Here is a 115,343-nt window from a genome sequence, read left to right on the forward strand (position 1 = left end):
ACAGCGATGGCCGATACAGCGGTGTCGCGTTGGCGCAGTTCGTGTCCCGCGCTCGCGGCGTCGAGTCCTTCGACGATGGTGCCGGTGATCCGGGGCTGGTGTTGTCGGCGCTGTCGCCGGCGCAGCGGAACACGGTGTCGCAGCGGGCCGAGCACGTGCGGGAGGTGTTGACCGGGTATCGCGCCGGCTACGCGGACGCGGCGGTTGAGGGTGAGCCGCGACCGGAGTACATCGACACGGCGATGAAGGACCGATATCGGTCCAAGGCCGCCGAGCTGGGGATCTCGGTGCGCACGGTCGAGTACTGGGTCGCGGCATATCGAGCGGTCGGCGAAGCCGGCCTGGTCGACGATCGCGCCCGCAAAGGTCTTCGGACGTCTGTCGATCCGCGGTGGGACACGGCGGTCGCGGCCGAGATGGCGGCGGGGGTCGGGGAGTCGACGCGGTCGCGGTCGGCGTTGCTGAAGGGCGTGGCCGAACGGCTCGAACGCGAGCACGGCGCGGGCGTGGTGGCGTTGCCGTCGCAGGCCACGGCATATCGGCGGCTGGAGGTGCTGGCCAAGGGCACCAACGCCGTGTCCGGCTCGGCGAAGGGCCGCCGGTCGATCGCGGAGCGCCCGCAGGGTGTTTACGGTCGGTTGCGGGCGACCCGGCCTGGCGAATACGTCGTGCTCGACACCCAGGACCTGGACGTGTTCGCGATGGAGCCGGTCACCTGCCGATGGTTGCGCGCCCAGCTGACCGTTGCGCAGGACTTGTTCGACCGCCAGATTCTCGGGTTGAAGGTCACGGCGGTGTCGACCAAGGCGGTCGATGTTGCGGGTGTGCTGTTCGAGGCGGTCACCGGACGCGGGTCGGGCCGCCCGACGTTGGGGCCGCTGCACGGGCTGCCGGATCGGCTGGTGTTCAGCGAGTTCGGCGACACCGAAACCGAGGTGTGGTGTCCGCCGGAAACATTGGTGATCGATCACGGCAGGGCGTTCCTGTCGGCGCACGTGATCGGGGTTTGCGCGCGGATGGGCATTTCGATCCAGCCCGCCCAGCCCCGCAAACCTACCGACAAACCGACGGTCGAAAGGTTCTTCCGTTCCCTGCGCGAGGGCTTGATCCAGCATCTGCCCGCTTACAAGGGACCGGATTTGCACAGTCGCGGAATCGACCTCGAAGGGCAGGCGTTTCTGTTCCTGCACGAGCTCGAGGACGTGATCCGCGACTGGATCGTCACGGTCTACCACCGCAGCGGCCATGACGGGCTGGTCGTGGCGCAGCGGCCCGAGCTGGGGTTGTCGCCCAACGACATGTTCGCGGTCGGCCTGGCGAAATCCGGGGTGCTGCGCATCCCGGCAGAGCCTGAGCTGGCGCTCGAGTTTCTGCGGGTGGAATGGCGCACGATCCAGCACTACGGGGTGGAGATCGACGGGCGCCGCTACAACGGCGAGGCGCTGAACCCCTACCGCAACCGCCGCAGCGACTACGGCGGCACGGCGGCCGGGAAATGGCCGTTGCGCGTCAACGACGACGACGTGCGCTCTGTCTGGTTCCGAGATCCCGGCGACGGGTGTTGGCATCGGCTCGAATGGGAGCACGCGGCGATGCTCGGCATGCCGTTCTCGGCTGAGGCCGCCCGCTACGCGCGGACCCTGACCGCCACCGAGAACCGATTCGTGGACCCCGCGCAAGCGTTGGCCGAAGTGCTGAACCGGTGGAGCGCCGGGGAGGTGATCGACCGACGTGAGCGGCGCATGGCCGCACGGTTGTCGGCCGAACGCAGCGGATTGCAGGCCGTGACCGACCTCGACAACGCCGCGGCGGCACCTGCCGCGGCGATGTTGGGCGGGACCGTCGGCGCGGAGATCCGCGGGGACGACGACGCCGAGGACGAGTTGTTCGACGACCCGGCCGACGAGCCGGGTGAGGACTACTGGGCCGACGCGATGGAGGTGCTGGAATGAACAGCGCCTACAGCTTGTCGCGCAAGGAGGGATGGCGTCGTTTCGTCGAGGCCGTGCCTCGCGTCCGGCCCGAGAAACTCACCGTCAAGGCGCTGGGGGCGTTGAGTCAGGACGCGGTCGAGGACTACAACGAGGCCCGCTGCGACTGGCATGCCAACTTCGGCACCATCGCCACACCCCAGCTCACCGCGATCCGTGACGAACTCGAGTTGATCGTCGCCTCCAATCGGCAAGACCCCGACCGGGTTCGCGGCGCGGCGGTGATCGACGGCTACCCCGGCTTGGGCAAGACGACGATCGTGAACCTGTTCGGCCGCGACTTCCACCGCGCCGCGATCCGCCGGGGCGGCGACCTGACGGAGGAGGGCCACGAACGGATCCCGGTGTTCCGGGTCGGGTTGACCTCCCACACCACGCTGCGCACGGTGAACCAGTTGATCTGCCGTTTCTATGGTCACCCGGCGGCCGACCGGCGCGGCAACGCCGCCGAGCTGGCCACCCACGCCCTGGACTGTGTTCTCAAATGTGAATCGCGCGTGGGGATCATCGACGACATCCACTTCATCCAGCACAACTCGGCCGATGGACTGGCCGTCAGCAATCACTTGAAGTGGCTGGCGAACGAACTGCCTGTCACGTTCATTTATGCCGGCGTGGGGTTGGGTCAGCGGCGGTTCTTCGAGGAAGGACTCATCGGGGCTGACGCCGCGTTCGCCCAGAGCGGCCGTCGCTGGACCCGGCTCAGCGTCGAGTTGTTCGACCGCGACGAGCACTGGCTGGCCCTGGTCAAGGCAATCGACCGGCAGGTCGTGCTCGCCCGTCATCGCCCCGGGCAGCTGGCCCGCCAGGCAGAGGTGCTGTTCGCCCGCACCGGCGGCCACATCGGATCGTTGATGACCCTGGTCAACCGCGGCTGTTTCAAAGCGGTGCGAACCGGAACCGAGGCGCTGACCAGGGAGCTGCTGGACACCGTCCGCATCGACGAGACAGCGGAGAAGGCCCGCCGGTCGGCGTCGGCCGCTCGCGGAAAGCGAGCGTCATGAACAAGGCGATCACGACCCTGCCGTTCCGCACCGTCCTCGCCGGCGGGGAGAGCGTGGACTCCTGGCTGGATCGACTGGCCGGGCTGCACCGGATGACGACCGGCGAGCTGCTCGTCGCCGTCGGGCTGTTCGGAGAAGGGCTCCACCCCACACGCACCGCAGCGCTCGTCGACGATCCCGACCCCGCCTGGCTACGGAGACTGGAGCAGGTCGCCGGGCTGCCCCGAGGCCGGCTCGACGCCGCGGTTGCCGCCGGGCTCGGCGGTGTCGACCTGCTCCACACGGGTGGGTCACGCTACTGCCCGGCATGTCTGGCAGACGACGCGGGCTGGCCGCTGACCTGGCGCGTCAAGTGGACCGTGGCATGTCTGCGCCACCGGACACTGCTGGCCGATACCTGTCCAGGATGCGGCGGCGCGCCGCGCCGCCGCATCGTCGGCACGACATGGAAGCCGTTGCCGCCCACCGTCTGCGGCCACGTCCTCGACCGCGAGAATCGACTGCGCTGCCACACCGATCTGTCGACTGTCGCCGTCGTCGCCGCGGCACCGGAAGCCCTCGTCGCGCAAACCTGGATCGAGGAGTTGATCCAGGCATTGCGAGGACCGGGCCGCCACGATGCCGCCAGCGTTTTCGCAGACCTTCCCGCAGTCTGCAAGTGGTTGCTCGGCAAGCACGCCGGGCTCGGCGAGGCCGCCGATCGGATCCATCCCGAGCGGGTGGACATGCGCCATCGCCTGGACGGATCCAGTGGTGACGCCGCGTTGACCGCAGCGGTGCTGGTCCACGCCAACACGGTGCTGGGAACCGATGAAGCGGCGGGCCTGGAACTGATGCGCCGCACGGTCGTCGATACCGGGGCCGGTGCCCGGATGCCGCCGCCGGGGATGGGACACCCCGCATGGCGGTCGACCACGACCCGATTCCAAGACCGATACTTGCGCGCCATCGACTCGCTACTGCCGGCGACCGAACGGCTGCGGCTGGGCACCACCACGGCACGGGCCGGGCTACCTACCGGACCTGCGCCCGATCGCAGCGCGATGCTGCCGCAGCTCGTCTGGGCGGACTGGGCCGGCCGCCTGCTGCCCGCCGCCGGCCGCTACGCCGACCGGCTGCGCGCGGCGATGAGCGCATGCCTGCTGATTCCCGGCCACCCCGACCGGACCCAGGACGCCGACATCGAGCAGTTCAACGTCGCCGTCGCACGCCAGAACATCAGCACTCCCTTCCGCGAACTCGGGCTCTTCCCCGGCGACATGGCCGGAAATGTCGTCGCTGTCCTGGCACGCATCGCGCAGCACCTCGACCTGAACGGCACACCCATCGACTACCAGCGCCGCCGCGACCGCGTCCCGGCCGAGCCGATCGACTGGAGCAGCTGGCGAGAGCTGGCCTGCGCGGTCGACTCGCATCCCGGCGACGAACACTCGCGGGCAAGGCTGCGCTACGCCAACAGGCACCTCTACCAACTGCTCACCGGAGCCGACTTCTCAGACCCCCGCCAACCACTGGCGTTCACCAGCAGCGGCGAACGCAGCCAATACCTGCGCTTCACCACAGGCATGCGTCTGCCGCTGCGACGAGCGCTGGCCGACCACGCCGCCGCGGTGCTGGCCGACCTCGACATCGACGAACCGCTGACATGGTCACCACCGGCCGAGCTCGCCACCGGAATCACCCTACCCGGAATCGACGTCGACACACTCGATCTGGACAAGATCCAACAGCTCATCGGCGTCGACCAACGCCGCCCCAGCGACGTCGCCGGCATGCTCGGCGTCCACATCGAGCACATCCGGTTCGCGTTGGAACGCCTCGATCTTCCCCAGACGCCCTGGCCGAAAAGCGCACCGCCGAGCACCTGGATCCGCAACCAGCACGCCGACCGGACCCTGACCCGCGAATTCTTCGAACGCGAATACGTGCACGCCGGCAACAGCCTGCGAGCACTCGCCAAAGCAACAGGATTCAGCACGACGATCGTGTCGCAGCGGGCCAGAGCACACGGCATCGCCGTCCGGCAAGGACCGGCACCAGCCCGAATCGACCCGGATCTGCTGCGTGAGCACTACCTCGAGCGCCGCCGCCCCATGGCCGACATCGCAGCCGAGCTCGGCATCAACAAGGGCGCCGTGGGTGTCGCACTGCGCCGACTCAGCATCCCCACCCGCGCACCGGGGGTCGCCAGCTGGCGCGAAACCAACGCCACCCACGACGACCTGCCCGCCCGCATCCGTTCCGCCGTCGAAGACACCCACAGGGGCTGGGAACGACTGCGGCGCTTCCAGATCGCGATGCAATTCCCGTCCATGCTCGCGGCCGCGTCCTACCTCGGCATCGCCGACTCGATCCTCAAGACCCAGTTCCAACGCCTCGAACACGACCTCGGCGCACAGCTCTACCAGCGCTACACCAGTCCGATCCGACAACAGCCAACCCCTGCCGGGCAAGCCCTGCTCGACGAGTTGGCAACAGACCTCGTCCACGACCGGATGCGATCGGCGCTCGGCGACACATGCCCGGCCATGCCCGACCCACAGACCCTCGCCCAGCACCGCCCCTACGACGACCTCACCGTCGGCCACCTCGCGCTGCGACCCAAAACCGTCCGGCAACTGCACTACATCGCAGAACACCACCCAGCCGACGAATTCTTCTGCCGCCAAATCTCCCTCGCCACCTCAACCACCGACGCAGTCACCCTCAAACTGCTCGTCCGCATGACAACCGCCGGCTGGCTGACCCGACGCGAGGAAACCGAAGACGAACGAGCCGCGCGCGGACGCACCCAAGCCAACGCTCAACGCCGCATCTACTACCGCTTCACCCCCGACGGACACCAAGCCGCACTCCGAACCACCCCAACAGAAAGCGCAAAAACCATGAGACAGAACCGACGCAAAACCAGTGAGACAAACCATGACACCCGCAGGTCGTAATGAGCTGGGACGCAAAGAATGTCGAGAACCTACAAGTTTCTCCGTGGCCGAATTCGCTTGTCTCCATACAAGTTCGCCGGTTGCTCGCAGGCATCGGGTCACCACCTGGCATGCCTCGATCGTTGCTGCCGATTGGGAATCCGCGTGGTGGCCATATCGCCACGATCGTGCCGCGCTGCCCCACCGCTCCACGGGACGGCACGAAGAAGCTGCGCACATCACGCCTCCAACGCTGTCACATCAGCGAACGCGGAGGAACCATGCGCCGGAAGGCGCTACCCATGATCACCCGTACGCGAACCACGCACCGGTCATCTCGTGCGAGCACCAGCACACCGGGGCGGCTGTCACCGAGGACAGACCGATGAACGGGCATGCCGATTTCGTGGTGCTTTACCCCGACGGCACCGTCGGTTACGGCAGCAACGATCGCGACGGATTGGTCCGCGAGACGCTCCACACGCATGTCACGGACCTGAGCACACAGGGCATGGGACAGGTACGAGCCTGGTTCGCCGACGGCTTGTCCAACCCTGCCCTGCACCCGAACGCTCTGGCAGAGCGCGTGTTCGCTCGTTTGGGCTACCACCGCCCCAGCGGCTGGTACGGACCGGTGGCGATCACCATGAAAGAAAACCGGGACGGTGAGGTCGCGCCGCTGACTCCCGCGGTCCGTGCGATAGTCGACGAACTGGCAGTGGCAGCGCACAGCACCGACGCGTGGGGCACCTCCTCGGCACACCTGCTGCGCAACGCGCTGCCCACCAGCCGGGGCTGGAGGTCCGCGCCCGAAGTCGACAGTGCCCCAGTGGAATCGGTGCAGCCACCGGCCCAGACACCGGACATGGGACCGGATCTATGATCACCGTTCTGAAACATGCTGGGACGCAGCATCTGTCGGCAGGACCGCGACATGATCGCCGATTGTCACGATCACCGATGGGTCGGAGGCCGCGGTGGCCGAAGGGCCACGTTCCAGCCTGCAAGCGGTTGGCTGGTACGCCGCCGGCGAAACCCGGATCCTCTCCGGAGCGCCGCAGCGACCAGCCGATGGGCAGCAGCCGATACGGGTGCGGCAGTGACGAGCGGCGAACGCCGGGAGAACTCACGGTGAGTGCGGCTGTGATCGGCGGCGCCGATTGGCGCAGCATCGACGGTGCAGCGTGGGTTCAGCACGTTCGCTGATCGCGATGGCGGTGGCAGTACCGCTGCTGATCCTGGTCATGATCACCGCGACATTCGGATCCGACACCACCCCCGGTTGTGCACCCGCACTGGCCGGCGGTGTCGCGGGCCCGACAGGTGTCGCATTGGCAGGGCTGGGTGAGCAACAATTGCAGATCGCCCGCAATGGCGTCGCGATCGGCCGCCAGCGCAGTGAACCGGAAACTGTCATCCTCGCCGAACTCGCGGCAGCCGCCACCGAATCCGGATTCCGGAACCTGTCCAACCCGACAGTGCCCGAGTCGCAGCACTATGTCTCCGATGGCGAGAGCAGTAACGCAGACTCGCTCGGGCCACACCAGATACGCGCCGGGATATGGGCCGACCGGCTCGGTGGCATCGCAGCGTTGATGGACCCTGTCACCCAGATCAACTGGTTCTACACCCAAGCCGACACGATTCCCCGCGCGGCATCGATGGACCCTGGCACGCTCGCCCAAGCAGTCGAGAACTCCGCCTATCCCGAACGGTACGAAGCATCGATGTCGCTGGCCCGACAGATCTACGCGACATTCGCCGACGTCACCACGACACCTGCTGACGCATCCGCGGATACTCCCAGGCAGTCGCAAGGGTGCGGGCAAGGTGGAGAAGGGCGGCCGGTACAGGCGCCGGCCGGGCCGTTCGGAGACGCGGTGGTGGCGGCCGCAGCGAGATGGGTCGGCAAGGCCGACTACGCCTGGGGCGGCGGTACCGTCGACGGCCCCTCACCGGGAGGCGAATACGGGACCTTCGACTGCAGCGGATTGACCATGTACGCGATCTTTCAAGCCAGCGGTGGACGGATACGCCTCGGCCACTACACGCAGAACCAGCAAGACGACCCACGAGCGGCCATCGTCCCATTCGATCAACGGGCACCCGGCGACCTTGTGTTCTTCACCGAATCAGGCGCCACAGATTCCCATCACGTCGGCATCTATGCAGGACGTGACAACGCCGGACAGGACCTGGTTCTCAACGCCCCGGACTACGGACAGAAAGTGAAAATCGAGCCGCTGACCGACTGGCAGGGCCAACGCTGGGACTTCCGTCGATTCGCCTAGTGTCCTGATGTAGGTTCTCTTGACTGATTGCGTCTTCTCAGTCATTTTGCGTCGATTTTGCGTTTACGCAAGATCAGTGAGAATCCTGCGGCGAGTCTACACTCCGCTCGGGTCGCGGAGCGACACGACTGCCGACATGAGCGACGCCGCCACTTCACAAACTGCCCGCGCCAAATGGGCAGCCAAACCTACTGTGGCCGCGCACTATTGGCGCGAAAACGGCCGGTTCTTGGACCGGACCGTCGCTGGCCGCCATCTGCCACACCCACCACCGCCCAACTCGCCGTCCGCCGACACGGTTCTTGGGGTACCGGAGACGGTTGCTGTGCTGACCACGTCACCGTGGTATTCGCCACTGATCCGCTCATGCACGTTGGCCGAGCTCGGTCGCCAACGTTGTCCATGCCTGCAACTCCCCTGGATCTGGCGTGGAATGTTTTATCGATCGCGACCAGGTGAGAACTATCGAAAACCGTGAGAACCCACGATATGCGGTATCGAGCAGGTACAGAACGGAGCTGAAATCCGCAGCCTTCCTTCCGGGCAGGTCATACACACTCGCTATCAAAACCCGGACGATGTCACTGACATCACAATCCCGGCGGGGAAATATTTTGTCAGTACAGCCGATACCCGACCGGCCTGCTGCGGCAACCAGTACCGATACCGTCGATCAGGTATTGGCAGGGTGCATTGACAAATCCACACAGCCTCCTGAACGCACGTGCAATATCCGGATTCCCGCTCCCCCTGCCAGTCGCAGGCATCGGTTGCCGTTACGATGAGAGTCAGGAGGGATTCCAATGTTCGATACCGGGTTTCCGCGCGCCCAGATACTGGTGCCGGGCCAGCACCGGGCCACGACCCCGGACAGCGCACACCGTGCCCGCACACCACACCCGGCACCGAGTCCAGGTCCAGGGAAATGCACGTGCAGGCGCTGGACCACGCCATATCGGTGCCTGATATCTCACCGTCCGTCCCGGGTGGACTCGCGGGAGCCGGGCTGGCATTCTGGAATGTTGGCGTTTCCCGGGCGCCGACAGGGGCAGCATCTCCCGGGAGCCGGAGAGGGGCACCCATTGTCATGAGGACGCAAGACGACACGGTGCCGGAGAAAGCTCTCGAAATCGAAAGCCGGCGGCGTTTGGCGCGGGTCATGCGGCATCTGCGGGAGCGGGCGGGGCTGACGCGGGCGCAATTGGCGGCGCTGCTGGGGAACAGTGACAAATCGATCGAGGCGCTGGAACGCGGGGAGCGCGGGGTGAAGATCGAGATGCTGTGGAAATACTTCAATACCGCGGAGGTGATCACCGAGCCGATGCTCGACCACGTGATCGAGGTGCTCACCGGGCGGGCGCGGCTGATGGACGAGCTGGCCCCGCCGACCGCCCGCGAAATCGCCTTCTGTGACCGGCAGCCGGGCCCGGCCATCGTGATCGCCCAGGGATCCTACGACGTGGGGTATTGCAACGAGCAGTGCCGGGAATGGTTTCCCGGAGTGACCGAATTCCGGAATCTGGCCTTGTGGATGATGCTGGACCGCCGCGCCAAGCACGTCTTCGGGCCGCAGGGGTGGGAGCCGTTCGCGTATCTCCTGTTGCTGGGACTCGAGCATCTGTCCATCGAGCTCGTCGGTGAGGACCGGCGGCAGTCCCTCATCGGGGCGGTGAGCCAGGCCCGGGAGTACAAGCGACTCTCACAGCGGCAGACCCCGATCGACGAGGCGGTGCCGGAGATCTTCACCCTCCGCCATCCCGGCACCGGCGAGACCGCGGACTTCTATTTCGGGAGCTGGCGATCGTTTTTCCCGCCTCACAGACCGGACTGGCAGCAGCTGGTCTTCTGGCGTGTGTGAGCCCCGCCCCGCCCCCTGGACCCCGGCACCGGCCCACCGCCGGGCCGGTCCCGCTGCACACCGCCGTGCCCCGGGACTCACCCGCCCGGCCGGGACACCACCGCCTCCAGTGTCCCGCCCGCAGGCACACCGCAGCCCGGACCGGGGCACGGGCTAGGCGGGCAGTGGCCGCCACCGGATACCGCCGTCGCCGTCGCGGATACACAGCCCGAACTGCTCGTCCGCGAAATGCACACCGAACGCGGGGATCTCGTCGTCGGCGAGCATCCCGACCAGGGATCCGCGCACCTCAGCGGCCAGGCGCGGGTCGATATCGGCGGCCGAGGACAGGTGCGGGCAGGCGACTTGCAGCGCGGTGTGCAGGGCATCGCCGACCACGACGAGTGTGGCTCCCTGCGAGGTGATCCGGTAACCGGTATGCCCGGGAGTGTGGCCCGGCAGCGGGAACACCGTCACGCCCAAGCCGATGTCCTGTCCGGGGTCGGCGAGGCGAACCTGCGGCTCGAACGCCGCCAGCAGTTCGGGGCCGACACCGTGCGCGGCGAGCAAATGGCGATGCGCCCATTCCTCCCGGCCGACCACGACCGAGGCGTGCGCGAACGGCAGCCGATCGGTTCCGGGCACGCTGCGGCACAGCCAGCCGATGTGATCGAGATGCAGATGCGTGAGCGCGACGGTGGTGATCCGCGACAGCAGATCGGTTCCGCCCCCACCGGATCGGTCGACACTGCGCAAATTGTCCAGCAGCGCACCGCCGCCGACCCGGCCCGACGGTGTGTCCAGCGATACGGGGCCGAAGCCGGCGTCGATCAACATCGCTTCGCCGGTGGCTTCGTCTTCGATCAGCAGCGCGCCGACACCCGCGGCCAGCGCCTGGCGGTCGTCGAGATACCGGCTGTGGGCAGGATCGGCCCAGAAGTCGGGGGTCGTGCCCGGCAGCCAGTGGCACGCGGGCAGCGGTGCCTGACCATCGACGACATAGGTGAGGGTCAGGCCACCGAGCTCGATACTGCGGTTACCGCCGACACTGACCCGGCGCGAGTTGATTGTCACCAGTGAGGTCCTTTCGAAATACTGATCCCGGGCGTGATCGCCGGTCACCGATCGGCGTCGAATCTCCAGCCCCCCGTTTCCCGCCGCAGATCAGAGGATCACGAATCCCGTATGCGATGCCACGTAACCGGAACGCAGCACACACGTCCGAGGATATCGCGCCCACCACAATCACGCATTACACGGAACACGGACATACAGTAAGGATCCCCGCGTGGACACCCACAAATAGCCGGAATTCACGCCACAGGGCCTACATATCGTAGGAATCGCGTCATCCGGACCCACTCTGCGTGAGCCCCTGCTAGTCTTTGCCCAGGTAGAGTGACCATCGTTCCCGGTGCTCCTACAGAAACGGGGTGCACGGAGCGTAACTCCCACACATTCGCGGTGTGCACGCCGCATTTCCTACGAATTGCATATCCCTCGCCGTCATGTCCTACGAATCAAGGGTGCCGGCACCCCTATTCGTGCAAGATGTCCGGGAAAAGGGTTGCATTCCGGTGCGATTGTGACAATGCTGGGCACGACGGCCGGCCGAGGCACTGCGATGATCCGCGGCGAGGCTGATCGGCGGAGGGTTCGCATTTACGCGGGCCGGGGATAAAGGGCATCTCCGGCCTGATTCCTGCTGCGATATCGCTCCCGCCGGTCACGCCAGGTCTCACCACCTCCACCACCACACGAATTAGGGGCACGTGATGGACGAGTTACAGCTGACCAGCCACGACTGTGGCGTACAGACCACCGAGCTTTCCGCCACCCGGTGCCCGGCCGCCGCCGGCCGCACCGGACACCGTCCGGCGCGAGAGCCTTCAGCCGGCCGCGACCAGGTCGCGTCGCCGCCGGATCCGGATACCGCCGAGGACCAGACCGCGGAAGCGTGGGGGCATCACATGGCTGGCCTGCTGCGCGAGTGGATGCACGCGCGGGCGACCGCCGAAGCCGCCGCCACCGAGGACCGGGACACCCCGCGTCCGTTGCCGGAGTCCGCGGACCAGCGATTGGCGCGTGTGCTCGCCGAAGCGCTTCGGGCCCAGGCAGATTCACGTCACGACGCACCCTATGTGGGGCCGGACCTTCCCGACGACATCCTGTTGCAGGGCTGGTTCGATCTCGAGCAGGCCGCGAAGGTCCTGGGGGTCGTCTGGCCTCGGCCGCTGTCCTGGCGGCGGCGGCAGAGGCTGAGCCCGCTACTGGTGGAGGCGTTGCAACGGCAGCTCGATGACAGCGACCGCGGAAGGTTCATCAGCCCGACCTGGCCCGACGTCCTGCTCGACGGATGGTGGAACCTGGAAGCGGCCATGAGTCACATCCTGGCCGCCCTGACACCGGCAACGGGCCGCCGGGCGGGCCTGCGGTTCCTGACCGGGTCACCGACCCGCCCCGCAGACGGGTGAGCCACACCCGACGCTGCCGCAGCCCGCGCACCGTGGAGATGCCGGACCTCGGGTGCTGGGCACGCCAGATCCGCGCCCACCACGGCTGGTCGCGCCCGCAGGCCGCCGCACGCCTGCGCCTCCACCCCGACACCCTCAAAAGCGTCGAAAACCACCTCTCCGCGCCCACCCCGACAACAGTGGACCGGATCATCCTCGGCTACGGACTCGACCATGCACAGGCACGCCACACCCGCGAACTGGCCGCGCCACCGATGGACCTCACCCCGCTCGATCACCTACGGCACCGCTACGCCACCCCCGCCCAGCAGGCACGCCTGGCCCGCCTCGACCGCGAGGGCATCGCCTGCGCATACCTGGATCCGCTGTGGCACACAGTGATTGCCAACCAGCGATTCCACCACGCCTTCCCCGGCGTGGACGCCTACGACGGCAACCTGGCCCTCTGGGCCTTCGGTGACGCTGCCACAGCAGCGGCCCCGCACCGGGACCACGACTGCACCTTCTTCACGGCCACCCTGCGTGCCGCACTCGGACGCCACCGCACCGCCACCGGCTCCCACGCACTGCTACAGCACCTGCGCAACAACAACACATTCCGCGACACGTGGACCGGCACGCTCGCCGTCGCCTACGGCCTCACCCCCGCCAACCCGCTCCACCGCCGCGACCCCGACACCGGCGCACCCTACTCACTGAGAATCCAACTCGGCGACACGCACACCCACGACGTCCGCTTCTACCTCGCCTACCGCACCCCCTACAACGGACCCCCACTGCCACCACCATGACCACACACCCGCCAGCACCCGGGCGCGCCTGCGAACCGGCCCGTATGCCCGACCTCTACGAATGGCTGTACTGCGCCCGCCGGCGACGCGGAATGTCACGCGAGGCCGCCGCCCGGCGAGCCGACATCAGCTACTCCTACCTCACCCGCATCGAACGCGAACACCTTCGCCCCACCCGCGACGTCCTCGACAGCCTCACCTTCACCTACCACCTCGACCCGTGGCAGCAACGTCACACGCGCGAACTGTGGGAACCCTCGATGCCACTGCCAGCGGCAGGCGAACTGCGCCACCATCTCAGCGATCCCGCAGTCCTCGCGTACATGGACCACCTCTCCGCCCGGGACATTCTCGCCGCCCACATCGACCCGTTGTCGACCGTGCTGCACGGCAACCATGCATTCCACCGCCACGTACCCGGCCTCACCGAACACGCGGACACCAACCTCGCGCTCTGGCTGTTCACCCCCACCGCCCGGCAAGTGATCGACCACTGGGACCACGAAGCCCGCCACGGCGTCACCCTCCTCCGCGGCGCCCTCGGGCGATACCGCGACACACCCCAAGCACGCAGTCTGTTACGGAAACTGCGCCAACACAACAACTTCAATGAACTCTGGGCCGAAACCCGGCTCCACGTCACCTACGGACGCACCACCGCCACACCGATCCGACTGCACGACAGCACCGAACTCGTACCACTCAGCCTGCAAGTCACCGAATACGCCGACCGCAACGACATCCTGATCGCCTACGGCATCACCGACACATCCGAGTGACGGCATCCGTCAGGCAAGCAGGTCGCCGGGGACTCGACGAGGTTCGACGATGATGATCTCGTGCCGTGCGCGGGCCTGGTCCCGGTGCCGACACCGGCCGTTGAAATTCAGGCCGGTCTTCACCCCCACGACCGCGTCGACCATTCCCAGCAGCGTGGTCGGCACCCGCACAAACGGGACACCCCGGCGGTAGACACTCGCGGCGAACCCAACCAGATTCAGTCACCAGGCCCCCGCCGATGGCCACGACGCAATCGGAACGGCGGCTGAGCCCGATTCGACCGTCTTCCTTCGATGAGGCCATTGCCGCAGATATTCTGCCCAGTTCATCGGGTACGGGCTACTCATCGCCCGGTCTGATTGCCTCGGGCGGGCACAACTGGGTGACTCGCAGCCGACCACGACCGTTGCCTGTGTGGATGACGACTTCGACGAGGCCGAACCATGTGCCGTCGGTCGCGCGCACCCAGGCATGGAGCAGACCGGGCACGGTGGGCGTGAGGTCGAGCCCGCCCGCTTTGATCCGCATCGCTACCTTGTTCGCGCCGAACCCCTTCGGCGACTTCGTGGGCAACGTGGTCGGCGCCCCGGTCGGTCGGGATCAGCGTGCCGTCCAGGAGCAGGTACGCGCGCGTCGATTCCGCCCTGCGCGAGGCCGATCGCACGGGCCACGAGCAACTCCACGGTCCTCCCGTCGCTATGTAACCTGTCGGCGAAGATGTCAGAGTTCGCGGAGCCGGTCGCGCTGTTGTCATTGACACGCTGTTCGGACGAAGTCGGCAGCTACAACGGGAAGGCTGTCGGTCAGCGAGGTGGGCCCGAGTTGAAGAGTGGCGAGTCTTCGGTCGATGGGTCGTGGCTGTTCAGGCCGGTGCGGTCGGCCACCAATCCTCGACGACCGCAACACCGGCCGCGACTGTCATCGTGCAGTTGGCCTGGGCACCGTCGAAAAGTAGGTGCAGGTGGCGCCAGCCGAATGCGTCGTACTGGTAGAGATGGCCCGAGCCGGTCGGCTTCGTCCACGACCCGCTACCGGTGAGTGTGTACGCGGACACTTCTGAGTACGGATCCGATGTCACCGGCACAGGGGGCTGATTGCACCGGATTCTGAACGCCGTCTTGTTCGGGTCGATCTCGTAGGCGCCACAGATGATCTCTGTCGAGGTGGCGTCGGTTATGTAGGCGTTGGCCTTACAGGTGATGGCATCGAATCCCGTGCTGTTCGGGGTCGGGGGTAGCAGGGCGGGGAATTCGTCGACGATCGTCTGAGTTCTGGGGTTCCATCGGCTCGTGGTTGTCGTTACCGCCGCTGTCGATGCGGTTGTCCCTGCCTGCGTCGGCGTTGTCGTGGTCGGCGCCAAGGACGTTCTTGCCGCTGATGTCCCCGGAGAATGGGATGTCTGGGTGGCGACGACGATCAGTGCCGTAGTGAGGAGAACCGCAGTGGCCGACGCGGTCGAACGCCACCGCTGGGCCACGGTCGCGCGGATGGCAACAGATATGACCCGGACGCGATGTGATATGGCTGAAGCAGACCCGGACATGCTCCGCTGTAGGATCGATCCCGCACGCTGCCGGACTGCGCGACGGCGCTCCCGCGCAGGGTCGTCCGGCGGCGCCTCTGTTGAAGCCGCCTCCCGAACCTCGGAAGCGGCCGGCGATCCGGCGGGACGCCCGGTGCGCGGCGCGGCGGCTCCATTGCGCGATACCGTGCGCACCAGCGTCTCCAGTACCGCGGCGACGACGGTACCCCCGCGCCGGGATTCGGTGCGAGCGGGTGGACGGGATCCCGTCCGTCGGCGGGCTCGCCAGGTGGGTTCGACGACTTGCGTTCGAGCAGGTCCCTCCTGCGCGAGCGGTGTCGGTCCGGTGGCATTGTCGGCAAGAACGTCAGCGGCGGCGGTGACCATATCGGTGCAGGTCTGGAATCTGTCGGCGGGGTGCTTCGCCAGCGCGGTGGCGATCACCGCGTCCAGACCAGCGGGCAGGCCCGGACGGGTTCGGGACGGTGCCGGCGGTGGCTGGACCAGATGTGCGGTGATGACTGCGGCCTGCTCGGCGTACGGGTACGGAGTTTCGCCGGTCAGTAGCTGATACAGGGTGGCGCCGAGCGAATAGACATCCGATCGAGAGTCTGCGGCGCTGCCCGACAGTCGTTCGGGCGCAACGTAAGCGAACGTGGCGATCACGCCCGACAGTGTCCGGGTGTCATCGAGCGCCCGGGCGATGCCGAAGTCGGTGAGCAGCGCCCGTTCTCCGTGCCGGTGGTCGGATTCTACCAGCAGGTTGCCGGGTTTGACGTCGCGGTGCAGCACCCCGTGGCGGTGCGCGTGATCGAGTGCGGCGGCCGCGTCGGCGATCAACCGGACCGCACGAGCCGGGTCCAGTCCGCGCGGATGCGCCCTGAGAAGACGGTCCGCGTCGCCGCCCTCGACGTAACGCATCGACAGCCACAGCGTGGGATCGCCGGGTCCGTTGCGATCGTGGACCGCGACAATGTTCGAGTGATCCAAACGGGAAATGAGAGTGGCTTCCCGGTTGAATGCCCTGCGCGCCTTCGGATCCGCCGCGAACCCGTCGTGCAGGACCTTCAGCGCCACGAGCCGTTCCAGCCGGGGATGCCGAGCCAGGTACACCACTCCCATGCCTCCGGCGCCCAGGGCACGCACTATCGTGAAACCAGCGAAGACTTGCCCCGGTTCCAACGCCATCGTGGTTCTCCCCACACTCCCGACGAGGCCGCCCAGGTCGGCGAAATCCGGTGCACCTGAAAGAAAATCTACCCCACCATGTCGGCCGTAGGCGTCGGCTTCTCGGGTCATCCCCGCACCGCGATCGCCCGCCGGGTGATCACCATTACGGGTGACAACCCACCGGACGAACGAACCGCAGTACGTCCCGTGCACGCTCACTGCCACCGCAATCTCACCAAAGGTGTTGGCACACAATGTATTTCTGTGATCCCGTGAGCCTTCATGGCTTGCTCGAGCCAGTTGCCTGGAAAGCGGGCACGGCCGGTTCTCGGGTAGCGAGGGCGCGGCAACGCGCCCTCGCTACCCGCCGAGTGCGAACGCTGCGTTGCGGTACTACGCCCTCAACGGCACCGACCACCGGAACCACAGTGCGAGGGCTTCCCGGACGTGAGCCCGCAACAGTGGGATCGGGCAGGCTGTTTCCACACGATCCGGGTGGCCCGGGAGCCGCCTCCGGGGCCTGTCGCCCACGGTCTGTCATCGGCATAACGACAGGGAGGTCGATTGTGGCAGTCGCCTGCACTGTCATTGACACTGCACGCCATTCCCGAACCTCGGCTGCGCGCGCAGCCGCCGGCTGGATGTGTGGTGGTCACCGGTCCTTATCACAGGCTGGCGTGATCTCAACGCATGCCGAGGATGGTCAGGACGAGCGCGATCGAGGTGACGCTCAGACCGATCAACGCGCTGGTGCCGGCAATGCCGGCCCACCGCGAGTCGCAGGCGATGAGGCGGGCGACGACGACGTCGGGGGCGTCGGTGGACGTGCCGCCGCTACGAGGATCGCCCGGCATCCCGCTGCCGCCGCAGTACAGCCGAGGCGTTCCGTCGTCGTCGTGGGTCAGCGAGCCGATCACGAAAACCGGAACACCGCGCGCCACCTGCCAGGTCGTTTCGTGAAACTGGTTGCTGTCGTCGTCCTCGTTCCACTTGCGGTGAGTCGTGGCCGCCAGTGGATTGCTTGTGAGGGTCAGGCTGCGGATCGCCAGCTCTTCGGCGAGCAGCGCGGTTCCGGTGTCGTCCTTGATCACGATGCGCCCCTTGGTGCTCTTCGATGTCACACTGTGGCTGAAAGTGCCCTTGTCGTGGGGGTTGGGTTCCCAGTGGTGTATCGTCAGTTCGGTCCACGAGCGCATATCCCATTCGCTGGTGCGCGCCACGACGGCGACCTGTCGCAGGTCGGTTTCCCGTAGCTGTGCGCAGGTCAGCATCGCACTAGCAGCCGCGTGCCACAGCCGGCGGTAATTACGGTGCATGCGGGCGGCGAACGGGGTGAAGACGAACAGTAGGACGACACCGCCCCAGAAGCCGACCGCGATCGCGGTGCCCATCAGAAACGCCACCGCCACGTCGTTCCGCTGTCGTCGCACACCGAGACCGTGTGCGAGTCGGGACCGAACGCGACATGCCATGGTGAGGAGCCGTTGCTGAGGTCGCTGCGGATGATGTTGTCGTCCATGGTGCGCCGATTGTCCAGGTCCCACAGCAGAACCGTGTCGCCCGCCACCGCCACCGTCCGGCCATCCGGGCTGAAGGCCAGCGAATCAACCAATCCGGATCCCAGCAGGGTCGGGCTCACGTGCCGGCCCGTCACGTCCCACAGCCGCACGACACCGTGGGCGTCACCGGTGGCGAAGACACCGCCGGGTGCGACGCCGAGTGCCGTGATGACGCCGGGCATCGTCCGGGTGACGCCGTCGGATATCTGGATTGTGCTGGTGCCGTCGTGGGGATCGCTGTCCTGGATCATCAGCCCGGCCCGGCGCAGCGGCGCGGGCAACGCCGCGGCACACACCACTTCAATATCGTTGCCACGGGTGGGATCCGGTGGCACGACCTGCTGAAGAACCGCGCTGTCCGGTGCCGGTGCAGCCGGGATCGTGACAGCGACCGGTGGCCTGCGCGAGGACTGGACGACGACCGCCACCGACGGGAGGGCAGCGGCCGCGACCACGCCGCCCGCGGTGGCCAAGGCGATGCCACGCCGGATCCGGCCAACGGAAAACCACACGCTGCGCCCGGTCAGGACGAACACACACACCAGCAGACCCGATCCGAACACCACCAGCCACACCACCGGCGTGACCACGTCCTTGTCCCTCTCGAGGTGGGTCGGGTCGTGCGGATCGACCCATATCCGCACCACATGCCCGTCCGGCCAAGGCCCGCCCGGTAGCCGACCCGCGAACACATCGCCATCGACCGTCCAGTGGTAGTCGCACCGATACCCGTCGTCGGCCAGACAGCCGCTGACATAGGCCCCGGTCGGGTGAGCGGTCCGGGCCCAACCACCGACCACACCCAGCACGATCTGACACACCACCACAACCACGAATCCCGACGCCAGCGCGCCCCACCAAATCCGCCTGCCCACGATCGGAGGATGCACCGAACCGCAAGCACTGTCCACCGCACGCCCGGAAAACCTGCCCGGCACGCCGCGACGTCACCCGACCATGAGAAGACAAAACGCAACCCAATGGTCACGGCCGCGCACGCAGCTGGCGTGCAGCTGCGCCGCAACACGCGACAGCGATTGCCTTCGACTGAGCCGCAACCGATTTCGACTGTCCAGCAGAGGGCATAGACATGCCCGTCCGCTCCGCAGGATACGGGCTTCCCCCGTCGTGCAACTCCCAGAAGGTCGGGTGGCCTGCCAGCGGCTCCAGCAGTATGCGCGACGCGGTGAGGCGCAGCCGTTCCCGCGCAACCGTGTGCGGTACCGACAGCCGCACCGATTCGACACCACGCACACAGTCCCGCAGCAGGTGCAGTGACGCCAGTTCCGCGGCATCGAATCGGTCACGGTCGGCGCCCGTGAGCTCCTGCACGGCGATCGCGCCGCGAAGCTCCGCGACCGATTCGCCCACGTCGCGCAGGAATCCCTGACGCTGCGGATGGCCGGCGATCGGGGCGTTGTAATACTCCAACCGACTCGCCCGGACGCAGCCACTCGACTGTCCGCTGCCGCACTGCGAGGACGGAGACGTCCTGCCGGAAGGCGGCGTACCACCCGCAGGGTTCGAACGTGATCACCTGCCCGGACAATGCCGATCGGATCAGAGTCGAGGTCGACGGCGGTCACATCGCGGTCGGTTGTGCCGATGATCACCCACTTCAGGCCGTGTGAGATCCGGTGCACCACGCCGTGGGGCCAGGATTCGAACACGAGGTGACCGCTGCCTGCGGACAGCGAGTCTTTCCAGGCTCCGGCGGTGCCGTGGCCGTATGCCGGGTCCGCCGCCTCGGTGCCGTCGTTGAGGTGCGCCGCGGCGATCGAGTAGCCAATGGCCGCAGCGCGGTGAATGCTCCCACTGAGTGTTGGGGAGCGCATCGTCGTCGGGTGCGGGGCTGCCACCGACGAAACCGATTAGGAGACGCTGCCCTGAGCCTCCTGTCGGCATCTCGCCCTTTCGCCGTGTTCCGGATTCGGTCACACTGGGTGGCGGGCCTGGCGGATGAAGGTTGTGACAGCATGAGGTACGGCATCCGGGCATGGGCACGCCGCTTGGCCGGCACCGCGGTGTGCATGGGCACGCTGGTGGCGTGTAGTGATTCGCCGCCGAAGCTGGTGACCGTGAGTCAACTCCCCACCGAGTTCGATCAGTTGGCCGGGGTGTGTCAGGGTCACGGGCAGGCGTACTCGGCCGCACCGGCTTATACCGGCCCGCCACCACACCCCATGGCGGTGGTGGTGACCGATCGCACTACACCCAGTGTCCTCGACCTGGACAACTATGGCAGTGCTCCGACCGGCGCGGGCGCACATCCTTCACGGAACACCGACCCCGGGATGGTGCAACTCGTGGCCTGCCAGACCGACGAAGGACCGGCGACGGACGTTCTCGGTCCGGAGTGTCAATACTCTGACAGGACGATCGCCGATACCCCGATCAGGATGATCCCGGAATGGTTCCAATTCACCATCTACTCGCTGCGTACTCACACGGTTGTCGGCACCGAACGGGTCCTCACCGACGACACGCATTGCCCGCCGATGCTAGATGTGATCCGGGGACGCCCTGCACCCCGCCAGGTCGCCTCCCTCAGTAGCGACAAGGTACACGAAACGCTCGACCACTACACCGAGGCGATGCTTCCGTAGCGGCAGTGCGATCGACGCGCCCGTGCGCGGTGCAGCAGTTCCGGGACAGGCGTCCGCTCGGCCCAGCGATACACCTCGCGCCCGTAGCGGCGCTCGACGCCACGGCGGGCTATGAACGGGTGATTCCTGTGCCGCACAACAGTTTACGATACTTTCGGTGGTCGTAGCCGTGGTCGGCGGAGAGGGTGGCCGGGCACCGGCGAGGCCGCCCGCGCCGTCCGTGGACGGTTGGGATCGCCTCGATCGAGGGCATCGATCGAGTCATGTCGTTGCGGTTGCCGCCGGGCAGCGACACCCAACACATCAGCTGCGACCAAGTCCTGCACTGGAACAAGTGGTAACCGAAGGACACTTGTCCTGATCGAACGGGCTCGTGCGCTCGGCGGCCTTGTCGGACCGCCTGCCGAGTTCTTTGTGGCCTGTTCCATCGAGCACTCGTCCTCGTCGAAAAGTGCATGCACGGTTAGCAGATGGCCGGTATCGAGTGACAGCGGGCACGTCACCACATGGCGACGCGCCCCCGTTCGTCGGTGCGAAGGTTGGTCCCGCAGTGTCTACTCGGGATCGGGATTGAACAATCGTTCCCGCGAGCAGGAAGGCGGTCGAGGTCAGCGCGTAGTTGGTCGACGCCGTACGTGCGGGCGCCGACGAACCGGGTCAAGGACACTTTCGTCGAGGAGACGAGTACGGACACTCCGGTCCGAGCATCGCAGCGCAATGGGATCGCGGCAGCCGGAGAATAGTGCACGCGACGCTACCCAGAGCGGTGGCCTATGTCATTTCCTCATCGACGTGAGTGAGGGAGAAGATGCCGACACACCGTGGGATGTGTTCGGGGCATACCGATTTCGGGATCACGATGACGCCGTGGTGGGTGAGCCAGCGGAATCCTCGCTCCGTTCTTCGGCAGAGGCTGCGTTGTTGCCGGCCGTGGTGAGGCGTTCGCCAATGTTGAGTGCGGTCGGCCTCGATTCCAGGTGGAGGCGGCCGATGCTGACCTCCGGATGGGAGCCGTCAATGAAGATTCGTCCCGTTGTCATCACCGTCCTGTTCGCCGCCGCGACCGCGGTCGGTGCAGGGTGGACCATCGCGGCGGCCGCACCGCTGGTGCGCACCGACATTCCGGCCGGCGACTGCGCCGTCCTGAAGCAGATCAGCAGCTCGACCGTCGGCACACTCGCGCTGTGCAGTCGCAACCGCCGGATCAGGCCGCTGCCAGCATGGCGGCCTACGTCGCCCAATTGCGTGGCCAGGAAGGCCAGGTCAGCTCGCCGGAAGCACAGGCCGACATCGAGAATCTGGCCAGTGCGCTCGAGAACGCCACCAGGCCGGAGGCCGCCTCCTCGGTCTACGGTGCCATCGGCAAGCTGAACTCCGCCTGCTAGCAGACCAACAACAGCGGTGCCCGGCGCGGTGTCATCCGCGCCGAGCACCGCCGTGCAGCACGGGAACTGCAGCACGATCCGCCCAAGGGTATGGCCGGATGATCGAAGCGACTGCCCGCCGGCGGCATCTCCGCTGGAGGAATCCGTACAAGCCATTGATTTCGATTGAGAGTGGGTGTTCACTTCTATCCTGACGGGCGACACAGTCGGTTCGCCGGCACGGCCTCCGGTGTCTCGCGTCGGGAACAGGTGGCGGGACCGGCGCGGCCGACGCTGTGATAGTTCCTTTCTAGAGGCAGGTGGTCGCAGGCATGCTCTGGTTCTCAGTGGTGTTGTGCATCGTGGTCAATCTCATGGGCGCGATCGCGGTCGGTCGGCTCAACCGGTAGCCCGCGCAATGATTCACGTGGTTGCCGACAGCAGCAGCGAGCAGTAGCTGGACCTGCCGACGGCCGGTGTGCCGGAGGTTCCGGCCTGCATAGATGTCACCGGTGGGTCGGCCAGATGATCGTCGGCCATAGCGTGGCGGGGTCGACTGGTGAGGCTCCTGCCGCCTGTTGCGGTCGGCTCGCCAGGGGTCTGTGGCCCCGCCCCGGCAGCGGGTCGCGGATGTGGGGGTGGTCGGCGGATGTCGAGGAGCCGGTCGGCGGCGGATCGTGCTTGTCAGGCGCGGGGGCACCGCCGCCTGTAGCGAACCGGTTCGGATTCCCCACCGCCGACCGGGTCCGGGCCGGATGTGGAACGCGGCCGGCTGTGTCGTTCCAGGCGTCTGCATGGAGCGAAGGTGATGTGAGGCAGTCGACGAGCCCACCGACCGGGTTTCCGCAGAATTCAACGTGGCTGGAGTCGCGATTTATGGCCTGAGCTGTGAGGACATGGAGGATATGTGCCTGGAGAGCGTGTCTCTAAGCACGGTTATCGGTGCTGGTCAGGGGGTTGGAGCAAGTTCGATGATCTGCTTGGGCGTGGGGGCGCCGAGGCGGGTCAGCAGGTCGTGTTGGGGCTTGGACACCTCTGTGAGGCGGCGGAAGGTGCCGGCCGGGCCGGTGAAGGTGCCACGTGCAGGCGGTCGAGTTCGCGGCGGATGACCGGCCAGGTGGTGGCGGCGCGGGTTTCGGCGATACGGACCAGCAGCAACGACAGCCAGCAAAGGATAACATGGGCGCGAGGCCAAGGCGCAGTCGAATTTGCAGGAAGGCCACCACGATCTGAGTCGCGCGATCTTCCACGACCGCAAGGGCGAGATCACCCGCGGTTATCTCGACGGTATGGAGAACCAGCCGGACGCACTGGGCTCATTCTGAACGTCGTCACGCTGCGGGACCAGAACTACCCGGTGCGCGACGGGGACGCCGCCCGGCTCTCGGCGTTCCGTTCGGGCGCCGTCACATCCGGCTCCCTCTCCGGATCTGTCCAGTTCCGGGCTCGGCCCCAATACCAGCTCTCCACAGCCAGGCCCGATGATGGCGTGTCTGTGTCGCTGACAGTCTGCGCACCGGACGGGATAAATAGCCGGCGCGCCATCTCTTACCGGTGCCTCTGGCGCGGCCGCAAGGGCACTCGTGACTACAGCTCCATGGGAGTGCCCTACCTGGAGAAACGTCGCGACCACGGCAGCCACGGCAGCCACGGCAGCGAGCTGGGCCACTACACCGTGGTGTGCCGACAGGACCGCCCGTGCTCCCGCCGCTACCTCGCCGAACGAACCGCCGCCGAAGCTGCCCTGCCCGACAACCCGAAGACACCTCCGCAGCCGTCGCCACCAACGCACCGATCGATCCGGACGCCCTCAAGGACCAGACCTCGACTCCACCCCGAACACCCAGCGCTGCAACACAAATGGCGCTGTGGTGACCGGCCACCAGCCCCAGCTCACCCGCATCTGGCCCCGGCTTCTCCCAGGAAAGCTCACCAGTGATGCGAAACACCCTGTACCGCAGCGATACCGGCGGCCACACGGTCGACGTCGAACTCACCGACGGCCAGCGCATGCTACTGCGCGCGGTCCACCACCACATCGGGCCGTGCCTCGCCGACCCCGCCGCGAGAATCGAGAGTTCCACCCCAGGGACTCGATCCGATCGCTGCTCGGTGGCTGAACCGGTATCGAGGGCCGGGCGGGCGCCCGGTCCGTGAGGCATGCAGTTAGCCAGTGTTTTGAAAGTGGGTGAGGGCGGGCAGGTACCCGCCCTCACCCGTGGTGGAGCCATTGGTTGATGGCTGTGATGTGGACGGTGGCCTGGTAGCGGACGGCGAGTTTGTCGTATCTGGTTGCCATGGCACGGTTTTCCTTCAACTGACCGATACCGCACTCCACGGCATGACGTTGCTTGTAATCCTCGGCGTCGAACGCTGGTGGTCGTCCACCGGCGGAGCCTTTCTTCTTGCGGTGGGCGGCCTGGTCTACCTTGATCGGGATGGTGGCCTTGATCCCGCGTCCGCGCAGGCACGCACGATTGGCGGCTGAGCTGTAGGCCTTGTCGGCACGTACTCGCTCCGGCCGGGTACGCGGTCGTCCTTTCCCGGGCCGCGGCACCGAGATACCGTCGAGCACGGCCGTGAACTGCGGGCTGTCGCCCCGCTGACCGGCGGTGATCACGATCGAGAGGACCTTGCGGCCCTGCTCGGTGGCCAGGTGTGTCTTGGTGGTCCAGCCGCCACGGGAACGCCCGAGCGCGTGGTCGGCTGGCTCGGTATCGACTCCGCCGGGCGACTCGACCTGGGTGTGGCCCTCGCGGCGGGCTCCGCCGGCGTGCCGATGAGCCCGGGCGATAGTGGAATCCACACTCACCTGCCACACGATCCGGCCGCCCGCATCGGCGAAGGCCTGCAACATCGTCCAGATCAGCGCCCACACTCCCGCGCGCTGCCAGCGCCGGAATAACCCGTACACCGTCTGCCAGTGCCCGTAGCATTCGGGCACGTCGCGCCACGGTGTCCCGCATCGGGTGCGCCATCTGATCCCGTCGATGAGCTGTCGTTTCGTCCATTTCGGCGGGCGGCCCGCCTTCTTGCCACGAGGCAGCAGCGGTTCCAGCCGAGCCCACTGGGCGTCGGTCAGGTCTGCTCGCCTCGTCACCGATACGCTGGTCACGAGGTCTCCGGTAGTGCTGGTTTTGCTTGGTCGCTGAACCTTCTACCGGAGACCTCGCTCGCATCAGGTCATCGACACGCCAACGCCGGCAACACCTTCCGACCTTCGGGTTGAGGGGCGCCGCCCCTCAACCCGAACCACTTTCAAAACACTGGCTAGTGGCACCGGTGCCGGAGGAATTCGGACATCCCATTGATTTCACATGAGAGTGGGTGTTCACTTTCATCGTGACAGGCGACACAGTCGGGCACAGACCGGCTGGCGCCCGTCGCGGTCACCTAAAACGTCCCGGAGTCCGGGAATGCGACGTCGAGGAGCGCCATGTCCGACCTATCCGGCGAGCCGAGGGCCTCCGGGATCGGCATCCATGACCGCTCGGAACCGCCACTTCCGCGCACTTCGCGCCCCACGGTATGAGCTCAGCTGCCGCCATCCGGCCGATGGCGGCCTGAGAAACACAGCGCAGGCGATTCGCACAACGTCGAGCACCACGTGCTGTCGCAGTAATTGTCCCGAAGTCACCCTTTTCTCCGGCAGGTGATGCGGTCGTGCATCTCGACCTGCCGATGATCGGCACCCGTTTGCCCAGGAGCCCCGATGACCGCTGTACCCATAACCTCCGATTCGCGACAGACCGAAGAACTCGACACCGGGCGTCTTCCCGACGACACCTCTCGCGGGCGGATCCTCGCCATCGTCGTGGCGATGGTGCTGCTCTCGGAGGTGACCGCATTCCAGCTGACCATGGTCGGCGCCTCCCTGCAGAAGATCACCACAACGTTCTCCCACGTCGGCGCCGACATCAACTGGGCGGTGATCGTCTCCGGGATCGTCGGCGCCGCCACCACGCCGATCCTGGGGAAACTCAGTGATATCTGGGGCAAGAAACGGGTCTTCCTGCTGTGCGGCTTATTCTTCCTGGTGGGGTGCCTGCTGGACGCGGTCACCAGTGACTGGTGGCTGTTCCTGCTCGGGCGCGGCCTGCAGGCGTTCACGGTCGTGATGATGATCATCTCCTATGGTTTGGTCCGGGACCTGTTGCCCCGCAAGCACATTCCGCTGGCACTGGGTGTGGTCGCCGGCGGGGTCGGTTTCTCCTCGCTGATCGGCCCGGTCGTCGCCGGTCTGCTGGTCGACAACTTCGAGTGGCGGGCCATGTTCTGGTTCCTCGCCGCCTACGCCGTGGTGTCGATGATCGTGTTCGCGCTCGTCGTGCCGGAGTCGAAACTCCGTGTCCGCCAGCGCATCCAGCCCTACGGCATCCTCTCCCTGTCGGCGGGCACCCTGCTGGTGCTGATCTACGCCGACAAGGGACAGGACTGGGGCTGGGGCCGGGTACCGACGCTGGGGTGGTTGATCGCCGGACTGGTGCTGATCGCGGCGTTCCCGCTGATCGAATCCCGTTCCAGCGCACCGATCATGGACATGAAGCTGCTGCGCAGCCCGAAGGTCGGCCTCACCCTGCTGCTGATGCTCTTCGGTGTCGCGGTTCTCGCGGTCAATCCCACCGCCACCGGCTACATGACTCAGACCCCCGATCAGAACGCGCTGAAACAGACCGTCGTTCAGAGCGTCATCGAGCAGGCGCACCAGACCGCGGGAGTCCCCCTGCCGGCGTCGGTGGTCCACGTCACCCTCAATCCCGGCTATCACTACGGCAACGGGTTCGGGCTGCTGGGCTTCGCCCTGCACATCACGATCATGACCGGTATCGCCGGCCTCGTCTTCGGTGTAATCGGTGGCATTCTCGCCCGCCGTGTCGGCGCCCGGATCCTCGCGATCGTCGCGTGCGTGATCACCGGCGGCGTCGCCGCCTGCTCCGCGGTCGCGATGACCCACTACTCCTGGCAGGCATTCGCTGTACTGGCCGGGATATTCGGTATCGGCTTCGCGTTCTTCTATACCGCGGGGTCGGTGCTCATCGTCGATGCCCTGCCCGAGGACCAGCAGGGCATCGGATCCGGCATGCTCGGCGTCACCATGGGTCTCGGCTCGGCCATCGGCACCTCGATCCTGGCCGCGTTCCAGTCTGCCCACCCCATCACCGCGCACATCGAGGTCATGGGACGCACCATCGACCAACCCATTCCACAGGTGTTCGGCGACCGCGGCTACTCGCTGACCTTCTGGTTCATGACCGCCCTGGTCGCCGTCGCCCTCATGATCGCCGTGTTCATGCGACACGGCCGCCAGCCCAGCACCGCCGGATTCATCGTCGCGTAAACTCGGCCGATCGCACCCGTAGTCCCGGGACACACACGAAGAGATCGGCCCCGAACAGCACATCTGTGGCCCGGACCGGGTAGCGCGACAGCATCGGCGCTATCGATGGTGGTGGCCCCGATAACCATCACGACACTGCCGGTCGTGACGGAAGTCTTCGTGCAGAAGATAGCCAGCATGGCTACCGCGACATGTTTCGCCCATGTCACGAGACGGCCGGTGTAGCCGCAGTCGGCCTGCACCTCGCTGATAGTGACAAACTTCGCGCATAGCATGTTAGTAGTCCCAGCCCGTCCAGGTGAAATCGCCGATGACCTCACGGAAGCCGCCGGACCAGATCCCAGTTGCCGTCGATGTGGGTGGGGAAGGTCTCGGCGCCCAGGATGATTCGCCCCGGGAACAGCTCCGCGTCCAGCTCGTAGCGGCTCTCGGCGTAGTTCATGCCCGCCACGTCGAGCACCGAGTACGCTTCCACCGTGCAGACGGTGGCCAACTCCGAGGCGGCGACGGCGTTCATCGCGTCGCCCAGATCCGCCATCACCGTATTGACGCCGGCGTTCTCCGAAATCGACTGTCCCCCCGACTTCTTCAGCTCGTCGAGCACCGCGAGCATGTTGTTGACCGCATTGGTAACGAAGCGGGTGCCGTCCAGCCGCGGACCTTCTCGGCCAGGCGGCGAGCCCACGCCGCGCCCGCCGGATTCCCGACCTCGGGGATCTCGTTGCCGATCGAATACATGACGACGCTGGGATGATTGAAGTCTCTGTCCACCAACGCTTCCAGATCGCGTTCCCACCATTGTGCGAAGTGCAGGCTGTAGTCGAAGGGGCTCTTCGCGGTGGCCCACGTGTCGAACGCCTCGTCGAGAACCAGCATGCCGAGCCGGTCACAGGCGTCGAGCATTGCGGTGCTCATCGGATGGTGCGACATGCGGATGGCGTTGAATCCGGCCGCTTTGAGGATTTCGACCCGGCGTTGCTCGGCCCCGGCGTAGGTCGCCGCGCCGAGGGGCCCGTTGTCGTGGTGAATGCAGGCTCCGCGCAGCTCGACCGTCGTGCCGTTGATCCACAACCCGTGCGCCGGATCCAATCGCAGCGACCGGATGCCGAACATCGCTGCGTCCCGGTCGATCTCGACATCACCGTCGGACAGTGCGACGACGCATTCGTACAGCTCGGGACTGTCGGCGCTCCACAGCAGCGGCGTACGCACGTACAGCCGCTGACGCAGCGTTGCCGTTTCGCGGGGCCCCAGGCTGATCGGCGCACTGCCGATGGCGACCCGCGCCCCGGCCCGGTCGCGGATCTCCACGCAGGCCACGACCGTGCGCAGGAACTCGGAGTCGTTGGTCACGGCGACGGCGACCTCGACGACCGCCCGTTCGGCGTCGATATCGGGTGTGGCGACCCGCACACCGTGCGGCGGGATCCGGACCGGCCCACCGACAAGCAGCCAGGTGTCGCGGTAGATCCCGCCCCCGCTGTACCACCGGGAGTCGCGATGATTGCGCGTCTCCACGCGAATGTCGTTGTCGCCGCCGTACTTCAGGAATGCGGTGGCATCGATCCGGAACTGCGAGTACCCGTAGGGCCGCTGGCCGGCGTACGCGCTGTTGACATAGACCATCGCGTCCCGGTACGCGCCGTCGAACTCGACGATCACCGTTTTACCCCGGTCTTCCTCCGGGACCGCGAAGGTTTTCCGATACTCGAACACCCCGCTGGGGTAGTAGGCGACGCTCCCGCCCTCTCCGCTGTCGTCGCCCGGCCGCTCCCGGCCCGACTCGACGACCGCATCGTGCGGAACCGTCACCGATCGGAACGGCACGGCCTGCCCGGACAACTCGGCGAACGGGTTGGGCTTCTGCCTGACCTGCCATTCGTCGTTGAAACAGGTGCGGAACACCTTGCCTCGCTTCTGTATCGGGACGGGGACGCAGGCAGTGACCCGGCCGCGGCCGTCCAATATTTCTACCAGTGGTTTATTATGCCGATGGTATAGAACCCCGCAGGCGGAAAGCCGGAAAATATAGTCTGATGGTAGCTTTTATGGAGGTCGTGACCCGATCGGCCGATCATCAAGTGAGGAGCAACGATGAGCGCGTCGACCGCCCCGGGTGCCGCACGCCACAGGTTCGTTCCGCCGCCGCCACCCCGGACTCCGAAGGCGGCCGGAACCCGACGGCGTTTGCTGGATCTGGCCGCCCGGCAGTTCATCGAACGCGGCTACAGCGCGGTGTCGATGAACGACATCGCGACCGCGGCCGACCTCACCAAGGGAGCCCTCTACGGGCATTTCCGGTCCAAGGGACAGCTGCTCGTCGAGGTGATCCGCTGGAAGCACAGCGAGCGGGAACAGGAGCCGGACTTCGTTGCGACGCTGGCCGATCCGGAGCGCGGGCTGGAGCTGATGTACGACAGCGCGGGCCGCGACATCCGGCTGCTGGACGTCGACGCCGCCGCGGCCGCCCGGCACGATCCGGATATCGCCGCGGGCCTGGAGGACATCTACCGCGAGCGGCACGCCTGGATTCGCGATGCCATCACCGGCGTTTCCGATCCCGACACCGCTGTCTGGCTGCTGTTCGCGCTGTCGGCGGGTATCGGCATGCAGGAGGCGGTCGGTTCGCCGCTGCCCGACACCGATCGGCTGCGTGCGGCGCTGCGTACGACGGTGGATTCCCTCGGCCGGGGATGACGGGACCGCCCGGCGAGGCGAGGCGTCGCTGGCACCTCGGGGGTCGTGGCAGATACCGGCGCAGGAGGTGGTGGGCGCTCACGGGGTCGTGGGTGCGGTCGTGGTGCGCATGTCGTGCAGCCGGTGCATCAACCGGCCGTCGGCGAAGCGGTCGTGCAGCTCGCGATAGAGCCGGTAGAGGTCGTCGTAGGCGCGGGCGCGCGCGGGGTCGGGCCGGTATGCGTCCCGGTGACGGCGGCCCATGGCCGCGGCGGCGGTGGGAATGTCGGGGTGGTGCCCGGCCGCGACGGCGGCGTGGATGGCGGCGCCGAGCGCCGGTCCCTGTCCGGAGGCGATGACCGACAGGGGCCGGCCGAGGATGTCGGCGTAGGTCCGCATCAGGAAGGTGTTGCGGGTCAGTCCCCCGGCGACGATGAACTCCTCGACGGGAACGCCTGCGGCATCGAAGGTTTCGACGATCAGCCGGGCTCCGAAGGCGGTGGCCTCGATCAGCGCGCGGTAGATGTCCTCGGGCCGGGTGGCCAGCGTCTGGCCGATCAGCAGCCCGGACAGGTCGTGGTCAACGAGGATCGAGCGGTTGCCGTTGTTCCAGTCCAGCGCGATCAGCCCGTGCGCACCCACCGGTTGTGCGGCGGCGCGCTCGGTCAGGTACTCGTGGATGCCGAGCCCGCGCTCCGCCGCGGCGGCGTGATCGACGGCGGGCACGCAGTTCTCGGTGAACCAGGCGAAGATGTCACCGACACCCGACTGGCCCGCTTCGTATCCCCACAGGCCCGCGACGATGCCGTCGGCGACCACCCCGCACATGCCGAGGACGTCGGCGAGCCGATCCGAGGGCATGATGTGACAGGTGGAGGTGCCCATGATCGCGACCATCCGGCCCGGCGCCACGGCGTCGGCGGCGGCCGCGGTGACGTGGGCGTCGATATTGCCGACGGCGACCGCGGTACCCGCGCGCAGTCCGGTCCAGGCGGCGGCGCGCGCGGTCAGCGATCCGGCGCGGCTGCCGAGCGCGGACACCTGCGGGCCGAGTTTGCCGGTGAGACCGGCGAATCCGGGATGCAGGGCGGCGAGATAGTCCCGGGACGGGTAGTCGCCGTCCTGCCGGATCGCCTAGTATCCGGCGGTGGCGACGTTGCGGGTCTCGACGCCGGTCAACTGCCAGACGATCCAGTCGGCGGCCTCGATCCACCGGTCGGCGGCCGCGTAGAGCTCGGGATCCTCCTCGAGGATCTGCAGCGCCTTGGCGACCGCCCATTCCGCGGAGATCCGGCCGCCGTAGCGGGACAGCCACTTCTCGCCCCGCGCGGCGGCCAGTTCGGTGATCCGATCGGCTTGCCGTTGTGCCGCATGGTGTTTCCACAACTTCGGCCAGGCGCGCGGCCGGCCGGGCAGCAGATCCGCCAGCGGGGTGCCGTCGGCGGTGGCGGGCAGGATCGTGCAGGAGGTGAAATCGCGCCGATGCCGACGATCCGGGCGGCGGGCACGCCCGCGGCGGCCAGCGCCGCGGGCACCGCGGTACGGAGGACATCGATCCAGTCACCCGGCGCCTGCAGCGCCCAGCCGTCCCCGAGCGGTGTGCCGTCGGGCAGCGCCCGTTCGAGCACGCCGTGGCGGTATTCGTGTGTGGCGGAGGCGATTTCGGTGCCGTCGGCGACGCGGACCACCACCGCCCGGCCGGACAGGGTGCCGAAGTCGACGCCGATGGTGCAGTAGCCGGTTTCCACCGCGTCCTCCTCAGAAGCCTTGTGCCAGGCGGTAATACGCTTGGTTCCAGCGGATCTCCCGGATGAACCGGCGACCGGTGGTGTCGGCGTCGATGGCCAGCAGTTCGACTCCGGTCATCTCCGCGAAGTCGGTGAGCGTCTCGATCCCGACCGCGCGGGTGAGCACGGTGTGGTGCGGGCCGCCGGCGGCCAGCCACGCCTCCGCGGAGGTTCGCAGATCCGGTCGCGGCCGCCACACGGCGCGGGCCACCGGCAGCTGCGGCAGCGGAGCCGGCGGGTCCACGACGTCGATCTCGTTGGCGACCAAGCGGAATCGCTCACCGAGGTCGATCAGGCCGGCGACGAGGGCCGGACCGGGTTCGGCGTCGAACACCAGCCGGACGGGGTCCTCGCGGGCGCCGATCGACAGCGGGTGGATCTCGAGGGACGGCCGGTTCGCGGTGATCGACGGGCAGACCTCGAGCATGTGCGCACCGAGGATCAGCTCGTGGCCCGGCGCGAGATGGTAGGTGTAGTCCTCCATGAACGAGGTCCCGCCCGGCAGGCCCGCCCCCATCGTCTTCAGGGCGCGCAGCAGGGCGGCGGTCTTCCAGTCGCCCTCGCCACCGAATCCGTAGCCGTCGGCCATCAGGCGCTGCACCGCCAGCCCGGGTAGCTGGCGGAGTCCGCCGAGATCCTCGAAATTCGTGGTGAACGCCCCGAACCCACCCTCGGTGAGGAAGGTGCGCAGCCCGAGCTCGAGACGCGCGCCGTACCGCAGCGAGTCGTGCCGGTCCCCGCCGGTGCGCAGGTCCGCGGCGACGTCGTAGCGGTCCTGGTATTCGGTGACCAATGTGGTGATCTCGGCGTCGGCGATCTCGTCGACCACGGCGACCAGGTCGTTGACGCCGTAGGTGTTGACGCTGACACCGAATCGCCGCTGCGCCTCGACCTTGTCGCCCTCGGTGACCGCGACGTCGCGCATGTTGTCCCCGAACCGGGCCAGCCGCAGCGCGCGCAGATCGGCCCGCCCGGCCGCGGCCCGTGCCCACCCGACTACCCGGTCGGTGACGGCCGGATCGCTCACGTGGCCGGCGACGATCGTGCGGGAGACCCCCAGCCGGGTGGCGACGAACCCGAACTCCCGGTCGCCGTGGGCGGCCTGGTTGAGGTTCATGAAGTCCATATCGATGGTCGTCCAGGGCAATTCGACGTTGAACTGGGTGTGCAGGTGCAGCAGGGGCTTGTCCAGGGCGTCGAGACCGGTGATCCACATCTTCGCCGGGGAGAAGGTGTGCATCCAGGCGATCACCCCGAGACAGGTGTCATCGGCGTTGGCGTCCAAGCAGATTCGGCGGATCGCCGCAGCGCTGGTCAGCACCGGCAGCCAGCGCGCGGTCAGCGGCAGCACACCGGTCAGCCGATCGGCGATCTGCAGGGACTGCTCCCCCACCTGCTGCAGGACCTCGGGTCCGTACAGGCCCTGGCTGCCGGTCGCGAACCAGACCTCCCGCACCGGTTCCCGGTCGGTCGTCGGCATATCGTTCTCCTCGGTCACTGGCCGTAGGCGTTGTGGTAGCGGTCGTACAGATGCTCGACATCGGCGGCCGGCAACAGTACCGGCTCACCGAGCTGCCGGGACAGATGCACGGTACGGGCGACGTCCTCGCACATCACCGCCGCTTTCACTGCGTCGCGCGCGCCGGCCCCGATCGTGAACACGCCGTGATTGCGCAGCAGCACCGCGGGGCTGCGGTGGCCGCTAGCGTGCGGACCACAGCCCGGCCGATGTCGTCGCCGCCGATCAGGGCGAACGGTCCCACCGGGATCTCACCACCGAACTCGTCGGCCATCGCCGTCAGCACACAGGGGATCGGCTCGCCGCGCGCGGCCCATGCGGTGGCGTAGGTGGAATGAGTGTGCGCCACCGCGCCGACATCGGCGCGGTGGCGGTAGATGTAGGCGTGCGCGAACACGTCGCTGGACGGCTTCAGGGTGTCGCCGGCGACCGGATGCCCGTCCAGGTCACACAACACCATGGATTCCGAGGTCAAGCGGTCGTACGGCACGCCACTGGGCTTGATCAGGAACCGGTCACCGGCCACCCGCGCCGAGATGTTGCCGCTGGTCCAGGCAACCAGACCGGAATCGATCAGCACCGCGTGCAGGCGGGCCAACTCCGCCCGGACAGCATTCTCACTCATCCCGCTTCTTTCGATCATCGGCACTCCGCCTCGGCACCACACCGTGCACGGCAGGTCCCGGGAGGGCCGAACCTCGGATGTCACCGGCCACCCCAGAAATTACTACCGCCGGAATATAGTCCAGTGGTAGTTTTCGGGGAAGGCCGCCGCATCCGGCGAGCAGGAGGCTGCTCTCGGGTGAAGGCGCGCCTTCACGTCGCCGCCGGGATCGGCGCCGAGACGACCGGACGTGGACATCGAAGGTGATCGGAATGGTTGATCGACAATGAGCGAGACCCTATCCTACGAGGGATTTCACCCCGAGCTGCGCCGGAGGGCGCGGATGCTGCCGCGGCAGCTGGTCACACCCGCCAGACTGCCGCTGCTGCGCGGACTGCAGGCACTGAACGGGTGGCGGTCCCCCCGGGGTGTGGAGGTAGTCGATCTCGGCGGTGGCGTGCGCGTCCGGGTACACCGCCCCCCAGCCTCTGCGACTCCCTCACCCGCGCTGCTGTGGATTCACGGTGGCGGATACGTTATGGGCCGGGCGCAGCAGGACGACAGCCTGTGCCGGCGGTTCGCGTCCGAGCTCGGCATCGTCGTGGCGGCCGTCGACTACCGGCTCGCTCCCGAGCACCCGTTCCCCGCACCGCTGGACGACTGTGCACGGGGGCTGGCGTGGCTGGCCGATCACCGGGAGGTGGACCCGGCCAGGGTGGCGATCGGCGGCAGCAGCGCCGGCGGAGGGCTGGCCGCGGCACTGGCCCTGCTGGCCCGCGATCGCGGCCAGCTCGCCCTGGTCCTGCAAGTGCTCGCCTACTCGATGCTCGATGATCGGGCACAGGCCGATCCCGATGTCGCCGAGCACTATCGGATCTGGAATTCCAAGAGCAACCAGTGGGGATGGGCGTCCTATCTCGGCGCGGCAGATCCCGATCTGGCCGTTCCCGCCCGGCGAGCCGATCTGGCCGATGTCGCACCCGCCTGGATCGGCGTCGGGACCTACGACCTGTTCCACGACGAGAACCTCGCCTACGCCCAGCGGCTGCGCGCGGCGGGCGTGCCGTGTCACACCGAGGTCGTTCCCGGCGCCTTCCATGGCTTCGACCTCGCCGAGCCGACCGCCTCGGTGTCCACCAGCTTCTTCGCCAGCCAATGCGCCAGCCTGCGAACAGCGTTCGGCGCCGGCGCCGGTCCGGACGCTCGATAGCCCGGCCGCCGCGGTGCGCGCTGGCGCGCCCATCGCCGCCCGAGCACGGGGGCGGCCGGACCGGGACCGGCCGCTGACGACCGCGGCAACAGGGGGTGGGCACAACGTCCTTGCCGCCTAATCATCCATCGGTATATATTCCATTGGTGGAAATTCTGGCGGCATGATCCCGCCGGATCACATCCCGCCCGGTCCGCTTGTGCCGACCGGGTCGGCAGGTGGTTTTCCCAGGTCGGCATCGCCGCCGGCCGGAAGGAGTGCAGCATGAAACGTCACCTGCTTCTCGTAGTTGCCGCCGTCACCGTCGTCGTCGCCACGGCGGCCGGGTGCAGCCGCGGCGGCGAGAACGACGAAGGCCCGTCCACGGCATCTGCGGCGGCAGCGTCCGCCGGTGACTTCGGCGACCTGACCAACCTGTGTCACGGCGGGACCGCCACGACCGCACCCGCGCAAGGCGTCACCACCGCGGCCGTCAAACTCGGCGTGTTCACCGATGTCGGGTTCACCAAGAACTCCGAACTCGTCGACGCAGCGCACGTGTTCACCTCCTGGTGCAACGACCACGGCGGCGTCGGTGGCCGGAAGCTGGTGCCCGACATCCACGATGCGGCGCTGATGCAGGTCCAGCAGCGGATGGTGGACGCCTGCCGCGACGACTTCGCGCTGGTCGGTGGCAGTGCGGCGCTGGACGGCCTGGGAGTGAAGGCCCGGCTGTCGTGCCTGTTACCGGATTTCCCCGCCCAGGTCGATCAGGTCGCCAACACCGGATCGGATCTGCAGGTCGGTGGCGGGAGCATCCCCGGATACGACAGCACGACCGGATTCCACCAGTGGCTGCTCGGGCAATACCCGGGCTCCGCCGGGGCGGTCGGGCTGATCAGCGGCGACACTCCGATCACCAAGATCGCCATGGACCAGTACGAGGAATCGCTGCCCCAGCAGGGCGCGACGGTCGTCTACAGCGACCTGTACCCGGCCGCGGGTGTGACCGACTGGACACCGTATGCGCAGGCGCTCAAGAGCAAAGGCGTCAAAGGCCTGATCTTCCTCGGCGACTACGCCGGCCTCGCGAAACTCGAGGACGTCCTGACCGGCATGGACTACAAGCTCGACTGGATCGACACCAATTCCAACGCCTACACACCCGCCTTCCCGAAACTGGCCGCGACCTCGGTAGCCACCCAGCACAACTACCTCGACCTCGGCGGCACCGCACCCCTGGACGCCCAGGACCGGGTGCCGGCGGTAGCGCAGGTGAACCAGCTGTTCGCGAAATACGCGCCGGGCAAGGTCGTCACATTGCCCGCGCTGAGGGCCTTCGTGGCATGGACGCTGTTCGTGAAGTCCGCCGACAGCTGTGGTGACAAGCTCACCCGGCAGTGCGTCTACACCGCCGCGACCGGCGAACATGCATGGACCGGCGGAGGCATGCAGGCACCGGTAGAGCAGTCACCGACCGCCGATCGCGCACCCAAGTGCTTCAACGTCCAGCAGGCCACACCCTCAGGATGGAAGTCCGCCGACTTCGGCGCTGACACAGGAACTTTCCGGTGCGACATGATCGCCTACAAGCTGCACGGCGACTACGGCAAACCGGCCACCCTCGCCGACGTCGGAAAATCCATCAACGACCTGAAATAACACCACTCCCGCAACACCGGCCCGGCCGGAACCCGTTCGTTCACGTCGACTGGCCTCCGAACGATCCGAAATCCAGTCCGGGCCGGGGCAAGCAGATGGTGTGGACGTCCGAGACCAGCGAGAAGGGTGTCGTCCGGGCAAGTGCTGCAGGCCGACGGCAACTCCGTGCTCTACGACAAGGACAACAAGCCGCACTGGGCGTCCGGCACCACGAACTCGAAGGCCAAGACGCTGGTCCTGCACGACGACAGCGAACTCGAATTGCACAATGACAACGGGCAAGGTCTGGGCCACCGGTACCGGACTGCCCCGAAAGTCCCCTCTGTCGGCGTAACCCCTGGTCCGGGCTCCACCTGCCCTGTTCTGTTACACCCCGGGCGGCCGGTGAGACCCTGGGATCGCTACTGCCTGCAAGCGGATCGGGAACTGCGGGCAGCGCGGGAGATCGTTGCCCGCGGCGCCGGGTCCGGCAGCCGGCGCGATGGAACTCGATGAGTTCTGCGGAAGGTACCGGCACCGCACTCGCACCGGATTCCTGTCGCTGTGTGACGCGCGGCGGCCGGTAGAGGAAAGTCTGAAACCCGGAAAGGAGGGAGCGTGATCTGTTCCGCGGTGCCGGAGTTGCGCTTCGGCTATTTGAGCATGCATTGCGGAGTGCCGGTGACATCGTTGTCCGTTTCTCTTGCCAGCCTGGTTGGGTTGCTGCACGTCGCTGTCCGCCGGGTGGTCTCCCGATGGGAAGCAATCCGTGTCCGGGTGGTGTGATCACTGTCGCTGTTCGCGGGAGCGGGGTCGTCATCGGCCCCAAATCGGCTTCGAATGATTGCAATCCTGCTGATCGCCGCAATACGATCTGTTCACGCCTCGTAGTCGATGTGGGATCGGCCGATGCGCTGTTTGCCACTCCCGGATGCATTGGCGCGTCAGGAGGTTGGTGTCATCATGCCCCGGGGGAATAGTTTCTCCCGGCGGCGTCACCGTTTTTGCTTGCACTCGACGTACCCGGCTGTGTCCATCTGCTGGGCGCGGTGAGCGATATCGGAGTTGTTGAGTGGTGTTGCGGCAGGTGGGCCGCGTGATCGGGTTGATCGTTTTCGATCGGATGATGGGCGGCTTGCACGTGCGGGCCCAAAAAATCAGGCGGTGCCGCAACAGGCCCGAGCCCGGTCGACCGCGCCAAGACCGGCTCCAAGCATCACATCCTGACCTGCGCAAACGGATTCCCCTTCGCCGTCGCGTTGTCGGCGGCGAACGTCAACGATCACCTGATGCTGCCGAGCCTGCTGGATCGGGTGCGTCCACTGCGTGGCCGGCCCGGACCACCGCGCCGCCGGGTCAAGCTCCTGATCGGGGACAAGGGCTACGACTATCCCAGTGTGTACGCCGAACTCCGGCAACGAGGGATCACCGGCTACATCCCTCGCCGCGGAAGCCGTGACAAGGTCACCGTCGGCCGGTGGATCGTCGAGCAGGCATTCGCCCTGCTCCACCAGTACCGGCGGCTGGCCGTCCGCCGTCCGGGTGGGAACGCCGGGTCGATATCCATGAAGGCTTCCTCAACCCCGGCGCTGCCCTCATCTGCTGGCGACGACTCAGCAACCGAACCGATAGGAGCTCTTACCAGGGGATTTCTCGTCGACGTACAGGGAGTCCGTGGGTGAGGATCGGCCATGCCCCGCGCTCCGGCCCGCTGTTGCCAGGGGGGTCGCGGCGAGTCGAGCGGGTCTCGCAGGCCCTGTACTAGGACAGAGCATGCCTGCGGAGGACGCTATGCGGAGGATCACGGGATACCGTTGCCGGTTCTCCGTATGTGGCAGGCGATAGCGTGACCGGGCTTCCGAGGGCGGCCACGCTATCGCCTGTCTACCAGTGATTTACCTTGCCGTACTGTGTGGTCTTCGACGAAACGGATATTCCTCGTCTCAGACGAGCAGGCTGTCTTCGATTTGCCTGAGCCGGTGCCGTGCCAATGCGAGATTGGCGCGATTGCGGTCGAGCGCAAGATAGAGGAACAGCCCGCGAGATTGGGGACTGGCCATGGGCCGGAGCAGGTGATATTGACCGGTGAGGGAGATGAGAATATCCTCAATGCCCTGGTCGATACCCAACTGTTCGAGGGTGCGCTGCTTCGCGCGCACGACTTCGGTGTTCCCGGCTGCGGCGACGTCGAGATCGAGATTTCTCGACCCACCCGACATGCCGAGGGCCATGCCGCTGTTGTAGTCGACCACCGCGGCACCGAGCGCACCATCGATCATCATCATTTCCTTCAGCGCGGTATCCATATCGGGCATCGGTGTGACATTCCTTTCGGGTATTCCATTGTGTGAGCTGTCGTCCGGGGTTCGGGTGTGGGTAGTGCGAGCCCGCGCTGTGCGGGAAGGATTAAACCGCAGGCGTTTGAAGAGCATGGACCATCCTGCGCGCCGCAGCGCTGAGCCGGCCGAGACTCGTGGCCTGCGTACCACCGACAACGAGCAGCAGAGCGCTGGACAGAGGCAGCACCGCGACGCAGCTGCGGTCCGCTTCGAACAGGACCGACTGCAGTCGCCCTCCACGCGATGACAACGCAATGAAGTGGTCGCCGATGCCGGCAGCAGCGGCAGCGATGGCCGAACCACGCAATGCAGTCTGGTCCTCGTCACGCTGAGTAGGGGTACTAGCGGCGGCGACCACGAGCCCGTCGCGGCTGGCGACGAAGGCGTACTGCACATCATCGGCTGCAGCCGCGCAGCTGTCGGTCAGCACCTGGGCCACCGCGGGAGGATCGGTGAGTCGTATCTCTGTACGTTGACCGGCCCCGCTCACACCCGCACCGCCTGCTCGATTCGCCGCAGACGGTGGCGGGCCAGAGCGAGGTTTGCCCGCGCACGGTCGAGAACGAGATACAGAAACAGATTGTTTCTCTTGCTAATATTCGAGTGTTGCCGATTACGCAGACCCTCCAGCGGCATTATGACGTGATACTGCGCGCCGAGCGTGACAAGAATGTCTTCGATCGCGTCGTCCAGCTGTAGCGTCTCTATAGCCCGCAGCTTCGCTCGCACCACATCGGTGAGAACAGCGCCGGCGACGTCGAGATCGAGCAGAGAATTTCCACCTTGCTTACCGAGGATCATACCGCTGTCGTAGTCGACGAGCGCAATCCCCAGCGCCCCGTCGACCGACATACCATCGATCAGGGCGTCGTCGAGATCCACACAAACTCCATTGATTAAGCTCGAACTGTCCAGAATACCGAACCCGGACGATACCACCCAGTTGGTGACGATGGAACAAGTCGCAGGATATTTGCAGAACGTTTCTTGCCCGTTGCTCAGCCGTGATTCGAAGCGATGTCAATTCACATGCGAGGGCTTGCTCGACTACTCTCCCCGACCTATTGAGTCGATACAAAAATGGGGATGACAAGTGTCTACGCACGTGAGTTTTCTTCGCGGCGATGTGTGCGCAATACTATTCTTTACGGCGGATATCCAGTGACGATGAACGTTGAACACTCCCGAGCTGAGACTCGATCGGAACATGCGAAACGGACGGAAAGTGGGAGGAGCCCGCCTCGACGAGTGGCTCCGATCGCCCGATCGGGCTTACCAGTTGGCCGCAGACAGAACGGGAGCTTGTCGCCCCTGGCTGCGCGGCTTGCTCGCAGTCGCCGATCCACTGCTCAGCCAAGACTCGGCCGAGTTCGCCTACTCGGAGACCGGCGGATCCCCGCCGTACACCATGCGCCTCCTCCGTGCGCCTCTGGATTATTAGTTCGGAAATTATGCAATCAGTAGTCGGAGCATACCACCGTCAAGTTTGCTGGGGAAGCGTGTTGTGCTGGCGAACGGCGGGCATACGAGTGTGTTCGGCTGCGCAGTTCGAGCGGGTCCAGGTACCCGCCGCAGCGGAAATACTCCGTGCCATGACCACGGGGCCGGCGTTATCGCCCAGTCGGGGTGTAGCGTACCGCCTCGGGCCTGGCGGTGGGCGGTGTCGGCCCGAGGCCGCGCCTTGGCTGCCGGTGACACCGATGTCGCGCCGCACGCCGGAGCGGGCGCACACCCGCCCGGCTTTCCGGCACTGCGGACCCTATTGAAGCGGCTGAAAATCGCGATGCCGTCTCCCGCCGGATGAGGTGGCGTACGACATGTTCGCCGTGCGCTCGACCCATATCCGACCCTCCGACCACCGAGTGGGATCCCGACTCCGCCAACCGGATGCCCTGGTCCCGGACTTTCGTCGACTGTTCACCGATCGTCGTCGGCTCCGACCGCTGCGCGGTCGGCGACACCTGCAGCCGTCCATGACAACAGGCCGCGGGCTGTACCCGACTCGCCCGCGGCGCCGCTGCGGATCGGATCGTGTGTCACGGGGCGATGATTCCGGAGGTGCTGGGTTCGCGGCCGTGTCCTATGAACAGTGCGATCACGAGCGCGACTGCGATCATTCCGGTCATGAACTAGAAAGTCAGGGAATATCGGCAATCGCCGAACATGTGGGAGATGGGTTCGTCGACAGCGCGTCCCTTGACCTCGATGTGCGCGGTGAGGGCTTGGCGGACTGGAAAGCGGCCAGGATGGCGGTGCCGATGGCCGAGTCTCATGGTGACGCCGAGCATGCCTGAGCGGATGCCTTGCTGCTGTTCGGGAAGTGCGTCGACGATGAGGACCGAACCCGCGGTGCAGAAGAACGCGAAGCCGATCCCGCATACGCCGGCCAGTACAGCGAATGTCTGCCAGGAGTAGTGGGTCGTCGCGGCCGCGGAGCAAGCGGCGACGCTGCCGGTGATCACGCAGGCGATGACGGCGAGGATGCAGCCACCGATCCCGCACCACTTGGCGGTGCCCGGCGCGGATCGTCGCGCGCCGGGCACCTCTGTTGTCGGCGTGCTAGCAGGCGGAATTCAACTTGCCGATGGCACCGTAGACCGAGGACGCAGACTCCGGCCCGGTGGCGTTCTCGAGCGCACTGGCCAGATTCTCGATATCGGCCTGCGCCTCCGGCGAACTGACCTGACCCTCCTGACTACGCAGCTGAGCGACATACGCGGCCATCCCGGCGGCCGCCTGATCCGGCGACTGCGACTGCAACGGCGCGAGCGTACTCACCGTCGAACTGCCGATCTGCTTCAGCACGGCACAGTCGCCGGCCGGAATATCGCTGTGCACCAACGGCGCGGCCGCCGCGGTGGTCCACCCTGCGCCGACCGCGGTCGCGGCAGCGAACAGGACGGCGATGACAACGGGACGAATCTTCATTGACAGCTCCCACTGGTTGGGCTGGAAAAGGTGACGAAGAGCGGCTGTGCGCAACGCTCTGCCGCAACCCGAGGCACAGATACGGCGGCCCGGTCGCGGATGGCACACTCCCGACCCACCGAGGGGCCGCCAGGGGCGCTGACGCTACGCCACAAGAGTAAATGCTCACTCATGATAGCGAGCACTGCCCGATACCGAGGCCGAACAGCGGGATGCGTTTCAGGCCCTGTCGCGACACCCGATATCGGCACGTCGAGCGCTTTGAATCCGTCTCACTGCCACCGTGCCCGGTGTCGCCTGCCAGGGTGAAGGGTTCTGACGCAGATAACGTGATCTTGCCGGTCGGCGTGTCACCGCAGGATCCGGCTCGGCATGGGTGAAGGTAACAGGCGTGCGTTGATCTTGTTCGAATCTTGTTGCCGCACGTGAACGATCTTCTGGTTCAGGGTGTTCGAGCCGAGGCCGATACCGTAGTTGTAGATGCAGTCGTTGCCACCTCGACGGCCCACTGCGTCGGATGCGGAACCCTCTCCGGTCGTGTGCATTCCCGGTATCGCCGCCAGCTCGCCGACGCTGCTGTCGCCGGGCGGAAGTTGGTACTGCGGTTGGTGGTGCGCCGGTTCTTCTGCGTGAATACCGGCTGCCGGGCAAAGACTTTCGCCGAACAAGTTGACGGGCTCACGGTGAAACGGTCACGCCGTACCGATCAGCTGACCGCGATGCTCACCAGGATCGCGATAGCGCTGGCGGGACGAGCCGGTGCCCGGATGGCCGCCCAGCTGGGATTGCCGGCCAGCCGGGATACGCTGCTGCGGCTGATCCGTGCACTGCCCGATCCGCCGGTCGGTGCGATCACCGCGCTCGGAGTCGACGACTTCGCCGTCAAACGTTCCCGCAGGTACGCCACCATCTTGCTGGACATGGCCACCCACCGCCCCATCGACGTTCTAGACGGACGCGAGGCCGACCCGCTGGCGGCGTGGTTGTCGCAGCACCCGGAAATCGAGATCATCACCCGGGACCGGGCCAGCGCCTACAGCGAGGCCGCGCGCCGCGGCGCACCTCAGGCCACCCAATGCGCGGACAGGTGGCACCTGTGGCAGAACTTGTGCCAGGCCGTGGAGAAGACAGTGGTTGCCCATCGTCGATGTCTCACGCAATCATCAACGGCCAGAGCTGATCTCGGCGACACCGGCCGCCGCGCTCCCGAAGCGGTCGCAGACGAGACCGTCGATGACACGACACCACTGCCCGAAGGTTATCGCGGTGGTGGATACGCGGGATTGCGTGCACGCGCGGTCGAACGGTACGAGGCGGTGCAACGGCTACGCGCCGAGGGTAAGGGCTTGCGCACCATCGCCAGAGAACTCGATATCGATCGCAAGACCGCGCGCCGGTTCGCTCTCGCCGCCGATCCGGACGACGTCATCGCCGCCGCGACGTCTCGCGCCACGATGATCGACGAGTTCACGCCGCATCTGCTCACCCGCTGGAACGCCGGACACACCAATGTCGCCGCCCTGATCACCGAACTGCGCGAACTCGGCTACCGCGGCAGCCCCAACAACGTCTACCGTTTCCCGCGGCCCTACCAGGCCAGCAAGCCATCCGCGCGACCAGCAGTGATCACGCCACCGAAAGCGAATATCAGGGCGGTGACCAGCTGGATCACCCGCCACCCGGACAACCTGCCCGACGCCGAAACACGCCAGCTCACCACGATTCTGACGTGCTGTCCCGAACTTGCCGCCGCCCGCCGTCACGTCGGCGCGTTCGCGGTCCTCATGCGCGACCGCCGCGGGGATCGCCTCCCGGAATGGATCGACAACGTCCGGGCCGATAACCTGCCTGCATTGCACGCGTTCGCCACCGGCCTCGAGCATGACTTCGCCGCTGTCACAGCAGGACTCACCCTGAACTGGAGTAACGGGCCGACCGAAGGCACTGTGAACAAGGTCAAGGCCCTCGAGAGGCAATGCTTCGGCAGATCGAACCTGGACCTGCTCCGGAAGCGAATACTACTCAGCCACAACGAATCCGGCTCGAAAACAGAGATCCGGCGACCCGCGGACTGATCACGGTACCTGCGTCAGAACCCTTCCACCTGGCAGCCGACATGCCCGGACCCGAGCCCGACAGTCGTGCTGAGCGAGCAGTGTTGGGCGGCAGGCGGTTTCGTGTGCAGTGGTGCGTGATGAAGGTGTCGTGGGGTACGAACCGCGCGATCGCTTTCGCACAACTCCTGCCAGTGGATTCCATCCACCTCAGCGGATTCATACCTGTTCAACGTGATGCACAAGATGAGGAGCTTTACCGCCGTCCGCGCTGATGTGTGGATCCGGCTGGGCCGACGGGCGAGAACCAGATCAAGTGTCCGACCCGTCAACGATCGGTGTGGTGATGGTGGCGCGGGCATCAGCCGGCGCACCGTGCAGCAGATGCGTATCTCGTACCCGGCGGATAAATCTGGAGCAGGCGAGGCGCACATTCCAGGGGCCACGGTGACTTCTCCACCACGGCAACCCGATCACACGCCAGGCGGCGTCACCTGGTCCGGGCACGACCGGGCTGTGGCATTGCAGAACGGGATCGGTGTTCCCGCCACTGGCCGCCCGAACTGGCGGCGGACCGGGATTCATCGGCGGTGCCGTCTCGGGGAGGAGACGACACGACCGCATGCCGCTACGCCCGCAAGGGTGTCGATGCCGCCGTGTCGGCTGTCCAGGCCCCGTCACCTGTCACGCATCGGTTACCCCGCCGACTCTGCCGGATCGGTCGACCTGTGTTCGCTGATCCCAGCGACCGAGATCGCTTCGATGGCCCACCGCACCAGTGTCACGCTGTCTGGTAACAGTACCCACCAGGACCGTAGCCGGGGAATTCCGTTGTGGTCCAGGTGGTTTTGGAAGGCCGTTGGTGGCCGGGCTGGGGATGGCTCGTCTGGCAGCCCTCCGGCGCTGAGTCGTTCGACGTTCACGGCGATGGCGATGAATAGGTGCTGGACGTGGGCCTTGGCTTGGCCGCGGTAGCGGCATTGCCGCATGCCGTGCCCGTGCGCGAATTCGCAGACGGTGCCCTCGATCCCCGAACGCACTGCATACCTGTGCTGCCAGGAGAGGCTCTGCTGCTCGGTTCGGGCCTGAACTTGCAGGTCGAGGAGCTCTCGCGGAGAAAATCCCACGTTGCGGGCGCCCTCGCGGGAGGTGGTGCACTTGCTGCGGACCGGGCACGGCCGGCACTGGGCTTTGGTGAACCGTGCCACGATCAGCGGGGCCGCGGTCGGTGACGACGTCGGGTAGGGGCCGTGCCATCTGTTGCTGACCTGGCACTGCGGGCAGGTCACCTGCCGGCGGTCGAAGTCGAGGCGAAAGTCGTCGCGGCCGAAGCCTTCGTTCTCGCGGTGCTGGCGGGTGGGGTTGCCCGGCAGCGGCCCGCTGACGGTGACCTGGTGTTCGCGGGCTGCCTGCGCGACGTGGAGCAGGGAGGTACAGCCGCCGTCGACCAGGTGCTCGGCGGGAAGCAGCGTGCGACGCTGCAGGCGGGTGTGGATTCCGGTGAGGGCCTGGGCATCGTTGGTGGTGGCCGGGTGGTGATCACGTTGGTGCCCTCGGGTGCGCGGTCTCGGTCAAATGGACCAGGAAACCCTTCTGCCTGGTGACTTGTCCCCGGCGCGCGTAGCGGGCCTGGACGTCGTAGGGAGAAACGATCCGTCACCGCCGACGGCGGCAGACCGCCATCGGCGTCGGTGCGCCAGCGCAGGCGGCCCTTGTCGTCGCAGTAGCAGTTCTGCGCGACGATCTGCCGCAGAGCCTGTACCCGGGGGCCGGACAGGTAGTGCGGCTCGCGCTGCCGCAGATGCTCGAGCAGTCGCCAGGCGTCTTCCCCGGCGGTGAGGATCCTGGTCTCGGGGCGGGTCGGGTTCTTGCCCAGGCGCACCGGGCGGCCGTAACGGCGCCCCCGCTCCTGGTCGATCACCTCGGTCAGGACGTGCGGGGCACAGCGGGCAAGTTCTTCGAGTGCGGCGCGGACGGCCTCGGTGATCAGCTCAAGCCGGGTCAGGTCGTGTACCGCGGTCGGCACGTGGCATCCTGTTGCACAGGTTCTTTCGAATCCTCCGCATCGCCGGGCTGCTCATTCGCAGTCCGGGCACACCGGAAACATGCGGGTTATCCCGGGGGCATCCGCAGTGTCGCGGCCACTGCTAGCAGCTGTTCGGTCACCTGCTGCGGGTCGGCGGGGCCGTCGCTGTCGACCAGCCACTGACCGAACACCGCGAACACGCCACCGACGAGGAAGGTCGTGATCGCGTCGGGATTGTTCAGATCCACACCCCCCCACACACGCCCGTCGAGTGCGCGCGCCGCACGCACCAGCCCGATCACTGCCTGTTTCAGCGGATACGCGCACGGCCCACTGAAAAGAGCCCGATAGAACGCCCGGTATCGAGCCAGGTGCTGTGCGGCGAGCAGGGTCAGCTCCCGGCCCTCTGCATCGCCGCCGCGGGCCAGCTGCGGGAACAACTCGCGCTCGATCAGATCGATCGCGGCAGCAACGAACAACGATTCCCGGTCCTGGAAATGCAGATACAGCGCCTGCCGGCTCATGTCTGCCGCATCGGCGACATCGGTCACCGGCACCGCGGTCGTGCCCCGCTCCGATACCACGCGTACCGCGGCCGCGAACAACGCCGCCCGCGACCTGCGCACACGCCGATCCTGACCAACTGGTTTCGGTTCGGAGTCCAGGCGCACGACTCGATGCTAGGCATCAGACATATAAGTAACAACCGTCAAGACCAGACATGGACGCCGCGGCGATCTGCCCTGCCGCGCGGCGCCGCCACACCCCGACGAAAGCTCGATGACGCAGTTACCGCAGGCGCCCGATCGAGCCGGCGCCGTGCGGGGATGCGGATCCCCGCCGTGCAACGCCGGCGCGAGATCGAAAGCGGCGTCGACGATCGAATGCCGGTGGCGGGCTGGCCTCGATCGCAAATACCGGCCGGAGCCCCGGGCGCCTGACGATCTGCTGCGGGCCTCCACCCGTCACGTCACGGTGACGGCACCGTACAACACTGTCCGGTTTAGTCCTGATCGGCACTCGCCGTGCGGTGCTACATGCAGCTGACCGGGCCCCTGGGAGTTTCCATCGGTCTGTAGATGCCATGTGCCGCGGCCCGTTGGACGGACGGGTGCCGGACCATCCTCCGATGGTAGACACCAGTAGACTAATTGACAGATGTCAATCCGACTATTAGATTCTCGATTGCCGCGAGTGTCGGTACTCGCCGCTGGTAGCCGGTTCCGGCCGGTGAGGTGGTGGCGCGGCCACCCGCGTTGGGAAGGAATGTCCGCAGTGTTGCTGATGACAGGTCCTCCGTGGGCATTCCGGTGCGTTTGTCGTGACACAACGCATCGCGACCGGCCACATGGGTGCCCGTCGGCGAGGCCCGACACTCGCGGACTGTCGCGCTCCTATGCCCGCGATGGCGATCGGCGGTGCGCTGCGTCGCGGTTGACCCCATCACTGCGCGCGCGTCGATCCTGTCGCGCCGGTCCCGGGTGGAAGCGATGATCCAGACCGTTCCGCACGATTCTGCAGAGGAAATTTCATGCCCGATGTCGCTGTCTGCTCACAGAACTCCGGATCCTGGCGCACGCCCCGCACATCGCTCGCCGACTGGCGCCTGCGGCAAGCCGCCACGATCGCGGCAGCGGTGATCTCGCTGGCGACGGCGGCGATGGCGGGCCCCGCGGGCGCCGGAGAGCCTGCCCCGGCGGCGTCTGCGGGGTGCGCTGCCGCTGCCACCGGGCCCGGTCAGACCACCGAGCAGTTCACTGCGGCCGGGAAATCGGGAACCTATATCCAGGATGTGCCGGACCTCGACCGGCCGGCTCCTGTCGTGGTCGATCTGCACGGATACATGGAAACGGCCGAGATAGCGCACGACATCTCCGGCTTCGGCCGTTTCGGCGCCGACCACGGGTTCGTGACGATCACCCCACAACTCGATGAGCCCGGTCTGCCACGGTGGGATTTCGCGCAGCACAGCACCGATGTCAGTTATATCGCCGAGTTGCTGACACATGTGCAGTCGACGCTGTGCACCGATCTGCGCCGGGTATACGTCGTCGGAATGTCGATGGGGGCGTTCACCACCTCGTCGCTGGCCTGCCAGCTCGCCGACCGGATAGCCGCCGTCGGTATGGTGGCGGGCCTACAGGATTTCGACTGGTGCCATCCCAGCCGCCCGGTCCCCGTGGTCGCGTTCCACGGCACAGCCGACCCGATCGTCGCCTACACCGGCGGCTGGGCCGCCAACGGCACACTTCTCCCACCGCCGACCGGTTCGGCCGACGGTGTCCCGCTCGACGGCCCAGGTCCTCAGAGTGTCCCGGCCAACGCCGGCGCCTGGGCCCGCCGCGACGGATGCGACCCCCAGCCGGACATCCGGCAGATCGCGGCCGACGTCACCGTGACCGACTACCGCTGCCCCTCCGCCGGCACAGTGGCGCTGTACTCGGTCACCGGCGGCGGGCACAGCTGGCCGGGCACCACCTCCATGTGGTATCCGGAGCAATACACCGGCGCGACCACACACTCCATCGATGCCACCGCGATCGCCTGGGACTTCTTCCGGGCTCACTCACTGCCGTGATCCGGGCCTTCCCCGCCGACCCATTCGGACCCCGGCGGAGAATCTGCTCGACTGGCCACGCTGCCCGAGCGCGGCCCTGCGTGCGCGTGACGTTGCCCCCGGCGTACCCGTGAGACAGCGTCGCGTACGTGCCGACCGACGTACACAGGTGTATCGCCTGTGGTGGGAATACGTCGCATCCGCCGACGAGGGTGCACCGGCGGACCGGTGTGTCGACCAGGCGTACCGCACCGCGTAACAATGGTCCGCCGGAGGTCTGCCGTACCGGAAAGCACAGCTGGCGATGCAGGACGCCCTGCCTGTATCGCTTGTCCGACCGCGCGGTCGAATACCAGATCACCCGAACAGGCCCGGCCCGTGACCGGCTGGCCGCGATTCTCGATCCGCTCGACGACCATCCCGGCCTGCTCACCGTGGCGGCCTGCCATCCGCACCGACGGTGTCCAGGTGCGTACCGCACTACTGCTCGGGATACACCCGATGACGCTGGTGAGCCGTTACGACGGATACGAGCGCTGATCGGGCTCGAATCAACGAACCTTCCGGCCGCTGCGCGCCGCACTCGTCGCCCGTACGACACGGCTCGCGACAACCAGCGGGCGCGCAGCGGTCGACGAGCGCAGTAGCGGTCACCCGGCCCGCCGGTATCACGCTCACTCGAGCTGGAACGCCTGTGCGACTGTCGCGCCGAAATATGGCCCAGACAACCGGGTTCAGTACCGGGGCGTGGTCACTCACGATCCGGCAGCGGAATTCGCGCGCCGGTATCGGCGGCGGGTGGGCCCCGATGTTGCCTACCAGGGCAACGCATCCGGCCGACTCAGGCGACACCACTGTCTGCCTACCGCCGGTGGAGCCGCCGTGAAGCGGGTCCGGCGGCGGTACCGGTACGAACGACGGCTCCCGGCGGCCTCGGGTCCGCCGGGAGCCGCGCGCCGCGCGATACCCGCACAGGCGTGCCGTCCGAGTTCCGGTGGCGAGGACGTCGCGTTCGGCGCCGAAGCGGTCGCGATCATGCGAATTCCACCGTGGTAGTGAAGATGTCCGCGAACCGGGGCTCGGTCTGCGCCTGCCGTCGGATCACGTCGAGCTCTCGCAGGCCAGCGGCGGTGATCACGTAGTAGCGGCGGGGCGGTCGCTTGCTCCGAATGTCCCCGGCGTCTTCCCACCCGTCGTCGAGCCACCCACGGGCCCGCATGCGGGCGAGGATCGGATGCAGTACACCCGACACCACCCCCGACTTCTTGGACAGCTGGTAGCCCCAGTGTTTCCCGGTAGGGTCGTCCAGTAGTGCCACGGCCACCTGGACCATGGCGTACGTCTTCTTCATCGCGTCCTATCGCTGACTTGGTCGTCGGTCGGGCTCGGACCGTCCCACGAGTGTTCGTTCCGATTGCCGAGACCGCCTTCGGTGACCGCAACGGCATCGGGCAGTGCACTTCGCGCGGGTGTTTCGGAAATGCGCCCCGCCGAGCACACCGCAGCTACCGTGGCAGATCGCATACCCGGTCGGCGCCGCGCGGCTTTCCGGAGGTCTCACGGCACTCGAATTCTGGTCCGTGCCCGAACCACGATCACGGCGGCATTCGTCGTCCAGGGGGTGACGAGGATGCCGTTCGGCCTTCTCTATGCGCCGAACGCAACCCAACAGCACGTTCTTTTGTCGAAGGAGTGCGTAAATCGGTGACATGGTTTTCCTCCGGTCCCGGCAGTGACCCACACCGCCCACCTCGCGGTGCGATCGGTCCTCCTTTCTCTCCACGACTCGTCTGCACCTCGATCGACGGAGAAGAGGTAACAGTCCGCCGGGCTTCGGACATGTCGACGTAATTTCATCACCAATGCGAGTTCCGGTGGAGCCCATTGTCCGATTTCTGCGAGTGGTATTCATCTCCCGATGTACATCAACCTATCGGCGACGTGATGGCAATCCTTTTAAAGGGTGACGGTCCTCTTATTTAATCGGCGAAGTCGCGGACAGGCGGTCCGGGCATCCGGGGCTTATGCAGGCGCGCTCTCGCGGTCCGGGCGGTACGCTCCCGATGTCGGCCCACCTCGGCGGTATGCGCGATCGAACGCGCCCTACCAGAGCGGCTTCTCACCTCAGCGTGCCACTGCGACCGCCGATTCCACCCCGGCACCGTCACGTTCGCCGCACGGAACCACCGGCGATACCCGGATTCGCCGATTTCGGGGCGACCGCGGCGGGCGGGAGACAATGCGGAGCCGGCCGATCCTCCTCGAATACCGATCCACAGGCCGGATGAAGGGCCCCTATGGCGGGGTGTAACCACTCGAGGCATGTTTGGGACAGATGACAATCCCACTCGCCCGAAAGTCGATGGCGGTCACGCGGGCCGGCAAGAGTACTTCTCACCGGAAAATCGACACGGAGTGTCGGCGGCCTGCCGAAACGGCATCAGTCGGCAGGAAACGGACAGCGAGTTACCGGCGGGACACTGTGCGTGTTGGAATGGAAAGTGCGAACTCCGGCCGCCGTGTGACAGATACAACTCTCCCGAACCGGGTTCCGGAGGTCCGCAGGCGAACCGATCGATGGCGCCGTCCGTGGGCACCTTCCGGATGTCATCGGTGGGTGTCGCTGCGCATTCGATCAGACCGAAAGGGCGATTTCGTCATGAGCACATCCGATTCGATGACTGCCGAGCTCCACGAACTGGGATGGGTACTCGCCGGGCTCCTCACGCCCGATACCCGATTTGCGGTTCTGCTCTCCGGCGACGGGCTTCGTATCGCACATGCCGGAAAGATCAGCGTCGTCAACGCGGAACGTTTCGCTGCCGCCGCGTCCGGGCTGCGGGCGCTGGGCCGGGCGCTGGGCGAATGCTCCGGTCCTGCCACCGGCACCGCGCGACAGAACATGATCGAGTACGACGGCGGAATGGTCTTCGTCACCACGGTCGGCAACGGCGCGGTGCTGGGAGTGTCCACCATCCGGGACGCGGAGGTGCACATCGTCGCACACCGGATGAACCGAGCGGCGGCACAACTGGGCCACCAACTCGCCGGCCTGCCCCGTCCGGGCTGGGCGGCGCGCATACCGTAACCGGCACGTTCCTGACCGGGTCGGTGAGGTTGCCGGCTACCTGCGATCGCACGGTCAGTTCATTGGGCGGGGAAGCCCGAGGATCCGGGTGCCGGTGCGCAATCCCGAATAGGCGCTGTTCCGGCGGAGGAATCGTCTACCGAGGTCGGCGAGGTATGCAGATTATGGTCAAAAAGGTCGCGTCGCTGTTGCCTGGGCAGACCCGTCTTGCGTGCCGTGGCGCCGACCGCGCCTACGGGTGGCTGGGCGTACGGCACCGGCACTGTGCTGCTGCCGATTCGATCGGAGGCGACCTCTGAAGGCCGAATTGGGTCAGGGCTTGCGTGCGACGCCGACGAAGCAGCCGCGGCGGGCATAGCTTTCGAGGACCGGTCCGGTCGGGCGCCAATCACAGGCCTGCACGATTCCCGGCTCCACCAATTCCCAGCCGTCGAAAAAGGCGGTGAAATCATGTCTGCTGCGCAACGTCGCGTGATCGGAGACCATCCAGTTGTATTCGTGGGTGTACTCGACGCCGCGGCGGGCCGTGCTCTCGTCGACGTCGCTGAGAGACACGTGGCTCATAGCCACGTAGCTGCCTGCCGGCATCCGGTCTCGCAGCACTGCCATGATCCTGTGGGGCTGTTCGGTATCGGCGATGAAATGCCAGACCCAGACGATCAGCAGGCCTACCGGCTGGCCCGCGTCGATCAACCGGACGGTATCGGGGTGGTCCAGGATCGCGGCGGGATCGCGGAGATCGGCTTCGATGACAGCGGTGGTGTCCAGCACGCCTTGCCCGGTGAGCAGTTCATGATACCGAGTTACCGGATCGAGGTCGCGATCGACATACACCACACGCGTATCGGGGATGATCGTACGGGCGACCTCGTGCACGGTGCCGACTGTCGGGAGTCCTGCTCCGACGTCGAGGAACTGACGGATTCCCCGCTCGGCCATGAACGTGACGGCGCGGCGTAGGAAACTCCTGTTGTAGTGTGCGAGTTTGTCGCCATCAGGCGCGATCCGGGCCAGCGCTTCACCGTAGACCCTGTCGATGCCGTAGAGCCCTTCACCGGTCAGTAGAAAATGGTAAATGCGCGCTGCCGACGGTGTATACGGGTCGACGTCGCGTGCATAGAATGCACCGTCATCCACGATTCGCCCCTCCTTCCTTCCACACGGGCATCTGACTCCGATCCCACTGAATCATTTTCGCGCGGACCGCGTTACGCACATGGCATTCCTCGTTACCGGACCGAGGGTGGCTGAACACCATGGGCCGTCGGGACCGGTGACCCGACCATCGTGTGGGACGGCAGTGCGGGTCGGCCCGTACTCGTGCAGCGGACCGTGCACGCCCTGGTCACGCGGTTCGTGCAGTTTCGGCCGAGTGCACGTGTTGCTGTCTCTTCTGGAGTCGAACGTGAAGACGACCGAGCAGGATACAAGCCGCGTGTGGTTCAGACATATGTGTAACGGATTGGTCGTATGCGTGCGGCGATACCGTTGCTGCCGAATGCATTTCCCGTGCTCCCCCAGGTGAGTGCGGCACCGGTTGCGGTGCCGGCGGCGGCAGCGAGAAAGCCTCGGCGAGTGAATGCGGACACGAATAACCTCCAGATGACGGGCGAAGCACGCGGGGACAGGTAATACGGCACGCACCGACCCCGGTGACAGGGCCTCACACTGCTGTCACCGGGGACCGGTGTGATGAGCGGAGCGGGGGCGTTACTTCCACTCCGGGACGGCACCGCGACTGAGGGTTTCGCGACGCCGCGATCTGCACGGCGCAGCCGTACCGGATTGCGTGATGTACCGGCTGGTGACCGCGCCGTGCCTTGCGCTGCGGTTTCCGGCGTCAACGGAACGCAGCTGCCGAGCAAATCAGTGACAGTATTTTCCGTCCCGAGTCAGCGGCGCCTCACGGCGCCGGAGGGAATACCGGTGCCGCCCGCTGCCACCGGGACGATGTATCCTCCTTCCCTCTCCAGAAGAGCCCGGGCCTCGACCAACCTAGAAGAGGTCACTCAACTCTCGATTCTTGCCAGATGCGAAGCTATTTCATCATCAGATCCAGAAAAGGAGGAACTTATTGTCCGATTCCAGCCAGTCGGTGTTCGTGCCGCCGTGCCCCGGTGTCCACGCTGCGAAACGACACGGCCGCCGACGTCCGCAGATCACGCGGCCCGTTTGCCCCGAAGGCAATAGAGTCGCCTTTTTGGAGGGCTGCCGTCCTCTGAAATAGGCCGGCGGTCAGGCGTGCGCGGTGTCGTCGCGGATCTCGTCGCAGGCACATCGTGCATCGCGGGTGCCCTCACCGAAGACTGCCGACCGCGTCCGGCATCCGGATCGACGGCGAGCAACGTTGCTACGGTTCGTTTCCCATACGCATCCCCCGGTTACGGCCACGGGTTGACCGTCGTTAGTTGCCTCAGCCGCGGGTCGGCACCGACCCGCCACACCACAGCGCTTCCCGGCGGCGACTCACCGTGACAGGACCGGCGATGCCGAGCACAACCACCCATGGCGGGAACACGCCACGGCGGCGGGCCCCCGAACACACCCGTCGCCGCACCTCAGCGGCTGCCGTTGCCACGGGCGGCGTGGTGTTCCCGCACTTGTCCTTGACAGCGACGAGCATACTGGGCACAGTGACTGTTCACTTACTTATTGACGTCGGAATCTGCCGCTGACCGGTGAGGGCCGTCACAGCTGGCAACCGGCCGAGCAGTCTCGTCGTGCCGTACCGGAACCATCGCTGTCGGCGACTCGCACCGTCGAATTCAGCGCTACCAGTCTCATCCGGCCTACCGATGGCTCCGTTGCTCACCCTTCCCGCGCTCGCAGGCACCGACCGCCGGGTGGGACCGCCGGGGCTGCCGACGTCCCCGGTCCAGGGCCTGGGTGCGACACGTTCGGCCGACTCGACTACTGCCACTGTCCTTGAATACGAATTGATTCGTGCTCCCAGATGGGAATGTCATGCACCCCTCCGCTCCGCGCCCGATCGGGCCCCGGCGCGTCTGCTTCGACTGGCAGCAGACGCCGACGTCCTGGATTCCTGGTGAGCCGACCGCGGCGCACGTCACCAACGCCCTGCATCTGCTGCTGCCCTCGGGCGAGCGGTGGTTCATCGACGTGTTCCGCGAAGCACTGCCACTGGTGCGCGACGAGGGACTGCGGACACGGATGAAAGGGTTCATGGGACAGGAGGCAACACACAGTGTCCAGCACGCGGGCGTGGTGGACCATCTGGCACGAGCCGGGCTCGACGCCCGGCCGTTCGCCGAACGACTGGACAGAGTGTTCGCCGGTCGGCTGGGGCGTCGGAGCCCTGCCGCGGTGCCGCGCTCGGAGTGGCTGCGAACCCGGCTGGCCGTCATCGCCGCGATCGAGCACTACACGGCAGTGCTCGGTGACTGGATCCTGCGCGCGGACACCTTCGAACACGCCGGGGCCGACCCCACCATGCTCGAGCTGCTGCGCTGGCACGGCGCCGAGGAAGTCGAACATCGCGCGGTCGCCTACGACGTCTTCGCGTACCTCGGCGGCCGCGGCCCGGTGCGCTACGCCCGCCGCCTCGCCGGCTTCGCCGTCGCCACGGCACTGCTGCTGTGGTTCTGGTTCTGGGGCGCCGCCTACCTCATGGCCACGGACCCTCAGCGACCCGGCGGGAAATACAAGCTGTCCGAACACAATCGAGCGATCCGGAATGGGCTGCTGCCGAGCTGGCGGCTGATCGGCACTGCGATCGGACACTACCTGCGACCAGGCTTCCACCCCGACCAGGAGAGTTCAGCGGAACCAGCCCACGCATATCTGTCCGGCCGCTGGCAGTGAACGGGCCCGGCAGGGCGGCCGGGGGTCGGTAGAAAACACCTGTCCCGCAGGCTATCTCACAGTATCGAGTGACCGGACGGAGCCACCCGTGCCGTGGTACATCATCGAAGATCTCGCCGGCGGGAGCACACCGGCAACCATCGTGTCCGTCGGCGACCACCGCCGCTCCCGGGTGCCGGCCACGACACTGGACCGCTACGAAGGCGTCGACCCGGCCGGCTACCTCGACCGGATCCGGCAGCACGGCGCGACCGTCAGTGAGCTCGTCACCGGGCACTACGGGCCCCGATACCTCGAAGGCATACCGGTCATCGGCCCCGAGGAGGACGTGTACGGCATCCAGTTCTGGCTCGGCGATCCGAACGAACCACCGGCTCCACCGTGCGCGGTGGCCGGAATCGACTGGGCCTCCGACATTCGACTGATCGTACTGTCGGCCGAAGCCTGGTCGATGGCATCCGAGACCACCGAAGCTCGTCGAAGTATGTTGTCGCCGGAGGACTGTCTGCGCCGAATAGTGCAATTCGACAACGCCGCCGATCTGGCGAAACTGGCTACCGATTGCCACGGTCCCGACGAATTCGCCGGGACCGCCACGGTTCTGCACGACCGCGGCAGTCTGATGAACTGGCACATCGTCGCGAAGAGACGAACGGGCGAACACCCCGGGGATGTCCGCGGTCTGGTCATCGACATCAGCCGCACGGAACCGGCCACGACACCACCGCCCTGGCGATACCCTGCGCCTCCTCCGAGCACACTCACCGCGTCAGCCCTGCTGGCTTTCTCCTCGACCTTCGGTGTCCCCGTGATCGCAGGGTGGATCGGCGGCAGACCCGCCTGGATCGGGCACACCGCCCCTGGCGATCCCGAATTGTTCCATCTCGACGACTGGGCACCCCTGCAAGCGGCCGCCCGGTCACTGCGCGACCCGGACGCCGAGACCACCATACCGGTGCGCGTACACGCGGCGACCGGATACCGATGGCATCGGGCCACCGCCGCCATCCGGCGTCACCCCGGTCGTGTCGGAGACTGCCTGCACGTCATCCGCATCACCGGTGGACAGCGGTGAACCGGCGACCGGCACCGAGTGCACGAAAGTCCAGACCGCAACCACAGTATCGCCGACCCGGCCGCATGCACGGCCCCGAGCACGGCGGCCGCCTGTACGAACACCAGCACCACCACCTGCCCGATCGCCGCGCGGGACGGCGGCGGACGGATCGAACAGATCGGTCACCCAGGATCCTCATGGGACCGCGGCCGCAGGCAGTCGGGCTGCGGCGCGAGCCGGCCGACCCTGCCTCGCCACATCGCATCCAGGACCGCCGAGCGGGCATTCTCATCCCAGTCTTCAGTATTTAACTATTGCGCAAATAGTAGATCAGGCCGCAGGCCCGCCCTGCCGGCCTTCGCATCGCGGCAGGTGCGCGATGCACTGAACACCGTCGACAGCCGACCGGCAGTTCATCACAGGGCCCAGCCGGAGGGGAAGCTGGTGGTGGTGACCATGCTCGTTGGCGGCCGGTTCGAGCCCCGGCTGGCGTTCGCGCTGCTCACCGTGGCCACCGCGACGCCGGTGACACAGCTGGCACATCTGCGGCTGCCCCTCGAAGGGGCGTTGCACTCCGGATTGCCCGCACCCGCACCGAGTTTCCTGCACCCCGATCAGTTGGGCTCCCGCGCCGCACCCGCACAGGCGGGCGCAGCACCGGCCGCACTGGAGTCACTGTTGTCGGCCACCGCCGCCATGCCCATCGGCAGCCACCACGACCCGAACCGGGAACTGCTCGGCCAGGGCCTGACCAACATCGCCGCACCGCGGTTCGGACGGGTACCGGCCACCGGCGCCATCGCCCGCACCGCGGTCGACGTACGCTCCGGAGCCCGCACCCGCCTGGCCACCCTCACCCACGTCGCAGTCCTCGCCGCGATCATCTGCCTGGCTGCACCACTGGTGGCGAGGATCCCTGTCGCCGCGCTGGCCGGGGTGCTGCTGGCGCTGCACGCTCCCGCCACCGAGGCACGGCTGCACCGCATCCCCTCTCGACGACACCGGACGCCACCGAGGCGGGACACCGAATATTTCGAGGACAGTGCCCGCTCGGCCGACGAACAGGCCCTGCCGCCTCAGCGCATCGTCACCTACCGCCTCGACGGACCCCCTGTTCTTCGCCGCCACCCACCGGTTCCTGCTCGAACTGGCCGGCATCCACGTCGTCGTCCTGCGCATGCCACACCTCACCACCCGGCTACCAGCGGCGCCTCGCCACACTCGCAGCCCTACCGACCGGCGGCAATGCGAACCTGTTCGACCGGATACCCGACGCCATCACCGATGCCCGCCACCGGATCCGGCTCGCCACGGAAGTACCCCACCGACGAGCGAATCAACGGCACCCTATGTGCCGCAACAAATCTACGGATCTGCGGCAGCGGTCGCTCCCGGAGACGACCGGCTCGCCCCTGCCCGCGGCGGATCCTCATTCCGATCCCCGCACCCCGGGCGGGCCCGACCTCCGGTCGTGGTGGATCGGGCCCGCCATGACGGCCTCCACCCGCCTTGGCGGCTATGCGCCACAATTCGATCTTCCGATTGACAGTACCGAACCGTGTTAGTAAATATACACTTACTTAGCGGCGCGGACGTCTCCCGCTGCCCGCTGAGGCCCGCGTGACGACATGCCGATGGGAGTTCACCCCGTATCGGCGTCTGGCTGCGCGTTAGGTGCCACAGCGTCGAATACTCGTCGACGAGTACCCTCACCGCTGACCACAGCGCACCGTTGTCGATCTGTCTTCTGCATCACTTTTTCCGCGGATCCCGCGGATCCACCGCTTGTCAGGACAGCCTCCTATGCGCACGGCAACAGCGAGCCACCCGTCACACCGCATGGCGGATGGCCTTTTCACCCGAAGGTTGTATTCGAGCGCTCGCGCGCAGGTATCCCGGTTGTGCTGGGAATTCGTCACGTCGGCCGGAGATAGTGCACCGGACCGGTGCGCCGATCGGGTTCACGATGCCGCACAACAATGGTCCGCCGAAGGGCTGCCCTATCGGAAAGCGCACATGGCGATACACGAAGCCCTGCGCGAGACCCTCGACCACCTCGGCAAGCAGCCCACCTCGGCCCTACCCCGGCAACTGCGCATGGTCCTCGACATCTCGCCGCGGCTGTCCCGATCCGTGCTGCGCGCCTATCACCCGGCCCGGCTCGACTACTACTCGTCGCCACCGGCGCCGGGACGAGCGCGGGCTGTCGCGTTGTTCGACAACAGTGCACCCCGGCCACGTGGCACCGGGACTGCCGCCTACGACATCGTTGCCCTCCGTGTCGAGCCGGGGGGCGACTCGGTCGCGACCGGATCACCGATGCAGCGGTTCCTGCGCCAACTGCGAACGCATCGTGACACTGTGCTGCCGATTGTCGCCGAATCGACCGGCACATTGCTGATCCCCGCCACGCGAACAACGTGCGAACTGGACGAGGTACTGCGCGTGTGTTGCACCGAGGCGTCACTCGCCGTGACCGCGGCGACTGTGCACGCTCGCCGCCCCGAACTCCGATCCGCGCGCGAACACGCTCATCAACTTCTCGACCTCGTCGAGCAACTCGGCTGCGGACCCGGACTGTACCGTTTCTCCGATCTCGCATTCGAGTACCAGATCACCCGTCCAGGACCCGCCCGCGATCGGCTGGCCGCGATTCTCGATCCACTCGACACCCATCCGGGCCTGCTGACCGTCGTGGCCCACCACATTCGCACCGGTGGTGTGCAGATCCGCACCGCGCAATTACTGGGAATACACCCCATGACGCTGGCGAACCGTCTACGGCAGATACGGGAACTGACCGGACTCGACCCCACCGAACATTCCGCCCGCTGGCAGCTCCATGCCGCACTCATCGCCTATATCACACGGCCGACCACAAGAGATCGGAACAACCTCTTGTCCCCGCACTCTGCACCATTGCGGGCAGTGCTCCAGTCCGGCTCGTCACCGCACTGCGACACCTTCGAACATCACGCTCCCCGCCCGGCTTCGAATTTGCCGAGTCACCGCAATACACCACCCCGACCCGGGGGTCAATGCCGTTAACTTACGCGCTGGTGTAACCGGATTTCTGGTGGCTGGCTGTGGTTGATGTTCTTGTGCTTCAAGGTTTTTCGTTTGAATTTGTGTCTTCCGGCGCGTTTGAGGACGCGGGGGTAGCTGCGCTGTCGGCGGGGCGGGTTGGGGCGTTCGAGGATCTCGGCGGCAGCCGCGGTGAGGCCGGCGGTGAGCCGGTCAGGGGGAAAAACCCGCCTGCCCGGTGACATGTCGCCGGACAACGCGGAGAGAGCGGATGAACGACAACCGTAACGGGTCGGCGCCGGCGAGGTCGGCGGCGTGATGCATGAGTTCGCGGATGGCGTAGTGGGTTGTCAGCAGGCCCCAGATCTCCTGGCGCACCATCGCCGGGCTTTGCGAGCGCAGCAGCCGGTAGCTGCCGCGCTGGCGGGTTTCGATCTCGGCGAGACCGGTTTCGAACTCCCACCGGCAGTGGTAGGCGGCGGCCAGCTCGCCCGCGGTGACCTCGACGGGGTCGAGCACGGTGGTGATCAGCCGGATCGGTCCCGGTTGGTCACTGTCACGGTTGGCGACCTCGTATTCGACTACCCGGACGGTGACGCCCTCGGGCACGGTGTCCAGGCTGCGGGCGCGGTGGCGGCGGATCCGCTGCCGCTCGACATCGGTCATCAACCGCGACAGATACGAGCCGTCCGGAAGCTGCTGCACGACATGCAGTTTCAGCCCCGACTGCACCCGCCACAGCAGATCCGCACCGGTCTCGGCGGCCTCGCGCCAGAACTCGTGGGAGTAGAATCCGCGATCGGCGATCACCAGCATCCCCGGTTCGAACGAGGCCGGCAGTCCGCGGGTGATCTCCCGCTCGTCGGTGGAGACCGCACCGATCCCGGCGTCGACGATCGCGTGGGTCGCGCATTCGGCCAGGCCGACGATCTTCACCTTCGGATACGGGTCTTCCAGGCTCTGATGGGTTTTCCCTCGCCCGAACACCTCCTCATTGCCCGGGGTGTCGGGGATGTCCATCTGCACACCATCCACAGCCATCACCCCGCCGGCCCGCCAGCCACGCACCCGGTGTCCCAGCACCGGCCAAAGGCACCGCGACCCGCCGATACAGCTCCCGCACCGGCTCCTCACCGAGGCGGGCGCGGGCCTTGCACAACGCCGGCGACGTCGGCACCTGCCAGCCGTCGTCCCACGACCGCAGAAACCGCAGCCCGTCAACGAGTTTCCGCATCACCTCCTCGTAGGCGTCGTCGAAGAACAACGTCAACGCCAGCACGAAATACACCACCACCCGCGCCGGCAACAACCGCCGCCGCTTCTCCACCCGCCCGGTCCCGGCCAGCACCTCATCGACCAGATCCGGACCCACCACCCGCGTCAGCACACCCAGCCCGACCCGATCGGTCAACCGGCCCGCCACTTCCACCTGCACCACGAACCGGCACCATACCCCGAAACCGACTGCCACACAGCACATCTCACAACCAACCAACCCACCCAGCCCCCAGCTACCATCGCCAACCTGGGCAAACAGCCAAAGTTAACGGCATTGACCCGGGGGTCACCGGGTTTCACCGGGCGAGCGCAATACATAGCCGACACCACGCACAGTGTGTATCAATGGCGATCCGTATTTGTCGATCCTGCGCCGCAGCCGGCCGACAGAGTTATCGATCACATGCCCCCGGCAGCCATCGGGATCTCCCCATACGCGTTCCAGGATCTGCCGCCTGCTGACGACTTTCCCCGCGTTGACCATGAGATAGCGCAGGAGCGCGAATTCGATTGCCGGTAACCACAGTTGATGCCCGGTACGGTGCACGGTATGGGCATCGATGTCCAGGACCAGGTCTGCGAAACGCAGGCGACCGGGCTCATCGGTATACGCCGTACGCGCCCGGCGCAGGAGCATATGCAGCCGGGCGATCAGCTCCTCCAGGCTGAAAGGCTTACCGACATAGTCGTCACCGCCGGCTGCGAGACCCGCCAGCCTGTCCTCGACCGCATCACGCGCGGACAGGAACAGCACCGGCTGGTCATAACCCGACTCGCGAAACCGCCGGGCGACGGAGTAGCCGTCGATATCCGGCAGCGTGACATCGAGTACCACCACATCCGGCGAATACGCCGATATCGCCGCGAGCGCAGAGGTGCCGTTCACCGCAGAACACACTTCCCATCCGGCAAATCGCAAGGCGGTACTGAGCAGTTCGACGAAATCACACTCATCGTCGACAATCAGAACCATCGGAGCAGGCACCCCGACCGCACCTCGTACCATTCCGGATGCCGACACACGATCTCTGATCATGCGGCCCACCTCCCGCAACACCACTCAACAACTCCGATACCGCTCACCGCGCCCAGCAGATGGACACAGCCGGGCACGACGAGCGCAAACAAAAACAGTGACGCCGCCGGGACGAACTATTTCTCCGGGGGCATAATGACACAACTCCCGACGCCCCAATGCATCCGGGAATGATAGATAGCGCCTCGGCCGATCCCATATCGACTGCCGAGGCGTAGACTCATTGTATTGCTGCGATCAGCCGAATTGCAATCATTCGAAGCCAATTTGGGGCCGGTGACAACCCCGCTCCTCCGAACAGCGACAGTGATCACACGCTCCGGAAACGAATGCCCCTAGCACGACAGTTGTATTTCGTTGTTTTGTAATCGTTTCTGTTGGTGGCGGAGTTGTCGGGCGTGTGCTTGGTGGCGGCGGCGCCAGTGGCAGGTGGCGAGTGCGTGGGTGAGGGTGCGGGCGGGGTGGAGCACTATCGCCAGGAGACGGCGGATGTCGGCGACTGTGATTCGGCCCAGCCCGCGTGGGCTTTTGGGTCGGTGGCGGCGGTGACGGCGAGGAAGGCGTGGGCGAGCATGGCGAGGGTGATGTGCCGGTACCAGGGATGCCATTTGCGGACTTGGTAGTGGTCGAGGCCGCACTGGTCCTTGGCGGCCTGGAAGCACTCTTCGACCGCCCATCGGGCGCCGGCCACGGCCACGACCTGTTCCCGCTCGATGGTGGCGGGGTGGAAGCACAGGTAATAGGCGATATCGGCAGGGTTGTCGAGGGATCGGCGGGCCAGCAGGGTTCTGGTGTATCCGGCGGGGAGGTCACCGAAATTGGGGAGGGTGGCCCAGGCCCAGTCGTATTCGCGTTCGCCGCGTTCACCGAGTCCTGCCGAGACGCGGTGCCAGGCTTGTGCGGGTGCTCGGGCGACGAGGGTGTCGACGCGGCGGCGGCCGTCGAGGTCGGGCACGGTGTGCCGGACCGGCACCTCGAGGACGTAGGACAGGCGGCGGGTCTCGCAGAAGGCCCGGAACCGGCCGTCGCGGCCGTAGGCAGAGTCCGCGGCCACCCATCCTGCGGGCACTCCGGCGTCCAGGGTCCGGGCGATCATCATCTCCGCGAGCCTGGGCTTCGTCAGAAGACCTGTACTGCAACGTGTTTCGGGTATGCCTGCTTCGATACAGCGATCGCGGTCACCGATCCACGACTCGGGCAGGTAGAGCTCTCGGTCGATCAGCGCCCGGCCCGAGCGCCCGGCGTAGGCGAGGAACACCCCGAGCTGAGAATTCTCCACACGCCCGGCCGTCCCGGAGTACTGGCGTTGCACACCCGCGGACTTCACCCCCTTCTTCAAGAACCCGGTCTCGTCCGGAACCAGGACTCCATCAGGGCAGGCCAGCGCCTCGGCGACGTACGCCCGCAGGCAATCGCGCAACTCGTCGGCGTCCCACCGCGACCGATTCAAGAAATGTTGTAACCGGCCCGGATCCTCCTCTCCCGCAGCCTCGGACAACTGCCACGTATTCTTCCGCTCCACCGGCGCCAGCAACCCCGTCAGATACGACCGCGCCCACCGCCGCGGCTCCGCCCGATAGAACACCCCCGCCACCCGCGCGAACACCTCATCGAAACTCACTCGCCACGCCGAAACATCCTCTGCGGCAACATCACCCAGCACGAGACGACAAGGTATCCCACCATCGGTCCGACTGCAAAACAACGAAATACAACTGTCGTGCTAGTCAGGGTGTGGGTGCGCGGGGTGCGCGCATCCGGCAGGCGGTCGAGCAGAACCGGCTCGGGCGCCGGTGCTGCGGCGGGTCAGAACTTCTCGCATCCCGGTGCCTGGCACCGAGTTTCGTAACCAGCCGTCTCGCCCGGGGTGCCGCTGTTACGAAGCTCCGGCAGCGGCAGCGGCAGCGTCCCGGCGTCCGGGACGCCGAGGGGGTGGTTGAGACCACAGGACTTCGGCGCGGGCCGGTGGTTGCCGCCCTGGGTGGTGAACGCCGCGGTCTCGCAGCGGTTGCCGGTGCGGGTACAGCTCGTGGTCGTAGAGGTCGCTGGCGTAGCCGGACAGCACCACGGTGGCCTGGCAGGCGTGCAGCGCGGCCGCCAGCTCCCGATGTTGCTCGTCGCCGGTCATCTCGTGCCGGCAGTTCCGGTCCCGGGTGCTGCCGGGGGTAGGCGGGTCGACATAGAGCAGCGCGGAGCGAGGCCGTCGGCGGCGATCAGTTCGAGCGCCGGGCGGGATTCCAGTGACACCCGAGGCCAGCCGTTCGACCGTCGGCCACATGCCCTCGAGGCTGGCAGCCAGGTAGGTGGGTATGGAGGGAGATGCTCGACCCGGCCGGGGTCGGCGTGGTGCCGCCACCCGGTGTGGCGCAGGGTTCTCGGGCTGCCCATCATCTCCGTCACCGTGCTGGTCGCGCTGGCGACCCTGATCGCTCTGCTGGGCGGTCGTGGGTTCGCCCGCCGCGCTCACCAGGTCTTGCGGACCCTGCTCGGCGCGTTGCAGAACCTGCTGCGCCGCAGCCCTCATCGAGACGACCAGTGACCGCCGCACGGCGGCGAGGCCGGCCGATGCTGTGCCCCTCCGATGTCTTGCGCCGTGTGGTCCACCTCCACGACTCCGGGGTCACAGCCGCGGCCATCGCCGAGGTGCTCAATGCTGACCGTGTCCCGACCCCCGCCGGGCGGCCGCACTGGACCCGCGCGCATGTGTTCCGGCTCGTCCGCACCGCCGCCGCCGACATCCGCCGCGAGCCACTCCGGCCCGACGGTGACGCCCGACTGCGCGGCATCCCGGCCCCCGGGGGGCGATGGTGGCATCAGGCGTCGCTGAGCGTCTCGACCGCCAATCGCTGTTGAACCGACTCCGACCCGGTGCCCGCTCTCGGCGATGACAGACAAGATGAACTTGACCTGCATTATCTTAGTAATTAAGGTATTTGTCATGACCATTTCTTCCTCTCCTTCGATCGCCATCGCAGGCGCGGGGCTCGGCGGCCTGTGTCTGGCGCAATCGCTGCACAAAGCAGGTGTCGACGTCCATGTCTACGAGCGCGACCGTGACCCGTTCGAACGGCGGCGGGGCTATCGCATCACGGTCGACCCATTGGGCCGGGCGGCGTTGCGTCGATGCCTGCCCGACGCATTGTTCGAGTTGGCGGCCGCGGTCGCAGGCAAGCCGGGCGGATATTTCCGGTTCACCAACAAGAACCTGCGCGACGCGTTCAAGATCGATGTCGCAGCCGACCCCGACGCGGGTGGGCAGATGGATCGCCAGACGCTGCGCGCGATCCTGCTGCGCGGCATCGAGGACCGGGTGCACTACGGCATGTCTGCCGCCGGAGTCGACCAGGACGGCGACGGCGCGATTCTGCGCTTCGCCGACGGCGGTTCGGTCCGTGCGGATGTGGTCGTCGGCGCCGATGGCGCCGGTTCGGCACTGCGGGCGGACGTGCTGCCGGGACACGAACCGGTCGACACCGGCATGCGCGCCGTCTACGGACAGACACCGCTGCAGGTAGCGGGCCGTCGCATGATTCCCGCGGCACTGGGCAAGAGCGGCGTGCTAGCCATCGGCGACGCGCCCGGTCACTCCGTGTTCTTCACCGCGATGCGCTTCGGTGAACGACCTTCGGTCGCATTCGCCCGGCTCGCCGACGGTGCGAACGCTCCGGTCGAGGAGGACTACGTGATGTGGGCGCTGATGTATCCGGCTGCCGACGACCCCTTCGCCGACGGACCGATCCCTCCTGCCCGACTACACGAATTCGCAGGCAAATCGGTATCCGGATTCCATCCCGCCATCCAGGACCTGGTTGCAGAAGGGCAGCCCGACTGCACGATCCGGGTGCCGCTGTTGGTGGCGCAACGACCGCGCGTCAGGGCCGCTGCACGAGCAACCCTGCTCGGCGACGCCGTCCACGTGATGCCGCCCATGGGAGCACACGGCGGAAATACCGCCATGCGCGACGCGGCGAGCTTGGCCACACGACTGGAGCATGCGATAGCCAACGACGAGCCGCTCGACGAGGCCATCACCGCGTACCACAACGACATGGTGCTCTACGCGTTCAAGGCGGTTGACGCAGCAAGCAAGCAACGCGGACGGCTCACCAACACAAACCCCGTACAGCGGTGGCTGCTGCTGCGTGCCCTGCCACGCATGCACCGGATCACGGTTCCCGCGACCGTGGTTGCATCATCATCGGCATGAACTACGATCGACAACGCCTCATCGACGAGTTGCTGCAGGCCGGACGTGAGTCATCGCGGTTGTCGGTCCTTTTCCGCGCGGTCGCCGTGTCCGGGCTGGCCATCACGGCCTCGGACGGGGAATGCCTCGACTTCCTCCTCGACGCCGGCAACGCCACGGCCGGGGAAATCGCTGCCCAGACCAACCTGACCACGGGCGCGGTCACCGCCATGATCCGTCGGCTGGAACGGCGTGGCTATGTTGTGTCCGAACGCGACCCGGCCGACCGACGACGCGTCGTCGTCCGCGCGGTGCCGGAAAAACTCCTGACAAGCGCCGGCATCTACGCCCGCTACGCCGCACGATCCCGAGAGCTGCTCGCCGCTTACACCGACGCCGAACTCACCTTCCTGACCGCGCACTACCGCCAAACGAGCACCATCTACCGCGAATTCATCGACGAATCCTCTGCACCATGAAATCGGCCATCGGTCAACAACCCAGCACACCCCGTGTCTCGGCTGTCACTCGACCCGGACAGGCACGACGCGAGGAACCGCTGCCTTCGTCTCGCGAACGGCAGCAGCTCTCGTAGAACTCGCCGAATTTTGGGCGGATTTGAGATACCGCTTTCAGCGGCAGTGAACCCACTGCAATGTCCTGGGCAAGATCGAGGAATTGAGGTGTATGAGTCCGGTGGCCGGATCTGTGCGGATGTGGTGCAACAGCGGCTGCGGGCGATTCACCGGTCGACGCGTCGCGCGGCTGCAGGAGTGAAAGCCCGCGTGGAAGGCTGGTCACCGGAGGAAGTATCGGCCGGGGGTGCCCGGAGCCGGGATGTGGTTGCCATTCGACTGGCGCGAAGGCTCGAAAATTGCAGGGCGGCGGACGCCGTTGTTCTGTGTGTTCGTAGAAGCTGCTGTAAGGCTTGCCTTTCCGGCTGCGCCGCTGATGATCGGCAGTGTGGTCGATGAAGGCCCGCGTATCGCGGTGTCCGGTTAGAACGACCCCCGTGACGGGGGCCTGCCCGCGGTGCGGCGCCTGCGCAGGGTCGGCGCGCTGGCAGTTTCACTGCCAGTTGACGACCAGGGTTCCAGTCAGTGGCTGAGCAGGAGGTAGGCAGAGATGGATACGCTGACGTTGATCGTGGTGGCGTTGGCCACCGGTGCGGCCGAGCAGGCACGCGGAACCGGTGAGAAGGTGGTCGTCGAGGGATACACGGCGTTGAAGCACTCGGTCATCCAGCGGTACGGGGTGGTCGAGGCCGAGGTGGCGGGGCTAGAGTCCGAGCCGGACGAGCTGTTGCGGCGGCAGTTGCTGGTCAAGAAGCTCGGACACGCCGGAGCTGGCGCGGACGAGAGTCTGCGGGAGGCGGCGGAACAGCTGCTGCGCCTGGTCGCCGAGCGCGCCCCGGGAGCAGCGGTGACGGTGGGCGTGCAACTGACCCGCGTGGCGGTGAACGGGGACATCGAGATCGTCGATGTCGCTGCGGAGAGCGGCAGTGCAGTGGCGGCGACCGGCGTGACCGCAGGTGATGGGAGCCTTTCTGTCAGCGGAGCACGTGTTGCGGAGGTAGATCGTGATCTGGCGTCACTGGCTCGCGAGCGGATCGAACTCCCTCCGGAAAAGCTGGATGAGGTGATGCGAAATCTCAGGTCGAGTGAAACATCACGTGTGGCGTGGGCCTACAAACGGCTGGGCAGTATGGCGTTCGAGCAAGAAATGGGATCTTGCCGAAAAATACTATCAACGATCCGTAGAGCTGTGGCTGGCGTTACGGGATCGACATACCGCCGCATCCACCTACGGCCTGCTCGGCTACAATGCTTCCGCACAGGGCGACCTGGTCCGCGCCGGCGAGTTCTATCAACGGGCGCTCGGGCTCTTCACCGAGGTCGGTGATCGGGTGAATTTGCGATGGTGGCCGCGCAACTTGCGGGCGTCGAGAACGACCACGGAAATTTCGGCGCGGCCGAAGGTCATTATCTGCAGGCCATTGAGAATTTTCGCGGGACGCCAGAACAGATCACGGCGAACCAGGTGGCCAGCATGCTGGGTATCTTGCCGGAGAAGACCGGGCGAAGTGAAGCGGCTTTCGCGCATCTCGCGGAAACAGCGGCAGAATGGCGGCGGCTTACCGGAGATTTCGACGCTACCCACATCCGGCTACTTTCCGATCTGAATCGGCGTCTCGACGAGGGGTCGTTACACAACGCACTGAGCACGCTCGACCAGGCTACCCGGAAGAAACTGGAACGACGGATCAAACGCGCCGACGGCGGTTACCTGTGACGACGACTTCACGAAGCGAGGCCCAGTAGCAGCCCTGCGGACGAAACCGAGGGCTGTCACTCGGACAGTCACCCGCGCGGCGCCGCAGGTTCCCGGACCATCGGTCTCACGGTTTCGCTGCACCGCCACCCGCCGGGCACCGTTACCCCGCCTACCATTCGCAGGAGGCTGGGCGCCCGCGCCACCACGCCCGAGCAGTCGGCATCGTCGAGGATCTGCTGTGCGCCAGAACAGGAACCCGGCTGCGTGCCCGGTGGGCCCGTCGACTGCCTCACATCACCGAGTCCTTCGCTCCATGCAGACGCCCGGAACGACACCGCCGGCCGCGTTCCACATCCGGCCCGGACCCGGTCGGCGGTGGGGAATCCGAACCGGTTCGCGACAGGCGGCGGTGCCCCCGCGCCTGACAAGCACGGCGGCCCGAGTCGAACGATGCCCACGGTAAAGTCGGACACGGCATCCCGCGTGCGCGGGTGATATTCCAGGGAGACCTCAGATGACGGTGTTCACGTCCTGGGTGACGAGGTTGTCGAGGGCGCGTTCGGCGACGGCGGCGATGGTCATCGAGGGGTTGCAGGCCGCGCAGTTGCCGGGGATCAGTGCGCCGTCGAGGACGTAGAGGCCGCGCTGGCCGTGTACCCGACCATCGAGGTCGCAGACTGCCCCCATGCTCGCGCCGCCGAGGGGATGCCAGGTGGACGGCATGAGGGCATTGGTGTCGACGAGAGTGCATGTCGCACCGGTAATCTGGTGGACCAGCGGGCCGATGCGGCTGTTCTGGATCACCGCGTCGCCCTCCTTCGGCCAGCGCAGTACCGCCGCATCGGTCGCGGCGTCGTACTCGAATCGGCCCCGGGCATCACTGACGCCGTACCCGACGAGCATGGTGGTGTGCGCGTCGGTACCCATCGGCGGGATCGAGGCCTGGATCACCGTGGCCGCCTGCCCCGGTTCGTCCCAGTTGAGACTGCCGTAGACGACCGGACCGCCTTGGGGCGCACCGAAATCCGCGTCCAAGCAGGTCCACGTGTAGATCCGGTCGGCGTTGGTACCCCAGTTCGCGCCGATGCCGTCGGGCAGGTCCGGGATCGCCCTCGTGGCCGCGGCGCGTACGAGCAGTTTCGTGGTGTTCAGGCTGCCCGCGGCGAGGATCAGCGCGGGGGTGGTGAGGATCTTGTTCGCCACCACCGTCCCGGTCGTGTCGATGTGGTCGACGTGGACGGTCCAGCGGCCGTCGCCGGCGCGCTGGATATCGGTGACGTGGTGCAGCGGCTCGACCCGTACCAGTCCGGTCGCCTCGGCGGCGGCGATGTAGGTGACGTCGACGGAGTGTTTGCCGCCGTTGTTGACCCCGAGCGCACCGTCACCGTTGGTGTAGGACGGCTTCATCCGCCCTTTCAGCTCGTCGAGTGCGTAGCTCCAGTCGATCGGCATCGGTATCTTCGACACCGGCAGCCCGGCCTTGCGCACATGGTCGGCGAAGACGCGCACGACGTTGTAGTTGGGGCTGTCGATGAGTTCGTCGGGAGCGACGGCGAGCCGGAGCATCTGCGCCACCCGGGGGTAGTGCACCCGGTTCATCGTGTCCCAGTCCAGTTGCTCGGGGAACTGGGTGAGGAACGCTTCCTTGTTCGGTTGCAACGACATGCCTTGGTACACCAGCGATCCGCCGCCGACGCCCGCGGCGCACAGCGCGGTCATGTTGTCGCCTGCGACGGTGTCGAGCAGTCCCGGGTAGGGATCGAAACCGACTGGCTTGCCGAATAATTGGGGCACCGACCCATACCAGAGCATCCGTTTGTCGGGTGCGGCGGCGCGCGGGAAGGTGTCGGAGTTCGGGCCGGTCGGCCAGCGTAATCCGCGTTCCAGCACCAGGACCGGTACGCCGGCCTGCGCCAGTCGCAACGCGGTGACACCACCACCGAATCCCGACCCGATCACGATGACCCGATGCTCCTCGCGGACCACCGGGATCCGCCCGACCTGGGCGGCAATACCATTGCCGGCGAGGGCATTTCCGGGACTGCCCAGCGCCACTGCGGCACCGGCGGCAGCACCGAGAAAGCCCCGGCGAGTGAATGCGGACACGAACGACCTCCAGACGGCGGGACCAGCCCCGCGAGAAGTGCAATGAGGAAATACGCACGAACCGATGCGACGGCGCAAACGGGTGCTACCGCCGAGGTTCGCCCGGGGCGAAGGGAGTCCGCACTACTCTCCCCGCCCCGGGCGGCGACGCGAGTGAGGGATCTCGCGGCGCGCTCAGGCCGTGCACCGCGCCTGTAGGCCTCTCCCTGGACGTGGCGCGGCCTGTCTCGACCGGCGGCAGTGATGTTCGTTCGGCAACCCCGGCGTCGACAGAATCCACAACCTTCCGAAAACAACGCAATTCAGTTTCATCATTTGGTTCCGACGGTAGGAGGGTCTCACGGCGCCACTGAGGATGAAAGCGCTGCTGCCTGCCACCGAAAGGCGTATGTCCTCCTTCCTGAAAGAGAGTTGGAGCGTCAGCAAACGCAGAAGAGACGACCTAACTTCCGCGATCTGGGCAAGAACACGGTCATCACACCATGATCTCGCTCATATAGGGAACCTATTGGCCGATTTCTGCCACCTCGGTAATCGTGCGGCGACGCGCCAGCGCGGCGGTGCAGATGGTCATCGTGCCGCGTCGGGGCCGCACTACCCGGCGGAGTAATTAGGTTCCCTCTTTGGGTGACCATGTTGGGTTCGGGCCGCAGCGGCGGCCGTCCTGCCCGTGGGGCGCCGGTGGGCGACCAGAGTGCGGGATGTCTGCGATGTTGTGGAGGGGGCTGTGGAGGTTCTCGATGCCAGGCGAGTGGTGAGTAACCTTGATACGGTGCAGTTTCTGGGATGATGTGGGCCGGCCTGGCTCGGCCCCGGGCGGGGCGTGGCGGATGCCGCGAACGATCCATCGAGGAGTCTGTGTATGGCCAGTGCCGTCGAGTCCGATCCCGCCGACGGCGGCCATCCTCGGCAGTCGTTCGCGATCGGGGCCGGCCTGCTGGCCGGGCAGGTCGCCCGCCACATCGAGGACACGGTGATCAGCTGCGGCTGGCCGGTCGGTCAATCGCTGGGATCGGAAACCGAGTTGCGTGAACGCTACGGGGTCGGCCGGCCGGTGTTGCGTGAGGCCGTGCGGCTGGTCGAGCATCATCAGGTGGCGCGGATGCGGCGCGGGCCCAACGGCGGGTTGTTCGTCTGCGCGCCCGATGCCGAGCCGGCCACCCGTGCGATGGTGATCTACCTCGAGTACGTCGGTACCAGCGTCACCGATCTGCTCGAGGCGCGCTCGCTGCTCGAACCGGTCGCCGCCGGCCTGGCCGCCGACCGGCTCACCGAGGACGAGATCACGATACTGCGCGCGGCGCTGGCCGACGAGCGGGCGCACCTGCACGGCCCGGAATCCTGGGCGCACGACCCGGTGCACACGCTGCTGGGCCGGTTGTCGGGAAATCCGGTGCTGCACTTGTTCATCGACGTACTGACCCGGCTGACCACCCGATATGCCCGGTCGTCACGCGCGAGCTCCGCCGCAGAGGCGGCGGTGGCCTGGCAAGACTCCCATGCCGCGCACGAAGCGATCGGCGAAGCGGTGATCGCCGGCGACGCCGCCCGCGCGCAGATCGCGCTGACCACGCATCTGCACCATCTCACCACGTGGGTCGACTCGCGCCGGGCACACCGGCGCACCCGTGATCCGCGCGCCGGATTCGACAGTGCGACCGAACCGAGGGGCAAGCTGGCCGAAGTACTGGCCGGCCGCATCCATGATGACATCGCCGTGCGCGGATGGCCGGTGGGCGCTGTGCTCGGTTCGGAGACGGAACTGGTTGCCCGCTACGGCATCAGCCGTCCCGCGCTGCGAGAAGCCGTGCGGTTGCTGGAATATCACTCGGTGGCCCGGATGCGTCGCGGCCGCGGTGGCGGCCTGATCGTCACCGCACCCGAGTCGCAGGCCAGCGTCGACACGATCGCGCTGCTGCTGGAGTACGAGCGCGTCACCGCCGACGACTTCCGGATCGTGCGCACCGCCCTCGAACTCGGTGCCGTCACCCGGGTGGCCGCCCGGCTCGCCGGCGCCGGTGACGAGCCGGCCGCGCGACTGACCGCCGCCGCGGGCGGGCCCTGCGAGACCTCGGCACAGCATCCGCACCGCGCCGGCCTGTTCCACAGCGAGCTGGCCACCCTCGCCGGCAATCCTGTACTGGCGCTGTTCCTCTCGGTCGTGATCGAGGTGTGCCACCGGCACCGCGGTGACGGCGCACCGGGTGCGAGCAGCATCACCGGCGAGCCCGGGCACACCCATCACCGCATCCTCGACGCCATCCGCCACGGCGACACCGCCTTGGCCCGCCACCGCATGCGCCGCCACCTCGACACCCTCACCCATTGACTCGCCGCCGTCGCGGGCAGATCCCCAGGCGCGACAGGACGAACTGCCGGACCGGCACCGGACATCGCGGCTATCGGCCATCGTTTCCGCTCGCAAGTCGACTCATTCCCGCAGGCCCGCGACTCGCGCGAGCGCAGCGGGCACGGCCAGGCAATGGTCGGGCTTGACAGTCGCAGGGATCCTGTCACTATTTTAGTAATTGTTCACTTACTTGCTGACGTCGGCTTCGGACACTGACCGGTGACGGCCTCCACCGGTGGTGACTGCCCCGCAGGGCCTTTCGTGCCGTATTCGCGAACCGGAGCTGCCGACCATTCGCGCTTGTCGGCTCGGCGTCGCCTGTCACCGGAGAAATGCATGGCTATGTTGCCCGTTGTTCCCCAACATACTGCTGCCGGTCAGCCGATCGGCACAGATGACACGACGCATGTCACCGCCGGGTCGGTCCGGGTCGGTGTCCATGAGGCCCGGACGCCGTACCTCGAAACCGGGCCGATCACAACTCCCCGGCGGAGAGGTCCACGGTGTTCGCCGGTGGCTCGGCAATCCGACCGAGCCACCGGCTCCCCACGCCCCCGCGGCCATCCGCTGGGACTCCGGCACTCGACGCACTCGACGCCTCCTCCTGACTGCCGAGCCGTGGCTGATGGCCCACGAAGCCACGAACATCTATCGCAGCGCGTTGTCACCACGAGAATGCCTGCGTAGAACCGTGCAGCTCGACACCGTCGCCGACCTCGCACTCCTGGCGACCGACCGAGACGGCCCCAGCGAATACATCGGCGCCGCAACCATCCTGCACGGCTGCGGCAGCCTCCTGACCTGGCGCATCCGCGCCCGCCGCGGACGCGACCGTGACATCCGCAGGCCGGTCCTCGACATCAGCCGCACCGAACCGGCCGCACCTCCCGAACCCTGGAACCACACAGCCTTCGACCGACCGGCTCACCGCCTCGGCGTTGCTGTCCTCCTCCGCCCTCAGTGCACCGGTGATCGCGGGATGGATCAGCGCCAGATCCGCCTGGATCGGGCACACCGATCCAGGCGATTCCGAACTGTTCCACCTCGACGACTGGACACTCCGGCAACGGACTTGCCCGCGCCTGCCGCTGGTCATGGATGCGCGCCGAGGGGTAGATCGTGGCTGCGGCTGCGACCACGTTACAGCCCGCTGTGAGCGGTCCCCGGTAGCGAGACGAGTTGGCCAACGGTGCGTGGCGACGGCGTGCCGGTCACCGGTCTGCGGCAACAGCAGGTTGGTCATGGGCATGATCACCGGCTCGTATCAACTGGATCGTCCCCGTTTTCGAGCCGGGGAACCGGTGACACTGTTCGATGTCCGGCTGTGGCCCGGGCGATTCCGGCCGAGTGGGTTCTCGACGCGAGCCCGGCCCTGTTACCGTTTCCGGTCCGCGGTGGCCGTGTGTCGGCGAGGGAGCGCAGGATGTAGCCGATGCCTCGGACGGTGTGTACCAGTGGTGGCCCGAATTCGTCGATCCTGCGCTGCAACCGGCTGACAGAATTGTCGATCACGTGATAGCTGCGACCGTAGGCATCGCCCCATATGCGTTCCAGGATCTGTTGCCTGCTCATCACGATGCCCGTATTGGTCATGAGGTAGTGCAGGAGGGCGAATTCGGTGGCCGGGGGCCACAACTGATGGCCGGCGCGATACACGGTGTGGGCGTCGACATCCAGAATCAGGTCCGCGCAACGGAGCTGGCCAGGTTCCTCGGCGTATGTCCGTCGCGATCGTCGCAGCAGCATCTGTATCCGGGCGATAACCTCGTCGAGATCGAACGGTTTACCGACATAGTCGTCGCCACCGGCGGCCAAACCGATGAGCCGGTCCTCGACGGTGTTACGCGCGGACAGGAACAGCACCGGCTGGGTGTTGCCCGTGGCGCGGAGTTGCCGCACGACACGATAGCCGTCCATATCTGGCAGCACGACATCGACCACGACCACATCCGGTGAATATGCGATGATCGCCGCGAGCGCGGCGGCACCGCTGCCCGCGCAGCGCACCTCGACACCGGAGCACCGCAGGCCGGTGCTGAGCAGCTCGGCCGTCCGGCGGCTGCTGTCGACGAGGAGAACCACCGGTGACAACGCTCCCATCACATCCATCCGAGCTCGGGACCCCGATCCACGATCTCCGACCACGTAACTCACCTCCCCGCAACCCGCAACGTCGACTCCGGTACCCGTTTCGGGTACCGGAGGATGGAGATTCCAGCGCAAGTAGAGCGAAATGCTCAAGTGTAAAAGCCTGCCGGGAGCGCGTTCTCCGGGACAGTGACCACCGCCCCGCCTGCATCAGAGCGTGCGGAGGTGGCGAACAGTGCACGGGCCGATCTCACGCCGACCATCCGGTGCGTAACCGACTATATTGCCGCCCTTCGTCGGCTGCAATCATTCGGAACGGTTTTGGGACGAATGACAATTCTGGCTCATCGAAAGGCAGCGCCGGTCACATCTGTTGTTCGGGAAACGTCGTCCCCGGTGGGTCGAGGACGCAGGCCGACGTGCGGGAATGCCGGTGATCGGCAGGAAATGGACAACGAGTTATCACCGTGTCACCGCGCATGCTCAAATGGCGAGCGAAATCCGATGCCAGGAAACAGGCGTACGGTCCCGTGTCGGTTTCGGAAGTCTCGCGCAGCCCGGTCGACGGCGCCGACCGTGAATGTTTCCGAGGCGTCGTCAACGGCCCTGTTTATACGATCAGACCGGAGCGGTGATCTGGAGAAAATATTCGATTCGACGACTATCAAGGTCCACGAACCGGCCTGCATTCCGGCCGACCACCTTGCGCCCGATATTCTTTTCACGGTTCTGCTTTCCGGTGACCGGCTCCGTATCGCCCATGCGGGGGCGATCACGGTCGAGGACGTAGAGCGGTTCGCCGCGGCCGGGATGCGGGTCGCTGGGCAGGGCACCGGGCGAATTCGCCGGCAGTGTTCCCGGCAACGCCGGCCTGACCGCGGTCGGGTATGGAGGCGGGATGATCTTCGTCGCCGCGGTAGGCGAGAAAGCGGAACTCGGTGTGTCCACCACCGAGGCCGCCGCGGTGGAGGTGGTCGTGGACTGTACGAACCAGCTGGCCGTGCGGTTGGGTCACGAACTTGCCAGCCTCCCCACCCCCCGATGCCGTCAGCGCCAGGAGCCTGATCGGCCGGTGGCGAATTCGGTGCGGCCATCTCTGTCGAGTGCAATCGGGTACCGGCCGGATGGTCGAGGATCGAGGCGAGATCACCGTCATCGAAGCGGCCGGCGACCGTGGCGACATCGAGTGCTTCCTCGACAGAATTCAGCGTGGGTGACGTGGTTGGTTCGGCCCGTGTCTGTATTGCATGGCGTTCTGGGAAACGAGGCTCCGTCCGGCACCGGGAGACATCGACACCGTCAACTAAGTATACGCTTACTAACGGTGGTTGAGCTGTGTCAACTCGCGGTCTCGTGAGTTGTGGCACAGCCGTATTCGCTGTACGGATTCGACGGGCGGCCACGGCCGGGCCGCATGGAGACAGGTGGTGATTGCCGGAGTTGCGTGGAACGACAGCAGTGGTGTGACTTTGCGCCGGCGGATCAGGTTCTGCCGTGGCGGCGCTGGTAGGCGGCACGTTCGGCGGCAGCGCGTCCGTGGCGGCGGGAGTCGGCGAGGGCGGGATCGAGGCCGTGCGCGGTGAGGCGGTGGACGTACAGCAGGGCAACGGTGAAGTAGATCAACGGCAAGTACAGCAGTGCCATCATGGCTGTCCCGATCCATACGGGCCCGGGGATGAGCAGCAGCAGGCTCAACGGTGCGAGGACCGGGACGAGGATGCGCTGCAGATAACGCCGGGTCGCGCCGGGCCCGGTGAGATCGTGGAGGACCCAGTCGCGTGACTGCGCCGGCAGTGTCGCGCCGTAGATGTAGCGGATCCGCTGGGGCAGTGTCGGTCTGGTGGCTCCGGTCATCGGCTGCGAACCTGCACGGCGTGCCGGATTCGGCGGCGGGCGTCGGCGATGGCGTCGGGAGTGTGGGTGAACAGGTGGTTCCCGTCGCCGGTGGGCAGGGCGTCGAGGGCCGCCAGGCGCCGTTCATGGTCGGGGCGGAGTCCGGACATGAGCACGGTGATGTGCCGGTGTTCGAGTTTGCCGATGGCGTCTTTGAGGACGAGAGCGCCGGTGGTGTCGAGGGCGGTGAGGTGCGACATGCGCAAGACGACGATTTGCACGTCGCCGATGTCGGCCAGTTCGAGCAGGAACCGGTGGGCGGCGGCGAAGAACAAGGGCCCGTCGAGACGGTAGGCGATGATGTGGTCGTGCAGCAGGGATTGCTCGTCGGCTGGTGGGGCCTGGTCCGCGACGGGTTCGGGATCAGGCGGCGTGGGGCTGTCGAGGGGGATGCGGTGCAGGCGGGCTTCGCCGGCGACGGCCCGTAGGGCCAGCAGGATCGCGATCCCGACTCCGACCGCGACCGCGGTCACGAGGTCGAAGGCGACGGTGACCAGGAAGGTGACGGCCATGATCGCGGCATCGCCGCGCGATGCGCGGGCGATCGCGGTCAGTGACGCGGTCTCGACCATACGGACGGTCGTGGCCAGCAGTACTCCGGCCAGGGCGGCGACGGGGATTTCGGCCACCAGTGGCGCGGCCAGGTAGACGATGCCGGCGAGGACCACCGCGTGGGTGAGGGCGGCCAGACGGGTGCGGGCGCCGGAGCGCACGTTCACCGCGGTGCGGGCGATCGCGCCGGTGGCCGGCACTCCGCCGAACAGGGGCGCGGCGATATTGGCCAGTCCCTGGCCCAGCAGTTCCCGATTCGGGTCGTAACGGGTTCCGACGGTCATGGCGTCGGCGGCCGTCGCCGACAGCAGTGATTCCAGTGCGGCCAGCGCCGCGACCGCCAGCGCCGGCCCGACCAGGGCGCTCAATTGGCCAGGGTGCAGGAAATCGAGTGTGGGCGCCTGCAAGCCGGACGGCAGCGCCCCGATCGCGGTCAGGGAGAGGTGCGTTGTCCGTGCGGTCAGGGTCGCGGCGGCCACGGCGATCAGCGCCAGCGGTAACCGAGGCACGAACCGGCCACCGGCGAGTACGACCGCCGCCACCACCAGGGCTGTCGCGGGTGCCGCGGCGGTGGGTGCGGACACGAATTGCCGCAGCGCGTCGAACGCCGTCTGCCACACCTTGTCGCCGTGGGAGCCGGTGACGCCGAGGGCGGCAGGGAACTGCTGCAACGCGATGACGACCGCGATCCCGGCGGTGAAGCCTTCCACCACCGGGGCAGGTACGTAGCGTACCGCGCGCCCGGCCCCGGCGATCGCGAGCCCCACGAGCACGACACCGGCCAGCAGCCCCACCGTCAGCACCGCGGCGGGGCCGTGCTGGTGGGCGATCGGAACCAGCACCACGGTCATGGCGCCGGTCGGCCCGGACACCTGGAACCGCGAACCGCCGAACACCGCGGCCACCGCGCCGGCGACGACCGCAGTCGCCAGGCCCGCCGCCGCGCCCAGCCCCGAGGAGATGCCGAATCCCAGCGCCAGCGGCAAGGCCACCAGCGCCACGATCACCCCCGACAGCAGATCCGCGCCCGGTGCGGCCAACCCGGGCCGCCAATCCGACCAGCGCGGCAACAGCGCAAGCATGGTCACCTCGCCGCCGCCAGGCGCAGTTTCAACGCGGCCAGCTGGTCGCGCAACATTTCCGGTAGCCGGTTGCCGCCGATGGTGGCAAACCAGTCGTCGATGGACGCGGTTTCGGTGATCCACTCGTCGGTGTCGACACCGAGCGCATGAATGGCCAGGTTGCGGCGGCTGTCGTCGAGACCAGTCAGGTCCAGGGCATCGGTGGTGGGGATGTATCCGATCGGGGTTTCGACGGCGTCGGCGGCACCATCGAGGCGGTCGAGTGCCCATTTCAGTACTCGGATGTTGTCGCGGAAACCCGGCCACAAATACGTCCCGTCGCTGTCTTGCCGGAACCAGTTGACCTGGAAGATCTTCGGCAGTGTCGCCGGGTCCGCGGATGCACCGAGGGCCAGCCAGTGGGCGAAGTAGTCGCCGACGTGGTAGCCGAGGAACGGCAGCATCGCCATCGGATCCCGGCGCACCACACCCACGTGCCCGGTCGCGGCGGCGGTGGTCTCCGACGACAGCACCGACGCGGTGAAAACCCCGTGGGCCCAGTCGAAGGTCTCGGTCACCAGCGGGACGGTGCCGACGCGGCGGCCGCCGAAGAAGATCGCCGAGATCGGGACACCGGTCGGGTCCTCCCATTCCGGGGCGACTGTCGGGCACTGTGCGATCGGGGTGCAGTAGCGGGAATTCGGGTGCGCGGCAGGAGTTCCCGACTGCGGTGTCCAGTCGTTGCCGCGCCAGTCGATCAGCCGCGCCGGCGCGACGTCGGTCAGGCCTTCCCACCAGACATCGCCGTCGGGGGTGCGGGCGGTGTTGGTGAAGATCGTGTGCCCGGCGTCGATGGTCGCGAGCGCATTCGGATTGGTCGCCGCGCCGGTGCCCGGCGCGACTCCGAAGAACCCGGCTTCCGGGTTGATCGCATACAGGCGTCCGTCGGCGCCGAACCGCAGCCAGGCGATGTCGTCACCGAGGGTTTCGGCGTGCCAGCCCGGCAGCGCGGGCTCCAGCATAGCCAGGTTGGTCTTCCCGCACGACGACGGGAACGCCGCCGCGACATAGTGCGTGATACCGCGGGGGGAGGTGAGTTTGAGGATCAGCATGTGCTCGGCAAGCCATCCCTCGTCGCGGCCGAGCACCGACGCGATCCGTAGCGCGAAGCATTTCTTGCCCAGCAGCGCGTTGCCGCCGTAGCCGGAGCCGTAACTCCAGATCTCCCGCCGCTCCGGGAAATGCGCGATGTACTTCGTCTTGTCGCACGGCCACGGCACATCCGGCTGCCCGGCCGCCAATGGCGCCCCGACCGAATGCAGGCATCGAACGAACTCGGTTGTCCCGGTCAACTTCTCCCACACCGGGGTCCCGGAGCGGGTCATGATCTGCATCGACACCGCCACATACGCCGAATCGGTGACCTGCACACCGTATTTCGCGTCGGCGGCACCCAGAGGGCCCATGCAGAAGGCGATCACGTACATGGTGCGCCCTGACATCGCACCGCGGTAGTGCTCGGTCATCACCGTGCGCATGTCGACCGGATCCACCCAGTTGTTGGTCGGCCCGGCGTCGGCCCGATCCTCGGAACAGAGAAACGTCCGACCCTCCACCCGCGCGACATCCTCGGGGTCGGAACCGCACCAGAACGAATCCAGCGTCCCGGTCACCGGCACGAAAGTACCCGCCGCCACCAGCAGACCGGTCAGCCGATCCCACTCCTCCCGAGATCCGTCGCAATACACGATCCGATCCGGAGCGGTGAGTTCGGCGACCTCGGCCACCCAGGCCAGGACAGCGTCCCCGGCCGGAAGCGCCCGCACCACCGCATCTGCAGTCAACTGATCGGTCACGACAACAATCTCCTTCGCAAGATTCGAAGTTAACAAGTTTAGAAATTATGCAATCAAAACAGCGGCAAACCATGCGCCCGGAGCCGGCCTGGTCAGGCGGGTTGTTCGAGCGCTTCCGCCTGGCCCGCGACGACGCCGGTGAGGATGGCGCGGGCGGTCGCCAGCAGTTCGGCGACTCGTGGGGTGGCCAGTTCGTAGGTCACCGACAATCCTTCGCGCCGGGCAGTGACCAGGCCGGCACGACGCAGGATCGACAGCTGCTGCGACAGATTCGCCGCCTCCACCCCGATATCGGCGAGCATCTCCGCGACGGTGTGCTCACGCTGGCTGAGCAACTCCAGGACACGGACGCGGACCGGATGAGCGAGAGTCTTGAAGAAATCCGCCTTCATCCGATAGAGCGGGGGTTTGCTCGAACCGGGCATACGGCCGCTCCTCCCATTCCCGGCAGCCTTGCCACCGACCTGTTGATTGCATAGTTTAGCAAACAGTCGATCTGCTCCTGTCCGAAGTCCGGGCGACACGATGCCGTTCCTAATCTACTGTTTGCGCAATGAAGAAACCACGAAGGTGAATGTGAGAGAGCACACCTGCCGGGCCGCCTCATGACCGAACCGTCCGGCCGGGCAGCCATCGGACAACCGGCCGGCGCGATGACCGCGGCTCTCGCAGCGGTGGCCATGACCACCACTGCGCGCAGGCGTTACCCGCGCCGGTGCCCGGGTGGCGGTGACCGGCTCGCGGTGCGCCCCGCGACTGGCGTCGGTAGGTCTCTCTCGGCACGGTGACCGAGCATCCCGACCCGGTGTGCACGACCGGCCGCGGTAGCACGCAACGTCACCCGGAATCTGATCGCCATGGACGGCGGCCCCCGGCACCGCGCTAGACCACCCGCAGGGGCCCTCGGACGCCGCCCGCGCCCGTAGACGGGTCCCCTGCCGTCGGCCGCACCAACTCCGTTTAGATCACGTCTCGCCACAACCTCCAGTGGTGGGCCGAGATACGAAGTCGGTTGATCACTGACGGCCGCGGACCGCATGCGTCCGCGCCTCTCCACCCGCCCGCCCGTCCTCCTCCCGATAGGGTCACACCGACGGCGAGTTCGGTCGGTGAAGGTGGCGCGCCATGGGATTCGGTATCTGCACGTTGTTGTACCGGCTGGCCGCTGTCGTGGCATGTGTTGCCCTGCTCGGAGCATGCAGCGCAGTACACCACCGGCGCTGACGACCGTCGTTCAACGTCCCCACGGCGTTCGATCAATTCGTGGGCGTGTGCGCACGCGCGGCGCGGACGTACTCGGCCGCGCCTGCCTATGCCGGCCCACCACCGCATCCGATGGCGATCGTCGGCCTCGACCAGCATGTGCACGACCTCAGCTCCTATCTGGTCGGCGGTGAGTCCTCGTACGCACCGAACACCGATCCCGCGGCGGTGCGGCTCGTGGCTTGCGAGAACGACGAAGGCATTGCGGACACAGCTCGGCCCGCAGTGTTACTACAACGGCGCCACCATCAGAATGCTCTTGAAATGGCATCGATTCACTATCTGCGCTGCACGTACCCATACCGTTGTCGGAACTGAACGACTCCTCACCGACGACACCCACTGCCCGCCGGTGCTGTACGGGATCCAAGGCCGCCCGGCCCCGGATCACGCGTCGATCAGTGCCGGCAAATGAACCAAGCCGTCGTTGGCTACACACAAGCAACCCTGCCCTAGCCTCAGCGACCAGGATCAGGGTGAAAGCCTCCAGCGCCGTGGCGCTGCTCGGCGTCGCGATGGCCCGGGGTTCGCGGTGGTGATCCCGGAATCCGGCCGGTGAGGAATCGCGCGGGAATCCCGTCTCCACTGGGCCCCGCATGCCGATCCATACTGGTGTCTGTGAAGGCCGGACCAATAGTGGCGGTGGCCGTTGTGGTCGCAGTGATGGTGTCAGCGCTGGTCGGCTGCGCCGCGCAGGCCGGCTGCCACTGCGACCGCTCAGGCGAGGCCTGCACCGCTGACCAGGACGCGTGGGACAAAGCCGTGGCGTTCGGCGACACCCTGCTGACGAATCGGATCTTCGTCGCCGGCGACATCCGGCGCGCGGCGTCTCATGTCACTGGCGTCAGGCTGGTCAGTCTGATCGGACAGGACGCCCGGACAGGCGAGGTCCAACTCGTGATCAAGGTGCACGGCGTCAGTGCGGCCTCGGCCGATGGTGATCCGCAAACCGAAGACGTGTGCTACCAGCTGACCTACCGGGACCGCACCCAGCAGGGCCCGCCCACACACGTGCACTGCCCCTGACGCCTGCTCAAAGCAGGCAAGATCCGGTACCAATTACCGCGTCGCCGAGCCGCCCGGCCACAACCGATCCCAGGGACCGCTGCCCGGGGAACGGCCGCGCCGGTGGGGCTACGGCCCGCAGGCGGTCTGCGCCGACGACGCCGTACGCGGCGAGTCATGCTCCGCCGTGACGACACCCGAACCCAGGCCAGCGGCCGAGCCGACATGCGCAGCAACAACGTCCGGCGCATCCTCGGCGCCGGCGCGACGGACCGCTAGGGGTGGCGACCGCGACGGAATCGTCTCGGGTGTCGCGCACGTAGACAGCATGGGTGTTCAGATCGATGGTGGTCGACTCCGGGCCTTTCCCGACCGGGAGGGTGGCGGTGACGGTGCGGGTGGCGGGGTCGATGACCGAGACGGTGTCGTCATCGAAGTTGGGTGTGTAGGCAATGCGGGTCGTGGGGTCGACCACAACCTCTTTCGGATCTGTCCCGACTTCGAGTACGGCAGTGACGGTTCGGGTGGCCGCGTCGACGAGTGAGACGGTATCGACCCCGCCGGTGAGGTAGACAATGTGTGTCGTCGAGTCGATCGTGATCTGTCGAGAGTAACCGCCGGTCAACGGTGTTGGCGTGAACGCTCTGGTCGTCACATCGATCGCCCAGACTGTACTCGAGTCGGTCGCGGTGACATAGGCGAAATGCGTGGTCGGATCGACGACGACAGCTTCGAGTTCGTCGTCGATGGGGATGCTTCCCACCAGCGTGCCGGTGACGGTGTCGATCACCGACACCGTGCCCTGTCGGACAGGATTGTTCACGTTCTCGATTCCGGGTCGCTGCCACAAGCGGTAGCTGGTAGCGAACACGAAGTGCAGGTCGGGGTCGAATGCGACCGTGCTGGGGCCAGTTCCCGGCAGCGGCAGGGTTCCGGTCACGGTGTGGGTGGCCGGACCGATCATCGCCACCAGGCCGTGGTCGTCCTTGTTGTCGGCGCCACGGTGGGTACTGGTGACATACGCGGCGTGTGTGGCCGGGTCGATCGCCACGTTCGGATTCTCCCCACCGACCTCGACGGTGGCGACTGTGGACCTCGTGGTGGTGTCGAGGATGGAGACGCCGGTTCTGAACGACACGTAGCCGGTGTGGGTCGGGGCGTCGAGGACGATCCCGTAAGGACTTTCCCCGACGGGAGGATTGCTACGGCTGCGGGTGGGGGATGCGGCGCGGTATCGGGCCGCCCGACGACAGCGGGATCGAGGTCGGTGGCGGCTGCGACCGCGACTGTGAGTACGGCGGCGCCGGCCAGTCGGCGTAGCCGACCGACGGTGATCGGCCGGCGGATCGAGGCTGGGCCGGCCTCGAGAGGTGACGGCGAACTTTTGTCCGGGGCGGGGATCGATGTGCCGGCCGGTGTGGGTGTTGTCGTATCAGGGTTCGCTGCGGTGACCGCCGCCACCGCAGCGGCCGGTATCGGGGCCAGGGCCGGGAAGTGCCGTGTTCCGGGGCCGCGGAGGGCGTGGCGAGCGGCGTCGGCGAGTTCGAGACAATTGGGGTACCGGTCTGTGGGTTGTTTGGCCAGCGCTGGGGCGATCACTGTGTCGAGGGCGTGGTTAAGGTGCGGGCGCAGCGCAGACGGTACTGGTGGTCGTGCGGTGAGGTGGGCAGCCATGACGGCGGCCTGATTGGCGCGCGGGAACGGCGGTTGGCCGGTGAGCAGCTGGAACAGTGTGCATCCCAGTGAATACAGGTCGGCGCGGTGATCAGTGGGCGCGTTGGTGAAGCGTTCCGGGGCGGTGTAGGCGAAAGTGGCGACGAGTCCGGAGGTTGTGGCGATCGCCTTGAGGAGGCGAGCGATACCGAAATCAGTGAGTACAGCCCGCTCGCCGTGGCATGAGTCGTTCTCGATGAGCAGGTTCGCCGGTTTGACATCGCGATGCAGCACACGCCGGATACGCACCGACCGCGGCGCTGACGACCGCCGGACCCGTACACCGGATGCAGTTGTCATGTCACGCGGATAGAATTCGGGCGCAGTGACACTGCACGTACCAGGGGGTACGGTGACGACTCCACCAGAGCAACCCAACCATGAACCAGGCGAAAAGATTCGGCCCGGACACGACCGAATCGATCCGCCGCAGAGCGGATTCGGCGTTCCTGCTGCCGGAAGGCCTGGCGGTAACCGTGCCGCCCTCATCGTCGCCGTCATCGCGGCTGTCGTCGTGGCGGTGGGCGCGGGCACCTGGTGGTGGTTCGGTGTCGTACGGTCCTCGACATCGGCGCTTCCCGATGTGAACACCCTCGATCCGTGCGGAGTGATCAACGAGAGCGTATTCGCCGGTCCCGGCATCGACATCCACGTCCAGCCGCACCAGCTCGGCACGTGCTACTACACCGTGGCGCTACCCGGCGGAGGGCCCGGCTATTTCGTGATGGTCACCGTCGGTGACCGCCTCGTGCCCGAGTACAGCGACCACAGCACCGTCGACACGGTCACCCACGGTGATGTGCAGATGTCGACACCCAAGAACAGCCGCGACTGCAAGGGTTTCCTCTACAGCCAACCCGGCAGCCAATATGTCGAGGTGCTGGCAGGCGCCAACAATGCGGCCGCGCCAGGAGCCGACAAGACCGCATGTCTGTACGCCCACAAGGGGCTCGACGCGGCTGCGTCGGCCATCACAGCCCGGCATCTGCCACGCATCGGCTACCCCGCCGACTCCACCGGATCCGTCGACTTGTGTGCACTGATCCCGGCGACCGAGATCGCCACGCTGGCCCACCGAACCAGCGTCACACTGTCGGGGACGAGTAACCGGCACGCGTGCCGCTGGATCACCTCGGACCAAGCAGACGGTCCCGACACCGGCTGGCCCGCCGTCAGCATCGTCACGAACCTGGTCCACGACTCCGGATCGGGATCCGCCACCTCGACGATCATCAACGGCCACACCGTCGTAGCCGACCGTCTCTACGGCACCTGCAGCACCACGATCGACATCCGCGGTCGGGACTGGCCACAATGGCCCGGCCGTCAGGTGTTCGGCGGGCCCGACAGCCGGCAACAGGAATCCAACAACCCCACAACCTCGGAGCGCCCCGATCTCGTGGAGTGGATCGAGGTCGACGTCAACTCGCCCAACGGCCTCGGTACCGCAGGGCAAAACGAATGTGACGAAGCATCCGCCCTCACCACCGAGCTGACCGCTCTATTGCCACAACCGCGCTAGTCCCAGGAAGGTGCCCTGGCTTGCGAAATTTCTGATGCCGTAGGCATTGGCCGGGCCGTAGAGGCGGGTCTCGGTTTCGGTGGTCACGTCCGGCTCGTCCCAGGTGGCGGGGTCGGCGAAAACGAACTCGCCACCGTGCCGCGGCGGGCGACCGTTGGTGCCGGGCAACCGAGGTGGTGCGCCGGGGCACAGGACCCGGTCCCACCACATCCGCCCAGCACCGCCACGGGCAGGCCGGCCAGCAGGAACGCCAGCCGGGGCGCGTCGTAGCCGACGTCGGTGACGACCCAGATGTCGGGGTCACCGGGCCGCCGATGGCCGACGTCGATCAGGTTGCCGATCCCGGTGCGCAACTGGGCGTCAGTGACGGTCGCGGCGTCGCCGCCGGAGGCCGGCCGTAGCGCGTCCAACGGCGCGGTCCAGGAACTGCGGCCGGATTCCAGTGCGCAGATCACCGAATACGGCCAGCCCGGGATCATCGGATGCGAGTCCTCGGCGCGGCCGTAGGTGTGACACAGCATCCGCTGCGAGCAGGTGTGTGCTTCCGGCCGCAGCCAGCAGATGATGTCCACCGCCAGGACCAGCCTGCCGTCGACGGCTCTCGACAGCGGGGCCGCGGTCACCGCCCGCCGCAGCCGATCGACGTCGATGCGACCCCGATCCAGCGCCGCATACACACTGCCGTGACCCCGGTGATGCTCACCGACCAGCGACAACTCCGGCAGCGACCGCACCGGCCGTCCGCGCACAACACCGCGTCCACCAGCTCGAACACCGCATCCGCCCGCACGGTCACACACCGATACAGCTCCTGCCGGAACACCGACAGGTCCCCGGACGCACCGGCACCGCCGGTGTCGTGCACCGAAGCCCTCGGGTCGAGTTCCTCTCTGTCGCAAGAAGAATCATCACCCAAGGGCTTCAACCAAGATCAATCGGGGCACACCAGCCGACCCTGTACCTTAAAACTCAAGCTAGGGCGGCACCGAAAGCGACCGCTCGCCCGCGGGCAGCGGCGGCCGGGTCGATGTTTTGGAGCGTACTCACCGGCCATGCTCTCGAACTCCAACGGCTTCGGCACAAGATTCGAGAGACGGTGGCCCAGCAGCTCTCCGGCTGAGGCCGGTGGTCGGCTCCCGCACATACTGGACTGTTCTACCGTGCGGCGTTGCTGTTGTCACCTTCGACCCGCCACTACGTCGTCGGGGTGATCCGCCGGCCCCTCCGTGAGATCGGATCAGGCTGACGGGCACTCGATCCCGGGCGACAAGCGATGCTCGTGCCGGTCTACCTGCAAGGCGAACCGCTCACCGGCCTGGGTGCCGGATTCGACGTATCGGCGAGCACGCCTGGCGCTATGTCGAGGAAACCACAGCCCTGCTCGCCGAACAGACACCCGCGTTGAAGGCCGCGTCGGGGAAAGGCAAAAGCCGCTGGCTTACGATACTGGCGGATCCGGACCGAGCGCTGGAACTGATGTACCACGAGGCCGGCCACGACATCCGCTTGCTCGACGTCGATGCCGCCGCAGCCGCCCGCCACGATCCGGATATCGCCGCCGGTCTGCATGAACTCCACCGTGAACGCCACACCTGGATCCGGGACGCGATCAGCGATGTCACCGAGCCCGACGTGGTGGCGATCTGGCTGGTCTTTGCCTGTCCATGGGGATCGGCATGCAGGAGGCCACTGGCGTACAGTTGCCGGACCTCGACCATTTGCGCCCCGTTCTGAGCGCGATCATGGATTCCCTCGGCCACGAATAGGCCTTGCGCGGCGGGCTCCCGCGTCGGTCCCATAGAGCCCGATCATGGTCCGGGCGAGAGCATCGCCCGCCGAACCTATCTGCGGTTCGAGTCCTGAAGTATCAGCGTCTCACCGGAATTCATCGAAATATATTGCTCCCGCATCCGAATGAACGATTGGACAGGTCACACGGATACCCTTCACACGCTCGCAGCGCGACGGCTCGACGTATCAAGGAGATGGCTGGCAGCCGTCAGTATTGTTTGCGGGTGCCGTACACGAATCGCCGCGTACGAGGATTTGCGATAGCATCCCCGCACGCATCCGTCACTGGCACCCAGCACCATTCGACAACATCGAGGCAATCGGTGCTGCCATCCCGAAAGGCTCTTCGATGAGGTCTCCCTGTATTACCGCGATCACGGCGATAGCAGCCGTCCTGGCTGGCCTGTCCGCCGTTCTCGGCACCGGCACCGCCCACACACAACCCGAGCGCGCGCCACGGTACGACGTAGTAACAAATTTGTATGCGACCGGACCCGATCCTCACGTCACCCCCGCACCACCACCGGCCCCGGTAAACAAATACCCTCCGCGCACCGTCACACCACAACCCACCGCGACACCGGTCCCGCCGACATCGGGGTTGTGACCAGCACCGTTACCCGGCAACGACATCGGAACGACCGGCTGCAGTTGCGGACCGGCCGGTCCCTCTGCCGCACCCGCGGCAAGCACCTCCCTGAACCTGCACTACGCGCTCGTGCAACGCTGCGCACGAGGTCTACGCCGCGGAACTGGATCTCACGCCCTTGATACCGACACGCTGCGCCTACAGCTCCCCTGTGCACAGCTGCCTCTCTTGGGCGCTCGACCACTTTTCATTCACCTCGGACTCGGCGTGGCACGCGTATTACGTCACCCGGTGGAGTCGACGACGGCGACGCCACCGGTTGCGGTGGTCACGCCGTCACTGTTGTCGCTATCGCACAGCTCAAGGATGTCGGGACGCTTTACACTGTCCACCACGGCGTCCGTGTACTCGACAGCTGGGGCCGATGTGGCGCGACTCCACCACAATTCTCGGCCACTGGAGTTCGTGAGCAATGATCAAAACCTGTGGATGACCGGGAGGGAGTGCCTTCCCGGATGATCTTCGTATCCAAGGTTTGATCAGTCCGGCGCGCCAACGCCGGGCGGGAAGGCACCCCGGTGCTCAAGGTAATCGACGGCGCTGCCGCCAATCAGGACGGCGCGGCGACGGGCGGCGAGTCGGCGTTCTCGCCGATCGACGAGATCGTGCGTGAAGGCGCGCGGCGGATGCTGGCCGCGGCGTTGCAGGCCGAAGTGGCCGCCTATGTTGCCCGGTTCGTCGGCGAGGTGGACGAGAACGGGCGGCGGCAGGTCGTGCGCAACGGCTACCACGCCGAACGCGAGGTGCTCACGGCCGCCGGAGCGGTGACGGTGCGCGCTCCGCGCGTCAACGACAGGCGAGTCGACGCGGAAACCGGTGAGCGTCAGCGGTTCTCCTCGGCGATCCTGCCGGCCTGGTGCCGCAAGTCGCCGCAGATGAGCGAGGTGCTGCCGCTGCTGTATCTGCACGGATTGCCGACCGGCGATTTCTCCCCGGCCCTCGGGAAGTTCCCCGGGACCGGGGCGGGCTGTCGGCCTCTGCGATCACCCGGTTGACCGCCCAGTGGCAAGACGAGGCGAAAGCCTTTGCCGTGAGGGATCTTTCGAGTGTGGACTATGTCTATCCATGGGTGGATGGGATTCACCTGAAGGTGCGCCCGGAGCAGGAGAAACTGTGCCTGCTGGCGATGCCCGGGGTCCGTGCGGACGGCCGCAAGGAACTCGTGGCCATCAGCGACGGGTTCCGTGAGTCGCACGAGTCGTGGGCGGATCTGCTGCGTGATTGCCGCCGCCGCGGCATGAGCGGCCCCGGTCCTGGCCGTCGGGGACGGAGCGCTCGGGTTCTGGAAAGCGGTGCGAGAAGTGTTCCCCGACACCCGCGAACAGCGCTGTTGGTTCCACAGTGGGACTGTAAGTGCCTGTGTACAAACTGATCGCTGGCGCGTAGGGGGCTTGCGGTGTGTGTGCTGGGGGCCCGCGTGTCGGGGCGGAATGGGTGGGACCTTCTGGTAGCAACGGATGGCTACGAATCACCGTTTGCCTCAAAAGGTCCCGTATGTCGTTGTACTCCACCGCTGCCGAGGTTGGCAGCGAAATCGCCGATAACGGTTGCGGGTGTGTCGCCTGCCGGTTCGGTCACGGCAGGAAACATGCTGTGCGCCAACGCCGTTACACGTCCGATCTGACCGACGAGCAGTGGGCGATCCTCGGACCGCTGCTGCCGTGGCCGGTGTGGCTCGACGGCGGTGGGGGCCGCCCGGAGGAGTACTGCAGGCGGCAGGTGATCGACGCGATCTTCTATGTGGACGACAACGGCTGCAAGTGGCGCAATCTGCCTGCGGACTTCCCGCCCTGGCGGACCGTGCACGCGGCGTTCACCCGCTGGTGGGTGTCCGGGGATGTGCTCGCCGTCCACAACGATCTACGGGACCTGGTGCGCGCTGCCGAGGGCCGCGACCCGGACCCGACCGCGGCGATCATCGACTCGCAGTCCGTCCGTGCGGCCGAGACCGTCGGTGCCGGCAGTCGCGGGTTCGACGCCGGGAAGAAAATCAACGGCCGCACACGGCACGTCGTCGTCGACACCACGGGATTGCTGCTGGTGGTGGCGGTGACCGCAGCGTCGGTCCAGGACCGCGACGGCGCACGCCTGGTCCTGCAACGCATCCGGCAGCTGTTCCACACGATCGCGCTGGTCTGGGCCGACGGCGCCTACGCCGGGAAACTCGTCGTCTGGGCGAAACAGGCACTCCGGATCACGATCGAGATCGTGAAACGCGGCGACGACACCAGCGGATTTGTCGTCCTGCCCCGCCGCTGGGTGGTCGAACGCAGCCTGTCGTGGCTGTCTGGCAGCCGCCGGCTGGCCCGCGACTACGAACGACTACCTGTCCACCACGAAGCCCTCGTGCACTGGTCGATGATCCTGCTCATGACCCGCCGGCTGGCCCGGGCGCCACGTCACCGCGCGACGGTGAACAGCCCCGTCGCCTGCTGATCGGCCCACCCGCGAGCAGCCAGGCGTTTCAGCTTCGCCCGCACCCCCTCCACCTTCGACCGGTCCTCGACCGGGACCCCGAGTCCGGCGGCGACCTTCCCGGCCCGCAACCCGCCCTCACCGGCGTCGGCGAGAACCTCGAGAATGTCGAGGTAATCGCCCGGCAGCACCACCGCCGGGTCCATCCCAGGTTCCCGCTGCGGCACCACCACCGCGCCGATCGGCGACGCGCTCCCCGAAACAGGATGCAGCGCTGCCACTTCCGACTCCGGACCCGGGTCACCGGGCCCAGCCTCAGCATCGATCTCGGCGAGGGTCTCCCGCGTGATCACCAACCGGGACAACCGCTGCTCACACGCCTGCAACTGCCCGGCCAGCTCGGTGATCCGCCGCCGCAGCCCCTCGGCCTCCTCCACGGCCGCAGCCTCCCGCCGGGCCAGTTCCCCACGCCACGACTGTGTCACCGCCACGAGGATAGGCCCCCAGCAACCACTCCGACAGACCCCGCCCATTCCCGCAGATCACCACGCCAAGACCACTATTCGATCAGTTTGTACACAGGCACTAAGGAATCAAGGTGGCGAGTCGGCTGTGTTGGTGTCCGATCGTGGTATCGCGGCGAGAAGCTCTGCGGCGGTGCGGAATCGGGTGGGCGCGGGGGTGATGGTGGTGCCGTCCTGTTCGAGGAGGGGGCTGACCAGGAGGGCCGCGTTGGGTATGGTGCCGCGGCTGACGCCGAACAGTTCGGCGAGGGTCCCGCGGGTGCAGAGTTTGCGGTGCAGCAGCACTGTCGCCAGGACCCGGTCGGCGTCGGTGATCTTCTCGACGAAGACTCCGCCGCGTGCGCCGGGCATGCGTTCGCCGCCGCGGCGCGTGTGCCGGTATCGCTCGGTCACGGCGGCCTGCCGGGGAGCGAGGCGTTCGATGAGGTGGTGGAGTTTCTGCCGGGGCATTCCGGTCAGGGCCGGTTCGGACAGTAGCTCCGACGGCGGCGGGGTGGGTCCGGGTTCAGACCTGTCGTGCAGGAACGCGCGGACGGCCGTGGCGCTGGTGAAGCGCAGTTGTGTGGCCGGGGTGACGCGATGATCGTGCTCGTCGAGGAGTGCGCGGGTTTCGGCGATGATTTCACCGATCGAGTTCGGGTTGACTTCGAGCAGTTCGGACAGCACATTCTGCGAGCAGAGTTGGCGCAGGTAGACGATGGTGATCAGTACGCCCGCCGCATCGCAGAGCAGACGTCTGCCACCGGCTCCGGGCGCGTGGCGACGTCGGCCACCGCGTTGTTCCCAGCGGCGTTGCGCAGCGCGGGCGGCTTGGCCCGGCGCCAGTTGTGCTGACAGTTCGTCCAGTTCGACGCGCGTCATGCCGATCACGCGGGGGTCGGTGAGCAGTTCCAGCACCTCGGTCCGGGCGCGGTCACGATCTTGCACGGGTTCGGAGGCGGTGGCCCCGGTGGGTGCGATGGTGTAGTTCCAGCTGCCGTGCCAACTATGCGGGTGAATCGGGAGCGCTTGGAACTGTTCGGTATTGACCGCGATGCCGGTCGGGTAGTCGCCGGTGTCGAGTTCGGCGTGAACGCGCAGGCCGGTGCGAGTGCGAGTCGAGGCGATGGTGTTGACCACGACCTCGTGGCTGGTCAGGGGCCGGCCCCGCCAGTTCATGGTGATCTGAGAGAACAGCCGATGCTCGATCTTGTTCCATTTGCTGGTGCCGGGCGGGAAGTGGCAGACGGTGATCGCCAGCCCGGTCTCGGCTGCCAGCGCCGCCAGCTCGGCCTTCCACAACCGGTAGCGGTAGCTGTTGGAACCGCCCGCGTCCGCGGTGATCAGCAACTTGCTCGCCCGCGGGTAGTCCAGGCATCCACGGTTGTGCCACCAGCGACGGATCGAGGCCACCGCGAACGCGGAGGTGTCGTGGTCGACCCCGACGTTGACCCAGCCCGCGTCGGCGGCCAGGTCGTAGACGCCATATGGGATCGCTTGCGCCACATCGGGTCCTGTGAAGAAGAAGCTGTGGTCTTCCACCTCTATCGGTTCGCCTTGCGGCCGCCATTCCCGCCCGCCGTTGGGCAGCCGACCCAGTTGCTGTTTCTTCTTCGAATCAACGCTGATCACAGGCTCGCCGGCGCCGAGGTGCTCCTTGACCTGATCGTTGATGTAACGGAATTGCCCGTCCCGGTCCGGATGCTGGCGGCCCTCCAGTGTCTTGGCGTTGGCCTGCATGCTGAAACCGTTGTCCCGCAATAGTTTGCCAACCGTCGGTGCGGAGACTGGATGTCCCTGCCGGGTCAGTTCCTCGGCCAGATGCCGCAGAGATTTGGTCGTCCACCGCAACGGTGACTCCGGATCGCCACGCTCGTCTGGCTCAACGAGTCCCAGCAGCGCCGCCAAGAGCTGCGGATCGACCTCGTCTGCGGGCTTGCGACCCCCGCCGACGCGTCGCACCCGGCCCTCGGACAACGGCGCCTGGCCGGACTCCAACTCGAAAACGCCCTTGCGGACCGTGGTTTCGCTGACTCCCGCGATCCGGGCCACCGTCCGCACACCACCGTGTCCCAGCAGTCGTGCTTCGGTGGCCAGCGCCAGACGCCTCTGACCCTCGTTCAGATGAGGCAACAGCACATCGAACCGCTCCTGCAACCCCTCGACATCCTCCCTCGCCGCCGTCATAGCACTTCGAAACACTGTGCACCACAAAACAACACGTTATTACCTTACAGTCCCACAAACAGGCGAATGTTCTGGCCGCACTGCCGAAATCGGCACATCCGGGAGCACTGGCCGCGATGAAGGAGATCTACAACGCCGAGGACATCGACAAGGCACAGCTCGCGATCAAGGCGTTCGGCATCGATTACGGCGCGAAATATCCCAAGGCCGTCGCGAAGATCGTCGACGATGCCGACGTGCTGCTGGAGTTCTACAAATATCCGGCCGAGCACTGGATCCATCTGCGGACCACGAACCCGATCGAGTCGACGTTCGCGACCGTCCGGCTACGCACCAAGGTCACCAAGGGGCCGGGCTCACGCGCGGCCGGAATCGCCATGGCGTTCAAGCTGATCGAGGCCGCTCAGCACCGGTGGCGCGCGGTGAACGCCCCGCAGCTGGTCGCACTCGTGCGCAACGGCGCGGTGTTCCACAAGGGCAAGCTGCTCAAGCGGCCGATCGACATCACCCCGAACGAACCGACCACCGGATCAGCCGGGCAGGAGGTCGCCTGAAACATACCGATCCACAGCATTTGACAATTTCTCCCCTTGTGGATGTAGAGGCAACGGCGTACTAATTTCCGGGAACGTCGTTCTCTCACACTGAGGTGCGTATGACCAGTTCGTCTCGCATGAGCCGGGTGTTGACGGTGGCCGCTCTGCTCGGCCTCGGTAGCGGGGTGACTGCCCAGTCTGCTCATCCCGATCCGCCCGCACCGGGATTGGTCGCGCCGCAACAGGACCTGTTCTACCAACCCCCAGCATCACTGTCGACGCTGGCACCCGGCACGATTGTGGCCGACAGACCGGTCACGCTCGCCGATCCGCCTGCCGCCACCGCTGCCTGGCAGATATCGTTCCGCAGCAACGACTCCCATGACGAGCCGATCCTGGCAGTGACCACGCTGATGGTTCCCACCACCCCTTGGCCGGGTCCCGGCCTGCGTCCGGCCGTCTCGCTGCAGTTCGCCGAGGACTCCACGGCGCTGCAGTGCGCACCATCCTACACTCTGCGCGCAGCGACCAGCGCAGCGGACGGACTGCAATCATCGCAGGCCGCGCTCCCGGCCGCGCTGCTCCAGCGTGGCTGGGCGGTGGCGGTGCCGGACCACGAAGGCCCGCGGTCGGCTTTCACCGCAGGCCCCTCGAGCGGCCATGTGGTCCTCGACGGCATCCGTGCGGCCGCGCGTTTCACCGCCGGCGGCCTCACACCGGACACCCCATGGGGACTCACCGGCTATTCGGGAGGGGGAACCGCTTCCGGATGGGCTGCCCAGATGCAGCCCTCCTACGCCCCGGAACTGCACATCACAGGCGCGGCGATCGGCGGAACACCGTCGGATCTGATGCTGCTCAACCGTGTCAACGACAACGGGCCAGCCAGTCCGATGGTACTCGAGACGCTGGCGGGTATCGACGCCGAATACCCCGAAGCCCGGATATCCGAACTGCTCAATGCACACGGCCGGGACGTCTTCTCCCAGATCCGTCGTATGTGCACGCAGCAGGCACTCACGACCTACGCTTTCACCAGCCTGCGCAACCTGTCGGCCGTGCCCGGCCTGCTCGACGATCCACATGTAGCCGGCGTACTTGCAGACAACACTCTGGGGCATCTCACCCCGCGTATACCGATCTACGACTACCACGGCGTGCTCGACGAACTGGTTCCGGTCGGGCAGGACGACTCGTTCGTACACCAATGGTGCAGTGATGGAGCGACGGTGCAGATCGTGCGTGATCCGTTGTTCGAGCACATCGTCGAGGGAACGGCACACCAGGACGACGCAGTGAACTATCTCGCCGACCGATTCACCAGCGTCCCCGCGCCCGACCAATGCTGACCGAATGACCCACCGCGCACCAGGTGGTTTCCAGCCGTCATCGCAACGATGAGAACGGTTCGGAGACTATCAGTCCGTTGAAAACTTCAGCGGCAGCACCGACCTATGAGCCAATGCCACGTAGGGTAAGTGGTGCGTCCGTGTGGTTTGGTTGTGCTGTTTGATTTTTCGGGTGCTTGTGGTGGGGGTGTGGCAGTGTCTCGGGGGTGACGGACGTGGTGGTGGCGACGCCGGACATGGTGTCGCTGGGTGTGCTGGCAGGGGTTGTGGACCGGGCTCGGGTGGAGGATGCGGTCATGGTGTGCGGGGCGCGTGCGCAGCGGTCGGGCGGGAAGTTGCCTCCGCATGTGGTGGCGTATCTGACGATGGCGTTGTGCCTGTTCGGCGGCGATTCCTATGAGGAGGTCGCGGTGAAGGTGACCGGGGCGCTGACCCGGTGGGGTTGCTGGGATGCGGGCTGGTCGCCGCCGACGGCATCGGGGATCACCCAGGCGCGTAAACGGTTGGGGCCCAAGGTTCTCGAGCGGGTGTTCGAGTCGGTTGCCGCACCGGTGGCGACTCCGGCGACGCGGGGGGCGTGGCTGGCGGGGCGCCGGCTGGTGGCCATCGACGGTTTCGATGTGGACGTGGCTGACACCGAATCGAATGTGGCCGAATTCGGGTATCACGGGTCCGGGGACAACCGCTCGACCTATCCGAAAGCGCGGGTGGTCGCGTTGAGCGAGTGCGGTACGCATGTTTTTCTGGCCGCGGAGGTTACCGCGATCACTGTCGGGGAACGTGCCGCGGCTGCCCGGTTGTATCCGCGGCTGCTCGGTGACGAGATCTTGTGCGCGGACCGGGGTTTCTACTCCTTCGATGCGTGGGCGGCCGCGAAAGCCGGTGGGGCCGAACTGGTGTGGCGAGCACCGACCAATCTGCGCCTGCCGGTGGTGCGGGTACATGCGGACGGCACCTACGTGTCGGTACTCATCGATCCTGCCGTGCAGTCGAAACGGCGGCGTGCAGCGATCCTGGCCGCCGCGGCCGCGGGCGAGGACCTCGACGAAGCCGAGGACGCGCACCTGGTGCGCGTCGTGGAATACGATGTGCCCGACCGTAATCCCGACGGTGAGCTGATCGTGCTGCTGACCACCCTCACCGATCCCGCGGCCGTGCGCGCCGACCAGATCGCCGGCGCCTACCACGAGCGCTGGGAACACGAAACCGCGAACGACCAGCTGAAAACCCACCTCCGCGGCCCCGGCGCCGTACTCCGGTCGAAGTCGCCGGAATTGGTCCATCAGGAGATCTGGGCGTGGCTGACCGTCCACTACGCCATCGCCGCGGTCATGGCCCGCGCCGCCGAAGCCGCCGACCTGGACCCCGACCGAATATCGTTCATCCACGCACTCAACATCATCCGCCGCACCGCCACCGGCACGGCGGCTTTTCCCCCCTCACCGCTGGACCGACCCCGACGTGACCGCCTCGGTCGCCACTGAGATCACTACCCGGCTCAACCCACCCCGGCGCCACCGCAGCTACCCACGCAAGATCAAACGCGGACGTCACAACGCCTACCTGATAAAACGCAAGTGCGACAAAGGAATCCGACACACCGGCCCGGCCACCATCAACCTGCGACGCCTACCCGCCGCATGACAAACCACACGGACGCACCACTTACCCTACGTGGCATTGACCTATGAGCTATCTACATCCTGCAACAGCGAGCGCAGCCTGACGATGAAAGGGCTCGATACGTCGGCGCCGAAAGGCGTCGGGCCGGGACCCGGCCATCGTGGATTGCCTCGACGCGGCTGGGGAATCTAGGGCGTCGGCCGGGTACCGCGCTGTCACCCAGTACGTGGATTTGCAGCGACTCTATACTGATGGGACAGTGGCCACCAGGAATCGTACCCAGCTCGTCGCACAATGGTGGCAGGCGTTGCGGAGCGCCTGCCACATAACCGTGGCGCGGGAACTACTCGGTGCGCTGGCTGACGAAGCCGCCGCTGAGTTGGCCACTGGTGGCGCGGACGCTGGCGCAGGGATTGGGGCGGCACTGGCGCGGGCGGGTCTCGAGGATGCGGCCGTGCCGGTTGTGTCTGCACAGATCCTGTCCAGGCTGGCGAGCACCGTCGATCGGGTCGAGGCAGAGCGGATCGCAGCGCTCGCGGCCGGAATCGGACGAGGACACAGAACCGAACTGGATCGGATGGCAGGGTCGGCCCGTCACCGCGAGGATCGGTTCCAGATCGCGTTCGACAACGCGCCGGTGGCGATCGGGATCGGCGACAGGGCGGGCCACCTGATCGATGTCAACCAGAGATTTGCGGAGATTCTGGGTGTACCGATTGCGGAGCTGCGCCTGATATCAAGCGTCCGTGAGCTGACGCAGTTCTTACATCCGGACGACCGAGGCGATATCGACGAGCTGGTATTCGGCCGGTTGATGGTCGAGCGCCAGGGAGCGATCCGGCTGGAGCGGCGCATGATGCGCCGAGACGGTAGCCTCGGATGGTCCGCGTTCACTGTGACATACGTGCCGGGTATCGAGAGACATCACGACTACCTCCTCTATCTCGGCGAAGATGTCACCGAGCGGCACCTACTGGAGGAGGAGTTACACCGACAAGCTCGGCACGACGCGCTCACCGGGCTGCCCAACCGCAGGCAGCTGCTCGAGAAGATCGAGGCGGTAATCGACACCGCCGGCGACGACGACAAGATCGGATTGTGCTTCGCCGACCTCGACCGGTTCAAGGAAATCAACGACCGCTACGGGCACAGCTTCGGAGACAGGGTGCTGGCCGGGGTCGCACTGCGGCTGAGTGACAGCTTGGCCGACTTCGTCTGCCTACCAGCGCGTCTCGGCGGCGACGAATTCGTGGCGCTGGTTCCTCCACCGGACGTAGACCGCAAGGTCGCCGAGATCGCGGAGCGGATGCTTTCGTCAGTGGCTCAGCCCATCATCGTCGATGAGCATCGGGTGCGAGTATCGATCAGCATCGGCGCGATGATCGAGCCGTGTGCAAAGGCGGAAGCAGAAAAACTGCTGGACGCCGCGGACCGCGGGCTGTATCGAGCCAAGCTCGGCGGACGGGATCAGTGGGTATTGCATGCACCCGATACCGCTCCAGATCGTCCGGTCACACGCGCGAATGCTGCGAACCCCGAGTTCCTAATCCTGGATCCACCGACGTAACCCGCCGGTCGGGATGTGTCGAAATGGCGAAAACGGCTTCTGAACTTAGATTAGTGAGCCCGCTTCGGCAGATGGCAACCGGTGGTGTGGCTGGCAGCCCCGATCCATCGAAGCCAGCATGCCCTGGCCGGCGACGACGACTGCGAACAAGATTCCCAGCGGTCCCAGCAAGCCCGGGTGCGGGCTGGATCCAGGCACGTTGAGCACCAGTAGTTCCGCCGGGAGTGGTGTCAGCAGGGCAGCGACCCTTCACCAGCCTGTACCAGGAACCTCGGTATCCCGATGGGCACCGTCGGTCCCAGCGAGCACGGTTCGACTTCGGGTGGGCGCCGACGCCGAATTGCCGGGGTTGCGGCAGGATGTCGGTGTGTCAGAACGGCAAGCGGAGATCCGCGTCCACGGCAGCCCGGACGACACGCACACCCTGTGGGGCTGGCTCGACCGGCACCCTGCGCTGCACGGCCGCCTCCACAGGACACGCCGGGGCGGGTACGCGCGCTGGATCGTGCTCCTCGATACCGAGGGAACCGGCGGTGCACTGGCGCGCTGGAAGCGTGGTTCACCGAGTACAGCGGCGATATCCGGGTCACCGTGACCTGCGGTAGCGTCAGCGTCCAACTCGACGTCACCCGCGCTCAGACCGCAGAGGTATTCCGTGACCTGCGGGAACTGTTGGGCCCGCCCCCGCCCGACTGGTTCGGGGCATGACCCGACACTCCCCATTTTCGTGTCGGAAACCGGACATTGCCTGGGTCGCGGGCATGGCGGAGGCCGGGAAGTGCGCCGAATCTGCGGCACGAGCGCTGACAGGGACCGCACACTGTGTGGGTGGTAGAGCTCCAGCCGCCAGAGGTCATAGCCGCGCACCTGCACGAAATCGACACATGGTCCGAGGCTGAGTTGTATCTGTATGTGCAGGCCCTCTGGAAGGACATCAGCCGTCTGCAGGCGGTGGCCGCTGAGCTGCAACTCACCGGGATCGATCATCTGGACGAGAACACCCTCCGACGGAGAGTGCTCGCGCAGGTATTCGCTGGTCACCCCCAATCGCCAGCGGCCATCGCCGCGCACCTGCACGAGATCAGCACCTGGTCCGAGGCTAAGGCGTACCTGAACGAGCAGGACCACTGGCGGACCCTCAGCTATCTACAAGCGGTCGCCGATGAGCTGCAACTCACCAGAGGCTGGACCGACCTCCAAGAGAGTGCTCAGGCAGGCGTTCGCCGGTCGATGTGGGTGGTCGGGCGGGCGCCCCTAATCCCTGACGAACGGTAACCGGCAATGGTGCTTGTTGATATGTCATGTGCCGGAGGCCATGTAGGCGGCGAGGATGTAGTTGGGGTGGCGGTCGAGGTTGGTGCAGGCCCGGTCGTAGCGCATCGTCGTGCGAGGATCCGCGTGGCGGGCGGCGATCTGCATGTCCCGCAGGCCGACACCGGCATCGAGCATCGTGGTGACGAACGTGTGCCGCAGCATGTGGGGGTGCATCCGTGGTAACCGCATGTCCGTGGCCATCCTAAAGTCCCCGCTGGTGACAACCGCACCACCGCCATCTCAGCGAGTTTGAGGAGGCGGCGAGTGGCGCAATGCCGGTCCATGCGCCGGCCGCGGGTGTTGAGCAGGATCGGACCGTGGATCCGGCCCCCACAGGACCGGTCGATCGCGCGGCCGACCGCCGGCAGTGACACCAGCACAACCTTGCCGCCTTTACCGGCCACCCGCAGTACCCGGTGGCCGTGTTCCTCACCGAGGTCGCCGATATCGGATTGGCAGGCTTCGAAGATCCGCAGTCAGCAGCCCGAGCATGGTGACCAGCGCGAAGTCGCTGGGTGCACGGAGTCCCGGGCGGCGGTGAGCAGCGCTTCGAACTGCAAATGTGAAAGTCCGAGCGTGGGTGACTCGTTACCGACCCTTGGCCGGCGAATATATTCTGCCGGTGAGTTTTCCAGGACTCCGTCGATGACGCAGGTGCGGTAGAAGCCGGTGACCACCGCGGTGCGTCGGGCCACGGTGGCGGGTCTAATCTATAGCGGCTACGGCGTGGCGTCGGCAGAGACACGCGTCGGAGGCTCGCTGGCCTCGTTCAGATCAGCGCCTCGTGGCTGAGGGACCCAAGCTGGCCGACAGAGCTGCCGTTCGAAAGCGTTGCACCGCATCGCGGTTTGTGACGGCACACCGAGGCCTACCTGACCGGATAGGTCGGTGATCAGCCCTCGGGTGTGGGTGGCATGCCGGTAGGCACGCAAGGCGAATGAGCAAGACACCGATGCAGCATGACAATTGGCGAGAAATTCTTTCCATTCCCGAATCACCACCGGGAGTGGGGCCACTAACGGTGGGTGCGAAACCCGTAGACAGACAGTGTGCCTGCGCGTTCTGATGGAGGAGAACACAGGTCCTCCCGACGAAAGGCGGGGGTGTCGTACCACTTCGGAGCAGTTCCGATTCGGTCGATACCGCGAAGTAGCGCACAGCGGAGCCGGCGATGGTGCCGATGCAGCTGCCTTTCGCTGAATCTCTTCACTTACTGCAGAAGGTGTCTCTGCATATGATTTTCCTGTCAGCCGTTCATATCCTTGCCTGGAACACGCCGGTCGTGCCCCACGCACATGCTGACTGTCTTGTGCGCAGCCGTGACGGCGATCGACGCGACGTACTGTTCACACGTCGGCGGCATCCCCTGGTCACGGTAGTCCTGGATGAGGGCGGTTCCGCGCTATCAGAATCGTGCCGGCGACCGCGTGCGCAAGCGACCGCAGCCCATCGGGTTCCGGCGCCGGCCGATCACGCACTGAGATGGTGCGCCAGGGCAACAGGTTCGGTGCGAGTACTCGTCACCCTGGTGTTGATCGGCGTGTCCACTATTGCCGTTGCCGTATATCGATCGAATAGCACTGTGTCGCAGTCGAATTCAGGCCGACGGTGCGGTGTAGGCATCTTGGGAGCGCCGTACGCGTCGGTCGATTCCTGTTCGGCGCCGGCGGTATCGGTGGCTGCTGTGGTGACGGTGGCGGCGCCGTTGTTCGAACCCGCCTACCGGCACCGTGTCGGGGACTTGGTGGCGGGATGGTGGCCGGTCGCGGGTGTGGTGTGGGTGCGGTGGGCCGCTACCGGAATGCAGGTGATCGCCGACGTGCAGGTCACTGCCGAGGAGCATCCTGCCGACACGGCCTCGTCGGTGAGCCGCGTACTGGCGGTGACCCTGCACCCGAGCGGCGGTGAGTCGCTGATCCGGTTCGGCACCGATATGCGCGCTGTGCGTGCCGGCGTTGGTGGGTCGTGGCTGGTGGATTCGCTGGAGGTGCTGGCGTGAGTGAGCCGGCCGAGGATCCCGGTGGGGAATTTCTGGCGTATCTGCATGCGGGGGCGACGCAGGTGACGTCGACGGCGCTACGGGCGCGGGCGGTGCGGGAGCAGCGGCAGCGGGATCAGGTGCGGTCCCGGCGTAATCGTTTCTTCGACCTGTCGCAGGCGCGAGGTGACGCACGGTCGGAGGCGGGCGCCGCGCGGCGCACAGCGGAGCACGAGGCCCGGATGCAGTTGCATCGAACGCGGTTGGCCGAGACGCTGGAACGGGTCCAGGCGGCGCAGGAGGCTCGCCGGTTCGCGGCCAGCGCGGGAGAAGCCCGGCAGTATCAGCATGAGTTCGATCAGGTGGTGGGCAGTTTCGCGGCTGCGGTCGCCACCGAGGACCTCAGTCCGCAGCATGCGGAGTTGGCCCGGTTGATGGGCAAGCAGTTGCGGGAGCAGACGGGCCTGGACCCGGAGAAGGTCGCCGCCGACGCTCGGCAACGGTTCATCGAAGGTCCGGGTTGGGTCGATCTCGGCCACGTGGCCGCTGCGGAACTGGCAGAGGTCATGACCGAGATGCGTTTCGACGACGCCCGCGCCGACCGGCCCCAGCCGGCACCGGGCGGTGAGGGGACCGACATCGCGGAGCATCTCGCGCGGGCCCGGGTCGGGCATCCGCCATTGGCGGCGGACGCCGACGCGGTGTTCGTGCCGTCCGAGCGGGTCGAGGGACTCGACCTCGCTCCCCCGGCGGAGGTGATACCGGTGACCGAGCCGGATCGGGAGTTCGGGCCGTGAGCGCGATTCTGACTCGCGAGTCTCGTTGCACGCCTGCGTCTGTGCCGTGGCGTCATGCCGTTGCCGTGGGGGAGTTGTGATGGCGTCGCGGCAGACCCGTCGTCGTGACAAGTCCGGCTTGTCGGAGGAAGGGTGGCTGCTGGCCGGGTTGCTGGTGGTGCTGGGTGCGCTCCTGCTGGTGTGGGTGGCGTGGGTGATCGGGTGCCTGTGGGCAGGTGTGCCGGTCAGCGTGAACCCGTTCGCGGCGCTGGTGGAGGTGGCCGCCGGCCGGCGACGGTGGCCCCCGCAGGCCAGTATCGCCGCGGGTGCGGTCGCGGTCGCGGCGGGCGTGGGGGCCCGGTGGGGCGGGCGCCGGTGGCGGGGCCGGTCACCGCTGGATGCGGCGGCGCGGACGATGCAACCGACGGGCACGCTGACCGGGGTCACCGGCGACGACATGACCGCGCTGGCGGCGCGGCTGCTCGCCGACGCGCCACCGCAGGCGCGGGCACGGGTGGGAGTGTCGTTGGGCCGCACCGTGTCCGGGAATCGCCCGGTGTATCTGAGCTGGGAGATGCCCGCCACGATCGTCAGCGGCACCCGGACGGGGAAGACGATGGCCTGGGCGATTCCCGCGGTTTTGGACGCGCCGGGGCCGGTGCTGTCGACGAGCAACAAACCGGATTTGCTCGTGCATACCCGGCTGGGCCGCGAACGGAAGGGCCGTGTGTGGTTGTGTGATCTGCAGGGGATCACCGGTCGCCCGCAGCTGGGGTTCTGGGTGGACTACTTGGCCCGGGTGACGTCGATGGCCGCCGCCCGGAAGCTGGCGTCGTTCTTCGCGACCGCGTCCAGAGAGCCTGGGGCGCGAGTGGATTCGTATTTCGACGGGGGCGCGGTGGAATTGCTCGCGTTGTACATGCTCGCGGCGGCCCGCGCGGGCGGGGACTTGCTGCATGTGGCGGAATGGCTGGGCCGGGATCAAGATCAGACCCCGCAGTTGATCCTCACGCGTTTCTCCGATATCCGTGCCGCGCAACGTATCACGGAGATGCAGTCGGTCACGGCCCGCCAGCGCGACGGCCTGTTCGACATGGCACGGCGCTTTCTTAACGTTCTGTCGGATCAATCCTATGCGATCGTCGCGACGCCGCCGGCGCGGCGGCGGATCAGCGTGCACGGCGATGCGCGCAGCGGGATCAGCATCGATGTCGACCGTGGTCCGGTGACCCACCAGCTGCCACGGTTCGACCCAGTGGCGTTTGTGACGTCGACGGACAGTTTGTATCCGTTGTCGATGGAGGGCGCCGACAGTGCCGCGCCACTGATGACCGCGCTGGTGGGCCAAGTGCTGGAAGCCGCGCTGGCGGTGGCCCGATCACGCCCGAGTGGCCGGTTGGCGGTGCCGCTGGTGGGGGTGCTGGACGAGGCCGCCAACTGCTGCAAGCTCAGCGAGTTGCCCAACTACTACACCTATGCCGGGGGTCACGGGGTCGTCCTGATGACGTTCCTGCAGGTCTTGGAGCAGGGCCGGCAGATCTGGGGCGAAGAGGGCTTGAACAAGATGTTCGCCCAATCCGTCGAAGCGTACGGCGGCGGGATCGGCGACGTCACCTATCTGAAACGGTGGTCGGACCTCATCGGTTTGCACGATGTGTCCGACCGGTCGGTCAGCTCCGGGCGCGGCGGCAGCGTCACCCGGTCCTGGCGCGCGGAACCGATCCTCGACGCCAGCGAACTGGCGGCGCTGCCGAAAGACCGGGCGATCATCCGGATCCCCGGCAACAAACCCGTCCTGTGTCGCAAGGTCTGGTGGCAGGACACCGAACACGCCGCCGTGATCACCGAATCGCTGCGCCGCTACAGCGGCGCCGACTCGATGGCCTCACATCAGCATCCGGGTGGTCCCGGGCAGGGGACCGCACTGGACCGGATAGATCCAGGCGGGTGGGAGTTGTGAGCGCCCCGGACGAGCCGCCGCCGCCGGAGTTCGAGGTGTTCCACGACTGGGTCCAGGAGTGGCTGACACAGGTGGTGTCGCGGCGGTTGCTGACGGGGAACCGAGAAGGCACCTACACGTGGTGTGCGCAGTGGTGGCGTCACACCGAAGTGTGTTTCCGGCTCGCGGCGATGCATCAGGGCTGGGAAGAAGCACGGGTCAAGGGCGGTTCGGCGATGAGCAGCTGGTGCGTCTACCACCTGGACCCGCAACTGCGCGTGCTGCTCGACGCCGCCAACGGGCCCCTGTGGCGCTGCATCCCCGATCACCACGTCAGCGAACAGACCCTGCCCACCGAACCCGTCCCGGCCGGCTGGTTCGACATCCACGACGACAGCCCGGACCCCGCGCTCGAGCCGACAACCTGGCCCCTCACCGATAGCGAGGAGTGAACCCATGCCTGACAACGACTTCCCGGCCCCGCCACCGGATCCACTGGTTGCCCTCGGCGACCAGCTGGATAGGTATCGGCGGCTGGCCGGTCCGGATCGCCTGCTCGGAGACCGTTTAGGTGACCGTGACGCGCACCGGCTCGAACGCGGCGCGTTCCTGCGAGTGATGGCCGGCCACCATCCACCGCCTGCAGCCCCATCACCGGAGATACTCCCGGATGCACCGGTGCCACCCGGAGTGGCCGACACGGTCGAACCGTACACGGAGGCCGGTCATGAGCTCGACTGAACCGGCCGATCCCGATCGGGGAGAACAGCACTCGGTCCCGGCGGACAACCCACGCGAAGAAGCGATGCGGTCAGCATTCACCGCGTGGTTCGGCATCCAGGAAGCCCTCACCGCGGCCGACGACGCCGGCGAGCGCACGCAGTTGCGCGAACAGGCCGCCGCTGTTGCCGCTGCGTGGGAGACCGGGCCGGACGCGGCCGAGTGGCGGTGGTTACGTGACACCGCCGATGCCTGGCGTGTCGCCCCCGACCGGATGCGGACCCTCACCGATGACGTCCGCCACGACCTGGTCGTCGGGCAATCCACGCACACCCGCGCTCAGTATCGCAGCCTCGACCAAGTGGGCAGACTTCTCGACACCGTCTATGTCCAGCAGACACAGTGGCGCGACGAACATGTGGCACTCGCTGCCCGGCACGGCCGCCTCGACGCGCAACTGCACGCCGCCAACCACCCCGGCCTCGCCGACCGGATCCGCGACGCGAAATCCCGCGCCTGGGACACCATCTGGGGCGACAACACCGACAACTGGTCTCCCACCCGCCGCGCCTGGGAAAACTCCTACGCGATGGACCCGGCCAACCGCGACCAAGAACGCGCAACCTACCTGTCCGCGTACACCACCGAATCACAACGCCTGGCCCGGGCACGCACCACCGGTACGGACGCACCGGTGATGGAAAGGGACCCCGACAGGACGCGTGTCGAACGCCTGCTGACGGCCACCACCGCAGTGCCTTCCGCCTCGACCGCTGCGCCGAACGTCGAGCCGGATCCCGCGGCCACGACGGCACTCGACACATATCCCGCCTACCGTGAGACCGGTCATGACCTCGGCTGACACCATGCCGCAGGGCATCACGACACGCGGTGACAATCACTGGCACGCTCCATGAGTCCCAGCCCGGAGGCCAGCGACGACGTCCCTGGGCCGATCGTGCACGAGGATCCGCGCATGGTCGACCGCACCCGCTACCGCGTCGTGATCGGCGAGGTCGGCCAGTTCGACCGCGCCATCCGCACCGGCGGTGTCCTGCGGGTGGCCGGGACGAACTCCCTGCCTGCCGCGTACGCGTGGATCTCCGACCGGCTGGCCGAGTACGCGGACGCCCGGGCCACCGATCGCAGCGCGTGGGGTGCACGGGTGACCGTCCTCGATATCGACCACGACCTCGGCACCGTGACGGTGCTGTCGTCGCTGCACGGCTACCCAGAACAGTTGCGCGACCGCGCAACAGCGCTCACGTCCGGTCATGCGCCCAGCGACATGGACACGGCCGATTTGCATCGACCGTATCGGGCCCGCTTCTACAACGCCTTCGACAGCGTGACATTGCAGTCACCGGCATTCGCCACCGAGGCCGCAGCACGGCTATGGCTTGACAACCGCGCCGAAGCACATTTGTCCGATCCTGTCGAAGCGACGATCACCCGCCTGGACCCCACCAGCGGCTGGCCTCGGCCGGTTACGGAACTGGGCAGCGACGGCCTGGTATTCGGCGCGATGGTCAGTAACGATCTGAACTACCTGACACAGGCCGACGATGCCTTCTTCGAGGCGCTCACACGGCAGGGCGTGCACACCGGCACGTCCTTCAGTGGTCGCAGCCAGCATTCCGCACGCGAACTGTTCCTCGCCACGCTCTACCGGGACCGGCTGGCACATCACGACCCGACAGCCGCCTCACAGCTTGCTCAGGAGCGCGGGGGCGCCGGTGCACGAGAATTCCCGCTCCTGGACACCTACCGTATGGCCGATCCACACGTTGCCGCGCCGAGCTGGGTGGACGCACTGGTACACCGTGCCGACGATGAGCGGGATCGAACTCTGGCGTCGAGCCACCGGATCATGTTCGCCGACGCCAACGACCCGTCACGCTTGATCGAGGTGAGATGGCAGCCCGAGCAACCCGGGGCATCCAGGCAAGGGTGGTATGCCACGGAATCGGTCGACACACCGGACGGGCCCCGCTTCGTGGTAGCACTGGGCCGTCGGGACACCAGCATCGCCTTGCTCAACATGCTCGAACGCCCGATGATCGGATTCGACACCATCCAGCCGACCTCTCGCACCGCGATCGCGATCCCCCGCGACCGGTGGCACGAGATCTTCCAGATCGGCATGCAGCACAGCCACGTCATCGCCGCTGCCACGGTTGTCGCCCGGCAAGCCGATACCCTCCGAAAACCGGTGGGCACCACCGCAACCGCCCCTGATGACCACAACATCAATCGCGTTGCCAGCACCGAACCGGCGTTCGACCTCTGGCGGGACGGCCTGTTCCCAGGAATGCGCGTCAGCGACGCAGAGCGCCAGCGCATCACAGATCTCCTCGGTGCCGCGCGCAGCAACCACCCTCGCGGCCTTGACAACGACTCCGCTGCGGGCACGAGTGCCCACGCAGAGGACGCGGCGATCGACACCACTAGCCAGCGCCCCGCCGGAACGGAGTACGACATTGACTGATCTTCGAATCCTTGCAGGGATAAGTCCGGGTCGTTGCGACAACCCGGACAGGAAGCCTCTCACCTTCTCACGATCCAACAGCACCGTACTGCGTGCTCTTCCTGGTGACTGCGTCGAACCCGCGCGAGCCAAGATCATCGGCTCGGCCCGGTCCCGCGTGAAGAGTCGAACGCCTTCACGCGGTCGTGTCCTTCTCCGAGACCGAGAAAATGTTGCTCACCTCCTGGCCGCAGTTCGACGATATCAGCAGTGCCGCAACAACATACGAAGGAAAGGATAGTTCTCATGATTGAGTTCGACTGTCTCAGCACGCATTCGCCGAGAGCTCGCTGGCGACACGTCATCGAGAACGCCGTAATCAGAACGAGCGACCGCGCCCGGTCAGATCGAATGTCGACGGCCACGGCGCCGGGGCGGTGACGGTCGTGCTCAGCACACAAAATCGCTTCCGCGTGGCTGCGGAGGTGGACGCCGCGGCGGTGGCGGTCTCAGCGGCGGTGCTGGTCGGCACGCCACGCGATATCGCCTCCGCGCGGTCGCGACTTCAGCGTGCCGAACGAGCCGCGACAGCGAGCGAGGCAGACAACTCCACCGAATTGCCTCCAGGGCAACCGATCCTGTGGATCAACACGTTCGCGGCGAACTCCGGCGAACCGATCGGAATCCTGGAGGGCCGAATCGTCGCGGAGACCGTCCCGCTGAGCTTGCTGACCGGCCGCCTCGAACGGCGCTATCTCGCGATGATCGAGGCGCCGTGGGGTGGCGAAGCCGAACATCTGATCCGCGAAGAAGACGTCATCGCGGTACCGGATCATCCGCCCCGCCTAGAAACACAAGCGGGGCACACCAAAGGCACCAACATTGCGGACCTGATTGCGACCGCGTTCACAGACACCGGGCCCGTTCCCGGGACCGCCGACACCGGCAGACCGCCCCCGCAGGCAGGACCGAACCCTGACTACGGACTCGACTTATGAGGTTACGGAGTCGACTTGTGAACTCGATCGGGATCCCTGAGCGCCGTGGTTCACGGTTACCGGATCCACCCGCGGCGAGACAGCAGTGGTGGCGATGAGTAAGCCGAGCCGGATCCAATTGAAGCTGCTCAAAGCGATCGGTACCCAGGCCCAGTCCGTATTCACCGATACCCGAACCACGCAGGAAGCAGACCGGGAGGGCCGACCGCTGCCGGTGGGGTGGTACGAGGACGTGCGGCGCCGCGGTGAACTGCGAGGAGCGCTCGACAACGCAGCGGCGGCCGGCGCTGTGCCACCGGAATGGATCGATCAGGTGCGTACCCGGGGCGAGCTGGGCATGGCATGGCGGCACGACCTGCATTGGCGCGAGCCTGCACCGATCGACCGGGCCGCGCTGGTCTCGCAGCTGGGATCGGATGTGCTCGGTGTGCTCGGGATGGCCGCGGTCGGCGCCGCCTACGGTGAGCGGGGCGCACGCAGCGAGGTCGGCACCGCGCGACTGTTCGACACCAAGCTCAGACTGCTCGGTGAGCGGGTGCGAGCATTATCGACCCTGCTGGCAGTGACCGCGCAGGAAGCCGCGCCGTGGCACGAGGATCGGCTGCTCTCCGCGGTGGCCCGAACTGTGAGTCACGCCGGCCCGGACGAGGTCGCCACGTGGTGGCGTTCCTACGCGAGTGCTGATCGGGGGTCGTACGAAGGGCAGGCGCGCGCCCTGGCACATGCCGGCATCACCGCCGCCGATGCCGCACCTACGCTGCCGCCGCCGGAGCAGATTGTCGCGCGGATGCACGATCTCCTCACCGCCGGCCCCGGCCCGGACCGCCACCACAGCGCAGCCCCGAAACAGATCGCGGTCATCGTCGGGACGGCTTTCCCCTATGACGCCCGCCCACAGTCACGCGTCCCGGACGCTCCGGACAGTCTGCTTCCCTCGCACGCCGGAGCACAGCCGATATCGGACCGAGAGGCCGGACTGTGAGCAGCATCGACAACCTCGCCCCGACCCGATCCGTTCGCGACGACCGGGGAACATCGCACGCCGCGCTTTACCGATCGTGGTCAGCGCACACTCGACGTCGTACTGAACCGACCGCGCACCCCAATATCTGGTGTTCTTCACCGAGCCGGGGGCATCGGATTTCCCGCCATGTCGGCATTTACGTCAGCGGCAACAACTCGGGAAATGACCTGATTCTCAACGCGCCGGATTACAGGCAAAAAGTCAAGGTCGAACCGCTCACCGACTGGAAGGGCGAGCGCTGGGGCTTCCGACGATTCGGAACCACCACACCACCAGCGAGTGCGGACCCCTCTACCTGAATCCCGCAGATTCCTCATCGGAGAGGACTCCGCCGGTCACGCCATCGGCCGCACGGGCCTTTCGATGCGCGCGAGCGGTCGACAGCGGATCCGGGCGATCGAACTGCGGCCCGCGGGCGGCAGTGGGGGTCGTGTTCGACCACACCAGGCCCCCTCACGAGTCGGCCACCCCGCAATCATCCAGGGCAGCGAGCCAGCTGGCAAAACAGTCCGAGTACCAACAAAATTGCCGGCTGTGGCACATGCCCGCGATCGGGATGCAAGCCGCGACATGCCGAATGCGACCGATCCGGCCCGACCGGATACCGATACACCCGCCGGGCCGGGACCTGCACTGGGCTGTGACACACCGGAGGTAGTCGGTGCCCGGAGTGACACCGGGCGGGCTTGGAATGAACAGCGCTGATGCTTGGCCCACAGCGATGACCCTCCTGCCGATCCGGCACCGTTGATGCGCAACCATTTTCTCGGACGCGCAGGAAACGTGCCGAACAGCATTCGGCCCGCGTCGCGATTGTCCGTTGACGTTGACCCGCGAGTGTTCACCGGGATTTCCCGGCACGGCATCGAACAGCACTGCGAAATAAACGGTGCTGCGGGTGGCGGTGCTCGTTTTGTAAATCACCACTGGCAGTGGGACCACAAACGGTGGTGGCGAAACCCCTGGACGGGCAGTCTCTTTCGGCGTTCTCATAGAGGGGGCAAGCAATTTCTGCCCAGGAAGGGAAGGGCAATAATGCCCGATTTCGGAGCCATTCTGAATTCTGGATCGGCGATCCTGGACGACGTTCTCGGACTGGCCGACTTGGTGTCGCTTCTGTTCGGTTGGATCTGTCCGGACTTCGGTGAGGCCTCTTGTCCGCGGTAACGGTCAGGAGGGCGACGAACTCGGCACGGTTGGCGCCGCGACGAGCTTGCTTTCATTCATCGTTCTTTCACTCAGCGAAGAAGGTGACTCTGCACATGGTTTCCACGTTAGACGACCGCGCGCGCGTGTGGTGCGGCCAGACGACGGACGACGGGGACGAACCGCGCCGTGCCCGGCCACGCGGGTTCGGCTCGCCACCGATCTTTTTCACTTGGTGCACGCGGTGCGCGCACCGCAGTTACAGTGCCCGCCGTGACGCCCGGCGCGTACGCCGCCTCCACGGCAGCCGTCACGGCTTGTCGGCGTTCCGTTGCCCGTTCGACTCACGACGGTGGCATCTCGGGCATCGTCCCGAAGAGCTGTCCCACGGTGCCATCGACCGTCCCGGACTGGCCGAGAGCAAACGTGCCAGAGCCGGCGCGCCAAGCGCCTGCGAGGCAGGCGTCCCGCCCGCAGTGTCGAACAGTTTCCCTGCCGCACAGCAATATTCGCGCAGGAATCTGTCGGGGCGGCAGCCGTGAGTGGCGAGAACAAGGACGAGTGGAGCGTCGCGGCGCGCGCGGTGCGAGACGGTGCGGCCGAGCTGCGCGGCCTGCGTACCTACACCGATTACTACCGGTGGGCCGAAACCCACGGCTTGGCAACACGCAGCCTGTTCCGCAAATTCAGGGCCGAGCTTCTGCGTCAGCTCGACATCGACTACGACCTGCTTCGTGTGCGCGCGGCCGGCCAGCGGGCAGAAACCGCGGCCGAGGCGGCGCGCGAGGGGCCGCACATCATGCTGTCGGCCGCAGGCTATGGCGAGGAGGATCGGTACGCGGTATGCGGCCCGGACGGGGCGCCGGTGTGGCACGGGCACTTCCATATCGCTGATCGCGACCATCCGCGTGGTGACCAGCAGGCAGCGGACCTCGGTGCAGCCAAGAAAGCGGTGTGGCTGGCCGGCAGGACACGCGCCGCAGTCGATGCGGACGCCGCGACGCTGCACCTGACGTTGAGCCGCGAGAACGTGGAATCCGCTGCGCTGCAACGCAGCTGCGCCGACGCCTTGGTCGTGCTGGACTTGAGTGTCGCGGCGGACAACGCGGCCGAGGACTGGAGCCGCCGCAGCGGTTTCCGCCACTGGGACGCCGATGAGCTGGCAGCGCTGATCATCCCGGACGGACGAGTCCGATGACCATCGCGACCGCGGCGACGAAATCGACGGTAGCGGCCCTGATCTGTGTTCTGTCCACCGACGTGACCGCGTGCGGTGTCCACCACAGCAACCCGCCTGGCCCGACATCGGGCTGCGGCCCCGGGACCTTCCCGGTCCCGTATGCGCGGATCGACTCCTGCTCGGCGCCAGCGGTATTGCTCGCGGCAGCGAACGCGGTGTTCAGCGCGCGCCCGTCCGAGCAGAGCCCGCGGGACGCAGTCCAGTCCGCGGCGGCGCTCGTCGCACCCGGATACCTTCGGGCACTGGAAGATGCGGCAGCAATACTGTGGCCGGTCACCGGCGCGACATGGGCGCAGTGGGCGACCGCGGATGTACGGGTGCGGGGCCGGGCCCGGATCAGCGCCGACGATCACCCGGCCGACACCGCGTCCTCGATCAGTCGCGTTCTGGTGATCGCTGAGGATCTGAGCACTGGCGCGGGCCCGGCCCCGTTCCCGGTGCACATGCAGGCGGCCCGGACCGGCCCCGGCGGATCGTGGTTGGTCGACATGGTCGAGGTGCCAGCGTGAGCGCCCCCGAGGGCGACGACCCGGGCCGGGAATTCCTCGTGTACCTGCACACCGTGACCACGCAGGTCACCGCGAGCGCGATGCGCACCCGCGCCGATCGCGAGCGGCGAGATCGGGAACGTCGGGAAAGCGTACGGAACAGAGTGTTCGACCAGTCTCGTGCCCGGCGCGATGCCCGTTACGAGGCCGATGCCGCACGACGCGCCCGCGAGCACGACGCGCGGATGAGTCTGCACCACGCGCGGTTACAGGAAGCCCGTGAGCGCCTGCGATCGGTGCAGCAGGCACGTACGTTCGCGACCGGCGCGGCCCAGACACAGCAGTTCCAGCACACCTTCGACGAACTGATGGGCAGCTTCGCCGCCGCGGTCGCCACCGGTGATCTGAGCCCGGAACACGCCGAGCGGGCCAGGCTGCTGGGCGAGCAGTTACGCGAAAAGACCGGCCTGGACCCCGAGCAGGTAATCGCCGACGCCCGCAAACGCGCCCAGGACAGGCCCGGCTGGATCGACTCGGGGCACGAGGTCACCGCCGAGCTGGCCGACAGGCTGGTTGCTATGCACCTCGACGGCGTCAGCCCCGAGGCGGCGCCGCCGACCGAAACCGAGAACAGCACCGAAACCGCCGACCGCATCGACCAGCCCCGCGTGGGACACCCCCCGCCAGAGCCGGACACCGCCCCGGCGCCCACGCCGTCCGAACGAACCACCGAGCCGAGCGGAGCCCGGCAGGCCCAGGCCGCCCCGGTGTCGCGCACAGGTCGCGACCAGGCCGGCTCACGGACGGCAACGGGCACAAGCAGCAATCGTCGGCTCGCCGAACTGCGTGTGAATTCCAGCTTCTGGCGGCAACTGCTGCGGCCCCGCAACGGACCGGCACCGAAGCGCACGACGAAATTCGTTCCCCCCGAGAGGGTCTCGGAGTTGATGTCCGCCGATCAGGCCCGGGCGGTACCCTCTCTCGAAGCGGCTACCGGTTCGGCCGAGTCCGGTTCGACGATCTTGTCGGTCTCCACGGAGGACGGCGCCGAGATCACCGAGCACATCGAGCAGGCGCGGGTGGGTGAACCACCGCTCTCGTCCCAGAACGGACCGGTATTCGTGCCGTCCGAACGGGTCGACGAGCCGGTCCTGGCCACCCAACTCGCCGTCGCGTCCCATAGAGACACCGGACACGGGGCCGCGCTATGACCCGCTCTCAGCACAGCGGCGGCCCGAACCAGCGCGCCGTAGCCCCGGGCGGACGGCGGGAGATTCCGCTGGAAATGCTCGTGTTCACTTGCTGTGCAACATTTCTGGGGTCTCCAGACAGCGCGACCGCGACCCCGGTGCACTCCGCGCTCGCCACGCGGTTCCCGGTGGCGAGCGCGAACCCGATTGTCCCCCGGATCGGCACCCGCCGATGCCCGGGAGTATCGGCCGGCCCGTGGAGTTCCTGGCCACGCTGCACCATCTGTGCCTGGTCAGCGCGGTGGTCGCCGTGACCGGTGCCGCAGTCTCGGCCGCGATGGTCATTGCCGCCCGCCGGCCCGGCCACGGCACGACCGGGCCCGGCACATGACCTGGATTCAGCGCTTGTGGCGCATGCCCGTCCGGGGGCCGGTGACCAGCGCGACGCCTCCACCGCTGTGGGCGTATCGGCTCGCCATTGCGGTGGGCGACCTGCGTGCTGCGTGGGGTCGCCACCTCCTGAAACGAACATTTCCGACCCGGAAGGGTTCTCAATGAACACCACCCCCTCGGCCGGCCTCGGCACAGCGGACACCATCGAGCGCCTGGTTCGTTCGTGGCTGGCCGCAGAGGCGGACGCGCTGTGGATCGTGCCTGGCCGAAATCTGCTGCTCAAGCACCCCAACGACATTCGCGCGGTACTGACCGATCCGGCCTTTACCAAAGAGACCGGAGCCAACCGGTACTTCCGGAGCAACGTCGCGGACGGGATACTGACCGCGCCGCTGCCACGTCATCGCAGCGAGCGACAGTTGCTGCACGCGGCCCTGCGCGACCCGCTGCGTCTGGAACAGGTTGCCACCGAACATATTACGGCTCTGATCGCGAGGTTTCAGCGGCACGCGACACGCGGGGAGCGGGTGGATCTGACCGCCGCGATGAGCGAGTGGACACTCGGTGTGATCGCCGAGGTCCTGCTCGGGTGGACCGAGATCGACGTGCTGGCGACCGAGATGCGTGCGGCGATGACGGTACTGGACGCCAGCGGTGTGATGCTGCCGCCTCCCGAGCAGCTGGCCCCGGTCCGTGACCGCCTGCTGCACGTCATCGCGGACATGATCGATCGCCAGCCGCCGGCCCAACGCGGCCCGGCACTCGAAGCCCTGTTCGGGGCAGGCTACCGGCGGGACGCGATAGCCGCTCAGGTCTTTACGTTGCTGTTGGCCGGGCACGAGACGACGGCGAACAGCTTGGCGTGGACGTGGATCTGCCTGATGCGCCCCCCCAGGTGTACACGCAGT

91 protein-coding genes and 10 pseudogenes (2 of these 101 only partly in view) are annotated in these 115,343 nt (G+C 66.7%); 59 read left to right on the forward strand and 42 right to left on the reverse strand.

What is annotated here, in order from left to right:
* From LBW94_RS38975 to LBW94_RS39000, 6 genes are all read left to right on the forward strand, one after another.
* Positions 1-1,952, forward strand: partial view of a helix-turn-helix domain-containing protein gene (locus tag LBW94_RS38975; protein WP_225061052.1) — the 3' portion only. Its footprint begins 103 nt before the window's first position; 1,952 of the gene's 2,055 nt are visible here — the last part of the coding sequence; the start codon falls outside the window, past its left edge; it ends in the stop codon at positions 1,950-1,952.
* A complete protein-coding gene (locus tag LBW94_RS38980) occupies positions 1,949-2,995 on the forward strand; it encodes an AAA family ATPase (protein ID WP_225061053.1) in 1,047 nt (348 codons plus the stop codon). Before LBW94_RS38975 ends, LBW94_RS38980 begins: the two co-directional genes overlap by 4 nt.
* Complete coding sequence (locus LBW94_RS38985; protein ID WP_225061054.1) at positions 2,992-5,937, forward strand: TniQ family protein; 2,946 nt, start codon at positions 2,992-2,994, stop codon at positions 5,935-5,937. Before LBW94_RS38980 ends, LBW94_RS38985 begins: the two co-directional genes overlap by 4 nt.
* 364 nt (positions 5,938-6,301) lie before the next feature.
* Positions 6,302-6,799, forward strand: a complete 498-nt coding sequence (locus tag LBW94_RS38990; RefSeq protein WP_225061055.1) for a hypothetical protein — start codon at positions 6,302-6,304, stop codon at positions 6,797-6,799.
* Between the two features lie 301 nt (positions 6,800-7,100).
* Complete coding sequence (locus LBW94_RS38995) at positions 7,101-8,207, forward strand: C40 family peptidase (protein WP_225061056.1); 1,107 nt, start codon at positions 7,101-7,103, stop codon at positions 8,205-8,207.
* Positions 8,208-9,294: 1,087 nt separating this feature from the next.
* Positions 9,295-10,065, forward strand: a complete 771-nt coding sequence (locus LBW94_RS39000; RefSeq protein WP_225061057.1) for a helix-turn-helix domain-containing protein — start codon at positions 9,295-9,297, stop codon at positions 10,063-10,065.
* Positions 10,066-10,218: 153 nt separating this feature from the next.
* On the opposite strand, the gene LBW94_RS39005 is transcribed toward LBW94_RS39000, so the two are convergent.
* Positions 10,219-11,118, reverse strand: a complete 900-nt coding sequence (locus LBW94_RS39005) for an MBL fold metallo-hydrolase (protein ID WP_225061058.1) — start codon at positions 11,116-11,118, stop codon at positions 10,219-10,221.
* A gap of 701 nt (positions 11,119-11,819) precedes the next feature.
* On the opposite strand from LBW94_RS39005, the gene LBW94_RS39010 reads away from it, so the two are divergent.
* Genes LBW94_RS39010 through LBW94_RS39020 form a run of 3 tightly spaced genes read left to right on the forward strand, consistent with a single transcriptional unit; the run spans position 11,820 to position 14,088 of the window.
* Complete coding sequence (locus tag LBW94_RS39010; protein WP_225061059.1) at positions 11,820-12,518, forward strand: hypothetical protein; 699 nt, start codon at positions 11,820-11,822, stop codon at positions 12,516-12,518.
* Positions 12,515-13,309, forward strand: a complete 795-nt coding sequence (locus LBW94_RS39015; protein ID WP_225061060.1) for a helix-turn-helix domain-containing protein — start codon at positions 12,515-12,517, stop codon at positions 13,307-13,309. Before LBW94_RS39010 ends, LBW94_RS39015 begins: the two co-directional genes overlap by 4 nt.
* Positions 13,306-14,088, forward strand: a complete 783-nt coding sequence (locus LBW94_RS39020; protein WP_225061061.1) for a helix-turn-helix domain-containing protein — start codon at positions 13,306-13,308, stop codon at positions 14,086-14,088. The genes LBW94_RS39015 and LBW94_RS39020 overlap by 4 nt, the downstream gene beginning before the upstream one ends.
* 9 nt (positions 14,089-14,097) lie before the next feature.
* On the opposite strand, the gene LBW94_RS44310 is transcribed toward LBW94_RS39020, so the two are convergent.
* The 6 genes from LBW94_RS44310 to LBW94_RS39050 all read right to left on the reverse strand — a co-directional run bounded on the left by LBW94_RS44310 (position 14,098) and on the right by LBW94_RS39050 (position 19,771).
* Positions 14,098-14,232 carry a hypothetical protein gene (locus LBW94_RS44310; RefSeq protein WP_323138041.1) on the reverse strand — a complete coding sequence of 45 codons (135 nt, stop codon included), beginning with the start codon at positions 14,230-14,232 and terminating at the stop codon, positions 14,098-14,100.
* Positions 14,233-14,428: 196 nt separating this feature from the next.
* Positions 14,429-14,617 carry a hypothetical protein gene (locus tag LBW94_RS39030; RefSeq protein ID WP_225061062.1) on the reverse strand — a complete coding sequence of 63 codons (189 nt, stop codon included), beginning with the start codon at positions 14,615-14,617 and terminating at the stop codon, positions 14,429-14,431.
* A 334-nt stretch (positions 14,618-14,951) separates the two neighbouring features.
* On the reverse strand, positions 14,952-16,910 hold the full coding sequence (locus LBW94_RS39035; RefSeq protein WP_225061063.1) for a serine/threonine-protein kinase: 1,959 nt from the start codon (positions 16,908-16,910) through the stop codon (positions 14,952-14,954).
* 554 nt (positions 16,911-17,464) lie between these two features.
* A complete protein-coding gene (locus LBW94_RS39040; RefSeq protein ID WP_266273171.1) occupies positions 17,465-18,190 on the reverse strand; it encodes a hypothetical protein in 726 nt (241 codons plus the stop codon).
* Entirely contained in the window at positions 18,172-19,215 is a 1,044-nt protein-coding gene (locus LBW94_RS39045; RefSeq protein WP_225061065.1) for a WD40 repeat domain-containing protein, read from the reverse strand. Before LBW94_RS39045 ends, LBW94_RS39040 begins: the two co-directional genes overlap by 19 nt.
* A 109-nt stretch (positions 19,216-19,324) precedes the next feature.
* On the reverse strand, positions 19,325-19,771 hold the full coding sequence (locus tag LBW94_RS39050; RefSeq protein ID WP_225061066.1) for a hypothetical protein: 447 nt from the start codon (positions 19,769-19,771) through the stop codon (positions 19,325-19,327).
* Between the two features lie 545 nt (positions 19,772-20,316).
* Here LBW94_RS39050 and LBW94_RS39055 point away from each other — a divergent pair.
* A complete protein-coding gene (locus LBW94_RS39055) occupies positions 20,317-20,946 on the forward strand; it encodes a hypothetical protein (protein WP_225061067.1) in 630 nt (209 codons plus the stop codon).
* Between the two features lie 854 nt (positions 20,947-21,800).
* Here LBW94_RS39055 and LBW94_RS39060 read toward each other — a convergent pair.
* Positions 21,801-22,121, reverse strand: coding sequence for a hypothetical protein (locus LBW94_RS39060; protein WP_225061068.1), 321 nt, complete (start codon positions 22,119-22,121; stop codon positions 21,801-21,803).
* Positions 22,122-22,130: 9 nt separating this feature from the next.
* On the opposite strand from LBW94_RS39060, the gene LBW94_RS39065 reads away from it, so the two are divergent.
* Together LBW94_RS39065 and LBW94_RS39070 are read left to right on the forward strand one after the other, a co-directional pair.
* Positions 22,131-22,331 carry a hypothetical protein gene (locus LBW94_RS39065; protein ID WP_225061069.1) on the forward strand — a complete coding sequence of 67 codons (201 nt, stop codon included), beginning with the start codon at positions 22,131-22,133 and terminating at the stop codon, positions 22,329-22,331.
* Between the two features lie 1,175 nt (positions 22,332-23,506).
* A pseudogene (locus LBW94_RS39070) lies at positions 23,507-23,635 on the forward strand (hypothetical protein); the annotation flags it as partial.
* 887 nt (positions 23,636-24,522) lie between these two features.
* On the opposite strand, the gene LBW94_RS39075 reads toward LBW94_RS39070, so the two are convergent.
* Positions 24,523-25,425, reverse strand: a complete 903-nt coding sequence (locus LBW94_RS39075; RefSeq protein ID WP_225061071.1) for an IS5 family transposase — start codon at positions 25,423-25,425, stop codon at positions 24,523-24,525.
* A 597-nt stretch (positions 25,426-26,022) separates the two neighbouring features.
* Between LBW94_RS39075 and LBW94_RS39080 the strand changes: the two genes are divergently transcribed.
* Positions 26,023-27,648: an MFS transporter gene (locus LBW94_RS39080; RefSeq protein WP_225061072.1), complete on the forward strand. Its 1,626-nt coding sequence runs from the start codon at positions 26,023-26,025 to the stop codon at positions 27,646-27,648.
* Between the two features lie 316 nt (positions 27,649-27,964).
* Here LBW94_RS39080 and LBW94_RS39085 read toward each other — a convergent pair whose 3' ends face one another.
* A complete protein-coding gene (locus LBW94_RS39085; protein WP_225061073.1) occupies positions 27,965-28,252 on the reverse strand; it encodes a hypothetical protein in 288 nt (95 codons plus the stop codon).
* On the reverse strand, positions 28,237-29,553 hold the full coding sequence (locus tag LBW94_RS39090) for a glycoside hydrolase family 2 protein (protein WP_225061074.1): 1,317 nt from the start codon (positions 29,551-29,553) through the stop codon (positions 28,237-28,239). The genes LBW94_RS39085 and LBW94_RS39090 overlap by 16 nt, the downstream gene beginning before the upstream one ends.
* A gap of 189 nt (positions 29,554-29,742) precedes the next feature.
* Between LBW94_RS39090 and LBW94_RS39095 the strand changes: the two genes are divergently transcribed.
* Positions 29,743-30,345, forward strand: coding sequence for a TetR/AcrR family transcriptional regulator (locus LBW94_RS39095; RefSeq protein ID WP_225061075.1), 603 nt, complete (start codon positions 29,743-29,745; stop codon positions 30,343-30,345).
* 78 nt (positions 30,346-30,423) lie between these two features.
* Here the strand turns inward: LBW94_RS39095 and araB are convergent.
* The 3 genes and pseudogenes from araB to LBW94_RS39110 all read right to left on the reverse strand — a co-directional run bounded on the left by araB (position 30,424) and on the right by LBW94_RS39110 (position 34,273).
* Positions 30,424-32,072, reverse strand: a pseudogene (gene araB, locus LBW94_RS39100) (ribulokinase).
* A gap of 10 nt (positions 32,073-32,082) precedes the next feature.
* A complete protein-coding gene (gene araA, locus LBW94_RS39105; RefSeq protein ID WP_225061076.1) occupies positions 32,083-33,591 on the reverse strand; it encodes an L-arabinose isomerase in 1,509 nt (502 codons plus the stop codon).
* A gap of 14 nt (positions 33,592-33,605) precedes the next feature.
* Positions 33,606-34,273: pseudogene (locus tag LBW94_RS39110) on the reverse strand (L-ribulose-5-phosphate 4-epimerase).
* Positions 34,274-34,520: 247 nt separating this feature from the next.
* Between LBW94_RS39110 and LBW94_RS39115 the strand changes: the two are divergent.
* From LBW94_RS39115 to LBW94_RS39130, 4 genes and pseudogenes are all read left to right on the forward strand, one after another.
* Positions 34,521-35,444 carry an alpha/beta hydrolase gene (locus tag LBW94_RS39115; RefSeq protein ID WP_225061077.1) on the forward strand — a complete coding sequence of 308 codons (924 nt, stop codon included), beginning with the start codon at positions 34,521-34,523 and terminating at the stop codon, positions 35,442-35,444.
* Positions 35,445-35,708: 264 nt separating this feature from the next.
* Entirely contained in the window at positions 35,709-37,085 is a 1,377-nt protein-coding gene (locus tag LBW94_RS39120; protein ID WP_225061078.1) for an ABC transporter substrate-binding protein, read from the forward strand.
* Between the two features lie 141 nt (positions 37,086-37,226).
* Positions 37,227-37,580, forward strand: a complete 354-nt coding sequence (locus tag LBW94_RS39125) for a hypothetical protein (protein WP_225061079.1) — start codon at positions 37,227-37,229, stop codon at positions 37,578-37,580.
* Between the two features lie 683 nt (positions 37,581-38,263).
* A pseudogene (locus tag LBW94_RS39130) lies at positions 38,264-38,746 on the forward strand (transposase); the annotation flags it as partial.
* A gap of 261 nt (positions 38,747-39,007) precedes the next feature.
* Here the strand turns inward: LBW94_RS39130 and LBW94_RS39135 are convergent.
* The 5 genes from LBW94_RS39135 to LBW94_RS39155 all read right to left on the reverse strand — a co-directional run bounded on the left by LBW94_RS39135 (position 39,008) and on the right by LBW94_RS39155 (position 42,331).
* Positions 39,008-39,379, reverse strand: coding sequence for a hypothetical protein (locus LBW94_RS39135; RefSeq protein WP_225061080.1), 372 nt, complete (start codon positions 39,377-39,379; stop codon positions 39,008-39,010).
* A gap of 91 nt (positions 39,380-39,470) precedes the next feature.
* Positions 39,471-39,842, reverse strand: coding sequence for a roadblock/LC7 domain-containing protein (locus LBW94_RS39140; protein WP_225061081.1), 372 nt, complete (start codon positions 39,840-39,842; stop codon positions 39,471-39,473).
* A gap of 47 nt (positions 39,843-39,889) precedes the next feature.
* Positions 39,890-40,285, reverse strand: coding sequence for a hypothetical protein (locus tag LBW94_RS39145; RefSeq protein WP_416277044.1), 396 nt, complete (start codon positions 40,283-40,285; stop codon positions 39,890-39,892).
* A gap of 1,247 nt (positions 40,286-41,532) precedes the next feature.
* The gene (locus LBW94_RS39150; RefSeq protein WP_225061082.1) at positions 41,533-41,946 is read right to left on the reverse strand and encodes a hypothetical protein; all 414 of its coding nucleotides are present in this window, start codon (positions 41,944-41,946) and stop codon (positions 41,533-41,535) included.
* A 16-nt stretch (positions 41,947-41,962) separates the two neighbouring features.
* Positions 41,963-42,331, reverse strand: a complete 369-nt coding sequence (locus LBW94_RS39155) for a hypothetical protein (RefSeq protein WP_225061083.1) — start codon at positions 42,329-42,331, stop codon at positions 41,963-41,965.
* A gap of 413 nt (positions 42,332-42,744) precedes the next feature.
* Between LBW94_RS39155 and LBW94_RS39160 the strand changes: the two genes are divergently transcribed.
* Entirely contained in the window at positions 42,745-44,406 is a 1,662-nt protein-coding gene (locus LBW94_RS39160; protein ID WP_266273179.1) for an ISL3 family transposase, read from the forward strand.
* A 674-nt stretch (positions 44,407-45,080) separates the two neighbouring features.
* On the opposite strand, the gene LBW94_RS44610 is transcribed toward LBW94_RS39160, so the two are convergent.
* The 3 genes from LBW94_RS44610 to LBW94_RS39170 form a co-directional block, all read right to left on the reverse strand.
* The gene (locus LBW94_RS44610; RefSeq protein ID WP_225061085.1) at positions 45,081-45,674 is read right to left on the reverse strand and encodes a transposase; all 594 of its coding nucleotides are present in this window, start codon (positions 45,672-45,674) and stop codon (positions 45,081-45,083) included.
* The gene (locus LBW94_RS44615) at positions 45,671-46,411 is read right to left on the reverse strand and encodes a hypothetical protein (protein WP_225061086.1); all 741 of its coding nucleotides are present in this window, start codon (positions 46,409-46,411) and stop codon (positions 45,671-45,673) included. Before LBW94_RS44615 ends, LBW94_RS44610 begins: the two co-directional genes overlap by 4 nt.
* A gap of 86 nt (positions 46,412-46,497) precedes the next feature.
* The gene (locus tag LBW94_RS39170; RefSeq protein WP_225061087.1) at positions 46,498-47,037 is read right to left on the reverse strand and encodes a TetR/AcrR family transcriptional regulator; all 540 of its coding nucleotides are present in this window, start codon (positions 47,035-47,037) and stop codon (positions 46,498-46,500) included.
* A gap of 905 nt (positions 47,038-47,942) precedes the next feature.
* Here LBW94_RS39170 and LBW94_RS39175 point away from each other — a divergent pair.
* Together LBW94_RS39175 and LBW94_RS39180 are read left to right on the forward strand one after the other, a co-directional pair.
* Positions 47,943-48,989 carry an alpha/beta hydrolase family esterase gene (locus LBW94_RS39175; RefSeq protein WP_225061088.1) on the forward strand — a complete coding sequence of 349 codons (1,047 nt, stop codon included), beginning with the start codon at positions 47,943-47,945 and terminating at the stop codon, positions 48,987-48,989.
* Positions 48,990-49,346: 357 nt separating this feature from the next.
* The gene (locus LBW94_RS39180) at positions 49,347-49,508 is read left to right on the forward strand and encodes a hypothetical protein (RefSeq protein WP_225061089.1); all 162 of its coding nucleotides are present in this window, start codon (positions 49,347-49,349) and stop codon (positions 49,506-49,508) included.
* A gap of 493 nt (positions 49,509-50,001) precedes the next feature.
* On the opposite strand, the gene LBW94_RS39185 is transcribed toward LBW94_RS39180, so the two are convergent.
* Positions 50,002-50,319: a PadR family transcriptional regulator gene (locus LBW94_RS39185; RefSeq protein ID WP_225061090.1), complete on the reverse strand. Its 318-nt coding sequence runs from the start codon at positions 50,317-50,319 to the stop codon at positions 50,002-50,004.
* Between the two features lie 1,326 nt (positions 50,320-51,645).
* Between LBW94_RS39185 and LBW94_RS39190 the strand changes: the two genes are divergently transcribed.
* Complete coding sequence (locus LBW94_RS39190) at positions 51,646-52,056, forward strand: roadblock/LC7 domain-containing protein (RefSeq protein ID WP_225061091.1); 411 nt, start codon at positions 51,646-51,648, stop codon at positions 52,054-52,056.
* 312 nt (positions 52,057-52,368) lie between these two features.
* Here LBW94_RS39190 and LBW94_RS39195 read toward each other — a convergent pair whose 3' ends face one another.
* Positions 52,369-53,193, reverse strand: coding sequence for an SAM-dependent methyltransferase (locus LBW94_RS39195; RefSeq protein WP_225061092.1), 825 nt, complete (start codon positions 53,191-53,193; stop codon positions 52,369-52,371).
* Positions 53,194-55,020: 1,827 nt separating this feature from the next.
* On the opposite strand from LBW94_RS39195, the gene LBW94_RS39200 reads away from it, so the two are divergent.
* The 4 genes from LBW94_RS39200 to LBW94_RS39215 all read left to right on the forward strand — a co-directional run bounded on the left by LBW94_RS39200 (position 55,021) and on the right by LBW94_RS39215 (position 59,983).
* Entirely contained in the window at positions 55,021-55,878 is an 858-nt protein-coding gene (locus LBW94_RS39200; protein ID WP_225061093.1) for a metal-dependent hydrolase, read from the forward strand.
* 88 nt (positions 55,879-55,966) lie between these two features.
* Positions 55,967-56,953, forward strand: a complete 987-nt coding sequence (locus LBW94_RS39205; RefSeq protein ID WP_225061094.1) for a GAF domain-containing protein — start codon at positions 55,967-55,969, stop codon at positions 56,951-56,953.
* A 438-nt stretch (positions 56,954-57,391) separates the two neighbouring features.
* A complete protein-coding gene (locus tag LBW94_RS39210; RefSeq protein WP_225061098.1) occupies positions 57,392-58,429 on the forward strand; it encodes a SulP family inorganic anion transporter in 1,038 nt (345 codons plus the stop codon).
* Positions 58,430-58,951: 522 nt separating this feature from the next.
* Positions 58,952-59,983 carry a PucR family transcriptional regulator gene (locus LBW94_RS39215; protein ID WP_225061095.1) on the forward strand — a complete coding sequence of 344 codons (1,032 nt, stop codon included), beginning with the start codon at positions 58,952-58,954 and terminating at the stop codon, positions 59,981-59,983.
* 189 nt (positions 59,984-60,172) lie between these two features.
* Here LBW94_RS39215 and LBW94_RS39220 read toward each other — a convergent pair.
* The 4 genes and pseudogenes from LBW94_RS39220 to LBW94_RS39235 form a co-directional block, all read right to left on the reverse strand.
* Positions 60,173-61,439: pseudogene (locus LBW94_RS39220) on the reverse strand (IS4 family transposase).
* 84 nt (positions 61,440-61,523) lie between these two features.
* Positions 61,524-62,273, reverse strand: a complete 750-nt coding sequence (locus LBW94_RS39225) for a response regulator transcription factor (RefSeq protein ID WP_416277045.1) — start codon at positions 62,271-62,273, stop codon at positions 61,524-61,526.
* Between the two features lie 544 nt (positions 62,274-62,817).
* A pseudogene (locus LBW94_RS39230) lies at positions 62,818-63,951 on the reverse strand (IS701 family transposase); the annotation flags it as partial.
* 198 nt (positions 63,952-64,149) lie between these two features.
* A complete protein-coding gene (locus LBW94_RS39235; protein WP_225062439.1) occupies positions 64,150-64,401 on the reverse strand; it encodes a hypothetical protein in 252 nt (83 codons plus the stop codon).
* 231 nt (positions 64,402-64,632) lie between these two features.
* Here LBW94_RS39235 and LBW94_RS39240 point away from each other — a divergent pair, with 231 nt between their 5' ends.
* The 7 genes and pseudogenes from LBW94_RS39240 (at position 64,633) to LBW94_RS39270 (ending at position 68,751) form a co-directional block, all read left to right on the forward strand.
* Positions 64,633-64,812, forward strand: a complete 180-nt coding sequence (locus LBW94_RS39240) for a hypothetical protein (RefSeq protein WP_225062438.1) — start codon at positions 64,633-64,635, stop codon at positions 64,810-64,812.
* A gap of 47 nt (positions 64,813-64,859) precedes the next feature.
* Positions 64,860-65,126 carry a hypothetical protein gene (locus LBW94_RS39245; protein ID WP_266273185.1) on the forward strand — a complete coding sequence of 89 codons (267 nt, stop codon included), beginning with the start codon at positions 64,860-64,862 and terminating at the stop codon, positions 65,124-65,126.
* Positions 65,127-65,211: 85 nt separating this feature from the next.
* Positions 65,212-66,480 (forward strand): FAD-dependent oxidoreductase, encoded by a 1,269-nt coding sequence (locus LBW94_RS39250; protein WP_225062436.1) that lies wholly within the window; start codon positions 65,212-65,214, stop codon positions 66,478-66,480.
* Positions 66,477-66,938, forward strand: coding sequence for a MarR family winged helix-turn-helix transcriptional regulator (locus tag LBW94_RS39255; RefSeq protein WP_225062435.1), 462 nt, complete (start codon positions 66,477-66,479; stop codon positions 66,936-66,938). Before LBW94_RS39250 ends, LBW94_RS39255 begins: the two co-directional genes overlap by 4 nt.
* Before the next feature lie 358 nt (positions 66,939-67,296).
* Entirely contained in the window at positions 67,297-67,461 is a 165-nt protein-coding gene (locus tag LBW94_RS39260) for a hypothetical protein (RefSeq protein ID WP_225062434.1), read from the forward strand.
* 670 nt (positions 67,462-68,131) lie between these two features.
* Positions 68,132-68,290, forward strand: a pseudogene (locus tag LBW94_RS44620) (hypothetical protein); the annotation flags it as partial.
* A gap of 86 nt (positions 68,291-68,376) precedes the next feature.
* On the forward strand, positions 68,377-68,751 hold the full coding sequence (locus tag LBW94_RS39270) for a hypothetical protein (protein WP_225062441.1): 375 nt from the start codon (positions 68,377-68,379) through the stop codon (positions 68,749-68,751).
* Positions 68,752-69,243: 492 nt separating this feature from the next.
* On the opposite strand, the gene LBW94_RS39275 is transcribed toward LBW94_RS39270, so the two are convergent.
* The gene (locus LBW94_RS39275) at positions 69,244-70,839 is read right to left on the reverse strand and encodes a GMC oxidoreductase (protein WP_225062433.1); all 1,596 of its coding nucleotides are present in this window, start codon (positions 70,837-70,839) and stop codon (positions 69,244-69,246) included.
* Positions 70,840-71,701: 862 nt separating this feature from the next.
* Between LBW94_RS39275 and LBW94_RS39280 the strand changes: the two genes are divergently transcribed.
* A complete protein-coding gene (locus LBW94_RS39280) occupies positions 71,702-73,168 on the forward strand; it encodes a FadR/GntR family transcriptional regulator (protein ID WP_225062432.1) in 1,467 nt (488 codons plus the stop codon).
* A gap of 685 nt (positions 73,169-73,853) precedes the next feature.
* Here LBW94_RS39280 and LBW94_RS39285 read toward each other — a convergent pair.
* The 7 genes from LBW94_RS39285 to LBW94_RS39315 all read right to left on the reverse strand — a co-directional run bounded on the left by LBW94_RS39285 (position 73,854) and on the right by LBW94_RS39315 (position 81,064).
* Entirely contained in the window at positions 73,854-74,204 is a 351-nt protein-coding gene (locus LBW94_RS39285; RefSeq protein ID WP_225062431.1) for a hypothetical protein, read from the reverse strand.
* A gap of 236 nt (positions 74,205-74,440) precedes the next feature.
* The gene (locus LBW94_RS39290; protein WP_225062430.1) at positions 74,441-75,289 is read right to left on the reverse strand and encodes a response regulator transcription factor; all 849 of its coding nucleotides are present in this window, start codon (positions 75,287-75,289) and stop codon (positions 74,441-74,443) included.
* Between the two features lie 606 nt (positions 75,290-75,895).
* On the reverse strand, positions 75,896-76,228 hold the full coding sequence (locus LBW94_RS39295; RefSeq protein ID WP_225062429.1) for a hypothetical protein: 333 nt from the start codon (positions 76,226-76,228) through the stop codon (positions 75,896-75,898).
* Between the two features lie 531 nt (positions 76,229-76,759).
* Positions 76,760-77,131 carry a DUF5313 family protein gene (locus LBW94_RS39300; protein ID WP_225062428.1) on the reverse strand — a complete coding sequence of 124 codons (372 nt, stop codon included), beginning with the start codon at positions 77,129-77,131 and terminating at the stop codon, positions 76,760-76,762.
* Positions 77,128-78,804, reverse strand: coding sequence for a SulP family inorganic anion transporter (locus LBW94_RS39305; protein ID WP_225062440.1), 1,677 nt, complete (start codon positions 78,802-78,804; stop codon positions 77,128-77,130). Before LBW94_RS39305 ends, LBW94_RS39300 begins: the two co-directional genes overlap by 4 nt.
* A 2-nt stretch (positions 78,805-78,806) precedes the next feature.
* A complete protein-coding gene (locus tag LBW94_RS39310) occupies positions 78,807-80,639 on the reverse strand; it encodes a phosphoenolpyruvate carboxykinase (GTP) (protein ID WP_225062427.1) in 1,833 nt (610 codons plus the stop codon).
* 92 nt (positions 80,640-80,731) lie between these two features.
* Entirely contained in the window at positions 80,732-81,064 is a 333-nt protein-coding gene (locus LBW94_RS39315; protein ID WP_225062426.1) for an ArsR/SmtB family transcription factor, read from the reverse strand.
* A gap of 1,480 nt (positions 81,065-82,544) precedes the next feature.
* Between LBW94_RS39315 and LBW94_RS39320 the strand changes: the two genes are divergently transcribed.
* On the forward strand, positions 82,545-82,928 hold the full coding sequence (locus LBW94_RS39320; RefSeq protein WP_225062425.1) for a hypothetical protein: 384 nt from the start codon (positions 82,545-82,547) through the stop codon (positions 82,926-82,928).
* A 154-nt stretch (positions 82,929-83,082) separates the two neighbouring features.
* Here the strand turns inward: LBW94_RS39320 and LBW94_RS39325 are convergent, their stop codons facing one another.
* A complete protein-coding gene (locus tag LBW94_RS39325; RefSeq protein WP_225062424.1) occupies positions 83,083-84,045 on the reverse strand; it encodes a YncE family protein in 963 nt (320 codons plus the stop codon).
* Between the two features lie 434 nt (positions 84,046-84,479).
* Positions 84,480-85,268 (reverse strand): annotated as a pseudogene (locus LBW94_RS44625) (serine/threonine-protein kinase); the annotation flags it as partial.
* Between LBW94_RS44625 and LBW94_RS39330 the strand changes: the two are divergent.
* Entirely contained in the window at positions 85,228-86,142 is a 915-nt protein-coding gene (locus LBW94_RS39330; RefSeq protein ID WP_225062423.1) for a hypothetical protein, read from the forward strand. The pseudogene LBW94_RS44625 and the gene LBW94_RS39330 sit on opposite strands and share 41 nt — an antisense overlap.
* 83 nt (positions 86,143-86,225) lie before the next feature.
* Here the strand turns inward: LBW94_RS39330 and LBW94_RS39335 are convergent, their stop codons facing one another.
* Complete coding sequence (locus LBW94_RS39335) at positions 86,226-86,876, reverse strand: transposase (protein ID WP_225062422.1); 651 nt, start codon at positions 86,874-86,876, stop codon at positions 86,226-86,228.
* Between the two features lie 667 nt (positions 86,877-87,543).
* Between LBW94_RS39335 and LBW94_RS39340 the strand changes: the two genes are divergently transcribed.
* The 3 genes and pseudogenes from LBW94_RS39340 to LBW94_RS39350 all read left to right on the forward strand — a co-directional run bounded on the left by LBW94_RS39340 (position 87,544) and on the right by LBW94_RS39350 (position 91,018).
* A complete protein-coding gene (locus LBW94_RS39340) occupies positions 87,544-87,876 on the forward strand; it encodes a hypothetical protein (protein WP_225062421.1) in 333 nt (110 codons plus the stop codon).
* A gap of 1,224 nt (positions 87,877-89,100) precedes the next feature.
* Positions 89,101-89,922, forward strand: a pseudogene (locus tag LBW94_RS39345) (IS256 family transposase); the annotation flags it as partial.
* Between the two features lie 253 nt (positions 89,923-90,175).
* Entirely contained in the window at positions 90,176-91,018 is an 843-nt protein-coding gene (locus LBW94_RS39350; protein WP_225062795.1) for an IS5 family transposase, read from the forward strand.
* On the opposite strand, the gene LBW94_RS39355 is transcribed toward LBW94_RS39350, so the two are convergent.
* Together LBW94_RS39355 and LBW94_RS39360 are read right to left on the reverse strand one after the other, a co-directional pair.
* On the reverse strand, positions 90,982-91,482 hold the full coding sequence (locus LBW94_RS39355; protein ID WP_225062794.1) for a hypothetical protein: 501 nt from the start codon (positions 91,480-91,482) through the stop codon (positions 90,982-90,984). The genes LBW94_RS39350 and LBW94_RS39355 overlap by 37 nt on opposite strands.
* Before the next feature lie 108 nt (positions 91,483-91,590).
* Complete coding sequence (locus tag LBW94_RS39360) at positions 91,591-93,687, reverse strand: ISAzo13 family transposase (protein ID WP_266273219.1); 2,097 nt, start codon at positions 93,685-93,687, stop codon at positions 91,591-91,593.
* Positions 93,688-93,740: 53 nt separating this feature from the next.
* Between LBW94_RS39360 and LBW94_RS39365 the strand changes: the two are divergent.
* From LBW94_RS39365 to LBW94_RS39385, 5 genes and pseudogenes are all read left to right on the forward strand, one after another.
* Positions 93,741-94,241 (forward strand): annotated as a pseudogene (locus tag LBW94_RS39365) (transposase); the annotation flags it as partial.
* Between the two features lie 209 nt (positions 94,242-94,450).
* Positions 94,451-95,572, forward strand: coding sequence for a lipase family protein (locus LBW94_RS39370; protein WP_225062763.1), 1,122 nt, complete (start codon positions 94,451-94,453; stop codon positions 95,570-95,572).
* A 206-nt stretch (positions 95,573-95,778) separates the two neighbouring features.
* Positions 95,779-97,056, forward strand: a complete 1,278-nt coding sequence (locus LBW94_RS39375) for an IS4 family transposase (protein WP_225062805.1) — start codon at positions 95,779-95,781, stop codon at positions 97,054-97,056.
* Positions 97,057-97,454: 398 nt separating this feature from the next.
* Positions 97,455-98,762: a sensor domain-containing diguanylate cyclase gene (locus LBW94_RS39380; protein ID WP_225062520.1), complete on the forward strand. Its 1,308-nt coding sequence runs from the start codon at positions 97,455-97,457 to the stop codon at positions 98,760-98,762.
* 828 nt (positions 98,763-99,590) lie between these two features.
* Complete coding sequence (locus tag LBW94_RS39385; RefSeq protein ID WP_225062519.1) at positions 99,591-100,037, forward strand: hypothetical protein; 447 nt, start codon at positions 99,591-99,593, stop codon at positions 100,035-100,037.
* Positions 100,038-100,061: 24 nt separating this feature from the next.
* On the opposite strand, the gene LBW94_RS39390 is transcribed toward LBW94_RS39385, so the two are convergent.
* On the reverse strand, positions 100,062-100,277 hold the full coding sequence (locus tag LBW94_RS39390) for a site-specific integrase (RefSeq protein WP_225062518.1): 216 nt from the start codon (positions 100,275-100,277) through the stop codon (positions 100,062-100,064).
* Between the two features lie 1,474 nt (positions 100,278-101,751).
* Here LBW94_RS39390 and LBW94_RS39395 point away from each other — a divergent pair.
* The 15 genes from LBW94_RS39395 to LBW94_RS39465 all read left to right on the forward strand — a co-directional run.
* Positions 101,752-102,075, forward strand: coding sequence for a hypothetical protein (locus LBW94_RS39395; RefSeq protein ID WP_225062517.1), 324 nt, complete (start codon positions 101,752-101,754; stop codon positions 102,073-102,075).
* Entirely contained in the window at positions 102,072-102,851 is a 780-nt protein-coding gene (locus LBW94_RS39400) for a hypothetical protein (protein WP_225062516.1), read from the forward strand. The genes LBW94_RS39395 and LBW94_RS39400 overlap by 4 nt, the downstream gene beginning before the upstream one ends.
* Positions 102,852-102,930: 79 nt before the next feature.
* A complete protein-coding gene (locus LBW94_RS39405) occupies positions 102,931-104,790 on the forward strand; it encodes a type IV secretory system conjugative DNA transfer family protein (RefSeq protein WP_225062515.1) in 1,860 nt (619 codons plus the stop codon).
* Positions 104,787-105,221, forward strand: coding sequence for a DUF4913 domain-containing protein (locus LBW94_RS39410; protein ID WP_225062514.1), 435 nt, complete (start codon positions 104,787-104,789; stop codon positions 105,219-105,221). The genes LBW94_RS39405 and LBW94_RS39410 overlap by 4 nt, the downstream gene beginning before the upstream one ends.
* Positions 105,222-105,225: 4 nt before the next feature.
* The gene (locus LBW94_RS39415) at positions 105,226-105,510 is read left to right on the forward strand and encodes a hypothetical protein (RefSeq protein WP_225062513.1); all 285 of its coding nucleotides are present in this window, start codon (positions 105,226-105,228) and stop codon (positions 105,508-105,510) included.
* Positions 105,497-106,351 carry a hypothetical protein gene (locus tag LBW94_RS39420; protein ID WP_225062512.1) on the forward strand — a complete coding sequence of 285 codons (855 nt, stop codon included), beginning with the start codon at positions 105,497-105,499 and terminating at the stop codon, positions 106,349-106,351. The genes LBW94_RS39415 and LBW94_RS39420 overlap by 14 nt, the downstream gene beginning before the upstream one ends.
* Positions 106,352-106,465: 114 nt before the next feature.
* Positions 106,466-107,977, forward strand: a complete 1,512-nt coding sequence (locus tag LBW94_RS39425; protein ID WP_225062511.1) for a hypothetical protein — start codon at positions 106,466-106,468, stop codon at positions 107,975-107,977.
* 416 nt (positions 107,978-108,393) lie between these two features.
* Positions 108,394-108,954: a hypothetical protein gene (locus LBW94_RS39430; protein WP_225062510.1), complete on the forward strand. Its 561-nt coding sequence runs from the start codon at positions 108,394-108,396 to the stop codon at positions 108,952-108,954.
* A gap of 94 nt (positions 108,955-109,048) precedes the next feature.
* Complete coding sequence (locus LBW94_RS39435) at positions 109,049-109,936, forward strand: hypothetical protein (protein WP_225062509.1); 888 nt, start codon at positions 109,049-109,051, stop codon at positions 109,934-109,936.
* A complete protein-coding gene (locus LBW94_RS39440; protein WP_225062508.1) occupies positions 109,933-110,277 on the forward strand; it encodes a hypothetical protein in 345 nt (114 codons plus the stop codon). Before LBW94_RS39435 ends, LBW94_RS39440 begins: the two co-directional genes overlap by 4 nt.
* Before the next feature lie 1,385 nt (positions 110,278-111,662).
* A complete protein-coding gene (locus LBW94_RS39445; protein WP_225062507.1) occupies positions 111,663-112,322 on the forward strand; it encodes a hypothetical protein in 660 nt (219 codons plus the stop codon).
* Positions 112,319-112,873 carry a hypothetical protein gene (locus tag LBW94_RS39450; protein WP_225062506.1) on the forward strand — a complete coding sequence of 185 codons (555 nt, stop codon included), beginning with the start codon at positions 112,319-112,321 and terminating at the stop codon, positions 112,871-112,873. Before LBW94_RS39445 ends, LBW94_RS39450 begins: the two co-directional genes overlap by 4 nt.
* Positions 112,870-114,063: a hypothetical protein gene (locus LBW94_RS39455; RefSeq protein ID WP_225062505.1), complete on the forward strand. Its 1,194-nt coding sequence runs from the start codon at positions 112,870-112,872 to the stop codon at positions 114,061-114,063. The genes LBW94_RS39450 and LBW94_RS39455 overlap by 4 nt, the downstream gene beginning before the upstream one ends.
* A gap of 211 nt (positions 114,064-114,274) precedes the next feature.
* Entirely contained in the window at positions 114,275-114,433 is a 159-nt protein-coding gene (locus LBW94_RS39460) for a hypothetical protein (protein WP_225062504.1), read from the forward strand.
* A 163-nt stretch (positions 114,434-114,596) separates the two neighbouring features.
* Positions 114,597-115,343: the 5' portion of a cytochrome P450 gene (locus LBW94_RS39465; protein WP_225062503.1), read on the forward strand. 96 nt of this gene lie beyond the right edge of the window; the window shows 747 of its 843 coding nt (coding positions 1-747); it begins with the start codon at positions 114,597-114,599; its stop codon lies beyond the right edge, outside the window.

This window comes from Nocardia sp. alder85J (genome assembly GCF_020176955.2).
In the GTDB taxonomy this organism is placed as follows: Bacteria; Actinomycetota; Actinomycetes; order Mycobacteriales; family Mycobacteriaceae; genus Nocardia.

What these genes read in the sequence shown, in the direction of transcription:
- LBW94_RS38980 (WP_225061053.1), top strand. Translation starts at nt 1,949, where the DNA reads ATGAACAGCGCCTACAGCTTGTCGCGCAAGGAGGGATGGCGTCGTTTC.
- LBW94_RS38985 (WP_225061054.1), top strand. Translation starts at nt 2,992, where the DNA reads ATGAACAAGGCGATCACGACCCTGCCGTTCCGCACCGTCCTCGCCGGC.
- LBW94_RS38990 (WP_225061055.1), top strand. Translation starts at nt 6,302, where the DNA reads ATGAACGGGCATGCCGATTTCGTGGTGCTTTACCCCGACGGCACCGTC.
- LBW94_RS39000 (WP_225061057.1), top strand. Translation starts at nt 9,295, where the DNA reads ATGAGGACGCAAGACGACACGGTGCCGGAGAAAGCTCTCGAAATCGAA.
- LBW94_RS39010 (WP_225061059.1), top strand. Translation starts at nt 11,820, where the DNA reads ATGGACGAGTTACAGCTGACCAGCCACGACTGTGGCGTACAGACCACC.
- LBW94_RS39020 (WP_225061061.1), top strand. Translation starts at nt 13,306, where the DNA reads ATGACCACACACCCGCCAGCACCCGGGCGCGCCTGCGAACCGGCCCGT.
- LBW94_RS44310 (WP_323138041.1), bottom strand. Translation starts at nt 14,232, where the DNA reads ATGGTCGACGCGGTCGTGGGGGTGAAGACCGGCCTGAATTTCAACGGC.
- LBW94_RS39030 (WP_225061062.1), bottom strand. Translation starts at nt 14,617, where the DNA reads ATGCGGATCAAAGCGGGCGGGCTCGACCTCACGCCCACCGTGCCCGGT.
- LBW94_RS39035 (WP_225061063.1), bottom strand. Translation starts at nt 16,910, where the DNA reads ATGACCCGAGAAGCCGACGCCTACGGCCGACATGGTGGGGTAGATTTT.
- LBW94_RS39055 (WP_225061067.1), top strand. Translation starts at nt 20,317, where the DNA reads ATGAGGTACGGCATCCGGGCATGGGCACGCCGCTTGGCCGGCACCGCG.
- LBW94_RS39080 (WP_225061072.1), top strand. Translation starts at nt 26,023, where the DNA reads ATGACCGCTGTACCCATAACCTCCGATTCGCGACAGACCGAAGAACTC.
- LBW94_RS39095 (WP_225061075.1), top strand. Translation starts at nt 29,743, where the DNA reads ATGAGCGCGTCGACCGCCCCGGGTGCCGCACGCCACAGGTTCGTTCCG.
- araA (WP_225061076.1), bottom strand. Translation starts at nt 33,591, where the DNA reads ATGCCGACGACCGACCGGGAACCGGTGCGGGAGGTCTGGTTCGCGACC.
- LBW94_RS39115 (WP_225061077.1), top strand. Translation starts at nt 34,521, where the DNA reads ATGAGCGAGACCCTATCCTACGAGGGATTTCACCCCGAGCTGCGCCGG.
- LBW94_RS39120 (WP_225061078.1), top strand. Translation starts at nt 35,709, where the DNA reads ATGAAACGTCACCTGCTTCTCGTAGTTGCCGCCGTCACCGTCGTCGTC.
- LBW94_RS39135 (WP_225061080.1), bottom strand. Translation starts at nt 39,379, where the DNA reads ATGCCCGATATGGATACCGCGCTGAAGGAAATGATGATGATCGATGGT.
- LBW94_RS39155 (WP_225061083.1), bottom strand. Translation starts at nt 42,331, where the DNA reads ATGAAGATTCGTCCCGTTGTCATCGCCGTCCTGTTCGCTGCCGCGACC.
- LBW94_RS39175 (WP_225061088.1), top strand. Translation starts at nt 47,943, where the DNA reads ATGCCCGATGTCGCTGTCTGCTCACAGAACTCCGGATCCTGGCGCACG.
- LBW94_RS39185 (WP_225061090.1), bottom strand. Translation starts at nt 50,319, where the DNA reads ATGAAGAAGACGTACGCCATGGTCCAGGTGGCCGTGGCACTACTGGAC.
- LBW94_RS39190 (WP_225061091.1), top strand. Translation starts at nt 51,646, where the DNA reads ATGACTGCCGAGCTCCACGAACTGGGATGGGTACTCGCCGGGCTCCTC.
- LBW94_RS39200 (WP_225061093.1), top strand. Translation starts at nt 55,021, where the DNA reads ATGCACCCCTCCGCTCCGCGCCCGATCGGGCCCCGGCGCGTCTGCTTC.
- LBW94_RS39210 (WP_225061098.1), top strand. Translation starts at nt 57,392, where the DNA reads ATGCTCGTTGGCGGCCGGTTCGAGCCCCGGCTGGCGTTCGCGCTGCTC.
- LBW94_RS39215 (WP_225061095.1), top strand. Translation starts at nt 58,952, where the DNA reads ATGGCGATACACGAAGCCCTGCGCGAGACCCTCGACCACCTCGGCAAG.
- LBW94_RS39225 (WP_416277045.1), bottom strand. Translation starts at nt 62,273, where the DNA reads ATGATCAGAGATCGTGTGTCGGCATCCGGAATGGTACGAGGTGCGGTC.
- LBW94_RS39235 (WP_225062439.1), bottom strand. Translation starts at nt 64,401, where the DNA reads ATGACCGGCGACGAGCAACATCGGGAGCTGGCGGCCGCGCTGCACGCC.
- LBW94_RS39250 (WP_225062436.1), top strand. Translation starts at nt 65,212, where the DNA reads ATGACCATTTCTTCCTCTCCTTCGATCGCCATCGCAGGCGCGGGGCTC.
- LBW94_RS39255 (WP_225062435.1), top strand. Translation starts at nt 66,477, where the DNA reads ATGAACTACGATCGACAACGCCTCATCGACGAGTTGCTGCAGGCCGGA.
- LBW94_RS39260 (WP_225062434.1), top strand. Translation starts at nt 67,297, where the DNA reads ATGTGGTTGCCATTCGACTGGCGCGAAGGCTCGAAAATTGCAGGGCGG.
- LBW94_RS39270 (WP_225062441.1), top strand. Translation starts at nt 68,377, where the DNA reads ATGGTGGCCGCGCAACTTGCGGGCGTCGAGAACGACCACGGAAATTTC.
- LBW94_RS39280 (WP_225062432.1), top strand. Translation starts at nt 71,702, where the DNA reads ATGGCCAGTGCCGTCGAGTCCGATCCCGCCGACGGCGGCCATCCTCGG.
- LBW94_RS39290 (WP_225062430.1), bottom strand. Translation starts at nt 75,289, where the DNA reads ATGGGAGCGTTGTCACCGGTGGTTCTCCTCGTCGACAGCAGCCGCCGG.
- LBW94_RS39300 (WP_225062428.1), bottom strand. Translation starts at nt 77,131, where the DNA reads ATGACCGGAGCCACCAGACCGACACTGCCCCAGCGGATCCGCTACATC.
- LBW94_RS39305 (WP_225062440.1), bottom strand. Translation starts at nt 78,804, where the DNA reads ATGCTTGCGCTGTTGCCGCGCTGGTCGGATTGGCGGCCCGGGTTGGCC.
- LBW94_RS39315 (WP_225062426.1), bottom strand. Translation starts at nt 81,064, where the DNA reads ATGCCCGGTTCGAGCAAACCCCCGCTCTATCGGATGAAGGCGGATTTC.
- LBW94_RS39360 (WP_266273219.1), bottom strand. Translation starts at nt 93,687, where the DNA reads ATGACGGCGGCGAGGGAGGATGTCGAGGGGTTGCAGGAGCGGTTCGAT.
- LBW94_RS39390 (WP_225062518.1), bottom strand. Translation starts at nt 100,277, where the DNA reads ATGGCCACGGACATGCGGTTACCACGGATGCACCCCCACATGCTGCGG.
- LBW94_RS39405 (WP_225062515.1), top strand. Translation starts at nt 102,931, where the DNA reads ATGGCGTCGCGGCAGACCCGTCGTCGTGACAAGTCCGGCTTGTCGGAG.
- LBW94_RS39415 (WP_225062513.1), top strand. Translation starts at nt 105,226, where the DNA reads ATGCCTGACAACGACTTCCCGGCCCCGCCACCGGATCCACTGGTTGCC.
- LBW94_RS39420 (WP_225062512.1), top strand. Translation starts at nt 105,497, where the DNA reads ATGAGCTCGACTGAACCGGCCGATCCCGATCGGGGAGAACAGCACTCG.
- LBW94_RS39425 (WP_225062511.1), top strand. Translation starts at nt 106,466, where the DNA reads ATGGTCGACCGCACCCGCTACCGCGTCGTGATCGGCGAGGTCGGCCAG.
- LBW94_RS39435 (WP_225062509.1), top strand. Translation starts at nt 109,049, where the DNA reads ATGAGTAAGCCGAGCCGGATCCAATTGAAGCTGCTCAAAGCGATCGGT.
- LBW94_RS39450 (WP_225062506.1), top strand. Translation starts at nt 112,319, where the DNA reads ATGACCATCGCGACCGCGGCGACGAAATCGACGGTAGCGGCCCTGATC.
- LBW94_RS39460 (WP_225062504.1), top strand. Translation starts at nt 114,275, where the DNA reads ATGCCCGGGAGTATCGGCCGGCCCGTGGAGTTCCTGGCCACGCTGCAC.